The sequence below is a fragment of the Brevundimonas sp. DS20 genome (assembly GCF_001310255.1).
GTDB lineage: Bacteria > Pseudomonadota > Alphaproteobacteria > Caulobacterales > Caulobacteraceae > Brevundimonas > Brevundimonas aurantiaca.
Genome location: NZ_CP012897.1, coordinates 3,278,872 through 3,389,366 on the forward strand (window position 1 = coordinate 3,278,872; position 110,495 = coordinate 3,389,366).

111 protein-coding genes, 1 tRNA gene, 2 pseudogenes and 1 riboswitch (1 of these 115 running past the window's edge) are annotated in these 110,495 nt (G+C 67.8%); of the genes and pseudogenes, 58 read left to right on the forward strand and 56 right to left on the reverse strand.

All coding sequences use genetic code 11. The features are described 5' to 3' along the window. Positions 1-888: the 3' portion of a cell wall hydrolase gene (locus JL11_RS16090; protein WP_224762064.1), read on the forward strand. Its footprint begins 282 nt before the window's first position; only the last 888 of its 1,170 coding nucleotides appear in the window; its start codon lies off the left edge, out of view; the stop codon is at positions 886-888. Between the two features lie 13 nt (positions 889-901). On the opposite strand, the gene JL11_RS16095 is transcribed toward JL11_RS16090, so the two are convergent. The 5 genes from JL11_RS16095 to nadA form a co-directional block, all read right to left on the reverse strand. Then, complete coding sequence (locus JL11_RS16095) at positions 902-1,096, reverse strand: hypothetical protein (RefSeq protein ID WP_054766544.1); 195 nt, start codon at positions 1,094-1,096, stop codon at positions 902-904. A gap of 73 nt (positions 1,097-1,169) precedes the next feature. Then, entirely contained in the window at positions 1,170-2,054 is an 885-nt protein-coding gene (nadC, locus tag JL11_RS16100; protein WP_442853661.1) for a carboxylating nicotinate-nucleotide diphosphorylase, read from the reverse strand. Between the two features lie 8 nt (positions 2,055-2,062). Further along, complete coding sequence (locus JL11_RS16105) at positions 2,063-3,574, reverse strand: L-aspartate oxidase (RefSeq protein ID WP_054766546.1); 1,512 nt, start codon at positions 3,572-3,574, stop codon at positions 2,063-2,065. Next, a complete protein-coding gene (locus JL11_RS16110; protein WP_054766547.1) occupies positions 3,571-4,431 on the reverse strand; it encodes a metalloprotease in 861 nt (286 codons plus the stop codon). Before JL11_RS16110 ends, JL11_RS16105 begins: the two co-directional genes overlap by 4 nt. A 56-nt stretch (positions 4,432-4,487) precedes the next feature. Continuing rightward, positions 4,488-5,567 (reverse strand): quinolinate synthase NadA, encoded by a 1,080-nt coding sequence (gene nadA, locus JL11_RS16115; RefSeq protein WP_054766548.1) that lies wholly within the window; start codon positions 5,565-5,567, stop codon positions 4,488-4,490. A gap of 275 nt (positions 5,568-5,842) precedes the next feature. On the opposite strand from nadA, the gene ilvA reads away from it, so the two are divergent. Together ilvA and JL11_RS16125 are read left to right on the forward strand one after the other, a co-directional pair. Beyond that, positions 5,843-7,402 carry a threonine ammonia-lyase, biosynthetic gene (gene ilvA, locus JL11_RS16120; protein WP_054766549.1) on the forward strand — a complete coding sequence of 520 codons (1,560 nt, stop codon included), beginning with the start codon at positions 5,843-5,845 and terminating at the stop codon, positions 7,400-7,402. Between the two features lie 22 nt (positions 7,403-7,424). After that, positions 7,425-8,123: a LamG-like jellyroll fold domain-containing protein gene (locus tag JL11_RS16125; protein ID WP_054766550.1), complete on the forward strand. Its 699-nt coding sequence runs from the start codon at positions 7,425-7,427 to the stop codon at positions 8,121-8,123. On the opposite strand, the gene JL11_RS16130 is transcribed toward JL11_RS16125, so the two are convergent. Both JL11_RS16130 and JL11_RS16135 read right to left on the reverse strand, forming a co-directional pair. Beyond that, entirely contained in the window at positions 8,110-8,649 is a 540-nt protein-coding gene (locus JL11_RS16130; RefSeq protein ID WP_054766551.1) for a methylated-DNA--[protein]-cysteine S-methyltransferase, read from the reverse strand. The genes JL11_RS16125 and JL11_RS16130 overlap by 14 nt on opposite strands. Continuing rightward, positions 8,642-9,724: a bifunctional transcriptional activator/DNA repair enzyme AdaA gene (locus JL11_RS16135; protein WP_054766552.1), complete on the reverse strand. Its 1,083-nt coding sequence runs from the start codon at positions 9,722-9,724 to the stop codon at positions 8,642-8,644. The genes JL11_RS16130 and JL11_RS16135 overlap by 8 nt, the downstream gene beginning before the upstream one ends. Before the next feature lie 162 nt (positions 9,725-9,886). Here JL11_RS16135 and JL11_RS16140 point away from each other — a divergent pair, with 162 nt between their 5' ends. Beyond that, positions 9,887-10,198: a hypothetical protein gene (locus JL11_RS16140; RefSeq protein ID WP_054766553.1), complete on the forward strand. Its 312-nt coding sequence runs from the start codon at positions 9,887-9,889 to the stop codon at positions 10,196-10,198. Between the two features lie 45 nt (positions 10,199-10,243). On the opposite strand, the gene JL11_RS16145 is transcribed toward JL11_RS16140, so the two are convergent. The 3 genes from JL11_RS16145 to JL11_RS16155 form a co-directional block, all read right to left on the reverse strand. Continuing rightward, complete coding sequence (locus tag JL11_RS16145) at positions 10,244-12,019, reverse strand: SLC13 family permease (protein WP_054766554.1); 1,776 nt, start codon at positions 12,017-12,019, stop codon at positions 10,244-10,246. Between the two features lie 66 nt (positions 12,020-12,085). Then, positions 12,086-13,216, reverse strand: a complete 1,131-nt coding sequence (locus JL11_RS16150) for an HAAS signaling domain-containing protein (protein WP_231681339.1) — start codon at positions 13,214-13,216, stop codon at positions 12,086-12,088. Between the two features lie 2 nt (positions 13,217-13,218). Further along, the gene (locus JL11_RS16155; RefSeq protein WP_156314216.1) at positions 13,219-13,551 is read right to left on the reverse strand and encodes a PadR family transcriptional regulator; all 333 of its coding nucleotides are present in this window, start codon (positions 13,549-13,551) and stop codon (positions 13,219-13,221) included. A 129-nt stretch (positions 13,552-13,680) separates the two neighbouring features. Between JL11_RS16155 and JL11_RS18270 the strand changes: the two are divergent. Further along, positions 13,681-14,441, forward strand: a pseudogene (locus JL11_RS18270) (type IIL restriction-modification enzyme MmeI); the annotation flags it as partial. 132 nt (positions 14,442-14,573) lie between these two features. Further along, positions 14,574-15,440: a DNA methyltransferase gene (locus tag JL11_RS16165; protein ID WP_442853665.1), complete on the forward strand. Its 867-nt coding sequence runs from the start codon at positions 14,574-14,576 to the stop codon at positions 15,438-15,440. A 10-nt stretch (positions 15,441-15,450) separates the two neighbouring features. On the opposite strand, the gene JL11_RS16170 is transcribed toward JL11_RS16165, so the two are convergent. Next, positions 15,451-16,640 (reverse strand): IS3 family transposase gene (locus tag JL11_RS16170; RefSeq protein ID WP_165906610.1). Its coding sequence is split into 2 segments (ribosomal slippage): positions 15,451-16,388 and positions 16,388-16,640, totalling 1,191 coding nucleotides; the frame shifts between segments, so codons are not numbered across the junction. 114 nt (positions 16,641-16,754) lie between these two features. On the opposite strand from JL11_RS16170, the gene JL11_RS17605 reads away from it, so the two are divergent. Genes JL11_RS17605 through JL11_RS17315 form a run of 4 tightly spaced genes read left to right on the forward strand, consistent with a single transcriptional unit; the run spans position 16,755 to position 19,420 of the window. Then, the gene (locus tag JL11_RS17605; protein ID WP_156314217.1) at positions 16,755-17,741 is read left to right on the forward strand and encodes a type IIL restriction-modification enzyme MmeI; all 987 of its coding nucleotides are present in this window, start codon (positions 16,755-16,757) and stop codon (positions 17,739-17,741) included. Then, a complete protein-coding gene (locus JL11_RS16185; RefSeq protein WP_054766560.1) occupies positions 17,741-18,604 on the forward strand; it encodes a restriction endonuclease in 864 nt (287 codons plus the stop codon). Before JL11_RS17605 ends, JL11_RS16185 begins: the two co-directional genes overlap by 1 nt. 6 nt (positions 18,605-18,610) lie before the next feature. Further along, positions 18,611-18,871, forward strand: coding sequence for a hypothetical protein (locus tag JL11_RS16190; RefSeq protein ID WP_054766561.1), 261 nt, complete (start codon positions 18,611-18,613; stop codon positions 18,869-18,871). A 30-nt stretch (positions 18,872-18,901) separates the two neighbouring features. After that, positions 18,902-19,420, forward strand: a complete 519-nt coding sequence (locus tag JL11_RS17315) for a restriction endonuclease (RefSeq protein WP_082382738.1) — start codon at positions 18,902-18,904, stop codon at positions 19,418-19,420. 70 nt (positions 19,421-19,490) lie between these two features. Here JL11_RS17315 and JL11_RS16200 read toward each other — a convergent pair whose 3' ends face one another. Next, positions 19,491-22,391, reverse strand: coding sequence for a TonB-dependent receptor domain-containing protein (locus JL11_RS16200; protein WP_227975989.1), 2,901 nt, complete (start codon positions 22,389-22,391; stop codon positions 19,491-19,493). A 393-nt stretch (positions 22,392-22,784) separates the two neighbouring features. Here JL11_RS16200 and uvrB point away from each other — a divergent pair, with 393 nt between their 5' ends. The 13 genes and pseudogenes from uvrB (at position 22,785) to JL11_RS16265 (ending at position 37,015) form a co-directional block, all read left to right on the forward strand. Next, positions 22,785-25,142 (forward strand): excinuclease ABC subunit UvrB, encoded by a 2,358-nt coding sequence (uvrB, locus tag JL11_RS16205; protein WP_054766564.1) that lies wholly within the window; start codon positions 22,785-22,787, stop codon positions 25,140-25,142. Between the two features lie 104 nt (positions 25,143-25,246). Beyond that, on the forward strand, positions 25,247-26,914 hold the full coding sequence (locus tag JL11_RS17320; protein ID WP_082382739.1) for an AIPR family protein: 1,668 nt from the start codon (positions 25,247-25,249) through the stop codon (positions 26,912-26,914). A 356-nt stretch (positions 26,915-27,270) separates the two neighbouring features. Next, positions 27,271-27,487: pseudogene (locus JL11_RS18275) on the forward strand (DUF559 domain-containing protein); the annotation flags it as partial. 264 nt (positions 27,488-27,751) lie between these two features. Beyond that, a complete protein-coding gene (locus JL11_RS16215; RefSeq protein ID WP_054766566.1) occupies positions 27,752-28,378 on the forward strand; it encodes a hypothetical protein in 627 nt (208 codons plus the stop codon). A 347-nt stretch (positions 28,379-28,725) separates the two neighbouring features. Next, positions 28,726-29,451 (forward strand): 16S rRNA (uracil(1498)-N(3))-methyltransferase, encoded by a 726-nt coding sequence (locus tag JL11_RS16225; protein ID WP_054766568.1) that lies wholly within the window; start codon positions 28,726-28,728, stop codon positions 29,449-29,451. A gap of 277 nt (positions 29,452-29,728) precedes the next feature. After that, a complete protein-coding gene (locus JL11_RS16230) occupies positions 29,729-31,090 on the forward strand; it encodes a glutamate--cysteine ligase (RefSeq protein WP_054766569.1) in 1,362 nt (453 codons plus the stop codon). 59 nt (positions 31,091-31,149) lie between these two features. Further along, positions 31,150-32,772, forward strand: a complete 1,623-nt coding sequence (locus JL11_RS16235) for an ATP-binding protein (RefSeq protein ID WP_054766570.1) — start codon at positions 31,150-31,152, stop codon at positions 32,770-32,772. A gap of 134 nt (positions 32,773-32,906) precedes the next feature. After that, positions 32,907-33,152 (forward strand): type II toxin-antitoxin system ParD family antitoxin, encoded by a 246-nt coding sequence (locus tag JL11_RS16240; RefSeq protein ID WP_054766571.1) that lies wholly within the window; start codon positions 32,907-32,909, stop codon positions 33,150-33,152. Then, positions 33,152-33,472 carry a type II toxin-antitoxin system RelE/ParE family toxin gene (locus JL11_RS16245; protein ID WP_054766572.1) on the forward strand — a complete coding sequence of 107 codons (321 nt, stop codon included), beginning with the start codon at positions 33,152-33,154 and terminating at the stop codon, positions 33,470-33,472. The genes JL11_RS16240 and JL11_RS16245 overlap by 1 nt, the downstream gene beginning before the upstream one ends. Next, entirely contained in the window at positions 33,469-34,218 is a 750-nt protein-coding gene (locus JL11_RS16250; RefSeq protein WP_054766573.1) for a DUF72 domain-containing protein, read from the forward strand. The genes JL11_RS16245 and JL11_RS16250 overlap by 4 nt, the downstream gene beginning before the upstream one ends. A 69-nt stretch (positions 34,219-34,287) precedes the next feature. Further along, the gene (locus JL11_RS16255) at positions 34,288-35,349 is read left to right on the forward strand and encodes an NAD(P)-dependent alcohol dehydrogenase (protein ID WP_054766574.1); all 1,062 of its coding nucleotides are present in this window, start codon (positions 34,288-34,290) and stop codon (positions 35,347-35,349) included. A gap of 121 nt (positions 35,350-35,470) precedes the next feature. After that, positions 35,471-36,196 carry an acetoacetyl-CoA reductase gene (phbB, locus tag JL11_RS16260; protein ID WP_054766575.1) on the forward strand — a complete coding sequence of 242 codons (726 nt, stop codon included), beginning with the start codon at positions 35,471-35,473 and terminating at the stop codon, positions 36,194-36,196. Positions 36,197-36,244: 48 nt separating this feature from the next. Beyond that, positions 36,245-37,015, forward strand: coding sequence for a DUF4908 domain-containing protein (locus JL11_RS16265; protein WP_054766576.1), 771 nt, complete (start codon positions 36,245-36,247; stop codon positions 37,013-37,015). Here JL11_RS16265 and gloB read toward each other — a convergent pair. After that, positions 37,005-37,733: a hydroxyacylglutathione hydrolase gene (gene gloB / locus JL11_RS16270; RefSeq protein WP_054766577.1), complete on the reverse strand. Its 729-nt coding sequence runs from the start codon at positions 37,731-37,733 to the stop codon at positions 37,005-37,007. The genes JL11_RS16265 and gloB overlap by 11 nt on opposite strands. A gap of 45 nt (positions 37,734-37,778) precedes the next feature. Here gloB and JL11_RS16275 point away from each other — a divergent pair, with 45 nt between their 5' ends. The 5 genes from JL11_RS16275 (at position 37,779) to JL11_RS16295 (ending at position 42,475) form a co-directional block, all read left to right on the forward strand. Continuing rightward, complete coding sequence (locus JL11_RS16275; protein WP_054766578.1) at positions 37,779-38,522, forward strand: class I SAM-dependent methyltransferase; 744 nt, start codon at positions 37,779-37,781, stop codon at positions 38,520-38,522. Between the two features lie 70 nt (positions 38,523-38,592). Then, entirely contained in the window at positions 38,593-39,099 is a 507-nt protein-coding gene (locus JL11_RS16280; protein WP_054766579.1) for a SixA phosphatase family protein, read from the forward strand. Next, entirely contained in the window at positions 39,096-39,440 is a 345-nt protein-coding gene (locus JL11_RS16285; protein WP_054766580.1) for a DUF952 domain-containing protein, read from the forward strand. The genes JL11_RS16280 and JL11_RS16285 overlap by 4 nt, the downstream gene beginning before the upstream one ends. Further along, on the forward strand, positions 39,437-40,483 hold the full coding sequence (locus JL11_RS16290) for a quinone-dependent dihydroorotate dehydrogenase (RefSeq protein ID WP_054766581.1): 1,047 nt from the start codon (positions 39,437-39,439) through the stop codon (positions 40,481-40,483). The genes JL11_RS16285 and JL11_RS16290 overlap by 4 nt, the downstream gene beginning before the upstream one ends. Before the next feature lie 72 nt (positions 40,484-40,555). Continuing rightward, positions 40,556-42,475 carry an ATP-binding protein gene (locus tag JL11_RS16295; protein WP_054766582.1) on the forward strand — a complete coding sequence of 640 codons (1,920 nt, stop codon included), beginning with the start codon at positions 40,556-40,558 and terminating at the stop codon, positions 42,473-42,475. Here JL11_RS16295 and JL11_RS16300 read toward each other — a convergent pair. Then, on the reverse strand, positions 42,442-42,882 hold the full coding sequence (locus JL11_RS16300) for a very short patch repair endonuclease (RefSeq protein WP_054766583.1): 441 nt from the start codon (positions 42,880-42,882) through the stop codon (positions 42,442-42,444). The two genes, JL11_RS16295 and JL11_RS16300, sit on opposite strands and share 34 nt — an antisense overlap. Positions 42,883-42,933: 51 nt before the next feature. Then, on the reverse strand, positions 42,934-43,419 hold the full coding sequence (locus JL11_RS16305; protein ID WP_054766584.1) for a peroxiredoxin: 486 nt from the start codon (positions 43,417-43,419) through the stop codon (positions 42,934-42,936). A gap of 114 nt (positions 43,420-43,533) precedes the next feature. On the opposite strand from JL11_RS16305, the gene JL11_RS16310 reads away from it, so the two are divergent. Then, positions 43,534-44,103: a YqgE/AlgH family protein gene (locus JL11_RS16310; RefSeq protein WP_054767044.1), complete on the forward strand. Its 570-nt coding sequence runs from the start codon at positions 43,534-43,536 to the stop codon at positions 44,101-44,103. A 7-nt stretch (positions 44,104-44,110) separates the two neighbouring features. Here JL11_RS16310 and JL11_RS16315 read toward each other — a convergent pair whose 3' ends face one another. The 3 genes from JL11_RS16315 to JL11_RS16325 form a co-directional block, all read right to left on the reverse strand. Further along, the gene (locus JL11_RS16315) at positions 44,111-44,563 is read right to left on the reverse strand and encodes a MarR family winged helix-turn-helix transcriptional regulator (RefSeq protein ID WP_054766585.1); all 453 of its coding nucleotides are present in this window, start codon (positions 44,561-44,563) and stop codon (positions 44,111-44,113) included. Between the two features lie 396 nt (positions 44,564-44,959). Further along, on the reverse strand, positions 44,960-46,651 hold the full coding sequence (locus tag JL11_RS16320) for a bifunctional protein-serine/threonine kinase/phosphatase (protein ID WP_054766586.1): 1,692 nt from the start codon (positions 46,649-46,651) through the stop codon (positions 44,960-44,962). 19 nt (positions 46,652-46,670) lie between these two features. Beyond that, positions 46,671-47,192: a TetR/AcrR family transcriptional regulator gene (locus JL11_RS16325; protein ID WP_054766587.1), complete on the reverse strand. Its 522-nt coding sequence runs from the start codon at positions 47,190-47,192 to the stop codon at positions 46,671-46,673. Between the two features lie 155 nt (positions 47,193-47,347). Here JL11_RS16325 and JL11_RS16330 point away from each other — a divergent pair, with 155 nt between their 5' ends. After that, entirely contained in the window at positions 47,348-47,701 is a 354-nt protein-coding gene (locus tag JL11_RS16330) for a VOC family protein (RefSeq protein ID WP_054766588.1), read from the forward strand. Between the two features lie 4 nt (positions 47,702-47,705). Here JL11_RS16330 and JL11_RS16335 read toward each other — a convergent pair whose 3' ends face one another. Then, a complete protein-coding gene (locus tag JL11_RS16335) occupies positions 47,706-49,373 on the reverse strand; it encodes a putative bifunctional diguanylate cyclase/phosphodiesterase (protein WP_054766589.1) in 1,668 nt (555 codons plus the stop codon). 13 nt (positions 49,374-49,386) lie between these two features. Further along, positions 49,387-49,989 carry a GNAT family N-acetyltransferase gene (locus JL11_RS16340; RefSeq protein ID WP_054766590.1) on the reverse strand — a complete coding sequence of 201 codons (603 nt, stop codon included), beginning with the start codon at positions 49,987-49,989 and terminating at the stop codon, positions 49,387-49,389. 111 nt (positions 49,990-50,100) lie between these two features. On the opposite strand from JL11_RS16340, the gene JL11_RS16345 reads away from it, so the two are divergent. Both JL11_RS16345 and JL11_RS16350 read left to right on the forward strand, forming a co-directional pair. Continuing rightward, the gene (locus JL11_RS16345) at positions 50,101-51,498 is read left to right on the forward strand and encodes a DUF1800 domain-containing protein (RefSeq protein ID WP_054766591.1); all 1,398 of its coding nucleotides are present in this window, start codon (positions 50,101-50,103) and stop codon (positions 51,496-51,498) included. Further along, positions 51,495-52,676, forward strand: coding sequence for a DUF1501 domain-containing protein (locus tag JL11_RS16350; RefSeq protein ID WP_054766592.1), 1,182 nt, complete (start codon positions 51,495-51,497; stop codon positions 52,674-52,676). Before JL11_RS16345 ends, JL11_RS16350 begins: the two co-directional genes overlap by 4 nt. 16 nt (positions 52,677-52,692) lie before the next feature. On the opposite strand, the gene JL11_RS16355 is transcribed toward JL11_RS16350, so the two are convergent. After that, complete coding sequence (locus JL11_RS16355) at positions 52,693-52,884, reverse strand: hypothetical protein (protein WP_007443424.1); 192 nt, start codon at positions 52,882-52,884, stop codon at positions 52,693-52,695. Positions 52,885-53,120: 236 nt separating this feature from the next. Here JL11_RS16355 and JL11_RS16360 point away from each other — a divergent pair, with 236 nt between their 5' ends. Further along, positions 53,121-53,333: a cold-shock protein gene (locus JL11_RS16360; RefSeq protein WP_008260410.1), complete on the forward strand. Its 213-nt coding sequence runs from the start codon at positions 53,121-53,123 to the stop codon at positions 53,331-53,333. 96 nt (positions 53,334-53,429) lie between these two features. Here the strand turns inward: JL11_RS16360 and JL11_RS16365 are convergent, their stop codons facing one another. The 11 genes from JL11_RS16365 to coxB form a co-directional block, all read right to left on the reverse strand. After that, complete coding sequence (locus tag JL11_RS16365) at positions 53,430-53,984, reverse strand: NADPH-dependent FMN reductase (RefSeq protein WP_054766593.1); 555 nt, start codon at positions 53,982-53,984, stop codon at positions 53,430-53,432. Positions 53,985-54,048: 64 nt separating this feature from the next. Beyond that, positions 54,049-55,263, reverse strand: a complete 1,215-nt coding sequence (locus tag JL11_RS16370) for a M16 family metallopeptidase (RefSeq protein ID WP_156314219.1) — start codon at positions 55,261-55,263, stop codon at positions 54,049-54,051. A 50-nt stretch (positions 55,264-55,313) separates the two neighbouring features. Further along, positions 55,314-56,015, reverse strand: a complete 702-nt coding sequence (locus tag JL11_RS16375) for an SURF1 family protein (RefSeq protein WP_054766595.1) — start codon at positions 56,013-56,015, stop codon at positions 55,314-55,316. Next, the gene (locus tag JL11_RS16380) at positions 56,012-56,407 is read right to left on the reverse strand and encodes a DUF983 domain-containing protein (RefSeq protein WP_082382741.1); all 396 of its coding nucleotides are present in this window, start codon (positions 56,405-56,407) and stop codon (positions 56,012-56,014) included. The genes JL11_RS16375 and JL11_RS16380 overlap by 4 nt, the downstream gene beginning before the upstream one ends. Continuing rightward, the gene (locus JL11_RS16385) at positions 56,404-57,312 is read right to left on the reverse strand and encodes a cytochrome c oxidase subunit 3 (protein ID WP_054766596.1); all 909 of its coding nucleotides are present in this window, start codon (positions 57,310-57,312) and stop codon (positions 56,404-56,406) included. Before JL11_RS16385 ends, JL11_RS16380 begins: the two co-directional genes overlap by 4 nt. Positions 57,313-57,431: 119 nt before the next feature. Then, positions 57,432-57,851, reverse strand: a complete 420-nt coding sequence (locus JL11_RS16390) for an NUDIX domain-containing protein (RefSeq protein ID WP_054766597.1) — start codon at positions 57,849-57,851, stop codon at positions 57,432-57,434. Next, a complete protein-coding gene (locus tag JL11_RS16395) occupies positions 57,851-58,399 on the reverse strand; it encodes a cytochrome c oxidase assembly protein (RefSeq protein WP_054766598.1) in 549 nt (182 codons plus the stop codon). Before JL11_RS16395 ends, JL11_RS16390 begins: the two co-directional genes overlap by 1 nt. After that, on the reverse strand, positions 58,396-58,569 hold the full coding sequence (locus tag JL11_RS17785) for a hypothetical protein (protein ID WP_182714420.1): 174 nt from the start codon (positions 58,567-58,569) through the stop codon (positions 58,396-58,398). Before JL11_RS17785 ends, JL11_RS16395 begins: the two co-directional genes overlap by 4 nt. A gap of 3 nt (positions 58,570-58,572) precedes the next feature. Then, complete coding sequence (gene cyoE, locus JL11_RS16400; protein WP_054766599.1) at positions 58,573-59,556, reverse strand: heme o synthase; 984 nt, start codon at positions 59,554-59,556, stop codon at positions 58,573-58,575. Positions 59,557-59,642: 86 nt separating this feature from the next. Beyond that, a complete protein-coding gene (ctaD, locus tag JL11_RS16405; protein ID WP_054766600.1) occupies positions 59,643-61,322 on the reverse strand; it encodes a cytochrome c oxidase subunit I in 1,680 nt (559 codons plus the stop codon). A gap of 15 nt (positions 61,323-61,337) precedes the next feature. Beyond that, positions 61,338-62,369 (reverse strand): cytochrome c oxidase subunit II, encoded by a 1,032-nt coding sequence (coxB, locus tag JL11_RS16410; protein ID WP_054766601.1) that lies wholly within the window; start codon positions 62,367-62,369, stop codon positions 61,338-61,340. A gap of 270 nt (positions 62,370-62,639) precedes the next feature. On the opposite strand from coxB, the gene JL11_RS16415 reads away from it, so the two are divergent. The 5 genes from JL11_RS16415 (at position 62,640) to JL11_RS16435 (ending at position 66,498) form a co-directional block, all read left to right on the forward strand. After that, positions 62,640-63,011: a PadR family transcriptional regulator gene (locus tag JL11_RS16415; RefSeq protein WP_054766602.1), complete on the forward strand. Its 372-nt coding sequence runs from the start codon at positions 62,640-62,642 to the stop codon at positions 63,009-63,011. Next, complete coding sequence (locus JL11_RS16420; protein WP_054766603.1) at positions 63,008-63,601, forward strand: DUF1700 domain-containing protein; 594 nt, start codon at positions 63,008-63,010, stop codon at positions 63,599-63,601. The genes JL11_RS16415 and JL11_RS16420 overlap by 4 nt, the downstream gene beginning before the upstream one ends. Then, positions 63,598-64,380 carry a GIN domain-containing protein gene (locus JL11_RS16425; RefSeq protein ID WP_054766604.1) on the forward strand — a complete coding sequence of 261 codons (783 nt, stop codon included), beginning with the start codon at positions 63,598-63,600 and terminating at the stop codon, positions 64,378-64,380. Before JL11_RS16420 ends, JL11_RS16425 begins: the two co-directional genes overlap by 4 nt. Positions 64,381-64,606: 226 nt before the next feature. Further along, positions 64,607-65,653 carry a UbiA family prenyltransferase gene (locus tag JL11_RS16430; protein ID WP_054766605.1) on the forward strand — a complete coding sequence of 349 codons (1,047 nt, stop codon included), beginning with the start codon at positions 64,607-64,609 and terminating at the stop codon, positions 65,651-65,653. Positions 65,654-65,664: 11 nt separating this feature from the next. After that, positions 65,665-66,498: a DUF3298 and DUF4163 domain-containing protein gene (locus JL11_RS16435; RefSeq protein ID WP_054766606.1), complete on the forward strand. Its 834-nt coding sequence runs from the start codon at positions 65,665-65,667 to the stop codon at positions 66,496-66,498. A gap of 18 nt (positions 66,499-66,516) precedes the next feature. Here the strand turns inward: JL11_RS16435 and JL11_RS16440 are convergent, their stop codons facing one another. Genes JL11_RS16440 through JL11_RS16450 form a run of 3 tightly spaced genes read right to left on the reverse strand, consistent with a single transcriptional unit; the run spans position 66,517 to position 68,097 of the window. Beyond that, positions 66,517-67,452, reverse strand: coding sequence for an alpha/beta fold hydrolase (locus JL11_RS16440; protein WP_054766607.1), 936 nt, complete (start codon positions 67,450-67,452; stop codon positions 66,517-66,519). Between the two features lie 43 nt (positions 67,453-67,495). Then, positions 67,496-67,693: a helix-turn-helix transcriptional regulator gene (locus tag JL11_RS16445; RefSeq protein ID WP_054766608.1), complete on the reverse strand. Its 198-nt coding sequence runs from the start codon at positions 67,691-67,693 to the stop codon at positions 67,496-67,498. After that, complete coding sequence (locus tag JL11_RS16450) at positions 67,690-68,097, reverse strand: hypothetical protein (protein WP_054766609.1); 408 nt, start codon at positions 68,095-68,097, stop codon at positions 67,690-67,692. The genes JL11_RS16445 and JL11_RS16450 overlap by 4 nt, the downstream gene beginning before the upstream one ends. Positions 68,098-68,225: 128 nt before the next feature. Here JL11_RS16450 and JL11_RS16455 point away from each other — a divergent pair, with 128 nt between their 5' ends. Both JL11_RS16455 and JL11_RS16460 read left to right on the forward strand, forming a co-directional pair. Next, the gene (locus JL11_RS16455; RefSeq protein ID WP_054766610.1) at positions 68,226-69,185 is read left to right on the forward strand and encodes a fatty acid desaturase family protein; all 960 of its coding nucleotides are present in this window, start codon (positions 68,226-68,228) and stop codon (positions 69,183-69,185) included. Continuing rightward, positions 69,182-69,835 carry a class I SAM-dependent methyltransferase gene (locus tag JL11_RS16460; protein ID WP_054766611.1) on the forward strand — a complete coding sequence of 218 codons (654 nt, stop codon included), beginning with the start codon at positions 69,182-69,184 and terminating at the stop codon, positions 69,833-69,835. Before JL11_RS16455 ends, JL11_RS16460 begins: the two co-directional genes overlap by 4 nt. Before the next feature lie 37 nt (positions 69,836-69,872). On the opposite strand, the gene JL11_RS16465 is transcribed toward JL11_RS16460, so the two are convergent. Continuing rightward, entirely contained in the window at positions 69,873-70,466 is a 594-nt protein-coding gene (locus tag JL11_RS16465) for a type 1 glutamine amidotransferase domain-containing protein (protein ID WP_054766612.1), read from the reverse strand. A 104-nt stretch (positions 70,467-70,570) separates the two neighbouring features. Between JL11_RS16465 and JL11_RS16470 the strand changes: the two genes are divergently transcribed. From JL11_RS16470 to pgm, 3 genes are all read left to right on the forward strand, one after another. Beyond that, the gene (locus JL11_RS16470; protein WP_054766613.1) at positions 70,571-70,966 is read left to right on the forward strand and encodes a hypothetical protein; all 396 of its coding nucleotides are present in this window, start codon (positions 70,571-70,573) and stop codon (positions 70,964-70,966) included. Positions 70,967-71,029: 63 nt separating this feature from the next. Next, positions 71,030-71,881, forward strand: a complete 852-nt coding sequence (ypfJ, locus tag JL11_RS16475; RefSeq protein WP_054766614.1) for a KPN_02809 family neutral zinc metallopeptidase — start codon at positions 71,030-71,032, stop codon at positions 71,879-71,881. A 34-nt stretch (positions 71,882-71,915) separates the two neighbouring features. Further along, a complete protein-coding gene (gene pgm / locus JL11_RS16480) occupies positions 71,916-73,550 on the forward strand; it encodes a phosphoglucomutase (alpha-D-glucose-1,6-bisphosphate-dependent) (protein WP_054766615.1) in 1,635 nt (544 codons plus the stop codon). Positions 73,551-73,556: 6 nt separating this feature from the next. Here the strand turns inward: pgm and JL11_RS16485 are convergent, their stop codons facing one another. Further along, entirely contained in the window at positions 73,557-74,504 is a 948-nt protein-coding gene (locus tag JL11_RS16485) for a retropepsin-like aspartic protease (RefSeq protein ID WP_054766616.1), read from the reverse strand. Positions 74,505-74,715: 211 nt separating this feature from the next. Between JL11_RS16485 and thrC the strand changes: the two genes are divergently transcribed. Continuing rightward, positions 74,716-76,095 carry a threonine synthase gene (thrC, locus tag JL11_RS16490; protein ID WP_054766617.1) on the forward strand — a complete coding sequence of 460 codons (1,380 nt, stop codon included), beginning with the start codon at positions 74,716-74,718 and terminating at the stop codon, positions 76,093-76,095. On the opposite strand, the gene JL11_RS16495 is transcribed toward thrC, so the two are convergent. From JL11_RS16495 to JL11_RS16505, 3 genes are all read right to left on the reverse strand, one after another. After that, positions 76,092-76,730 carry a hypothetical protein gene (locus tag JL11_RS16495; protein WP_054766618.1) on the reverse strand — a complete coding sequence of 213 codons (639 nt, stop codon included), beginning with the start codon at positions 76,728-76,730 and terminating at the stop codon, positions 76,092-76,094. The two genes, thrC and JL11_RS16495, sit on opposite strands and share 4 nt — an antisense overlap. 68 nt (positions 76,731-76,798) lie before the next feature. Next, complete coding sequence (locus JL11_RS16500) at positions 76,799-77,113, reverse strand: CsbD family protein (RefSeq protein ID WP_054766619.1); 315 nt, start codon at positions 77,111-77,113, stop codon at positions 76,799-76,801. Positions 77,114-77,199: 86 nt separating this feature from the next. Continuing rightward, positions 77,200-77,703: a hypothetical protein gene (locus JL11_RS16505; RefSeq protein WP_054766620.1), complete on the reverse strand. Its 504-nt coding sequence runs from the start codon at positions 77,701-77,703 to the stop codon at positions 77,200-77,202. A 148-nt stretch (positions 77,704-77,851) separates the two neighbouring features. Here JL11_RS16505 and JL11_RS16510 point away from each other — a divergent pair, with 148 nt between their 5' ends. Beyond that, entirely contained in the window at positions 77,852-78,616 is a 765-nt protein-coding gene (locus JL11_RS16510; protein ID WP_054766621.1) for an SDR family oxidoreductase, read from the forward strand. Between the two features lie 109 nt (positions 78,617-78,725). On the opposite strand, the gene JL11_RS16515 is transcribed toward JL11_RS16510, so the two are convergent. The 4 genes from JL11_RS16515 to JL11_RS17790 form a co-directional block, all read right to left on the reverse strand. Beyond that, on the reverse strand, positions 78,726-79,001 hold the full coding sequence (locus JL11_RS16515) for a hypothetical protein (RefSeq protein WP_054766622.1): 276 nt from the start codon (positions 78,999-79,001) through the stop codon (positions 78,726-78,728). 287 nt (positions 79,002-79,288) lie between these two features. After that, positions 79,289-80,245, reverse strand: coding sequence for a homoserine kinase (gene thrB, locus JL11_RS16520; RefSeq protein ID WP_054766623.1), 957 nt, complete (start codon positions 80,243-80,245; stop codon positions 79,289-79,291). A 3-nt stretch (positions 80,246-80,248) separates the two neighbouring features. Further along, positions 80,249-81,985: an amino acid kinase family protein gene (locus JL11_RS16525; protein ID WP_054766624.1), complete on the reverse strand. Its 1,737-nt coding sequence runs from the start codon at positions 81,983-81,985 to the stop codon at positions 80,249-80,251. Between the two features lie 102 nt (positions 81,986-82,087). Next, positions 82,088-82,234 (reverse strand): hypothetical protein, encoded by a 147-nt coding sequence (locus tag JL11_RS17790; RefSeq protein WP_197273324.1) that lies wholly within the window; start codon positions 82,232-82,234, stop codon positions 82,088-82,090. A gap of 187 nt (positions 82,235-82,421) precedes the next feature. Further along, positions 82,422-82,535: riboswitch (SAM riboswitch) on the forward strand. Between the two features lie 78 nt (positions 82,536-82,613). Here JL11_RS17790 and metX point away from each other — a divergent pair. From metX to JL11_RS16545, 4 genes are all read left to right on the forward strand, one after another. Then, positions 82,614-83,654, forward strand: coding sequence for a homoserine O-succinyltransferase MetX (gene metX, locus JL11_RS16530; protein ID WP_054766625.1), 1,041 nt, complete (start codon positions 82,614-82,616; stop codon positions 83,652-83,654). Continuing rightward, positions 83,651-84,835 (forward strand): cystathionine gamma-synthase, encoded by a 1,185-nt coding sequence (gene metB, locus JL11_RS16535; protein ID WP_054766626.1) that lies wholly within the window; start codon positions 83,651-83,653, stop codon positions 84,833-84,835. The genes metX and metB overlap by 4 nt, the downstream gene beginning before the upstream one ends. Positions 84,836-84,887: 52 nt before the next feature. After that, positions 84,888-84,962 (forward strand) — tRNA-Glu (locus JL11_RS16540). Between the two features lie 213 nt (positions 84,963-85,175). Next, complete coding sequence (locus JL11_RS16545; protein WP_054766627.1) at positions 85,176-85,442, forward strand: hypothetical protein; 267 nt, start codon at positions 85,176-85,178, stop codon at positions 85,440-85,442. Between the two features lie 25 nt (positions 85,443-85,467). Here JL11_RS16545 and JL11_RS16550 read toward each other — a convergent pair whose 3' ends face one another. From JL11_RS16550 to JL11_RS16565, 4 genes are all read right to left on the reverse strand, one after another. Further along, positions 85,468-86,412 (reverse strand): hypothetical protein, encoded by a 945-nt coding sequence (locus tag JL11_RS16550; protein WP_054766628.1) that lies wholly within the window; start codon positions 86,410-86,412, stop codon positions 85,468-85,470. Positions 86,413-86,416: 4 nt separating this feature from the next. Next, a complete protein-coding gene (carA, locus tag JL11_RS16555) occupies positions 86,417-87,577 on the reverse strand; it encodes a glutamine-hydrolyzing carbamoyl-phosphate synthase small subunit (RefSeq protein WP_054766629.1) in 1,161 nt (386 codons plus the stop codon). 97 nt (positions 87,578-87,674) lie between these two features. Further along, on the reverse strand, positions 87,675-89,894 hold the full coding sequence (locus tag JL11_RS16560) for a glycoside hydrolase family 3 N-terminal domain-containing protein (protein WP_054766630.1): 2,220 nt from the start codon (positions 89,892-89,894) through the stop codon (positions 87,675-87,677). 234 nt (positions 89,895-90,128) lie between these two features. Next, a complete protein-coding gene (locus tag JL11_RS16565) occupies positions 90,129-90,908 on the reverse strand; it encodes a ZIP family metal transporter (protein ID WP_054767046.1) in 780 nt (259 codons plus the stop codon). A gap of 67 nt (positions 90,909-90,975) precedes the next feature. On the opposite strand from JL11_RS16565, the gene proB reads away from it, so the two are divergent. Genes proB through JL11_RS16585 form a run of 4 tightly spaced genes read left to right on the forward strand, consistent with a single transcriptional unit; the run spans position 90,976 to position 93,985 of the window. After that, positions 90,976-92,133 carry a glutamate 5-kinase gene (gene proB, locus JL11_RS16570; RefSeq protein ID WP_054766631.1) on the forward strand — a complete coding sequence of 386 codons (1,158 nt, stop codon included), beginning with the start codon at positions 90,976-90,978 and terminating at the stop codon, positions 92,131-92,133. Next, positions 92,130-93,401, forward strand: coding sequence for a glutamate-5-semialdehyde dehydrogenase (locus JL11_RS16575; protein WP_054766632.1), 1,272 nt, complete (start codon positions 92,130-92,132; stop codon positions 93,399-93,401). Before proB ends, JL11_RS16575 begins: the two co-directional genes overlap by 4 nt. A 46-nt stretch (positions 93,402-93,447) precedes the next feature. Beyond that, complete coding sequence (locus JL11_RS16580; protein ID WP_054766633.1) at positions 93,448-93,663, forward strand: AbrB/MazE/SpoVT family DNA-binding domain-containing protein; 216 nt, start codon at positions 93,448-93,450, stop codon at positions 93,661-93,663. After that, a complete protein-coding gene (locus JL11_RS16585; protein WP_054766634.1) occupies positions 93,650-93,985 on the forward strand; it encodes a type II toxin-antitoxin system PemK/MazF family toxin in 336 nt (111 codons plus the stop codon). The genes JL11_RS16580 and JL11_RS16585 overlap by 14 nt, the downstream gene beginning before the upstream one ends. Before the next feature lie 56 nt (positions 93,986-94,041). On the opposite strand, the gene JL11_RS16590 is transcribed toward JL11_RS16585, so the two are convergent. Further along, positions 94,042-96,465, reverse strand: a complete 2,424-nt coding sequence (locus JL11_RS16590; RefSeq protein ID WP_054766635.1) for a membrane-bound PQQ-dependent dehydrogenase, glucose/quinate/shikimate family — start codon at positions 96,463-96,465, stop codon at positions 94,042-94,044. Positions 96,466-96,694: 229 nt separating this feature from the next. Here JL11_RS16590 and JL11_RS16595 point away from each other — a divergent pair, with 229 nt between their 5' ends. From JL11_RS16595 to JL11_RS16615, 5 genes are all read left to right on the forward strand, one after another. After that, positions 96,695-98,122, forward strand: a complete 1,428-nt coding sequence (locus JL11_RS16595; protein ID WP_054766636.1) for an NAD(P)-dependent oxidoreductase — start codon at positions 96,695-96,697, stop codon at positions 98,120-98,122. Further along, complete coding sequence (gene gltB / locus JL11_RS16600; protein ID WP_054766637.1) at positions 98,119-102,630, forward strand: glutamate synthase large subunit; 4,512 nt, start codon at positions 98,119-98,121, stop codon at positions 102,628-102,630. The genes JL11_RS16595 and gltB overlap by 4 nt, the downstream gene beginning before the upstream one ends. A 45-nt stretch (positions 102,631-102,675) precedes the next feature. Further along, on the forward strand, positions 102,676-103,989 hold the full coding sequence (locus JL11_RS16605) for an ammonium transporter (RefSeq protein ID WP_054766638.1): 1,314 nt from the start codon (positions 102,676-102,678) through the stop codon (positions 103,987-103,989). Between the two features lie 113 nt (positions 103,990-104,102). Continuing rightward, positions 104,103-104,525 carry an Hsp20 family protein gene (locus JL11_RS16610; protein WP_054766639.1) on the forward strand — a complete coding sequence of 141 codons (423 nt, stop codon included), beginning with the start codon at positions 104,103-104,105 and terminating at the stop codon, positions 104,523-104,525. 62 nt (positions 104,526-104,587) lie between these two features. Next, positions 104,588-104,836, forward strand: coding sequence for a DUF1150 family protein (locus JL11_RS16615; protein ID WP_054766640.1), 249 nt, complete (start codon positions 104,588-104,590; stop codon positions 104,834-104,836). Between the two features lie 31 nt (positions 104,837-104,867). Here the strand turns inward: JL11_RS16615 and ptsN are convergent, their stop codons facing one another. From ptsN to JL11_RS16650, 7 genes are all read right to left on the reverse strand, one after another. Then, positions 104,868-105,335, reverse strand: a complete 468-nt coding sequence (ptsN, locus tag JL11_RS16620; RefSeq protein WP_054766641.1) for a PTS IIA-like nitrogen regulatory protein PtsN — start codon at positions 105,333-105,335, stop codon at positions 104,868-104,870. An 83-nt stretch (positions 105,336-105,418) separates the two neighbouring features. Then, on the reverse strand, positions 105,419-106,057 hold the full coding sequence (hpf, locus tag JL11_RS16625) for a ribosome hibernation-promoting factor, HPF/YfiA family (protein ID WP_054766642.1): 639 nt from the start codon (positions 106,055-106,057) through the stop codon (positions 105,419-105,421). A 64-nt stretch (positions 106,058-106,121) separates the two neighbouring features. Next, positions 106,122-107,624, reverse strand: coding sequence for an RNA polymerase factor sigma-54 (rpoN, locus tag JL11_RS16630; RefSeq protein ID WP_054766643.1), 1,503 nt, complete (start codon positions 107,622-107,624; stop codon positions 106,122-106,124). Between the two features lie 154 nt (positions 107,625-107,778). Next, a complete protein-coding gene (gene lptB / locus JL11_RS16635) occupies positions 107,779-108,573 on the reverse strand; it encodes an LPS export ABC transporter ATP-binding protein (RefSeq protein ID WP_054766644.1) in 795 nt (264 codons plus the stop codon). A 35-nt stretch (positions 108,574-108,608) separates the two neighbouring features. Further along, positions 108,609-109,109, reverse strand: coding sequence for an LptA/OstA family protein (locus JL11_RS16640; RefSeq protein WP_224764302.1), 501 nt, complete (start codon positions 109,107-109,109; stop codon positions 108,609-108,611). Positions 109,110-109,111: 2 nt separating this feature from the next. Further along, the gene (gene lptC / locus JL11_RS16645) at positions 109,112-109,771 is read right to left on the reverse strand and encodes an LPS export ABC transporter periplasmic protein LptC (protein ID WP_054766646.1); all 660 of its coding nucleotides are present in this window, start codon (positions 109,769-109,771) and stop codon (positions 109,112-109,114) included. Between the two features lie 7 nt (positions 109,772-109,778). Beyond that, positions 109,779-110,393: a ribonuclease D gene (locus tag JL11_RS16650; RefSeq protein WP_054766647.1), complete on the reverse strand. Its 615-nt coding sequence runs from the start codon at positions 110,391-110,393 to the stop codon at positions 109,779-109,781. Between the last annotated feature and the right edge of the window lie 102 nt (positions 110,394-110,495).

A 110,495-nucleotide genomic window follows, 5' to 3' on the forward strand; every position in this document is an offset into this window, starting at 1 on the left:
GCCGGCGCCGCCGAGCGCGATCGCCAGGCCGAGCTTCTGGCGGCCCGTCTGGATCAGTTGGACGCCAACCGCGATCCCAAACTGCGCCACGCCAATCTCTCCACCCCCGTCGGCGCCAAGCCCTTCCGCCTAGATCACGCCCTTGACGCCAGCCGCGACCTCGATTGCCTGACCCAGGTCGTCTATTATGAAGCGCGCGGCGAGGGCCGCGACGGCATGCGGGCCGTGGCCCAGGTGGTCCTGAACCGGGTCCGCCACCCCGCCTTCCCCAAGAGCATCTGCGCCGTCGTCTATCAGGGCGCCGCGCGCCGCACCGGCTGCCAGTTCTCCTTCACCTGCAACGGCGTGATGCGCGGCCGGATCAACCAGGCCGCCTGGAACCGAGCGCGCGGCATCGCCTCCTCGGCCCTGTCCGGATCGGTTTATGCGGGCGTCGGCAACGCCACCCATTTCCACACCACCGGCGTGTCGCCCGACTGGCGCAACACCCTGATCCGGGTGAACCAGGTGGGCAGCCATCTCTTCTATCGGTTCGGCGGTCGCGCCGGCTCAGGCGGGGCCTTCACCTACGCCGCCCGTCCGTCTCAGGCCGACGATCAGCCCCGTCTGATCCAGGCGGGTCTCAATCCCGTCGAAGCGGCCCGCCAGGCCGGACAGGCCGTGGCCTATTCGCTGATCCTGGCCCAGGAGGGCGGCGCCGAGCCCCAGGCTGCGCCGACGAACGCCCGTCCCGCCGCCAAGCCTGCGGATGCGGCCGTCGCCACCCAGGCGTCCGGCCAGGCTTCCCCCCCGCCCGCCGCCCGGCCCACGGCGGCCTCGGCGCCGCGCGGCGCTGCGCCCCGGGCGGAGGCCAGGACGGAAACGGCGGACGCCTCCAACCCCGTTTGATCGCAAAGGCGCTTCAGTCCGGGCCGAAAGGCCCCCGTGTCGTCCGGTTCTGATCGAATTCGCCGAACCGACGGCCGGGCTTGTCCGGGCTTGAGGTCTGCTCCCGCCCGACCCCGATCACGCTCAGCCGGTCGTAGCCGACGCTGAGCGGTTGAGCGGGCGCCCGCCGCACCCGCAGGGCCTGAGGCGTCTGGGGCGTCTGGGACATCGGTCGCTCCTGGGCTCGCTCCTCGCGCGGTTCATCGTATGAACGTCGCGCGCGGCGGGCTGTTCCCCTGGCCTCACAGGGCGTCCAGGCCGATGTCCAGCACGGGCGCCGAATGGGTCAGGGCCCCGACCGAGATCACATCGACCCCGGTCTCCGCGATCGGCCGCACCGTCGTCAAATCCACCCCGCCCGACGCCTCCAGCCGGATGCGCCCCCCGGTCCAGGCCACCGCCCGCCTCAGGTCCGCCAGGCTGAAATTGTCCAGCATGATCACGTCCGGCGCCAGGTCCTCATTGATCAGGGCCAGGACTTCGCTCAGCTGATCCAGCCCATCCACCTCGACCTCCACCTTCATCAGGTGAGGGGCGAAGGCCTTGGCGCGCCGCACGGCCTCGCCCACCCCGCCGCAGACGGCGACGTGGTTGTCCTTGATCAGGATGGCGTCATCCAGGCCGAACCGGTGGTTCACCCCGCCGCCGCAGGCCACCGCATGTTTCTCCAGCGCCCGCAGACCCGGCGTCGTCTTGCGGGTGTCGACGATCCGCGCCCTGGTCCCGGCGACCGCCTGAACATAGGCCCGCGTCAGGGTCGCCACCCCGCTCAGCCGTCCGACCAGGTTCAGGGCCGTCCGCTCGGCGGACAGGAAGGCGCGCGCGTCGGCCTCGACCACCGCCAGCACGGCCCCCGTCTCGAACGCCGCCCCGTCGGCCAGCCGAAGATCCACGTCGGCCGTCGGGTCCATCGCCTGCACGGCCAGCCGCACGGCCTGAATCCCGGCCAAAACGCCGGCCTTGCGCGCCGTGAAGGCCGCCTTCATGCGCGCCCCTGGGGGAATACAGGCCAGGGCCGTGACGTCGCCCGCCCGCCCCAGGTCTTCCGCCAGAGCCATCCGCACCACCGGTTCGATCAGGACCTCCGGCAGGGATCGGTTCAGGGCCATGTCTCGGGGGGTCTCCATAGAGGCTGTCATTCCGCCGCCAGGGCGAGGTCTCCGGCCAGTCTGATCCGCGTATGAGCAGCGTTCGCGGCCTTCTGCGGATAATCCGCGCGGTAATGGCCACCCCGGCTCTCATGCCGATCCAGCGCCGCCTGGGCGATCAGCCGCGCCGCCAGAAGACAGGCCGCCGGCCCGTGCCGGGCCTCCAGCCGGTCGATCAGGGCGATCAGGGCCGTCAGACCGGCCTCGTCACGCACCACCCCGGCCTGGGCCGTCATCGCCGTCCTCAGCTCGGCCAGGGCCGCCTCGGGCAGATCGGGCGCCAGGGGCGTCGCGACCGGCCGTCCGCCCCCCGTCTCGCCCGACGCGACCCGCCCGGCCCGCCGTCCGAAGGCTGCGGCCTCAAGCAGGGAGTTGGACGCCAGACGATTGGCGCCGTGCACCCCCGTCGCCGCGCATTCGCCGACGGCGTACAGGCCCGGAACCGTCGTGCGACCTTCGGCGTCGGCGGCGACCCCGCCCATGTGATAGTGGCAGGCCGCCATCACCGGAATGGGGCTGACGCGCGGGTCCAGCCCGGCCCGCATGCATGCGGCGAAGACGGCCGGAAACTCGTGCGGAAAGGCCTCCCCCACAGCCGCGCGCGCATCCAGAAAGGCGCCCCAGCCCTCGATTCGCGCGGCATGGACGGCCCGGGCCACCACGTCGCGGGGCTTCAGATCGGCGTCGGCCTCCTCACCCAGCAGGAAGGCGCCCGCGCCGTCGATCAGCCGCGCCCCCTCGCCGCGCAAGGCTTCGGTCGCCAGGGGCGCGGGGTCCAGGCCGACGTCGATAGCCGTGGGGTGAAACTGCACGAACTCAGGGTCCAGAATCTCCGCCCCCGCCCGCGCCGCCAGGGCCATGCCCTCGCCTTTCAAGGCGGCGGGGGTGGTGGTGGCGGCGAACAGCCCCCCGGCGCCCCCGGTCGCCAGAACCACGGCCGAGGCCGTAACCTCGACCAGCCGTTCGCCGCGGGCGGCGACCGCCCCGACCACCCGGCCGGTCTCATCCTGCATCAGCCCCTTCAGCCGGGCGTCTTCCCAGACCTCGATCCGGGCCTCGGCCCGCACGGCTGCGACAACGGCCGACAGAATGGCGCGTCCGGCGCCGTCGCCGCCGACCCGCGCCACGCGCGCCACGGAATGGGCCGCCTCCAGACTGACGACGAAGCTGCCGTCCCCATACCGGTCGAACGGCGCCCCCAGGGCCGCCAGCCATTCGACGGTTTCGCGCCCGGCCTCGGTCAAGGCCTGGGCCGCGCCCGGATCGACCAGACCCGCCCCGGCCGCCTCGGTGTCGCGAGCGTGCAGCTCGGCCGAGTCTACAGCCGTCAGGGCCGCCGCCATGCCGCCTTGAGCCCAGGCGGACGAACAGCCGCTCAGCAGCGGCTCCGGCGTCAGGACCAGAACCCTCGCCCCAGCCTGCGCGGCCTCCAGCGCGGCCGACAGCCCCGCCAGTCCGGCGCCGACGATCACCGGCCCCTCATGTCGCACGCGGGTCATCGTCCGATCCCCAGATAGTTCAGGCCCAGCCGAACGGCGCCGGCCGGATCACCCTCGGTCACGGGCATCAGGGCGCCGACCGCCGCCGCCGCGCAGAGGGCCAGGGTCAGCAGATAAAGCCCCAGGCTCCTGCCCGCCTCGGGCCAGCTCAGCGTGCCCCACGCCGCGCGCCAGACGCCGCGCTTCAGATGGCTGAACACCGACAGGGCCAGGAAGGCGGCCAGGATGAACCGGCCCGTGGAAAGACCCCACCACACCACTGCCACGCCGATGACCAGCAGGACGATCTGCTCAAGCCGCGGATGAACCCGCGTCAGCACCGGCCCCAGGGCCTTGGACCCGTCCAGCGGCGGAGCGGGAACCAGGTTCACCAGGTTCAGCATGGCGATGAAGAAGGCGCCAGCCAACCATTCGCCCTGGCCCGTCGCCATCCCGACGGCGACGAAGGGGATCATGGCCAGAAGACCGAAGGCCGGCCCGGCCAGCGAAACCAGCACTCCGTCCCACTCGCTTCGAGGCGCGCGCCGTCCCTTGGCCAGTCCGCCCAGGAAGGGAATGATGTAGATGCGCGCCGGACCCATGCCGAGCCGGTTCATCGCCAGGGCGTGCCCCGCCTCATGCACGAACAGGCCGATCAGCACCGCCCCCGCCACGACGACGCTGCCGGTTATCCACCACAGGAAGCCCGCCATCAGGGCCGTGGACAGCACGGCCCAGACCAGGCTCTGATCCTTCTCGACCGGTTCTTCGGCCACCGCCTCGGTCTGGGCCGGCCGCGCGCCCGCCGCTTCGGGCTTGATGTCCCACGGCCCCAGGGGACGGTCGGGCGCGGGGGCGGGTGTGTCTGTCTTGCTCATGGCGTCCAGATGGGCGCGGCGCCCTGTCCCGACGAGGGGACCGATCGCCGCGTCGCTCAGATCAGCTCCACATCGACGTGATGCCGCGCCTTGACGATGTCGTAGCGGGCCGGGATCGCCGGCGGCGGCAGGTCGATCATCCGCTGCACCGCCATCCGCCCGCGTTCGATCATCGCCTCGGGCACGGTCACTTCGAACTGCATGTTCAGCAGGCAGTCGTGGATGTTCTGAAGCGTGATCCGCTTCATGTGCGGGCACAGGTTGCAGGGCCCCACGAACTCCACGCTCGGCACGTCGCCCTTGATGTTGGAGGCCATCGAACATTCGGTGATCAGCACCACCCGCTTGGGTCGCCGTTGTTCGACATAGTCGGTCATGGCCGCCGTCGATCCGGCGAAGTCGGACGCCGCCAGTATCTCTTCCGGGCATTCGGGGTGGGCCAGAACCTCGGCGTCGGGCCAGGCGTCGCGCATGTCGGCGATGTCCTGGGCGGTGAAGCGCTTGTGCACCTCGCAGTGCCCCTTCCAGGCGATGATCCCCGCCGTCGTCTGGGCCGCCACATTGCGCGCCAGGAATTCGTCGGGGATCAGGATGACCCGGTCCACGCCCCATTCCTTGGCCGCCCATTCCACCACCTGAACGGCGTTGGCGGATGTGCAGCAGATGTCGGTCTCGGCCTTCACCTCGGCCGTGGTGTTCACATAGGTGATGACCGGCAGGCCCGGATAGCGCTGCTTGATCAGCCGCACGTCCGCCCCCGTGATCGACGAGGCCAGCGAACATCCCGCCCGCAGATCGGGGATCAGCACGGTCTTCTCCGGGCTCAGGATCTTCGAGGTCTCGGCCATGAAGTGCACGCCGGCCTGAACGATCACCTTGGCGTCCGACCGGGCGGCCTCCTTGGCCAGGCCCAGGCTGTCGCCGACATAGTCGCCGACCCCGTGGAAGATCTCGGGCGTCATATAGTTGTGAGCCAGGATCACGGCGTCGCGCTCGCGCTTCAGCCGGTTGATCTCGCTGATCAGCCGCGCCTGTTCGGGCCACTCCAGCGGCGTGACGTGGTCCTTGACCTTCGCCCACACCCCGGCGGTCTCCCGCTCCAGTTCCTGCGTCAGACCAAAGGCGCCGTCGGCCATGATCCTCTCCTATCGACCCTTATGCTCAAAGTTAGCATAAGCGGAACCAATGTAGGCCGATGGGGGACGGGCGCAAGCGGATTGTTCAGTCGATCAGCTCCCCAAGTGTTTTCGCAGGGCCTTCGACCCGTGTCGGCGACGATCCCGCACCGCTTCGCCCGTTCAACCAGCGCCGCTCAGCACTCGGTAAGCGCACGAACCTTTCGCCCCGCGACCATATCGCCTAGAGCATCAGCGACTTCTTTCCTGCCGACCGCGCTTTGCCTGATATTTTGATGCAAGACACCATCCGCCGCATCCTGACCGCCCGCGTCTATGACGTGGCGGAGGAAACGCCTCTCGATCCGCTGCGTCGCCTGTCGGCGCGGCTCGCGCGGCCCGTGCTGCTGAAACGCGAGGATCTGCAGCCGGTGTTTTCGTTCAAGATCCGCGGCGCCTACAACAAGATCGCCGGCCTGTCCCAGGTCGAACTGTCAAAGGGCGTGATCTGCGCCTCGGCCGGCAATCACGCGCAAGGGGTGGCCCTGGCCGCCGCCCGCCGCAACATCCCCTCGACCATCGTCATGCCGACCACCACCCCCGGCATCAAGGTGGCCGCCGTGCGCGCCCTGGGCGGCGAAGTGGTCCTGCACGGCGACAGTTTCGACGAGGCCTACGCCCACGCCCGCGAACTGGAGGGCCGGACCGGCGCCGCCTTCATCCACCCCTTCGACGACGCCGACGTCATCGCCGGCCAGGGGACGGTCGGGCTGGAGATCGCCCGCCAGCACGCCGACCCCATAGAGGCCGTCTTCGTCCCCATCGGCGGCGGCGGTCTGGCCGCCGGGGTGGCCGCCATCGTCAAATTCCTGCGTCCCGAAACCCGCGTCATCGGCGTCGAGCCCGTCGACGCCCCCACGATGAAGGCCGCCGTCGACGCCGGCGAGGTCGTGACCCTGAACGAGGTCGGCCTGTTCGCCGACGGGGTGGCCGTGCGCCGCGCAGGGACCGAGACCTTCCGCCTGTGCAGGGATCTGCTGGACGAAATCGTCCTGGTGGACACCGACGCCATCTGCGCCGCCATCAAGGACATCTTCGACGACAGCCGCGCCGTCGCCGAACCCTCGGGCGCCGTGGCGCTTGCGGGGCTCAAGGCCTGGGCCGCCGCCCATCCCGGATCGGGCGCCCTGATCGCCGTCAACTCCGGCGCCAATGTCAACTTCGACCGGCTGCGCCACGTCGCCGAACGGGCCGAGATCGGCGAGGGCGCCGAGGCCCTGCTGGCCGTGGCCATGAAGGACGACCGCGACGACTATCGCCGCTTCCTCGACAGCCTGGACGGCCGCTCGGTCACCGAGTTCAACTACCGCTGGTCCGGCGACGGCCAGGCCCAGATCTTCGTCGGCGTGGCCCTGCACAACGGTCCGCACGCCGCCCTCAACCAGCCGCGCGCCGCGCGCGAGGCGATAGGGCAGGAAAAGGACGACCTGATCGCTCGGCTCCGCGCCGGCGGCTATGCGGTCGAGGACATGAGCGACAACGAGACCGCCAAGCTGCACGTCCGCTATATGGTCGGCGGCCGCACCGTCGGCCTGCCCCACGAACGCATCCTGCGCTTCCAGTTCCCCGAACGGCCCGGCGCCTTCTTGCGCTTCCTCAACAGCCTCCAGCCCGCCTGGGCCCTGACCCTGTTCCACTATCGCAACCACGGCGACGACGTCGGCCGGGTCCTGGCCGGGATCAGCGTCCCGCCCGAAGAACAGGCCCAACTGACCGCCGCCCTCGCCGACCTGGGCTACCCCTACGTCGACGAAACCACCAACCCCGCCTGCCGCCTGTTCCTTGACGGGACCTGACCCAGAGGGGAAGACGGTCGCCATGTCCGATCCCGCCCCTCCCCATCGCCGCGCCGTCCTGTCGGGTGCGGGCGCCCTGGCCCTCAGCGGCTGCGCCACCCTGTCGGGGGCGCCGGCCCGGCAGACGGTCTGGACCTTCGACCGGCTGGCCGACATCGGCGGCGAGCGGACGACGGTGGAGGGTGCGCCGGCCCTGATCGACAGCCCCTATGGCCAGGCTGTACGGTTCGACGGCGTGGACGACGCCTTGTTCATCGACAGCCATCCGCTGGCCGGAGCCGAGACCTTCACCTTCGAGGCCCTGTTCCGTCCCGACGGCGGCGCCTTCGAACAGCGGTGGTTCCATCTGGCGGAAGAGGCGCCGGCGGGCCAGCCCCCGTCCCAGACCCGCTTCCTGTTCGAAATCCGCGTCGTGCGCGACCGCTGGTACTTGGACGCCTTCACCCGCGGCCCCGGCTACAACCACACCCTGATCTTCCCGGAGCGGCTGTACCCCTGCGGACAGTGGTTCCATGTGGCCCAGACCTTCGACGGAACGATGTACCGGTCCTATGTCGACGGCGTTTTGCAGGGCGAACATCCGATCGCCTTCAAGCCCCAGGGCCCGGGACAGGCCTCCGTCGGCTGCCGGATCAATCGGCTGAACTATTTCAACGGCGCGGTGCGTCAGGCCCGCTTCACCCCCGCCGCCTTGGCGCCGGACCGGTTCACGCCACGCTGAACCGATCGGCGCCCCGCTCATGCGCCAGAAGCCAGCGTTTGCGCTCCACCCCGCCGGCGTAGCCGGTCAGGGCGCCGTTCGCGCCGATCACCCGGTGGCACGGCACGATGATCGCCACCGGATTGGCGCCGTTGGCCAGCCCCACGGCCCGCGCCGCCCTGGGCGAGCCAACCGCCGCCGCCAGCCGGCCATAGGTCCAGGTCTCGCCCGCCGGAATGGTGCGCAGCGCCGCCCAGACCGATCTTTGGAAGACCCCGCCGCCGGTCCGCACCTCCAATCCCTCGAAGGCGCTCAGCTCGCCGGCGAACCAGGCGTCGGCCGCCCGACGCACCGCCTCCGCTCGTCCCGTCCTCAGGGCGACCGGCCCGTAGTGGCGGTGCAGCAGCCGCCGCATACGGTCTTCATAGTCGTGAAAGTCCAGGGCCCGCACCGCCCCGTCCACGTCGGTCACCACCAGAATCTCGCCCAGAGGCGAAGCGAACCGATCCAGTGTCAGGTCCGAGGCCGCCGTCGCGGGTTCAGTCATGGCTCATCTCCTTGATCGTGTTCCAATACAGGGCTCCATAGGCGCGCCACGGCCGCCACCGCTCGGCCCGCGCCGTCAGGGCGGCGTCGGCGCCGGTCAGCCGATCGCTGGGCGCGCCCTCTCCGTCGTCGATCCAGTCGCCGACGGGACGCAGACCCGGCCGCGCGGCCAGGACCGGCGCCAGTTCGGGGTCAGCGGACAGGTCGCGCGTGATCGCCTCCGGATCGGCCGCCAAGTCGAACACGCGCCGCACCCGCGCCAGGACGCCGGGCAGGGCCTTCAACTCGTCGATGCGGGCCTCGACCACAGCCTTGCCGAGCGCGCCGGAGCGCACCGTCACTGCGCCCTCGGTCCCATCCACCGACTTGCGCAGCCGCCGCGTCCAGGCGCCGTCCGCCGTGGTTTCATCGGCCGCCCCACGCGCCGCCAAGGCCGCCGACACGAAGTCCCAGTCATAGGGCGGGCGATAGGCCAGGTTCAGGGTCACGCGCCCGCCGCCCTCCTCCGCCGCCTTGCGCCGCCGCAGGGCCGAGGGCGGGCGCCCGTACAGGGCCTGGAAGGTTTCATTGAACCGGCGCACGCTGCCGAAGCCCGACGCCATCGCCACCTCGGCCATGGTCAGTTCGGTCTCATGGATCAGCTGTTTGGCCAGAAGCACCCGCCGGGTCTGGGCCACGCTGACGGGGGCGGCGCCCAGATGCTGGCGAAACAGCCGCCGCAGGTGCCGCTCTCCCACCCCCAGCCGCTCGGCCAGGGCCTCGGCGTCCCCGTCGTCCAGCGCGCCCGCCTCGATCAGAGCCAGGGCGCGGCTGACGGTGTTGGACGTGCCGCGCCAGGCGCCCATCTCCGGCGCCGTCTCGGGCCGACAGCGCAGACAGGCGCGAAACCCCGCCGCCTCGGCCGAGGCCGCAGTCGGGTGGAACACCACATTCTCTCGCCGCGGCGTCCGCGCCGGACAGACCGGCCGACAGTAGATGCCGGTCGAGGTGACCCCCGTGAAGAACCGCCCGTCGAACCGGGCGTCGCGGGCGCTCAGCGCCCGCCAGCAGGCTTCCGAATCCAGGGTCTGTTCCATCGGCGCAGAATGGGCGTTTCAGCCGCACCTGTCTCGCGGTTTTCGGCCATGGATGAGCGTGAGAATTCCATCCGAGAACGGGGGTTTCGCTGAGACCCCATGCGACATAACCTCTCACCTGCGCACGCAGAGGCGCAGTTATAAAACAATGGGAGTCACGCCTTGGTTCGCCTACCTTTTTCCACGCTCGCCGTCCTGGGGGCCGGCGCCGTCCTCGTCGCCTTCACCGCCGCCGCCCAGGACAGGGTCAGCCCGGAACCCGCCGCCTCGGGGCGCGCCCTGCCGGTCGGCGCCTATCGTGAGACCTGCCGGGGGATCACTCTGAACGGCGATCGGCTGCGCGCCCGCTGCATCGCCAAGAACGGTCAGTCCGTTTCGTCGACCCTCAGCGTCCGCAGCTGCCGGGGCGCGGCGATCCGCAATGACGACGGCCGCCTGGCCTGCACGCCGGCTTCGGCCCCCCGCTCGGCCTGACGCAGGATGAGGCGGCCGGTCGGACCGGCCGCCTCTCGCCCGAACCTACATGGGCCAGAACAGCAGAATGGCCGGCGGACCGATGATCAGCACCAGCAGGCTGAGCGGCGCCCCCAGCTTGGGATAGTCCGAGAACTTGTAGCCGCCCGGCCCCATGACCAGGGTGTTGCACTGGTGTCCGATGGGGGTCAGGAAGTCGCACGCCGCCCCCACGGCCACGGCCATCAGGAAGGGATCGGGGCGATAGCCCAGCTGCTGAGCCAGGGTCGCGGCGATCGGCGCCACCACCAGAACCGTCGCGGCGTTGTTCAGGAAGGGCGTCACCGCCATGGCCGCAAACATCATTCCCGCCACCGCGATCACGGGCGGAATGCCCTGGAACACCGACCGCAGTCCGCCGGCGATCAGATCGGCTCCGCCCGTCTGCTGGATCGCGTCCGAAACGGGGATCAGGGCGGCGATCAGCACCAGCAGCGGTCCGTCCAGCGCCGCATAGGCTTCGCGCATCTTCAAGCCCCCCAGGGCCACGATGATCACCGCCGCGCCGAAGAAGGCGATGGAGACCGGGATCAGGCCGAAGCCGACCATCACCATCGCCGCCGTCAGGACCAGGGCGGGCAGGAATTTTCGCCTCTGTCCGCCCAGGCGCATCTCCCGTTCGGCCAACGGCAGCAGGCCCAGGTCCGCCAGTTTTCCGGGCAGGCCCGATTCCGACCCCTGGAGCAAAAGGACGTCTCCGGCCTGGAGCTTGGCCGTCCGCAGATGCTGGGTCAGCTCATAGCCGCTGCGCGACACGCCCAGCAGATTCAGCCCGTGCTGACCGTACAGATCCAGCGACCGCACCGACTGCCCCACCAGCTTCGAATCCGCCCCAATCACCGCCTCGGCCAGACTGACCTCGTCCTTGGCCTCCTCCAGCAACACCGGCCGGTCGCCGCGCACCAGCTTCAGCTTGGCGGCGTCGATGAAGCCCTCCAGCGCCTCCTGGTCGCCCTTGATCAACAGGGTGTCGCCGGGGCGGATGATGGTGTTGCCGCGCGGGCGCGTCTTGCGCTTGCCGTCGCGGATCAGGGCCATGACCTGGATGTCGTCCACAGCCAGGGCCTTCAGAGCGTTGATCGGCCGCGGCTCCATCAGCCAATCCTCGGGCACGCGAGCCTCGGTCAGATAGGCGTTGGCCGACAGGGCCGCCGACAGGCCGATGGTCCCGGTCCGGTCCTTGGGCAGCAGCCTGTAGCCGAAGGCCAGAAACACCAGGGCCGCCGCCGTCAGGATCAGGCCGACGGGCGCATAGTCGAACATGCGAAACGGCTCGCCGGTCATGGTCTCGCGCACCTCGGCGACCAGGATGTTGGGGGCGGTGCCCACCAGGGTGACCATTCCCCCCGCCATGGCGCCGAAGGCCATGGGCATCAGCAGGCGCGACTGTTTGGTGCCGGTGCGTCGGCTGACCTGGAGGGCGACCGGCATCATGATGGCCAGGGCGCCGACGTTCTTGGTGACCATCGACAGCAGGGTCACGGCCGCGGTCAGCACCGGCGCCTGAGACCGCTCGGTCTTCAGATACGGCATGATCCGCTTCAGGGCCATTTCGACGATGCCCGACTTGGCGAAGGCGGCCGAGACCACCAGGGCGCAGGCGATGATCACCGTGACGTCGTTGGAAAAGCCTTCGAAGGCCGCGTCCGCCGGAATGACCCCGATCGCCAGCCCCGCGACCAAGGCCGCCAAGGCGACCAGATCATAGCGGAACCTTCCCCAGATGAAGGCTGCGACCGTCAGCCCCACCAGGCCGAAGGCCAAACCCTGTTGTAACGTCACGCTTAAGCCCCGACCCGGCCGCCCGTCGCCGCCGTTTCAACTGCAACGGCGAAGGCGGCCGGAGGTTCAACACCGTCCGACGATCATCCGCCCCACGCCGCGCAGGACGCGCCAGACCTCGCCGACGAAGGCCCAGACCACGATGATCATCAACAGGGTGGCCAGTTCGCCGCCATGGTCCCCGGTCCGGTCGAACAGGCTCCGCACCCGGTCGAAGAAATCGGTCGCCGTCCCGACCCAGATCACCGGGCTCAGCGGCGACCAGAACCACAGCCACAACAGGCCCCAGGCCGCCGCCGCCCCAAAGCTGATGTCGCCCACGGCCGTCAGCCGCGCATTGCCGCCCGAGGCCGCCCGCAGCAGGTCGAACACCACCCGCGCCGCGGCGAACAGGGTCACGGGCCAATAGGCGGCGTCGACGATCTGGACCAGGATGCGGCCGTAATCGACCCCGTCCAGACTGCCGGCCAGGTCTTCCGGCCGGATCGAGGCCATGGGCAGAAGGCCGGTCCACCACAGCAGCAGCACCGCCCAGGCGATGGCGCTGGCGACGGCCTTGGCGGCGGGCGACGTCTCGGCGCTCTTGCGCACCGCCGGCCCCGGCTTGGCCGTTCGGGCCGCATCGCGACCGCGCGCCAGCCGCTCGCCCCAGGTCTCGGCGTCCAGGTCGCCGCCCAGTTCTAACAGGCCCAGATCCTTGACCCGCCATTTGGCGATGAAGTCCGGCTTCTTCTCCTGCCGCTCCAGCACGAAGCCGATCAGGGTCACGACCCCGATCACCGTCACCGCCCCGCTGAACAGGGCGCCGAAGCTCTGACCTATGGCCTGGCCCAGATAGATGTCCCCGACCAGCACCCGCACCGCCAGACCGATCAGGGTGACGCAGCCCATCACCACCAGGGCCGTCTTCACCGCGAACAGCCACCAGGGATAAAGCTCCGGCCCGATCAGCGACTGGGGCCCGGACCGATAGCGCGCCGCCACCGTCAGCGGATGACCCACCTCGCGTAGCAGGGCCTCGACCTCCTCGTCGCCGGGCGCCCGGCCCAGTCGCGCCTCCAGCGCCTCGATCCGGCCCATGATCTCGTCGCGCAGTTCGGCGACGATGTCGTCGCGCGTCGCCTTGGGCAGCTGGGCCGCCACCGCCTTCAGATACCGTTCGACCAGGTCCATCCCGCTCTCTCCCTCAGTCCCCATGATCACAACATCGTCTCCAGCGAGGCCGACAGGCCCCGCCATTCGGCCGCCAGCCGCCCCAGCATGGCCTCGCCCCGCGCCGACAGGCGGTAGAAGCGCTTCTTGCGCCGCTCCTCCTCGCGCCATTCGCTGTCCAGCAGCCCCTGGCTCTCCAGCCGGCGCAGCAGCGGATAGAGGGTGCTCTCCTCCATCTCGACGCCCGCCGCATTCAGGGCGACCCGCAGCGAATAGCCGTATTGCTCGGTCCTCAGACTGGCCAACACCGCCAGGATCAAAGACCCCCGCCGCAGCTCCAGCCGCAGACTCTCGAACAGCAGTTCCTCATCCTGGCTCACCCGCCGATCTCCATGCGCCACATAGTGTGTGCCACACAGTGTATGCGACATACTGTGTGAGGGAGTCAAGCGGGGGCGTTGCACGACACGGAGCCGCCCCGCTACATTCGCGCCACCGGGGAGACTGCAATGCGTCTGAGTTGGAATGAGATACGCGCCAGGGCGGCGCACTTCGCGCGCGACTGGGCGGATGCGCGCTACGAGCGCGGCGATACGCAGACCTTCTACAACGAGTTTTTCGAAATCTTCGGGGTCAAGCGTCGCAAGGTCGCGACCTTCGAGGAACCGGTCAAAAAGCTGGGCGACAAACAGGGGTTCATCGACCTGTTCTGGAAAGGAAAGCTGCTGGTCGAACAGAAGTCCGGCGGAAGAGACCTGAGCCGCGCGCGACAGCAGGCGCTGGATTATTTCCCCGGCCTGAAGGACTACGAACTCCCACGCTACATTCTCGTCTGCGACTTCCAGACCTTCCACCTGACCGATCTCGACACGCGCGAGAGACCCGCTTCGCCCTAAGTGACCTGCCGAGACATGTTGAGGCGTTTGGTTTCATCGTCGGGGTCGAAAAACGGGTCTTCAAAGACCAAGACCCCGTCAATATCGTCGCCGCAGAGCTGATGGGAAAGCTCCACGACGCCCTGAAGGCGTCCGGCTATGATGGACACCCGCTCGAACGCCTTCTGGTGCGGTTGCTCTTCTGCCTGTTCGCCGATGACACGGGCATCTTCAATGAGCTGGGGTTGCTGGAAAACTATATCACCGACCGCACGGCTGAGGACGGATCGGATTTGGGTTCAAAGCTGTCGGAGCTGTTTCAGGTTCTGAACACTCCGGTCGAACGGCGCCAGAAGAGCCTCGACGAGGATTTGGCCCGCTTCCCCTATATCAACGGCGATCTCTTCGCCGAGCCCCTGCCCATTCCGGCCTTCAATCGCGCCATGCGCGACCGTCTGCTGGAGGCCTGCGCCTTCTTTTGGGAGAAGATCAGCCCGGCCATCTTCGGCGCCCTGTTCCAGTCGGTGATGAACGCCAAGGAGCGCCGTCAGAAGGGGGCCCACTACACCACCGAAAAGAACATCCTGAAGGTCATTGAGCCCCTGTTCCTCGACGACCTTCGCACCGAACTGGCGCGCATCCTGGAGCTGAAGCGCGGCCGCGAGGCCGCCCTGCGCGCCTTTCAGGACAAGCTGGCCGGTCTGAACCTGTTCGACCCGGCCTGCGGTTGCGGCAACTTTCTGATCATCGCCTATCGCGAACTGCGCCTGCTCGAGATCGAGGTGCTGAAGGCCCTCTACCCCTCGGGTCAGTTGGACCTTGAGGCCGCCGCCCTTTCCAAGGTGGACGTGGACCAATTCTATGGCATCGAGATCGACGAGTTTCCCGCCCGCATTGCTGAAACGGCGATGTGGATGATGGACCACATCATGAACAACCGCCTGAGCCAGGAGTTTGGGCAAGTCTTCGCCCGGATTCCGCTGAAATCCTCAGCCCACATCGTCCACGGCGACGCGATGGAAATCGACTGGACGACTGTGCTCGCTCCCGAACATTGCAGCTATGTGCTTGGCAATCCGCCATTCAGTGGGTTCACGCTTCGCGACGATCAGCGAGCAGCGCAAATACGTGGATTGGAAAGCCTAGGAGCTGCCGGGAGCCGCCTCGACTACGTCTCCTACTGGTTCCTAAAAGCGGGAAGCTATGTACGGAGCACAGACCTCGACGTCAGGATCGGCTTTGTCGCAACAAATTCCATCACGCAGGGAGAACAAGTCCCGCAACTCTGGCCCGCGCTTTTCTCTAAATACCGGCTCGAGCTCTCGTTTGCGCATACAACATTCCCATGGGGGTCAGACGCGCGCGGTAAGGCCCACGTTCACGTCGTGACGTGACCCCCGTTTCTCATCCAGCCATAACGAGAGTCCTAGGTTGATCTGAGCTGTGATCGGCTGGGTTGGCAAGAGGCCGGTCTGCGCAGCCATCAACCAGCGCAGCAGGCCGGCCGATGTGTCCGGTGAGCGCTTCTGCATAAGCCTGCGGCGTCAGCCACCCGAGCTTCGAGTGCGGACGCTGCTCGTTGTAATCGCGTCGCCACGCCTCCAGCACGGCGCGAGCGTGCGGCAGCGAGCGGAACAGCGTCTCGTTCAGCAGCTCGTCACGCAGCCGCCCGTTGAAGCTTTCGTTGAAGCCGTTCTGCTGGGGCTTGCCCGGCGCGATGTAGTGCCAGCCGACGCCGGTGTCGTCGGCCCAGGCCAGGACCGCGTTCGAGGTGTACTCCGTGCCGTTGTCGCTGACGATGGTGTCGGGCCGCCCTCGCTGCCGGATGACGGCGTCCAACTCCCGCACGACCCGCGCGCCCGACAGCGAGGTGTCGGCCACCAGCGCCAGGCACTCGCGCGTACAGTTATCGATCACCGTCAGGATGCGGAAGCGCCGCCCGTCCGTCAGCTGGTCTGCGACGAAGTCCAGCGACCAGCGCTGGTTGGGCGCCAGCGGCAGGTCCAGCGGTCGCCGCGTGCCCATCGCTCGCTTCCGGCCGCCGCGCCGGCGCACCGTCAGTTGCTCGTCGCGATAGATCCGCTGGACCCGTTTCCTGTTGACCGCATGGCCCTCGCGCCGCAGCAGCACGTGCAGGCGACGATAGCCGAACCGTCGACGTTCCTGGGCCAGGGCCTTCAGCCGGTCGCGCAGAGCGCCGTCGTCCGGGCGCGTCGCCTGATAGCGCACGCTCGTCCGATCGACGCCCAGAACACGGCACGCCCGCCTTTCGCTCATCTCGTAGGCGGCCTGCAGATGGCCAGCCGCCTCGCGATAGCCGGCGGGCGTCACCACTTTTTTCCCAGCAGGTCCTTCAGGGCCACGTTGTCCAGCATCGCGTCCGCCAGCATCCGCTTCAGCCGGGCGTTCTCATCCTCGAGCGCCTTGAGCCGCCGAGCCTCCGACACGTCGAGCCCGCCAAACTTGGCCTTCCATTTGTAAAAGGTCGCCGAGCTGACCCCGTGGCGTCGGCACACCTCCGCCGTCGCTACACCGGCCTCCTGCTCCCGCAGGATCCCGATGATCTGCTCTTCCGTGAACCTCGATCGCTTCATTCTGTCCGTCCTTCGTTGGGCGGACTCTAGCTATTCCTGGAGGAGTTTCAGGGGGTCACGTCAGTCGTCGCGCTGGGTCTAGCTAAGGCGGAGGTCGCTCCCGAGCAGCGACGCTTGCTTTCGCATCGCGACGACGAAGAGACTGATGAAAGCCTGCATCGCGCGATATCCCCATACCTATTTGCAGCCGACAATCTCTCCGACCCTCACCTTGTGGTCTCCAAAGAGAGCACTCCGATCAACGGCCTGCCCGCCATTCGTAAGGGCGTCGAACCGTTGGATGACGGACATTACATTTTGAGCGCAGATGAGGTCGCAAGATTTAAGTCAGAAGAGCCGGCAGCAAACAAAGTCATTTTCCCGTTGGTGGGGGGCCGAGAGTACATCAATGGTCAAGCCCGTTGGCTCTTGGTTCCTTCGCTGCTGACACCCCAAGAGTTGCGTGATCTTCCCTTAGTTCGCGAAAGGATACGGCGCGTCCGGGAATACCGCACAAACGGCGGTCCGCTCGCGCGGAGCTTGGCGGATCGCCCCATGGAGTTTCATGTCTTTCGCCAACCAAAATCTCGGTTTCTGGTTATCCCCGAAGTAAGCTCGATAAAGCGGGAATATATTCCGATCGGCTGGCTCTCCCCTCCGCACTTGCCTAGTGGAAAGACTAGGTTTGTAGCTGCTTCGGGCTCGGCGGAATTCCCCATACTTACATCGCGTATGCACATGAGTTGGGTGCGCTACATTGGCGGGAGAGTGAAGAGCGACTACAGCTACTCAGGGAATATAAACTACAATACTTTTCCCTGGCCCGCTCTTACCGATGCCGACAAGACCCGTCTGGAAACCCTCGCCCAAGCGGTGCTGGACGCTCGGGCCGCCCATCCCGGGGCGTCGCTTGCTGACCTCTACGACCCCGACGTCATGCCCGCCAACCTGCGAAAGGCGCACCGCGCGCTCGATCTGGCGGTGGATCGCCTCTACCGCAAGGCGCCGTTCGAGAGCGACCGCGAGCGGGTGGAGCACCTGTTCATGCTGTACGAGAAGATGACCGCCGGCCTTCTGGCCAAGCCTGACAAGCCCAAACGCCGCAAGAAGGCCGATGCCTGATGGCCACCATCGCCGATGTCCCCGCCTATCACCTGTTCATGTGGCCCATCGTCGAGCGGCTTAGGGCCAAGGGCCGGTCTATGACCATTGAGGAGATGGTCGATGACGTCGCGACCCACATGGGGCTGTCCGACGAGGTGCGGGCCGTCACACATGGCAAGTGGCAGGAGAACGCCGTCGCCTATCGCATGGCCTGGGCGCGCAGCTATCTAAAAAAGATGGGTGCCCTTGTGAACAGCGAGCGGGGCGTCTGGACCCTGACGCCCAAAGGTGCGGCCATGACCGAGGCGGAGGTCGCTGGAATCAAGCAGGCCGTTCAGAAGCTCGGCGCCGCTGAGCGTGCGGCGAACGCCGCGTCGGCCTCAGCCGTGGAAGATGACCCCGTGCCGGCTGATGTTGGAGCCGACGACTGGAAGGACCGTCTGATGGCCCTCCTGCTCGCGCTGGAGCCGGCCGCCTTCGAACGCCTGTGTCAGCGTCTGTTGCGCGAGTTCGGCTTCATCAAGGTCGAGGTGACGGGAAAGTCCGGCGACGGCGGCATCGACGGGACGGGCGTGCTGCGGGTCAATCTGCTGTCCTTCCACGTCCTGTTCCAGTGCAAACGCTATTCCGGCTCGGTCGGCGCTGGTGCCGTACGCGACTTTCGCGGCGCCATGGTCGGGCGCACCGACAAGGGGCTGATCATCACCACCGGGACCTTCACCGCCGATGCGCGGCGCGAGGCCACGCGCGACGGCGCCCCCGCCATCGACCTGGTCGATGGAGACGCGCTCTGTGATCTGCTGAAGGATCGTCGCCTGGGCGTGACTGTCGAAATGGTCGAACAAGTCACCGTGGACGAAGACGCCTTCGCCGCCTTCTGACGCCCGATGTCCGCCACCCAACCCGACCTCTTCGGCGACCCCGCCCCGGCGGCGCCCGCCTATGTCGTGCCCTATCCCATTGCGGTGAACACCCTGCGGCGGACGCTGGAGATGTTGCAGGCGGCCGAGGTCTGGCCCTGGGATGCGGACATGAAGGCGGCGCGGATGGAGCGCAACGTGCCCAAGATGCTGGCCGTCCTGCCCCCGGACGAGGCTGCGGACTGGCGCCGCCGGATCGAGGCCGAGGCCGCGCGGCTCGACGCCTGACCGCCCGCAACCCTCGCGGCGGCCGAAACGGTGCGGGAAGAAGCAGCAGAGACTTCAGACGTCGCCGACCTGGCGGCACTGGCGCGCGACCAGATCGAGCGGCGCATATCCAGCCAGTTCGCAGGCCACGCCTTCACGCGCTTGATCGCCGCGCTTTTAGGAACTCAGGGATATCAAGTCGAGGTCTCGCCACCCGGGCCGGATCGAGGCATCGACATCGTCGCAGGCCAGGGCGCCCTCGGCCTGAGCGGCCCCAAGCTTGTCGTTCAAGTCAAGTCCGGCGGCATAGTGGTGGACCAGCCGACGCTTCAAGGACTGATCGGCTGCATCCATGACGTTCATGCCGATCATGGCCTTTTGGTCAGTTGGTCCGGCTTTAGCCCGCCAGTACGAAAACGTGTGAATGAGCTGTACTTCCGAGTGCGGCTTTGGGACCGCAAACAGATCGTTGACGCCCTGCTGACCCATTACGATGACCTTCCAGCCGACATACGCGCCGAACTGCCGCTGCGACGCATCTGGACCCTGGTTCCTGACATGACGGTATAATCGCCTTCGATCGCAAAAAGGGGCGGCGGACCGAAGTCCGCCGCCCCGTTCTTGTCGCGCTGACGTCGCCTTAGAAGGACTTGGTCAGGTTCACGAAGGCCGTGCGGCCCAGGTAGTCGTAGCCCGAGTACAGCGGGGCGTTGCCGACCCGGTTGTACACGCCCGCCGAGATGGTCGGGGGGTTTTCGTTGAACAGGTTGCGAACGCCCAGGGTGGCGGTCCAGCCGTCGGCCGAATACTGGACCGAGGCGTTGTGCAGCCAGTAGTCGTCCACCGCGAGGTCGTAGTCCGAGGTGACCGGATCTTCCTCATAGTAGGCGTAGCTGTCGGTGCCCTGGATCCATTCGACGCCATAGCGGACGCGCCATTGATCCCAAGCGTAGGAGACGTCGGCGGTGCCGGTGAACTCCGGATTGTTGACCATGCCGGTGTAGTCGACCAGCGGGTCTTCCTCGAACAGCTTGTTGGAGATCTCCGTGTACTGGGTGATCGCCAGGTTCAGCAGGGCCGTGCCGGGACCGACGTCCTTGCGATAGCGAACCGTATAGTCCAGCCCCTTCACATTGTCGGTGGCCAGGTTCACGTAGCTGTCCGAGACCGTCAGGCTGTTGTCCGCCGGATCACGCGACACCAGGCGGCAGAAGCCGGCGTCGGCGGCGAAGTCTTCCGGGTTGGAGTCGTAGCAGCGGGTCAGGATTTCGCCTGCGCCGGTGCGCGACACGCCGTTCTCGACCTCGATCTCATAGTAGTCGACGGCGAAGGCCAGGTCGCCCCAGCTTGACGGCATCGGAGGACGCACGACCAGACCCAGGGTCATGTTGGTCGAGGTCTCGGCCGACAGGCCGGCCTCAGCGCCCCCTGCGGTGATCACCCGGACGCTGTTGGTGGACTGGAAGTCGCCGGCCAGGCCTTCGGACGCGCAGTTGGCGACGCGGTTGGGGTTCACGCCCGGCGCGCCGTAGTCGTTGCAGCGGTCGATCGAGTTCGACTGGAAGCCGCTGGTGGCGCCGACGAACTGTTCGAACAGGGCCGGGGCCCGGTAGGAGGTGCCGTAGGTGCCGCGAACCGTGATCCAGTCGATCGGACGATAGACCAGACCGACCTTGTAGGTCGTGTCGTCGCCGTAGGAGTCATAGTCGGTGTAACGGGCCGAACCGTTCAGGGTCAGCTCGCGAACGCCAGGCAGATCAACCAGCAGCGGGGCCTCGATCTCGCCGAAGACTTCCTTCACCGAATCCGAACCGCGGGTGATGGCCGAGGTCGAATAGTTGTAGGTGTTGCCCAGCTGGCTATCCAGGCCCGGGGTGTCGTCGATCTCGGACTCACGCCATTCGGCGCCGAAGAAGCCCATGACGCGGCCGGCGGGCAGGCTGAACAGCGGACCGTCGATGCCGATGCTGGCGACCTTCTCGATGAACTCGGTCGTGCCGGTCACCGGACGGAAGACATAGTCCTTCCAGTCCTGCGGCAGGACGCCGCCGATGGTCTGGGTCGTCAGGGCCGGAGCCGCGACACAGCCGGGGTTCGACGCCAGGGCGGCGCACTGGAAGCCGCCCGCGCCGTCGCTGACCACGTCCAGCGAAGCGATCAGATTGTCGGTCAGGAACTGTTCGCTGGTGTAGGTCGACTTGGACCGCGAATAGCTGACATAGGCGTCATAGCGCCATTCAGGCACGAAGAAGTCGCCCTTGATCCCGGCCACGTAGCGGCCGAAATCGACCTCCTGTTCGGAGTGATCGTTGCCGTAGCCGATGAAGGCGCGCACGCCGACGTCTTGGCCCTGGTTCAGCCCTTGGTCGCCAAAGGCGACGCTGCCCTGCAGATTGGCGGGGATCAGGGGGCTGCCGACGGCGTAGTCCAGCGCCAGCTGGCGGTAACCGGTTTGCGACGACTTGCGCTGATTGAACAGGGCCTCGCCGTAGATTTCAGCATTGCCCAGGGCGTTCAACTGATAGCCGGCTTCGCCGTACAGGGTGGTGATCTCGACCGGCGAGATCAGCGACTCGTTCAGCATCCGGTCTTCGAAGGTGTCGCGGACGTTCAGGTCGTTGCCCGGGCCGCCCACGCCTTCAAAGCCGACCAGACCGGTCGTGACGGCCGAGTTCGGACGCCAGCGGTTGAAGGTCGTGCCGGTCGCGCCCGGCGCCGCGACGCCGGTCGTAGCGCCCGTGGCGATCGTGTTGATCGTCACGCCGTTCGAGCCGGTCGTGGTGACCGGATAGCATTTCGACTGGCCGGTCAGCGGGTCGATATAGTCCTGGCCGTTGCGGAAGCCGTCGGTCTGGCAACGGGTGAACTCGCGGTCGCGCAGGGTCAGTTCGTCGCGCTCGTAGCGCTCGATCGAACCGGCGGCGCGCCAGCGATCGCCACGAACGCCTGCGGTCAGCGACAGACGGGTCGAACCGCCCGCGCCATTGGCCTCCAGCGGCTCGTTGCGCTGTCCTTCAAAGACCAGGCCTTCGAAGTTCTGGCGGGTCTGGATATTGACCACCCCGGCGACGGCGTCGGAGCCGTAGACCGAAGAGGCGCCGTCGCGCAGGACTTCGACCCGGTCGATCATGGCGGTCGGCAGGACGTTCAGGTCAGCCGCGCCGACCGAACCGCGCGAACCGGCCGGCGAAACGCGACGGCCGTTCAGCAGCACCAGAGTCCGGCTCGGGCTCATGCCGCGCAGGCCGATGGTGTTGGCGCCGGGGCCGCCGTCGGTGACATAGCCGCCGTAGGCGTTGTTGATTTGGGACGTGCCGCCGGTGACGGCGGTGCTTTGCAGCGCCTCAGTGGTCGAGGCGAAGCCCTGCAGGGTCGCCTCTTCGCGTGTCACCACCTGGGTCGGCGAGGGCGCATTGTAGTTGTCGCGCCGGATGCGCGAGCCGATGACGACGATGTCCTCGACCTGGGCGGAGCCGTCCTGGGCCGCCGTTCCGTCCTGAACCACGGCGGCGTCCTGGGCCAAGGCGCCAGAAGCGGCCAAGACCGAGATAGAAGCGGCCAATCCCCCGACAATCGTCGAAGAAAGAAGAGTGTTTTTACGAGTACGCATACGCCCCATTCACAAACAGTATTGATACACTACTTAGATCGGTAGCCGGGTAACAAAGGTATATATCACCGATACATCAAATGTATCAGTTCTGTGACCCTGTTAAGGATCGGGAATACGGGCCGCAACCAAAAAGTCGCACAAACGTACGATTAGCGACGAAAAACCGAAAAACAGCAGCCACGTCGCGGCATTTCGAAGCATGTTCTTTTCGCGTAGTGACGTTTTATCGCCATTTTTTGGCCGGCCTGCGCCACATTCTGCGCGCTACAGGCGCTCTTCGGCTCTCTGGCGCCCTTGAAGTCGCCGCACTAAGTTCTGTTCATGAACCGTTCTTCGACGCCGAAGCCCGCTGCGGCCAAGCCCGCCAAGCCCGTCCCCGCCAAACCCGTCCATGTGCCCGATCCCGGCGTGCGGGAGGCGGCGGCCGCCTTCATTCGCGACACCGGGAAAATGCCGATGTTCGCCCCGGCGACGGGTCCGCGCCTGACGCCGGAGGAGCCGGTCGCCGCCCCGGCCGACTGGGTTCCGCACCGCCCCTCGCGCGAAGGGGCCAAGAAGGGCGGGCGCTTCCGGCTGGAGACGAAATACACCCCCGCCGGCGATCAGCCCGCCGCCATCGCCGAACTGGTGGCCCAGGCCGAGGCGGGCGACCGGGATCAGGTGCTCTTGGGCGTCACCGGCTCGGGCAAGACCTTCACCATGGCCAAGGTCATCGAACAGACCCAGCGCCCGGCCCTGATCCTGGCCCCCAACAAGACTCTGGCGGCCCAGCTCTATTCCGAGTTCAAGAGCTTCTTCCCGGACAATGCGGTCGAATATTTCGTCAGCTACTACGACTATTATCAGCCCGAGGCCTATGTCCCGCGCACCGACACCTATATTGAGAAGGACAGCTCGATAAACGAGCAGATCGACCGGATGCGGCACTCGGCGACGCGGGCGATACTGGAGCGGGATGATGTGATCGTGGTGGCCAGCGTCAGCTGCATCTACGGCATCGGCTCGGTCGAGACCTATACGGCCATGACCTTCACGCTGAAGGTGGGGGACCAGATCGACGAGGCGAAGCTGCGGGCCGACCTGATCGCGCTGCAGTACAAGCGCAACGACCTGAACTTCGAACGCGGCATGTTCCGCAAACGCGGCGACGTGATCGAAATCTTCCCGGTCCACCTGGAGGACCGCGCCTGGCGCCTCAGCCTGTTCGGCGACGAGCTGGAGGCGATCCAGGAGTTCGACCCCCTGACCGGCAAGAAGACCGCCGACCTGAACGAGATCACCGTCTACGCCGCCAGCCACTATGTGACCCCCCGCCCCACGCTGAACCAGGCGATCACCGGCATCAAGGCCGAGCTGAAGGAGACGCTGGACTGGATGGTCGAGAACGGCAAACTCCTCGAAGCCCAGCGGCTGGAGCAGCGCACCCGTTTCGACCTGGAGATGATGGAGGCCACCGGCAGCTGCGCCGGCATCGAGAACTATTCCCGCTGGCTGACCGGCCGCGCCCCCGGCGAGCCGCCGCCCACCTTCTTCGAATACATCCCCGACAACGCCCTGCTGTTCGTGGACGAGAGCCACGTCACCATCGGCCAGATCAACGGCATGTTCCGGGGCGACTACCGCCGCAAGTCGACCCTGGCCGAATACGGCTTCCGCCTGCCCTCCTGCATCGACAACAGGCCCTTGAAGTTCGAGGAATGGGACGCCATGCGCCCCCAGACCATCCACGTCTCGGCCACCCCCGGCCCCTGGGAGATGGAGCGGGCCGGCGGCGTCTTCGTGGAGCAGGTCATCCGCCCCACCGGCCTGATCGACCCCCCGGTCGAGATCCGCCCGGTCTCGGGCGCCACGCGCAACCAGGTCGACGACGTCATCGACGAGGTCAAGGCGACGACGGCCAAGGGCTATCGCAGCCTGGTCACCACCCTGACCAAGAAGATGGCCGAGGACCTGACCGAATATATGCATGAACAGGGGATCCGCGTCCGCTACATGCACTCCGACGTCGACACGCTGGAGCGGATCGAGATCCTGCGCGACCTGCGTCTGGGCGCCTTTGACTGTCTGATCGGCATCAACCTGCTGCGCGAGGGGCTGGACATCCCCGAGTGCGGCCTGGTCGCCATCCTGGACGCGGACAAGGAGGGCTTCCTGCGCTCCGAGACCAGCCTGATCCAGACCATCGGTCGGGCCGCGCGCAACGTCGACGGCCGCGTCATCCTCTACGCCGACCGCATGACCGGCTCGATGGAGCGCGCCATCGCCGAGACCGACCGCCGCCGCGAACGCCAGATGGCCTATAACGCCGAACACGGCATCACGCCCGAAAGCGTCAAGCGCGACATCAAGGAAATCCTCGACAGCCCCTATGAGTCCCGCGAGATGGACCGCCTGACCCGCCCCGGCGTGGCCGAGGCCTCCAAACCCTTCGTCGGCTCCAACTTCCAGGCCGCCCTCAAGGACCTGGAAGGCCGCATGCGCGAGGCCGCCTCCAACCTGGAGTTCGAGGAAGCCGCCCGCCTGCGCGACGAGATCAAGCGCATGAAGCTGCTGGACCTGGAATTCGCCAACGAGGCCCTGACGGGGGCTGGCGAGGAGGTGGACCGGTCGGCGCCGAAGAAGTGGCGCAGGGAGGCGGCGGCGGAGAAGGCGGAGGCGTTCAGGAAGGGGCGGGGGTAGAGAAGCCGTCCCTTCTAACGGCGCACTTTCCCCTGGGAAACCGGTGTTGTCCATCCGCAAGCGATGCCTTACGTGTTGGGAGATCAACCTTATCGGGAATCGTCATGCCACAAATGTCGAGGCTGGACTGGGACCTCACAAACGCTCGCATTAAAACGGTAGCCTCACAGCACCAGCTAAAAACTCCTTCTGTGGGCTTATTGTGGCTAGCTTTACAGCAGTACTTCCCCAGCCAAGATACTGCGTTTCAAGAACTCATCACTGATGGACCAGACGATCGCGGCGTTGATGCGATTCATCTTGTTGGTAACGATGATGCCGTTACCGTATACATATTTCAATGTAAAATTCGGGAATCGATCGAAGGCACCAGCAAAACAATTAACGTTGACGATGTACTTAAGAGTACAAACTTTATATCACAGCTGATAAACAAGTCAGATGACTTAAGGAAATGTGGTAATCTGAGACTTAGAGAAGGCATCGAGCGAATTTGGAATCTGCATGAAGCGGGCACATATTGCTCTTATGAACTTGTCTTCGTCTCCAATGACTCAGGCATAGGAGGCGCAGCAAAGGCGAACCTTGCTAGCTTTGCGGCCGAGCACCCACAGGTGAAATATGGACAGTACGCTGCATCAGACCTGATAAGAGATCTTAGTAGAACGCGGAAGGATGCGGAAGACGGTCAGCTTCAGGCAATATCTAAGGAGATATTTGAGAGATCTGACGGCGACATTAGGGGACTTGTGGCAAGCGTTGATGCACGATCCCTGATTGCACTTATCACAGAGGCTGATGGCAGCACAGTCAAGCGGCATATTTTCGACGATAATCTTAGAGTATACCTAGGATCAAACTCCGGCTACAACTCTCATATAGTTGAAACCGCAACATCACAGACTGACAGCCATCTGTTTTGGTATCTCAACAACGGCATCACTATAACTTGCAAGGATTACTCATACAACAAGGGACATCCAAACCCGGTAATTACGATCAAAGACTTTCAGATTGTGAATGGCGCTCAGACTTCACATTCACTTGTGGAGTCCTCGAAAATAGGCGGCGATTCATTAGAGCAGGTTGTTGTTGCCGTAAAAATATATGCGACAGGAAGACCCGATATTGCCGAACGCGTGGCCGTTGCGACCAACAGTCAAGCTCGTATTCAAGGACGAGATCTGCGCGCCAACCACCCCATAATGAAGAAGTTCGAGAAATTATTCGCAGATCGCGATATGTATTTCGAACGAAAGAGAAACATGTATGCCGATAAGCCAGATCACCAAAGAATCGATGCTCTGAAACTTGGCCAGATTATCATGTCATATTATCTTCGCGAGCCAGACAGCGCAAGAACATCATCTGATTCAATATTTGATTCTCGATTCCATCATATATTTAATGATAGACTAGATATTGAAGATTTGCTTAAGGTAACAAAGTTCTACAATCGTATAGAAACGATGAGAGATGAGGTGAGCGCAAAGTTTGGAGATCACATAGAAAGCAGTGGAGATCTCCAGTATCTTATTTTTGGCCATTGGTACATCTTGTTCGCCGCAGGCCTGTTACTTGCTAGAGATAGCGCGCCATTTCCCGCCGTCCATGACGAGGAGAAGCTTTTGATAGATGCAATTTCGATTGTCGCTCGTGCTTGTGATCAAACTAAACAAGTTGCGCATTATCAGATGTTCAGAAGCCCCCGTACTAAAGAGAAAATAGCAGCGGAAATAAGCGGCAAACAGCTCGAGCTGTTTGTAAATTGAACCGGTGTTCGCCCAATATACCTGCGCGGCAGCGCTGCTAAAGGGCAGAGGACACGGTTTATTTGGGCGCGGCTGATCTCCTAGCGGCGTGGGTCAGGCCCTGGGCCCTCATCGCCATTACGATCCCTTCTCCCCTTGCGGGAGAAGGTGGCCGAGCACAGCGAGGTCGGATGAGGGGTTACACCGGCCCTGACGATCCACGCCGAACCGACCCCTCATCCGGCCCTGCGGGCCACCTTCTCCCGCAGGGGGAGAAGGAAGGAGTTGCAATCTCGGCGAGCTTTGCGCACAATCTGGATATGGACGACTGGCTGCAATCCCGCGCCAAACAGATGCGCCGCGAGCCCGTCCATTATGAGCGGCGGCTGTGGGGCCTGTTGCGGGATCGGCGGCTGGCGGGGCTGAAGTTTCGGCGGCAGATGGTGATCGGGCGCTATATCGTCGACTTCGTCTGTCTGAGGCATCGGCTGATCGTCGAGGCGGACGGGCCGCAGCATGACGACCGGATCGAGGACGCCGAGCGGGACGCCTGGCTGCGCGAACAGGGGTTTCGGGTGCTGCGGTTTCCGAATGGGATGATCGGGAACCAGCGGGAAGAAGTGCTGTCGGCCATTGTGGCGGCGACGGAGGAAAGACGGACGCGCGACTGAGGCCACCTTCTCCCCTCGCGGGAGAAGGTGGCAGCCGAAGGCTGACGGATGAGGGGTTACACCGGCTCTGACAGTTCAGGCTGAACGACCCCTCATCCGGCCCTGCGGGCCACCTTCTCCCGCAAGGGGAGAAGGAAGAGAGAGTTGCGTCCGGGTTTGGCGTAACGGGGGTTTAGGCCGTGGGGGCATGAGCCAGGGCATTCACCGCAAGATCCGATCCGACGCCGTCTGGGCCGAGGTGCGCAAGGCGTGGGAGGCTGGGGAGACCGCGCGGTCGGTGGCGCGGCGGTATGATGTGGGGGTGCACGCCCTGTGGAAGCGGCGCGAGGCGGAGGGCTGGGCGCGGCCCGAGCCGAAGGCGGGGCCGGTGGAGCCGGCCGAGGGCTGGGGCGCCTATGTGCAGGGGCGGCGCGACGCCTTCGAGGCGCGTCTGGAAGAAGCGCGGGCGCTGGCGGAATGTCTGGTCGAGGCGATGAAGGACGAGCGGCTGACGCGGGCGCCGCACTGGCATATTCCGTGGCTGTATCGCTGGCGCGCCGACCATCTGGGCCCCGAGGCGGCGGCGCGGGACCGCGAACGGGCGGTGGAGATGGGGTATGTCTGGGCCGAGGCGTTCTGGGACGAGGACGGGGCGCTGAGGCCGCTTTACCGACTGGATGCAGAGATGGCGCGTCTGCACCCGCAGGAGTGGCGCCGGGCGGTGGGCGTGCCGGAGGGGGTGGAGGTGGGACTCCTTCTTCCCTTGCGGGAGAAGGTGGGCGACCCTCGGGCTTGTCCCGAGGGGAGGTCGGATGAGGGGTTGCACCAGCCCTGACGGTCCACGCCGAACCGACCCCTCATCCGGCCCTGCGGGCTACCTTCTCCCGCAAGGGGAGAAGGAAGGACGCCTCCGGGTCGAGGACGCGGTTCAGTTGGGCGTGGGGGGTCTTCATCTCGGCGGCCAAGCTATCCCCTGATCTTTCGTCATCCTCCGGCAAGCCGCGCCGGCCGCCGCGCCCCGGTCGCCACCTGACTAAGAAGAGGGCCGAGAACCTGACCGAGTCCATGCACGAAGAGGCGGCTCGCTTGCGCGACGAGATCAAGCGTATGAAGAAGATGGACCTGGAGTTCGCCCAGGACATGATGAGCAGCTGAGCCCCTGCGGCGATCGAGACCTGACCCATGATACGTCTTTATGTGACCGGCGACCTGTCGCCCGGCGCCGCCGTCGCCCCGACCCTGGACCAGTCCCGCTACCTGACCCAGGTGATGCGGCTGAAGGCGGGCGACGAACTGCTGGTCTTCAACGGCCGCGACGGCGAATGGCGCGCCTTGATCGCCGAGGTGCTGAAGAAGGGCGTCATCCTGCGCGCCGAGGCCCAGACCCGACCCCAGACGCTCGGCCCGGATCTGGAGCTGATCGTCGCCGTGGTGAAGAAGGCCCGGGTCGAGACCATCGTCGAGAAGGCGGCCGAACTGGGCGCCCGCCGGGTGCGGCTGGTGCTGACGAAACGCACCAATGCGGACCGCATCCGTCTGGACCGGCTGGACGCCATCGCCGAGGAGGCCGCCGAACAGACCGGCCGCTTGGACGTCCCCCGCATCGACGATCCGATCAAGCTGGACGCCCTCTTGACCGATTGGGAGGCCGGGCGGCGGCTGATGTTCTGCGACGAAACCGGCGGGGCGCCGGCGATCCGAGCGCTGACCCAGGCGTCTCCTCCGGCCGCCAAATGGTCCATTCTGATCGGCCCCGAAGGCGGCTTTTCGCCCGAGGAGGGCGAACGGCTCCGCGCCCTGCCCTTCACCACCGCCGTTTCGCTCGGCCCCCGCATCCTGCGGGCCGACACCGCCGCCATCGCCGCCATGACCCTGTGGCAGGCGGCGGTCGGGGATTGGGACCGCTGAGAGACGCCATTCCTCCCCCATTCCTCCCCCCTTGGGGGAGGGGGACCGCCGCGCCCTTGCGCGGGGGTGGAGGGGGCGCGACGCCGCAGCGCCCCCTCCGTCTCTCCGCTGCGCTCCGAGCCACCTCCCCCAGAGGGGGAGGATCTCCAACACCCCCATTCCGCGAAGCGGTGGAGGGGGAAGGCCTGCGAATAAGCGCCGCCCCCTTGAGCCTTGCCTCAACCTCGCCCATCTAGCCGCGACAGACGGTCGCTGATGCGCCGAAGGGGACTGACGCATGACCGACAACGCGCCGCTGAGCCGGACCGCCCTGATCGAGGCCATGTCCAAGGGGATCAAGCCCAAGGACCAGTGGCGCATCGGCGCCGAGCACGAAAAGTTCGGCTTCGACAAGACCACCCTGGCCCGCCCCGCCTATGACGGCCCGAACGGCATCAAGGCCATGCTGGAGGGGCTGCAGCGCTTCGGCTGGACGCCGGTCGAGGAGAACGGTTTTCTGATCGGGCTGGAGCGCAAGAACGACGAGGGCTTCGTCGCCTCGGTCAGCCTGGAGCCCGGCGGGCAGTTCGAACTGTCGGGCGCGCCGCTCCTGACCATCCACGACATCTGCAATGAGACCGGCCAGCATCTGATGGAGGTCAAACAGGTGGCCGACCAGCTGGGCGTCGGCTTCCTGGGCGCCGGCTTCGACCCTTTGTGGACCCGCGAGCAGACGCCGGTCATGCCCAAGGGCCGCTATGACATCATGCGCGCCTATATGCCCAAGGTGGGGTCGCTGGGCCTGGACATGATGCTGCGCACCTGCACCATCCAGGCCAATCTGGACTTCGATTCCGAAGCCGACATGGTGCTGAAGTTCCGCACCTCCCTGGCGCTTCAGCCGATCGCCACGGCCCTGTTCGCCAACAGCCCCTTCACCGAAGGCCGGCCCAACGGCTTCCTGTCGGCCCGCGCCAATGTCTGGACCGACACCGACCCGGATCGAACGGGCATGCTGGGCTTCGTCTTCGAAGACGGCTTCGGTTTCGAGCGCTACGCCGACTATGCGCTGGACACCCCGATGTATTTCGCCAAGCGCGACGGTCGATACGTCGACGCCTCGGGCCAGTCGTTCCGCGATTTCCAGGCCGGCAAGCTGCCCGCCCTGCCCGGCGACTATCCGACCATCAAGGATTGGAACGACCACCTGACCACCCTCTTCCCCGAGGTGCGGCTGAAGGCCTATCTGGAGATGCGCGGCGCCGACGGCGGCCCGTGGAGCCGGATCTGCGCCCTGCCCGCCCTCTGGGCCGGCGTCCTGTACGACGCGCCGTCGCTGGCGGCCGCCTGGGACCTGGTCAAGGACTGGGACATCGCCGACCACGAGCGCCTGCGCCGCGACGTGACCCGCCTGGGCCTGAAGGCCGAAGTTGCGGGCCGCAGCGTGCGCGACATCGCCGTGGACCTGGTCAATATCGCCAAACAGGGTCTGAAGAACCGGGCGCGCTTTTCGGGCGGCATGGTGGACGAGCGCGGCTATCTGTCCGAACTGGAGGACATCGCCGACAGCGGGATCACCCCCGCCGAGCGGCTGCTGGACCTGTACCACGGCCCCTGGGGCGGCGATGTGAAGCGGATTTACGCCGATTTCGCCTATTGATGAAAAGGCGTCCTTAACCCGCAAGCTGTACGGCGTGTCCCATACGGGTAAGCCGAACAATGACCAGCCGCTCGATCGCAGACTCGCTCACGCCTGCCGCGCCCTTTGACGCCCCTCGCAGGGCGCCGGAGCTGGATCTCGACACCTTCTTCGACGTCTCGCTGGATCTGCTGGTGGTGCGCGACATCAACGGGCCCGTGCTCAAGGCCAGCGCCTCCTGGTTCACCGTGCTCGGCTATCGTCCCGAGGCGTTGGTGGGCCGCCTCCTGCCCAGCCTGATCCATCCCGACGATCAGGAGGCGACGCGCCAGGCCATGGCCGAGGTCGTCAACCGTCGGCCGGGCGATCCCGTCCTGGGCCAGATCAACCGGTATCGCCACCGGGACGGCCGCTACGTCACCCTGGAATGGCGCGCCCAGCGGTTGGGGAACCGGATCTTCGGCGTCGCGCGCGACGTCACCCAGAAGGTCGCGGCTGAGCGCGCCCTGATGGAGGCCAAGGCCGCAGCGGAAGCCGCTAACCAGGCCAAATCCGACTTCCTGGCCAATATGAGCCATGAAATCCGCACGCCCTTGAACGGCGTCATCGGAATCGTCGACGCCCTGTCGAAGACCGACCTCAGCCCAGAACAGGCCGAGATGGTCGCCTTGATCGCGAGTTCGGGCGTAACGCTGGAGCGCCTGGTCTCGGACATTCTGGACGTATCCAAGATCGAGGCCGGCCAGTTGAACCTGGAGACCCGCCCCTTCGACCTGGACGAGGCGCTGGAGGCCAGCCTGGACGTGGCGCGGCTGCGGGCCGAGGCCAAGGGCCTGACCCTGGAGGTGCGGCGCGACGCCGACGCCCGCGGCGTCTTCGTCGGCGACAGTCTGCGAATCCGCCAGATCCTGGACAATCTCCTGTCCAATGCGGTCAAGTTCACCCAGCACGGCGGCGTCCAAGTGGACGTCCGGGTGTGCGAAGACTCCGATGGCCTGACCGTGCTGAGCCTGACGGTGCAGGATACGGGGGTGGGCTTTTCCTGCGACCAGGGCGCGCGCCTGTTCGAGCGGTTCACTCAGGCCGACAGCACCGTCACCCGTCGCTTCGGCGGGACCGGTCTCGGTCTGTCGATCTGCCACGCCCTGACGGAGATGATGGGCGGCCGCATCAGAGCCGCCTCGACACCGGGCGTCGGCAGCCGGTTCACGGTCGAAATTCCGTTGCCGCGCGTCAGCAGCCTGGGTGATTACGATGTCCAGACACGCGGCCGGGCGACGCAGATCGCCGCGCCCCTGCCCGCGCTCCGCGTGCTTCTGGCCGAAGATCACCCCGTCAACCAGCGGGTCGTCCAGTTGATCCTGGGCGCGCACGACATGCAGATCGTCACGGTCGACAACGGGCTCCAGGCCCTTGAGGCCTTCCAGAGCCAGGACTTCGACCTGGTGCTGATGGACATGCAGATGCCGGAAATGGACGGCCTGACGGCGACACGCGCCATTCGCCGGGTGGAGGCGAGCCGCCGCAGGCGCACTCCCGTCATCATGCTCAGCGCCAACGCCATGGACGACCACCGCCGTCAGGCCCTGGCGGCCGGCGCCGATCTGCACGTCTCCAAGCCCGTCACCGCCGCCGCCCTGCTGGGCGGCATTCAGGTCTTGATGGCCGCCCCTGCGACCGCCTCTGACGTGCGAGCGGGGTAAGGCCCCGTCCTGAGGGACAAATCGGACACATCGGACAGTTCGGACACCCTTTTTCGGCCGATCGTCCCTTGGGGGTGGAAATTGACAAAGTTTGCCAAAGGTCCATCCTCTGCCGCGATAGGGAAGGACCGCCCATGGCTACGATGAACATCTCCCTGCCCGACCCGATGAAGGCCTGGGTCGAGGAACAGGCCCAATCGGGCCGCTACGCCAACGCCTCCGACGTCATCCGCGACCTGATCCGCCGCGAGCAGGTCAAGGCGGAAAAGATCGCGCACTGGCAAAGATTGATCGCAGAGGCCGACGCCTCTGGCGTTTCCGATCAGTCTCCGCGTGAAGTGATTGAGGAACTGCGCGCCCAGTTGCGCCGCGCCTCCTAATGCTTCGCCTGAGCCGCGAGGCGCGGGCGGACTTGCAGCAGGTCTATTTGCAAGGTCTGGAACTGTTTGGGAGCCGTCAGGCCGATGACTATATCGAGGGCCTGTTCGCGAAACTGGATTTGCTTACGGACTTCCCCCGGCTCGGAGCCGCTCGGCCCGAGTTGAGCGCGGACGCTCACGTGATGTTCTACAAGAGCCATGCCGTCCTCTATCGGATCGACGATGCGGACGTGTTTATCCGACGCATTCGGCACGCGCTTGAGGATTGGCAATCCGATGGCTCTGAGGTCGGATCGAAAGACGAAGGGAGCGAACCATGACCCACCCCATCCACATCGGCATAGGCGGCTGGACCTATGAGCCCTGGCGCGGGGTCTTCTATCCAGAGGGCCTGGTTCAAAAGCGCGAGCTGGAATACGCCGCCTCGAAACTGACCTCGATCGAGATCAACGGCACCTATTATTCGACCTTCAAACCCGACAGCTGGAAGAAGTGGCGCGACGAGACGCCGGACGGCTTCGTCTTTTCGGTCAAGGCCAGCCGCTACTGCACCAATCGCAAGGTCCTGTCCGAAGGCGGCGAGAGCTTCGACCGGTTCCTGTCCCAGGGCCTGACCGAACTGGGCGACAGGCTGGGGCCGATCAACTGGCAGTTCATGGGCACGAAGAAGTTCGATCCTGAGGACTTCGAGGGTTTCTTGAAGCTGCTGCCGCCCGAGAAGGACGGGGTCCGCCTGCGCCACGCCCTGGAGGTCCGCAACCCGACCTTCGCCACCGAACAGTTCTATGACCTGGCCCGCAAATACGGCGTCGCCATCGTCTACGCCGTCGATGACGAAGAGCCGACCTGGCCCCAGATCGACGAGGCGACCGCCGACTTCTCCTATGCCCGGCTGATGTCCAGCCGCCAGGACGAACCGACCGGCATGACCGCCGACGAACTGTCCGCCGTCGCCGACCAGGTCCGCGCCTGGGCCGAGGACGGCGAGGTCTTCGCCTATTTCATCTCGGGGGCCAAGGCGCGCAATCCGGCGGCGGCCATGGCTCTGATCGCCCAGCTCAAATAGGGCCGGCCTTGCGGGCGGCGCCGGCGGTGCGCATCTGTCGGCCACGCCCCAAAGCCTGAAGGACTCTCCATGCCGATCGCCACCCGCGCCTTCGCCGCGACCGCCGCCGACAAGCCCCTGGTCCCCTACAGCTTCGAGCGGCGCGATCCCGGCCCGGACGATGTGCTGATCGAGATCAAATACTGCGGCATCTGCCATTCGGACCTGCACATGGCCCGCAGCGAGACCGGACCCGCATCCTATCCCCTGGTGCCGGGCCACGAGATCGCCGGCGTGGTCAAGGCCGTCGGCTCCAGCGTCGTCCGTTTCAAGGAAGGCGACCGCGTCGGCGTCGGCTGCATGGTCGACAGCTGCCGCGAATGTTCATCCTGCCGGGAGGGGCTTGAGCAATATTGCGTGCCCGGTTTCACGGGCACCTATGGCGGCAAGGACAGGAAGGGCGGCACGGCCGAGACCATCACCCAGGGCGGCTATTCCGACCATATCACGGTGGATCAGCACTTTGTCGTCACCATTCCCGACAGCCTGCCGCTGGACGTCGCCGCCCCCCTGCTGTGCGCCGGCGTGACGACCTATTCGCCGCTGAAGGAATGGAAGGTCGGACCGGGCTCCAAGGTGGCGGTCATCGGCCTGGGCGGACTGGGCCATATGGCGGTCAAGCTGGCCGCCGCCATGGGCGCCGAGGTCACGGTCCTGTCCACCTCTGACCGCAAGAAGGCCGATGCGGAGCGGATGGGCGCCGAACATTTCCTGATCAGCAGCGACAAGGCGGCGATGAAGGCGGCGGCCGAAAGCTTCGACCTCATCATCAACACCGTCTCGGCGACCCACGAGATCGCCGCCCACACCCAGCTTCTGGCCCGCGACGGGACCATGGTCATGCTGGGGCTGACCACCGAGGGCCTGCCGGTGTTCGCCGTGCCCCTGCTGTGGCGTCGGCGGCGGATCGCCGGCTCTCTGATCGGCGGCATGGCCGAGACCCAGGAGATGCTGAACTTCTGCGCCGAACACGGCATCGTCTGCGACATCGAGACCATCGCCCCGGACCAGATCAATGACGCCTATGAGCGGATGCTGAAGTCCGACGTCCGCTATCGGTTCGTCATCGACATGGCGAAGATGGCGGCCTGACGCGCCTGAACAGACGTAAAGGCGCCGCAGGGGAAATCGGCCTTTGATCCGCAACCCCTGCGCGGCTACACCTTGAGCGACAGTCCGCAGCAGACGGACGCGAGGAAACAAGGACGGACGGATGGCGCGCGTAGCATTGGTGACCGGCGGAACCCGGGGCATAGGCAAGGCGATCGTTCAACGCCTCAGCGAGGACGGCATAAGGGTGGCCGCCGGCTATTCCGGCAATGACGAGGCGGCCCAGGCCACCGCCCGCGCCTTGGGCGTCATGGTGGTCAAGGGCAATGTCGGCAGTTTCGAGGACTGCGCCCGCGCTGTCAGCGAGGTCGAGGCCGAACTGGGTCCGATCGACATCCTGGTCAACAACGCCGGCATCACCCGCGACGGCTTCTTCCACAAGATGAGCCACGACCAGTGGTCCGACGTGATCCGGGTGAATATGGACAGCGTCTTCAACATGACGCGCCAGGTCATCAACGGCATGCGCGACCGGGGCCACGGCCGGATCGTCAACATCTCCTCGATCAACGGTCAGAAAGGTCAGATCGGCCAGACCAACTATTCCGCCGCCAAGGCCGGAATGATCGGCTTCACCAAGGCCCTGGCGCTGGAAAACGCCAGGAAGGGCGTGACCGTCAACTGCATCGCCCCCGGCTATATCGACACCGAAATGGTCGGCGCCATGGACCCCAAGGTTCTGGAATCGATCGTGTCGCAGATTCCCGTTGGCCGCCTGGGCAAGGGCGAGGAGATCGCCGACATGGTCTCCTGGCTGGTGGGCGAGCGTGCTGGATATGTCACAGGCTGCACCCTGTCGCTGAACGGCGGCCAATACCTGGTCGGGTGAACGGGCTTCGCCCAAAATCCGCCGCGTGACGGTTTCATCCATAGTCTCATGATGTTGACGGGATCGGCCTGGGCGAAAAAATCGCCGCGCGGGACTGCGACGGCGCTTGCCGCCGTCGTCGCCCTTGGCCTGTCCGTCGCCGCCCCGGCCGTCCTGCCGGCCGACTGCCACGCCCAGTCGCGCCGCAACCTGCCCCCGTCGGCCCGCTACGTCTCCGGCACGGGTCAAGCCTTCGTGCTGGATGTGACGGGCGCCCGGCCCCTGATGCGGTTCGAGCAGTCGACCGAGATCTGGGTGCTGCGTCCGACCGCCGCGCCGCGCGGCGACATCATCTATCGCAACGACAACGGCGATCAGATCCTGCGGGTCACGCCCGACGGCGGCATGACCCTCTACACCACCGCCGCGCCGCAAGGCTCGCCGGTGTCGCGCAACGGCGAGGCCGCGCCCCTTCTGGCGCCCGGCCTGACCGCCGTTCAGCTGTGGAACTACATCGTCCGCCAGAGCGACCGCGCCAGCCGGGCTCTGGGGCGCCTGGTCGTGGTCGATGTCGATATCCAGCCGGGGTCCGAGGCGGTGGCCGCCGACGCCCTGTCCACCGCCGTGGACGCCATCGTCCGCATGGCCCGCTCGCCCAATCTACGGTCCGAAGCCAACCGCATCCGGCGGATCGAAATCGTCGATCAGGGCCGCACCAGCCAGACGGCCTTCAGCCGCGGCACCCTGCGGATCGTGATCGAGCCGCGCGCCGGCGTCGCGGGCCGCCCGTCCTCGGCGCGGATCGTGCGCCTGGTGGCGGACGACGTCCTCAGCCGCTGAAGCCGTCCTTGGCCGCCCGACGCGCGGCGAACTGCTCTGCGTCACCCGCCCGCAGGAAGGGGTTGAACCGCAGTTCCGTCTCGAGGGTCGTGGGCACGGTCGCCTCGCCCCGCGCCCGCGCCTCAAAGATCGCCTCGGCGTGGGCGGCCGTCTCGGGCCGGGGGTCCAGGCTCAGGGTGAAGCGCGCATTGGCGGCCGTATATTCATGGGCGCACCAGATCACCGTCTCCGGCGGCCAGGCCGCCAGGGTCTGAAGGCTGGCCCACATCTGTTCGGGCGTCCCCTCGAACAGGCGGCCGCAACCCAAGGCGAAGAGTGTGTCGCCGACGAAGGCCGCCCCCGCCTCCACCGACCGATAGACGACGTGGCCCAGGGTGTGGCCCGGCGTACCCGTGACCTCGAACCGTGTCTCGCCCACCGCGATCGTGTCCCCATCGCCGACGACGCGGTCCAGCGGCGCCACGCGCGCCACCTCCTGCGGCCCCACGATCTCGCAGCCCGTCTCGGCCTTCAGCCTTTCGTTGCCTTCTGTGTGATCGGGATGCCAGTGGGTGTTCAGGATCAGGTCCAGCCGCCCCCAGCCCAGGCCGTCCAGCTCTTGCAGGATGCGCGCCGCGTCCGGCGTATCGACCGCCGCGACGGTTCCCGTCGCCCGATCGCGGATCAGAAAGCCGTAGTTGTCGCTGCGGCACGGGAACAGATGAACGTCCAGGGTCATGGCGACGTTCTAGCAGGACGGACCCCGGCGGCCTATGGTGGCGACATGCGGCGCAGCATCGACGAGCTTCGAACCTTCTACGGCGAGCCGACCGGCGCCCTGGCTCGTCGACTGCTGGCGCGTCGGCTGGAGGACGCCTGGGGCGAGGCGACAGGCTGCGACGTTCTGGGCCTGGGCTACGCCACCCCCTGGCTGGACGCCTTCATCGGGGCGCGACGAGTCGTGGCGGCCATGCCCGGCGGCCAGGGGGTCGAACACTGGCCCAGCGTCGGCCGCAACCGCAGCCTGCTGGTCGATGACCGCCGCCTGCCTTTCGCCGCCGGCGCCTTTGACCGCATCCTGCTGGTCCACGCCCTGGAAGAGGCCGACGACCCGACGGCCCTGCTGCTGGAGGCGGTGCGCGCCCTGGCCCCAACCGGCCGCATCATCCTGGCCGCCGCCGCGCGGGGCGGGCTCTGGTCCCGCGCTGAAAACACCCCCTTCGGCCACGGCCGGCCGTTCACGCGGGGCCAGCTGGAACGGCTGGTGCGCGAGGCGGGGCTGGAGCCGACGGCCTGGTCCCAGACCCTCTATGTCCCACCCTGGTCGCCCCTTCTGCCCCTGGCCGACGGTTTCGAACAGGTCGGCCGTCGGATCGCGCCTGGCGCGGCCGGTCTGATCCTGCTGGAGGCGTCGCGTCAGGCCTACGCCCGCATCCGCCCCAGCGGCAAGGCCCAGCGCGTCCCGGCCAAGGCGGCGCTTGCGCCTCAGCCTGCCGCCTCCGTCTCGCACGACGGGCCGCTCGGCTGATCGCTTCTGACGGGGAGTTGACGTCGTTCCATCTGGTCGCCGCCTGCGAACGGCCTTATGGCGAAGCCCCATGCATCGACTGATCCTCATGCGGCACGCCCAGGCCGAGCCGAACAGCCCGTCCGGCGGCGATGAAGCCCGCCCCCTGTCCGCCGTCGGACGCAACGAAGCCCTGCTGATGGGGCGGGCCCTGGCTGAGCGCGGGCTGAAGCCCGATCTGGCCCTGGTATCCTCGGCGGTCCGCACCCGCCAGACCTGGGAGCAGATGCATGACGCCTTCGGCGATGTGGAGGTGCGCGACGAGCCGCGCCTGTACAACGCCCCCGCCGACGTCCTGCGCGGCTTCGTCGAGGCCAGCGAGGAAGAGGCCGGCTGTCTGCTGGTTCTGGCCCACAATCCGGGGGTCCATGCGCTGGCCGGCGACTATCTGTCGGAAAGCGCGGCCTCGCCCGCCATTCTCGATCGCCTGGCCGGGGGTTTTCCGACCGGGGCGGCGGCCCTGTTCACCGTCGATGCGGCCGGGCGCTGCACCTACGAAGGCTTTCTGACCCCGCGCACCCTGGGCGGGGCGGCATGACGTCCGTCGCCTACAAGATCCTGTCGTCGAACGACTGGCGCCGCATGGTGGCGGAAGGTCGCTACCAAGGCTCCGTCGTCGATCTGGCCGACGGCTACATCCATATGTCGACGGCCGATCAACTGGCCGAGACCGCGCGCCGCCACTACGCCGGTCAGGCCGATCTGATGCTGCTGACGATCGATCTGGCGCTGCTCGACGAAGCCCTGGTGTGGGAGCCGTCGCGCGGCGGCGCCCTGTTTCCCCATCTCTACGCCCCCCTGCCCGTCGCCGCCGTCACCGCCAGCCGCCCCTTCGCCGTAGCCGAGGACGGGGCCATGCGGTTCGAGGATGCGGCATGAACCTGTTCGACGGCTTGGCGGCCGGCCTGCGCCGTCTGGACCCGGAAACCGCGCACCGGCTGGCGATCCAGGGTCTGGCCCTGGCGCCCCTGCCCGCCGCCCCGGTCGATGATCCGATCCTGCACACGACAATCGCCGGCCTCGACCTGCCCAATCCGATCGGCCTGGCGGCGGGATTGGACAAGAACGGGGAGGCGCTGGGCGGCCTGTCGCGGCTTGGCTTCGGCTTTGTGGAATGCGGCTCGGTCACGCCACGGCCCCAGCCCGGCAATCCCCGGCCGCGGCTGTTCCGACTGCAGGAAGACCAGGCGATCATCAATCGCATGGGCTTCAACAACGCCGGGCTGGACGCCTTCGCCGCCCGGCTTGAGCGACGCCCCCAGGGCGTCGTCGTCGGCGCCAATCTGGGCGCCAACAAGGATACGGAGGACAAGGCGGCCGACTATGTCGCCGGGCTTCAGCGCCTCGCGGGCCGGGCCGCCTATTTCACGGTCAATATCTCCTCGCCCAATACGCCCGGCCTGCGCGCCTTGCAGGGGCGGGACCAGCTGGACGATCTGCTGGGTCGGATCGAGGCGGCCCGGCCGACGGCCCGGTCCGACCGCGCGCCGGTCTTTCTGAAGATCGCGCCGGACCTGGTCGCAGGCGAGATCGGCATGATCGTCGAGGCCGCCCTGGCCCATCGGATCGACGGGCTGATCGTCTCCAACACCACCCTGGAACGCCCCGAAACCCTAAGCTCGCCCCAGGCCGGAGAGAGCGGCGGCCTGTCGGGTCTTCCCTTGCGTCCCTTCGCCGAAAGGGCGCTGCGGGCGGCGGCCGAGGCGGCGCAAGGCCGTCTGCCGCTGATCGCCGTCGGCGGGATCGACAGCGGGGCCGAAGCCTATGCTCGCCTTCGCCTGGGGGCCTCGGCGGTGCAGATCTATTCCGCCCTGATCTATCAGGGACCGGGATTGGTCGGCGCGATCAAACGCGACCTGGCCGCCCGCCTGCGCGCCGACGGGTTTTCCACCGTTTCCGCCGCCGTGGGATCGGGCCGTTGACGGAGCGTTAGTTTCGATCTGCGCATCCTGTGGCCCGACGAACGAAGACCGTTCGCGCCGATGGGAAGCGGAATGCAACAGACGAACATGGTCCCAACGGCTGTGAGTGGCTGGACTGTGGCGTCTCGCTTCCGCGCCAAGCAGGCGGCGCAACGGCTGGCGACGGCGGCGGCGACCGCCCTGGTCGTGACGCCGATGCTGGGTTGGCGGCTCTCGCTGCTCTGGCTGCTGATCTACGGCCTGGCCCAGACGGTGGAATGGGCGGTCCTGCGCATGGCTTCACGCGCGCCCGACGCTCGCCTACGGAAAATCCCGACCTGCGCCGCGATCCTGATCAGCGCCGCGACCTTCGGCGGCCTGTCCATTCCCATGTGGCTGATGGGCGGCGCAATGGGCGGCCTGTGCGCGGCCCTGATGCTGCCGGCGCAGATGCTGTTTTCGATGATCAACGCGCCCCGATCCAAGATGCTTCTGGCTGCGACCCTTTCGCCACCGATGCTGTATCTGCTGTCCACGCCGTTCTTCGCCGCCCATTTCGGGGCCGGCGTCTCGGTCATCATGACCGCCTCTGCGGCCGTGGTGATGTTCGTCATCTTCACCGTGCTCAGTTGGCAAATCATCAGCGAGACGGCCGAAAAGCGCCAGCGGGCGCGCGACGAGGCGGATCGGCTGCGGCGGCAGGCCGAACAGAATCTGGCGGCCCATACCGCCTTCCTGGCGGCGATCGGCCATGATCTGCGCACCCCGATCGGCGCCATCCTGACCGGCGCGGCCGAGCTTCAGGCGGCCGACGCCGCTTCTCGCGCCAACACCGCCCTGATCACCGACGCGGGCCTCATGATGAAGGCCCTGCTGGACGATCTTTTGGACCACACCCGCATCGGCGCCGGCCGGATGAAGGTCGAGGTGGTGGATTTCGATCTGCGCGCCATGCTGGCCCAGACCCTGCGTCTGTGGCGCGGACCGATCGAGGCCAAGGGCCTGACCTTGCGGGTCGAGGGCGCCGCCCAGATGCCGCGCGACGTCAAGGGCGATCCCATGCGGATCCGTCAGGTGCTGAACAATCTGATGTCCAATGCGGTCAAGTTCACCGCCGAGGGACAGATCACCCTGCGCCTTGAGGCCTGGCCGGAAGAGCCGTCCGGCTATGCCCTTCTGTTCGAAGTCGCCGATACGGGTCCGGGCCTGACCGCCGAGCAGATGGAGCGCCTCTTCAACCCCTTCGATCAGACGGCCGAAGGCGTCGGCGCCCAGTTCGGCGGCTCGGGCCTGGGCCTGTCCATCAGCCGGGATCTGACCGAGTTGATGGGGGGACGGCTGACGGCGCGCAGCGCCCCCGGCCAGGGCGCGCGCTTCACCGTGTCTCTGTTCCTGCCGGCCGGCCGGGCGACGGAGCGAACGGCTCCAGCGGCCCGGGGGCTGACGGCCCGCCCCGACGCGCTGGCCCTGCCCCTTGCCGCTCCGCCTATTGCGCCCCCTGCCGAAGACGTCCCAGCGCCGGCCGCCGAGACGCCGCCCGTCGAGACGCCGGCCGCGCCGCCCCCGTCCGAAGAGGCCGACCGTCCGTTGAAGCTGCTGGTGGTCGATGACCACGACATCAACCGTCGCGCGGTTCAGCTGATCCTCGAGCCCCTGGGCTGCGACATCGTCACCGCCTCCGACGGGGTGATCGCCTTGCAACGCTGCGCCGAAGTCGTCTTCGACGTCATCTTCATGGACGTGCGCATGCCCGAGCTTGATGGGCGCGAGACCACCCGCCGGCTGCGCGCCGGCGACGGTCCGAACGCCCGAACACCCGTTGTGGCCGTGACGGCGGATTCCGCGCCGGAAGACATCGCCGCCTGCCAAGCCGCCGGCATGGCCTATTTCGTCTCCAAGCCCCTGACGCCGCCGGCCCTGTTCGCAGCGCTACAGCATGTGTTGGACGACGCGGCCCAGGACGCAGGCGCTGCAACGCCTCAGCCTTCGACCTCAGACGTCGACGCGGCCTGACCCTTGATCTCGGCGACCAGCCGAGCGGCGAAATCGGGTGTGCGCAGGTCACACTCCCATACGATCACCACCCGCCAGCCGTCGGCCGTCAGGGTCTCGGCCGATCGCGCGTCTCTGGCGCGGTTGCGGGCGATCTTGCCGCCCCAGTAGTCGGCGTTGGCCTTGGGCTTGCGCGATCCTCGCGGACAGTCATGGCCGTGCCAGAAGCAGCCGTGGACGAAGACGGCGACCCGCCGCCCTTTCATTGTCAGATCCGGCCGTCCCGCCAGCCCCTGGCCGCCTAGCCGATAGCCGATCCCGGCCGCGCGCAGCACCCTGCGCACGGCCAGTTCGGGCGAGGTGTCCCGCCCCTTGACGCGGCGCATCACCGCGCTGCGCTTCTCGGGGCTGAAGACGTCCGTCGTCATGCGTGTTGGGCCGCGCTCAAAATGCGAGGCGTCGGCGCGGCCCGATCCCGATCAGAGTTGGGCCAGCAGATGCTCGGCCGAGGAGACCTTGAACTCGCCGCCCTGTTCGACGTTCAGCTCGGTCACGACGCCGTCCTTGACCAGCATCGAATAGCGTTGCGACCGCTCGCCCAGGCCGAAGCCCGAGCCGTCGAGCACCAGGCCGAGCGCGCGGGTCAGTTCGCCGTTGCCGTCCGCCAGCATGACGATCGAGCCGTCTTCCACGCCCTGGCTCTCGGCCCAGGCCTTCATCACAAAGGCGTCGTTGACGGAGAGGCAGGCGACGACGTCGACGCCCTTGCCCTTGAAGGCGTCCAGATTGTCCTTGAAGCCCGGCAGGTGACGGGCCGAGCAGGTGGGGGTGAAGGCGCCGGGGACGGCGAACAGCGCCACGGTCTTGCCGGCGAAGACGTCGGCGGTGTTGACGGGCTTGGGGCCTTCCGCCGTGGCCTGGGCGAAGGTCGCCTCGGGAATGCGGTCGCCGATCTGGATGGTCATGGAATCTCTCCGCGCGGGTTGGCTTGGGTGCGCCTGCGACAGATAGCGGCCGACGCCGCCAAGACAAGCGCAGCGCGCTTGCGCCGGGCCCATTCAGCCCCGATTATGGAAACCATGACCGACGCCTCCTCCCTGACGGGCCGTCTTCTGGTCGCCATGCCCGGCATCGGCGATCCCCGGTTCGAACACGCCGTAATTCTGATCTGCGCCCATGGGCCGGACCACGCCATGGGTCTGAGGCTCGACCGGCCCGCCCAGGGAATCGATCTGAAGGCGGTGCTGGACAAGCTGGACACGCCCGCGCCGGAACAGTCCGTGGGCCGTCCGGTTCTGATGGGCGGGCCGGTCGAGCGCGAACGCGGCTTCGTCCTGCACACCGACGACTGGAGCGTGGGGGACGACACCCTGCCCTTCGGCGACGGCCTGGCCATGACGGGGACGCGCGAGGCCCTGGCGGCGATGACCGACACGGTCATGGGACCGCGCCACGCCACCTTGCTGCTCGGCTACGCCGGCTGGGGCGAGGGGCAGTTGGAAGACGAACTGGCCGATAACGTCTGGCTGACCACGGAAGCGGACCTGGACCTGATCTTCGACAGCGATCACCAGACCAAATGGATCCGCGCCCTGGCCCGCATGGGCGTGGACGCCGGCCGGCTGTCAGCCCAGGGCGGGCGGGCCTGATCGCCGATCAGGCGTCCCCGTCCGCGTCCTCCTCCTCGTCCGGTTGCGCATCCTCGTTCAGCGCGCCGTTCAGAGGTGCGGCGATGCGCGCGGCCAGCAGGCTCAAGACCTTCAAGGCGATGTCCAGCTCTTCCTGAGAGAGGCCCTGGAACAGGATGTCGCGATCCCGCGCCGCCATGGCTTCGGACTGTTCAAGCGCCTGATAGCCCCGAGGCTCCAGCTTGATCGTATTGGCCCGGCCGTCGCCGGGTCGACGCTGTTTGGAAATCAGCCCGTCGGCCAGCAGACGCGCGACGCGACGCGACAGGGTCGGTTCCGAGATTTGAAGACTGGCGGCGAGCTCCGCCTGGGTCATGCCGTCGGGCGCGGTCTTCAGGACGCGAAGAGGAGCTCTTTGGGCGTTCGTATAGCCGGCGGATTTGAAGAGACGGGCGGCGCGCGCTGTAAAACGGCGCGCCACTAGTGCCGTCTTTTGGCTGATCAACAGTTGCGTCAAGGACCTTTGGCTCACATTATCTCCGTCTGACGCCCCGATACTCAACTGTTCCAATTTACTCTCTACAACGGCATCTTGCATACGTAAGGACCACGCTGAACAGGCTGACGGAAAGGCCGCCGTCAATCACTAAGCATTTTCCAATCCCCTAGTCTGGGGCGCGGATACACGCAAGACTATGTCTCCTTCGAGTTGAAAATTGAGATATAATCTCGCTGAGACGCCTTAGCCATGCAACCGTTCTGCTCCACGATTAAGGCGACAGCGTTTACATCTCCACCACAGTTACCTAAGTAAGACTGCATATAATGCGGCGCTGAATACTTGCGCGCACAACAATGACACCGGGAGCATTCCCCCTTAGCGTGTCGCCAGCGAAATCAGCAGCAGCAGAACCAAAACCAGACAAGCCCCCTGCCAGAACCGCACCGGATCGCGCTCAATCAGCGACAGGGGGCGGGGGGCCGGGGCGGCCGCCGCGCTGCCGGTCTCGAGCACATGGATCAGTTCCTCGACGTCCTCGAACCGCTCGTCCGGATCGACGGCGACGGCCCGCAGGACGGCGGCCTCGAGCCAGGCGGGCATGTCCGGTCGGCGTCGCCCGGGCGGGGTCGGAGCGCGGTCGAAGCGCGGCGCGTCCGACGGATCCACCTCGCCCCAGGGATAGGCGCCGGTGAACAGCCGGTACAGGGTCACCCCCAAAGCGAACTGGTCGGTGGCGGCGCTCCCGCTTTCGCCGTCGTACATTTCGGGCGCCTTGAAACCGGCCGTGCCCGGCGCCTCGGCCTCGGCGAACTCCTCGGCCCGCTTCAGCCGGGCCACGCCCAGATCGACCAGCTTCAGCCCGCCGTTCGTCTCCAGGATCACATTGTCCGGCTTGATGTCGCGGTGGATCACCCCGGCCCGATGCAGGGCCGCCACCCCCCGCGCCAGCTTCAGGGCCACGCCGATCCCCTCGGCGATCTCGAACGGCCCCTCCTCGGCCAGGCGGGCATGCAGGGTCTGGCCCTGATAGAAGGGCTGGACGATATAGAGCCGGCTCTGGCGCCCCGCATCCGGCGTCAGCACCTTGCCGACGAAGGGGCTGTCGATCCGCCGGCCGATGAAGGCTTCGCGCAGGAAGGCCGTCCTCGCCCCCCGTTCCGACACCGCCGCCGGCTTTGGAAACTTCAGCACCACCCGTTCTTCGCCAGACCGCGCCAGGAACAGCCGCGTATAGCGGCCGTCGGCGACCAGCCGCTCCAGATGAAACCCGTCCACCGCCTCGCCCTGTTTCGGCGGCGGCAGGATGGCCAGGCCCTCGGCCTCGGCGGTGATCGCCTCCCAGTCGGGCGCCCCGACCCGAATGACGTCGAGGATCAGGACGGTGGCGTTGTCGCGCGCCCCCGCCTCGGCGACCTCGTCCAGAATGGCCTGGGCGTCGGCGTCGGGCGATCCACGCCGTGCCAGCAGCCGCGCCAGGGCGGCCTCGTCCAGCACCCCGTGCACCCCGTCCGTGGTCAGCATCAACCGGTCGTGCGGCTGCAGCTCCACATGGCGCACGTCCAGCTTCACGTCCGCCTCGATGCCGACGGCGCGGTACAGCACATGGCTCAGCCCCTGCTGGGCCCGGGTGTGATCCTCGGTCAGCCGGGTCAGCACCCTGTCGCGGAAATGCCAGGCCCGACTGTCCCCCACATGAAGCGCCACCGCCTCACGTCCCCGTAGGATCAGGGCGGTGAAGGTGGTCGCCGCCGCCTCCATGGCCGGATCGATCTTGCCCCGCGCATGGAGCCAGCGGTTGAAGCCCCTCAGCGCCTTGATCCCGTTGGCGGCGATGCCGTTCAGCGGGTTCTGATCCAGATAGCCGTCGATAAAGCTGCGCGTCGTCAGCTCGGCCGCCATCCGCCCAGCCTTCGATCCCGACACCCCGTCGGCGATGACGGCCACGACCCCATGCTCGCGCTGCTCGGCCGCCGTGCCCAGATGCACCCCGCCGAAATCCTGATTGTCCGCCTTCGGCCCTTGCGCGGTGGCGAAACCGGCGGCGATTTCCAGTCTGGCGTCGGTCATGGGTCTCACTGTTCCCCGTTCAACGAACGCCGACAAGGGCCTTGGCGAGGGCGTCTGAACCGCAAGAAACTTCGCCGACCAGCCATGTGTGCAACATAACGAGTTGGCGGGCCGCTGCACCTCTGGCGGCAAGCGACGCCGGAACCCCCTCAGCGACACGCGATTCGGCAAACCCTTCTATCATCGCGGCCAGTCTGCGCTGAAGCCGCGCCGACAATGGGGGCTCGAAGAGGTGACGAACGAGCGCGCGCCTTTCCCAAAGGTGATCCAACATAATACGCAAGCGCGCGGTATTGCCCCGTCCTGCGCCGGCCAGCGCCAAGGGCGCGAGGATCGGCTCCACGACGGCTTCAAGCACTGCCGTCTTGCTGGGAAAATGCTCATAGAAGGTCGACCGCCCGACGCCGGCGGCCTGGATCAGATCCGTCGTTCGGATGGCGGCGTACCGCCGATCAGACATCAGGCGGATCAGGGCGTCGGTAATCGCCTGCCGCGTGTTCTTGCGGCGCCCGTCCCCCCCCTGTGTCTCGTCCTCGATCATGCAGACAACCTAGACGACCCGAGGCGCAGCAATCAGGGCTTTCCAGGGTTTCCGGACAAGATGGGCCGACTGTCCGGAAACGGCCGAATAGCTGGCCGCGCGGGTTTCGCGAGGATCGGACACACGGCATCATCGACCCTTAATCGGAGCCGCCAATGACCGCACAACATCACGTCGTCGCCATCGTGCCCGCACGCGACATGGACGTCAGCGAAGCCTTCTATCGCCGCCTCGGCTTCACGGTCGTCAGCGACTATGGCGATTATCGCCTGATGGAAGATGGACGTGGAGGACGTCTTCACCTGAACCTCACGCCCGGCTGGCCCGCCAGGATCGAGGACAACGCCCTTGGCCTCTACCTCTATGTCGAGGATGTGGACGCCGCCGCCGAAAAGGTGCGTGAGCTCATCATCGGCGTCGGGCCGGAAATGAAGCCGTGGGGCATGTACGAGTTCGCCGTCAGCGACCCCAACGGCGCGCTCATTCGCGTGGGTCGAGAACCGGACTGACGCCCTAGGCCGACCGCTGCTTCAGCGGCGCCGTGCCGTCGGCCAGGCTTTCGGCCAGATAGACCTCGGCTTCCTGGGCAGGCAGCGCCGGGGCATAGCCGAAGCCCTGGCCGTAGTGGCACTGGGCGTCCAGCAGCAGGGCGGCCAGTTCGGCGTTCTCGACCCCTTCGGCGACGACCTCCAGCGACAGGTCGCGGCCCAGGTTGACGACCGACTTGACGATCTTGGCCGAGCCCTCGTCCTTGTTCATCGTCAGGACGAAATAGCGGTCGATCTTCAGCGTATCGAACGGCAGGCGCGCCAGGTACGACAGCGACGAGAAGCCGGTGCCGAAATCGTCCAGGGCCAGCGACGCCCCGACGTCCTTCAGCGACTGCAGCACCTCGGCGGCGCGGGCGGTGTCGCGCATGATGTCGCCCTCGGTGACTTCCAGCTTCAGGGCGCCGCGGGGCAGGCCCGCCTCCCGGATAACCCGCGCCACGTCCTCGCACAGATGCGGCCGTTCGATCTCGCCGACCGACAGGTTCACGCTGCAGAACAGCTTTCCGGCCAGGGGGTGACGCTGAATCCACTCCGCCAGTTGCCGCGCCGACTGGGTCATCATCAGCAGACCCAGCTCGTTCATCATCCCCAGGTCGGCCGTCAGGCCCAGGAACTCGTCCGGCGGCACCAGGCCCCGCCGGGGATGACGCCAGCGCGCCAGGGCCTCAAAGCCCGCCACGGCGCCGGTCTTCAGGTTCACGATCGGCTGGAAGAAGGGGGTGATCTCGCCGCGCACGAAGGCGTTTCTCAGATCCGCCTCCAGCGCCAGTCGGCTCAGGGAATCGCTTTCCAGGGCGCGCCCATAGGCGGCCGACCCGCCCCGCCCGGCCGCCTTGGCCGATTCCACCGCCAGCTCGACCCGGCGCAGCAGTTCTGAGGCGTCGGGCGCATCCGGCCCGCCCTCGACGATGACGGCGCCGATCGAGACGGTGGGATAGATGTCGAAACCCGCCACCCGCAGCGGCTGTTCCAGCGCCTCGCGCACCCGATAGCTGGTGTGAGAGGCGGTCTTGGGCACGATGATGGCGAACTCGTCCTCGCCGATCCGCGCGGCCGCGGCGTCCTTGGGGAAGGCGGCGGCGAGGCGCGACCCCAGGGCCGACAGCACCAGATCCGTCCGCTCATGGCCCAGGGCCTCGTTCAGACGACGCAGACGGTCCACGTCGCCGACGACCAATTCATATTCGCCCGCCTGGGTCAGCACCTCGCCGACGCGGGCGATGAAGGCGCGACGGTCCAGAAGGCCGGTCAGGGCGTCGCGGTCCGAACCGGTGAACTTGGCCTCCAGAGCGACGACGCCGGCGGCCCGCAGGCCGTCCTCCAGCCACACGCCGCGCCACAGGCAGGTCTCGGCTCCGCGCATCCGCAGGCGCACCGAGATTTCGGCGCCCTCTTCCTGCGGTTTCAGCATCTTCTCGGCCAGCGACCGATCCTGCGGCAGGGTCGAGGCGACGAAGCCGGCGCCTGAACATTCCGGCGCCAGGGGGCCCAGCCCCAGGGCGCGGGTGGCGCCGGTGAAACGCAGCTGATCCTCGGCCGGCGTCCAGACCCACAGGGCCGTATCGGCCGCCGCCAGGGCCTCGATGGCGGCGGTGGCGTCCCAGGCCAGCGAGCGAGGTCGCGCGTTCACAGCAGTCGTTCCCTCAAGACGACCCCCGGCCGCCGCGATCAAACTCGTCCTCCACGAGGCCGAACAGCAGATGATCTGCCCAATCGCCGTTAATTTTCAAATAAGCGCGGGCCAGACCCTCGTGCCGAAAGCCCGATTTCTCCAGAACGCGGCGCGATCCGTGGTTGCTGGGCAGGCAGGCGGCCTCCAGCCGGTGCAACTTCAGCCGTTCGAAACTGTAGGCGACCACGGCGCGCACCGCCGCCGTGCCATGGCCGCGTCCGGCGAAGGGCTGACCGATCCAGTAGCCCAGGGTGCCTGTCTCGGCCACGCCACGCCGCACGTTCGACAGGGTCACGGCCCCGACCAGGGTCTTGCCCTCGTCACTGAAGATGAAGAAGGGCCAGGCGTTGCCCAGCTCCATTTCCCGCGCATAGATCGACAGGCGACGGCGAAAGGCGCCCTTGCTCAGATCGTCCTCGGGCCAGGCCGGCTCCCACGGCTGGAGATAGTCGCGCGAGCCGTCCCGCAAACGCGACCAGGCGGCATAGTCCGCAGCGCGCGGTGGACGCAGCAGCACCCCCTCGCCCCGGACCACCGGCCCGGCCACATCGCTCATCCAGTCCAGCAGCGCCATCGCCTCCAGCGTAAAGCATGAACGCAAGGGGTGAAACCCGGCCGCGGTCCTCCAGCGACGGAGATTCGCACTCCACCCGTCGGACGGAGAGACCCGGCAAGGAGACCGCCCATGGCCGCATCCGCGATCGAAGCCGCCGTCGCCGTGACCCGGCTGGGCCTGGGCGCGCGTCCCGGCGAGATCGACCGCGTCGCCGCCGATCCCAGGGGTTGGGCGCTGAACCAGATCCGGTCCGAAGGCGCGCCCCAACCTTCCGGCGCCGCCGTCTCGACCGCCGAACGGATGGAGGCCTTCCTGGCCTATCAGGCCAGCGGGACCGGCCGGCGCGAGGCGGCGGCGCCCGGCGGCGCGCCCGATCCGACGGCCGAGGCCGCGCGTCAGGCCCGGCAGGCGGCGCGGCGCGCCATCACCGAGGACACGGGTCGCGGCTTTCTGGATCGGGTGCGTCTGGGCCTGGAGACCGACCAGGGGTTCGCCGAGCGCTGGGCCCTGTTCTGGGCCAACGCCCTGACCGTCTCGGCCGCCAAATTCACCGCCGGCGCCTTCGTCGACGCTTATGAGCGCGAGGCGATTCGCCCCCATGTCTTCGGCCGGTTCGAGGATCTGGTCCTCGCCGCCGAACAGCATCCGGCCATGCTTCTGTACCTTGACCAGGCCCGATCGGCCGGACCGGACAGCCGGGCCGGGGTGCGCCGCAGGCTGGGGCTGAACGAGAATCTGGCCCGCGAAATGCTGGAGCTGCATACGGTCGGCGCCGACGGCGGCTATGATCAGGCCGACGTCACCGAACTGGCCCGCGCCTTGACCGGCTGGTCGATCCCCCGCCAGCAGGATCGGCAGAGGGCGGACGGCGGCGGCTTCGTCTTCCGGCCGGAGATTCACGAACCCGGCGTCCGAACGGTCATGAGCCGGACCTACGCCCAGACCGGCCGCCGACAGGGCGAGGCCATATTGCGGGATCTGGCGCGCCATCCGGCCACGGCCAAGCGGCTGTCGCGGCGGATCGCGGCCCATTTCGTCGCCGACGATCCGCCCCCGGCCCTGGTCGCTCGGCTCGAGGCCGCCTGGACCGGATCTCAAGGCGATTTGGCCCAGGTCGCCCGCGCCCTGATCGAAGCGCCCGAGACCTGGACGTCGCAGGCCGCCAAGATCAAGACGCCCTATGAGTTCGTCGTCTCGACAGGGCGGGCTCTGGATGAAGGCCCCCAGCGCCCGCAGCGCCTGCGTCAGGCGCTGGTCGACATGGGCCAGCCGCCCTTCGCGCCGCCGTCGCCCGAGGGCTGGCCCGACACGGCCGCCGACTGGGCCGGGCCCGACGCCTTGGTCAAGCGGCTGAACTGGGCGCGGACCACCGCCGGCGCCGCCGTCGTCGCCGATGTGAACGCCGTCGCCCTCTCCGCCCTGGGCGGCCGAATGGGCGAGCGCACCCGCTCGGCCGTCGCCCGGGCCGAGAGCCGGCCCGAGGCCCTGACCCTTCTTCTGATGTCGCCGGAGTTCCAGCGCCGATGACCCTCTCGCCCCTCCACCGCCGCGCCTTTCTGGGCGGTTCCGCCGCCGGCCTCAGCCTGGCCTTCGCCGGCCGAACGGCGGCCCAGGCCAGGACGCCCGACAACAAGCTGATCGTGATCATCGCCCGGGGCGCGATGGACGGCCTGTCCGTCACCGTCCCCTACGCCGATCCGAACTATGCGGCCCTGCGCGGCGGCCTGGCCCTGGCCGAGCCCGGTCAGGCCGACGGGGCGTTGGCTTTGGCCGATGGTTTCGGCCTGCATCCGGCTCTCGGCGGCCTGCACGCCCTGTATCGTCGCGGCCAGATGCGGTTCGCGCCGGCCGTGGCCCTGCCTGTGCGGGTGCGGTCGCATTTCGACGCTCAGGACGTGCTGGAGAACGGCGGCGAAAGCCTGCGTCGTCAGGACGACGGCTGGCTGAACCGCGCCATCGTCGCAGCGGGCGGCCAGAGGCTGAGAGGCCTGTCGATCGGCGCCCAGACGCCCCTGATCCTGCGCGGCGACGCCCCCGTCTCCGGCTGGGCGCCGGGGGGACGGGTGCGTGAGGACGACCGGATCGCCGGCCTGCTGCAAGACCTCTATGTCGAGGATCCGTTGCTGGGGCAAAGCCTGGCGCGCGGGCTGGCGACCGAGGAACGGGCGGCCCTGGACGGCGCCGGTGGGCGGGTCGGGCGCAATGACGCCCAGGCCCTGGGTCAGGCGGTGGCGCGACTGATGGCCGGAACCGAGGGGGCGAACGTCGTCGCCCTGTCGCTGGACGGATGGGACACCCATGCGGGCCAGAGGGCGCAGCTCCAGACCCGGCTCACCGGCCTGGACCGGCTAATCGCTGGGCTGGAGAACGGGCTGGGCGAGGACTGGCGGCGCACGGTCGTGGTGGTGGCCACCGAATTCGGCCGCACCGCCCGCGCCAACGGCACGGGGGGCACCGATCACGGCACGGCGTCTTCGCTGATCCTGGCGGGCGGCGCCGTTCGACCGGGCGGCCTGATCGGCGACTGGCCCGGCCTGGCCGACAACCGTCTGTTCGAGGGGCGCGACCTTGCGCCGACCCTGGACGTGCGCGCCGTCTTCAAGGGGGTTCTGCGCGATCACCTGGGCCTGGACCGCGCCCAGCTGGACACGCACGTCTTTCCCGACAGCGCCGCCGAGGCGCCGGCGATCGACGGTCTGGCCTGATGTCAGGCCGTTTCTTTCAGGCCGCTTCGGGCGTCGTCTGTTTGCAGATGCGGTTCAGGTCCGCCCGGATCGAACTGCCCTGGAAGTGGGAGATGTCGGCGCTGGAATAGCCCTCGGCCGACAGGGCCTTGACCACATCGCCGGTGTTCAGACATTCGGGGGTGCGGGCAAGCTGATAGGCGCGCTCGACCACATGGGTGCGATTCATGACACAAGACCTTTCGTGAGCCGTAACAACGCCTTGGAAGCGCAGCTGTTCCGCCGCTCAGACGCCATAATACGCCCCGCCTTGCTTTTGTCGGAAAAGCCTGCGCTAATAAGCCTCGTCGATCTCTCTGCGTAACGCCCACTCTCCTTGCGAACGCATGAGTCCAGGCCGATCCCATTCAGACCCGACAGGCCGCAGGGACGTTCCCTCGGTCAACTTCTAACGGAGGTCTCAAAATGGCTACCGGCACTGTCAAATGGTTCAACCCGACCAAGGGTTACGGCTTCATCCAACCCGACGACGGCGGCAAGGACGTCTTCGTCCACATCTCGGCCGTCGAAGGCGCGGGCCTGCGCGGCCTGGATGAAAACCAGAAGGTTTCCTACGAGCTGGAACGCGACAAGCGTTCGGGCAAGGAATCCGCTGGCCAGCTGCAAACCATCGGCTGATTTCAGCTTCACGGCTGATTTGGCGACGGCGGCTCCTCACGGAGCCGCCGTTTTCAATTGGAGCGTCCGCGCTCTTTTGACGTCATCCTGGCGAGACTATTTGGTCTTCTCGATCCACCCCGCGAACGCGTCGAGGAACCCCTTCAGGAACTCCCGCGTCCCCTCGTTCTTCAGCCTCCCATCTTCCTCGTTCAGCAGGCCGGCGACATTGCCCACATAGGCTTCGGGCTGCTGCATGGTCGGCATGTTCAGAAAGACTAGGGGCTGGCGCAGGTGGTGGTTGGCGCCGAAGGCCCCGATGGCGCCGGGCGAGACGCTGACGATGGCGGCCGGCTTGCCCGCCCAGATGCTGTCGCCATAGGGGCGCGAGCCGACGTCCAGGGCGTTCTTCAGCGCCCCAGGGATCGAGCGATTATATTCCGGCGTCACGAACAGCACGGCCTGAACCGCCGCCATTTCCGCCCGAAACCGGGTCCAGGCGGCCGGCGGCGTCTCCGTCTCCAGATCGGGGTTATAGAGCGGCAGGTCGCCGATCTCGACCGGCTCCACCTCCAGCTCGGGCGCGGCCATGGCCTTCATCTCCAGCCCGACGGCGCGAGAATAGGACCCCTCGCGCAGACTGCCGACGATCAAGGCGACGCGGACGGACATGGGGCGGCTCCGGATTGTGAGGGTCAAGCGTCAGCATAACCGATGACGACGCAGGATGTTCCCCTTAGGCCCTGAACAGCGCCGCCGCGAAGGCCTCGCCCGCCGGCGCCGCCGACTTCGGTCCCAGGACGGCGCTGGCCGCCTGTCGTCCCTCCAACAGACGTGCTCCCGCCGCCCGCACGTCCGCCACCGTCTGCGCTTCCAGCTGTTCGGTCATGGACAGGCTGGAGCGGGGCGCGCCGAAGATCAGGGTCTGGGCGGCGTTGCGGCCGGCCCGGCTCATCGGGTTTTCGTCCGACATCCACAGACCCGCCTTCATCACCGCCTTGGCGCGCGACAGCTCCTTTTCGGTCGGCCCGGTTTCGGCCAGGGCCCGCACCTCGGCCGCGGCCACCTGGGCCAACTCTTTCGCCCGGTCCGCCGCTGCGCCCGCATAGATGCCCAGCACCCCGGCGTCCTCATAGGGCTCCTGATAGGCGTCGATGGCGTAGGCCAGGCCCCGCTCCTCGCGCGCGCTCTGGAACAGGCGCGAGGCCATGCCCCCGCCCAGGATTTCGCCGAACAGCCGCATGGCCGACAGGGCCGGATCGGTCGCCGACAGGGCCGGCAGCTGGAACACCAGATTGGCCTGTTCGATCTTGCGCGTCAGGGCCGCATGGCCGCCGACGAACAAGGCCGGCGCCGGCGCCTCGACCGGGGTCGCCACGGCCGCCCCGAACCAGCGCTCGGCCAGGGCCAGCAGTTCGCCCTCCTCCACCGCGCCCGAGACCGACACAACCATCCGGTCGGGCGAATACAGCCGCGCGCGCCAAATCTCGACGCTCGCCTTGTCCGCCGGCTTCAGACTGGCGACCGAGCCCAGGATCGGCCGACCCAACGGCTGGCCGGCGAAGGCCCGCGTCTGGGCCATCTCGAACACATGGTCGTCGGGCGTGTCGAAGGCCTCGGCGATCTCCTGGGCCACCACGTCCTTCTCGCGCTCGATCTCGGCCGGGTCCAGCGTGGGCCGGAACACCAGGTCCGACAGCACCTGCATGGCCAGCGGCAGCGACCCGTCCAGACCCCGCACCTCGAAACTGGTCCGCTCATAGCCGGTGGAGGCGTTGATCGTGCCGCCCTCGGCCTCGATCCGTTCGACGATCTCGCGGGCGGCCATGTCGCCGGCGCCCTTGAACACCAGATGCTCCAGCAGGTGCGACCAGCCGGAGCGATCCTCGGGCTCCCACCGCGCCCCGCCCTTGACGGTGACGACGACGGCGAGGGTCTTCAGGCCGGCCATGGGATCGCAGATGACGCGGACGCCGTTGGACAGGGTGTGCAGGGAAGCGGTCAGGAGATGTCCTTCTTATTCCGACGTCGGAGCAAGGCGACATAGAAGCCCAGGAGCGCGATCGCCAGTCCGAACCAGGTCAGGGCGTAGCCGAAATGATTGTTGGAAAAGGCCGCGGGCGGGGCGGAGGGCGTCAGGGCCGCAAACTCGGGATTGGTCTGGGTCACGGCGAACACCGCCTCGGGCCGCACCGACCCCTGAACCTTCAGAGCCTGGGCCATGGCGGCGGTGTCGCGCGCATAGAAGCGCCCGTTCGCCGGGGCCGGCGTCAGCCCGCCCGGCGGATCGAAGCGGCGGAACTCGCCGATCAGCACCAGGGGCAGGCTGGTCTCGATCACGCGCGGACGGGCCGAGACCCCGTCGGCGACGAAGCCCCGGTCGATCAGCAGGCTGAAAGCCGCTCCTGCCGGTTTGCACGCCGAGATCAGCCGCACCCCCGCCTGGCCCTCATGGATGGACTGAAGCTCGACATAGGGGGCGGTCGCCAGACCCGGACAGACGATCAGCGCCTTCCTGAACTCCAGGTCGCCGTCCGCCAGCACCTGATCCAGGGGCTCAGGCGGCTTGGCCGCCGCCGCCTCGGCCGCCGCGATCAGCCCTTCCTTCCACTTCAGCCGCTCGACCTGCCACAGACCCAGGCCGATCAGCAGGACCAGGGCCGCAGCCGTCGCCAGCGTCAGTATCCAAGGAAACCGCCTCACGTCTGATTCCTGTATTGCAGACCGATCATCAGCCCACGCCCCGGCCGCATCAGGGCCAGCGACAGGACGACCACCAGCGGCAGCCAGACGACCAGATGCAGCCACATCGGCGGATGGTATTTGATCTCAACGACCAGGGCCGAGAAGCCGACCGCGAAGCCGGCGATCTGCATGATGAAGCTGGCCGGGCCGTCGCCGGTCTGGATGGTCGAAAAGTCGAGGCCGCAGGTGTCGCATCCCGGCCGCACCTTCAGAAAGCCCGCAAACAGCCGCCCCTCGCCACAGCGCGGGCAGCGCCCTTTCAGCCCCGCCCGCACGGCGGAAACGGCGACGGCGGGAGACGATGGCTCGCCCCCCGCCGCCGGGATCTTGTCCGTGGTGTCCGGGATCAACCGAAGACGACGTAGACGAAGGCGAACAGGAACAGCCAGACCACGTCCACGAAGTGCCAGTACCAAGCCGCCGCCTCGAAGCCGAAATGCTTCTGCGGGGTGAAGTCGCCGGCCAGCAGACGGATCAGGCAGACGGTCAGGAAAATGGTTCCCACCAGCACGTGGAAGCCGTGGAAGCCCGTCGCCATGAAGAAGATCGAACCATAAAGGCCCGAGTTGACCGCTTCCTCGTTGAAGAACAGGTGCTCGTGCAGGATGTGGTTGTATTCGTAGGCCTGAACGCAGGTGAAGAAGACGCCCAGGATCACCGTCAGGACCAGGGCCAGCTTGGCGCCGCTGCGGTCGCCGACCTGGATCGCATGGTGGGCCCAGGTCACGGTGCAGCCGCTCAGCAGCAGGGTCACGGTGTTCAGCAGCGGCAGCTGCCACGGCGACAGAACCTCGACCCCCTTGGGCGGCCAGGTGGACCAGGCCTTGGCGGTGTCGGCCCAGGCGCCGACTTCCGGCGTCAGGGCGCGCGATTCGTGGAACAGCGCCATGTCGAAGAACATCCAGAAGAAGGCGACGAAGAACATCACCTCCGACGCGATGAACAGGATCATGCCGTAGCGCAGGCCGATCGAAACGACCGGCGTATGGTCCCCGCCCTTGGATTCCTTGATGACGTCCGACCACCAGCCGAACATGGACACCAGCACCCCCGCCAGGCCGGCGAAGAAGACGCCCGGCTTGCCCTCGGCCAGGAAGTTGGCGGCGATCGGACCGTTTTCGGCCGGGGCCAGCCCCTTCATCCAGATGACGGCGCCGATGAACATGATCGTCGCGGCGATCGAGGACACCAGCGGCCACGGACTGGGCGGCACGAGGTGATAGTCGTGATGCGGAGCGGCGTGCGCGTCGGCCATGCGTTTCATCTCTATCTTGGGCTGGCGATGAACTCGCCTTATCGGCCAGCTATAACCGCCGCTTTTGCAACACGCCAGTGGATCGGCGCCTTTCCGCCTTGATCCTGCACCGGACGGCCCTACTCCCGCGCCTCCAGGGCGGCGAACGCCTTGGCCGCGAACACCGACAGCGGCTGCGGCAGGGCGTCGAGCGCGAACCAGCCGATGTCCGACAGCTTGTCCGGCTCAGTCAGCCGGGGCTCGCCGGCGAAATCGCGCGTGACATAGATCAGCGACAGCCAGTGCTGCCCGTCCGTCGCGATGATTTCTTCGGTCCAGCACAGGAAGTCGACGGCGCCGATCGTCAGGCCGCTCTCCTCCTCCGCCTCACGCCGAGCGGCGTCTGCGGATCGTTCGCCCTGGTCGACCTTGCCGCCCACGATGTTCCAATGCCCCGCCTCGGGCGGCTTCAGCCGTTTGCACAGCAGCGCCCGCCCATCTGGCCGCTGAATCACCAGACCGCAGCCGACGCCGGGAAAGTCGACGCCGGGACGGGCCATCAGGCGTTCGGCCCCGTCGGCGCATCGACCGACGGATAGAAGGTGTAGCTCAGGGTGATTTCGCGCGCGCCCTTGGCCTCGCGGTCGGTGGCCAGTTCGGGCGCGATGAAATACTGGACCGGGAACTGGCGCGTCTCGCCCGCCGCCAGGGTCTGATCCTGGAAGCAGAAGCACTGCAGCTTCTGGAAATAGGGGCCGGTGTACTCCGGCACGACATTGTATCCGGCCCGCACCTGGATCGGCCGATCCGAGGTGTTGGTGACGTCGAAATAGGCCAGGCCCGTGGCGCCGATCCGCACCCTCTGGGTCGTCTGTTCGGCGCGGAAGGTCATGGGCAGGCCGCGCACATTGGTGTCGAACCGGACCAGCACCGTCTGGTCCAGCACCGTGTCCGGCGCCTTCTCCGCCCGACGCACCGTGCCGTCGAAGCCCGTGACCTGGCAGAACATCCGATAAAGCGGCACGGCGGCGAAGGCCGCGCCCGTCATCCCCATGACGCCCAGGACGCACAGGATGGCGATCAGATTCTGACGGCCCGGCTTCCTCATTGCGGTCCCGCCGTCGTCGCCGCCTCCAACAGGGCGCGTTCGGCCGCCTGATTCTGCTGCAGACGCAGGACGGTGGTGGCGAAGACCAGGACGATGAAGGCCACCAGGGCGGCCGCGATCCAGACGTTGCGCCGTTTGCGGGCGCGCAATTCTTCAGGCGTCAGACGCATGGCTCAGACTCCCAGGCCGGCTATGGCCTCGACCAGGAAGGCCGAGAACAGGGCGACCAGATACAGGATCGAAAAGGCGAACAGATCCCGCGCCGGTTTGGCCTGGACCTTGACCTCATACAATGCGGCCTCGCGTCCCACCGTGTCGGCCTTGTCGGGCTCGTCGCCGGCGCGCGAGCGATAAAGCCGCCAGGCCAGCCCCAGAAAGGCCAGGCCGCCGCCGACCGACACCACGGCGTAGATCAGCCCGCCCATGCCCACCAGGGCCGGCGCCACGGCCGAGGCGACGAAGATCAGCGAATAGATCAGGATCTGCAGCCGCGTAGACTTCGCCCCCCGCGCCACCGGCATCATCGGTATGCCCGCCTTGGCGTAGTCGCCGGCCGAATAGAGGGCCAAGGCCCAGGAGTGCGGCGGGGTCCACAGGAAGATGATCAGGAACAGCAGCCAGGCCTGCCACGGCGCCTGGCCCGTCGCCGCCGCCCAGCCGATCACCGGGGGAAAGGCGCCCGCCGCCCCGCCGATGACGATGTTCTGGGGCGTCCGCCGCTTCAGCAGCAGGGTGTAGAAGCCGGCGTAATAGACGATGGTCAGGGCCAGCAGCCCCGCCGCGAACCAGTTGGCGTTCATCCCCAGCAGCATGACCGAAAACAGGCTCAGGATGACGCCATAGGCCATCGCATCATTTTTCCGAACGCGCCCCGCCGCCACCGGCCGGCCGCGCGTGCGCCGCATCAGGGCGTCGGTCTCGCCCTCCAGCGCCATGTTCAGCGAACCGGCCGCGCCTGCGCCCACGGCGATGCACAGTATGGCGATGGCGGCGACCAGCGGGTTCATCGACCCCGGCGCCATGACCAGTCCGGTCGCGGCGGTGAAAACCACCACCGACATGACGCGCGGCTTCAGCAGCTGGAAGAAGTCTTCCGGCTGGGCGGTCGAAATCGCGGGACGGTCGTGAACGTCTTGGGACATGGGTGCGGGGGTCATGGATGGGACCGAATAACACACCCCAAAGCAGAAGGCCGCCCCTTCCGTGGAAAGAGCGGCCCTCCGTTCGGGATCTCAGCCCGGGATCAGTGCTCGTCGCCCTTGACCACCGGCAGTTCGTTGAACTGGTGCTGCGGCGGCGGCGAGGACAGGGTCCATTCCAGGGTCGTGGCGCCCTCGCCCCAGGGATTGGCGACGCCCGGACGGCGACGGATCGCGGCTTCCAGCAGCATGACCAGGAAGACCAGCACGCCGACGATGGTGATCGCATAGCCGATGGACGAGACCTGGTTCCACAGGGTGTAGGCGTCCGGATAGTCGATATAGCGACGCGGCATGGCCTGCAGGCCCAGGAAGTGCTGCGGGAAGAAGATCAGGTTCACGCCGACGAACATGATCCAGAAATGGGTCGCGCCGAGGAACTCGTTGTACTTCACCCCGAACATCTTCTCGAACCAGTAGTAGAAGCCCGCGAAGATGGCGAAGACGGCGCCCAGCGACAGCACATAGTGGAAGTGGGCCACGACGTAATAGGTGTCGTGCAGGCTGTAATCGATGCCGGCGTTGGACAGGACCACGCCCGTCACCCCGCCCACGGTGAACAGGAAGATGAAGCCGATGGCCCACAGCATGGGCGTCTTGAAGCTGATGGAGCCGCCCCACATGGTGGCGATCCAGCTGAAGATCTTCACCCCCGTCGGCACGGCGATGATCATGGTCGCGGCCACGAAATAGGCGCGCAGATTGATGCTCATCCCCACCGTGTACATGTGGTGGGCCCAGACGATGAAGCCGATGAAGCCGATGGCCACCATGGCGTAGGCCATGGCCAGGTATCCGAACACCGGCTTGCGGCTGAAGGTCGAGACGATGTGGCTGATGATGCCGAAGCCCGGCAGGATCAGGATGTACACTTCCGGGTGGCCGAAGAACCAGAACAGGTGCTGGTACATGATCGGGTCGCCGCCGCCGGCCGGGTCGAAGAAGTGGGTGCCGAAGTTGCGGTCGGTCAGCAGCATGGTGATGGCGCCGGCCAGCACCGGCAGCGACAGCAGCAGCAGGAAGGCGGTGATCAGCACCGACCAGGCGAACAGCGGCATCCGGTGCAGCGTCATGCCCGGCGCCCGCATGTTCAGGATCGTCGTGATGAAGTTGATCGCCCCCAGGATCGAGCTGGCGCCCGCCACGTGTAGGGCGAAGATGGCCAGATCAAACGCCGGGCCGACGTGGCCCGTGGTCGACAGGGGCGGATAGGCCGTCCAGCCCCCGCCGAAGCCCTTGCCCGGCCCGCCGTCGGTGAACATCGACAGAACCAGCAGCACCCAGGCCGCGACCAGCAGCCAGAAGGAGATGTTGTTCATGCGCGGGAAGGCCATGTCCGGCGCCCCGATCATGATCGGCACGAACCAGTTGCCGAAACCGCCGATCATGGCGGGCATGACCATGAAGAAGATCATGATCAGGGCGTGGGCCGTGACGGTGACGTTATAGCCGTGCTTGGACTGCTCGACGAGGCCCAGCAGCTGGATCGACGAGCCTTCCTTGAAGATCTGGATGCCCGGCTCGGCCAGTTCCCAGCGGATCAGGCCCGACAGGGCGCCCCCGACCACGCCCGCCATGATGGCGAACAGCAGGTACAGGGTGCCGATGTCCTTGTGGTTGGTCGACAGGAACCAGCGGGTGAAAAAGCCCGGCTTGTGGTCGTCGTGATGATGGGCCTCGGGCGCGTGAAGGGTGTCGCGGGTAGAAATCGTAGCGTCAGCCATGGAACTGCTCGCCTCTTACTGGGCGGCCGGCGCGGCGGGAGCCGCGGCGGGAGCGGATTGAGCGGTCGGCGTCGTCGCCGTCTGGGCGGTCGGGATGTCGGTCTGGGCGCCGGCCTGGGGACCGGTGGTCGCCGTGCCCACCACAGGCGCGCCCGTGGTTCCGGCCTCGACCTGAGCGGTCGTGCCGCCCGGCGCCGCCTCGGGGGCCTTGGGCGTCATCGAGCCGCCCTTGGAGGCGACCCAGCGCGCGAACTCGGCCTGGGTCACGACATTGATCTGAATAGGCATGAAGGCGTGATCGACGCCGCACAGTTCCGAACACTGGCCGTAGAAGACGCCGGTGCGCTCGGCCTTGAACCAGGTCTCATTGACCCGGCCCGGCACGGCGTCGGTCTTCAGGCCGAAGGCCGGCAGGGCCACGGAATGAATCACGTCCGAGGCGGTGATCAGAAGACGCACCGTCTTGCCGACCGGCACCACCATCGGCTCGTCCGCCGCCAGGCGATAGACGCTGTGCGACAGGCCGCGCTCGGCCAGCTCGCCCTCGGGCACCATGTTGGAGATGTATTCGGAAACGCCCTGGTCGGGATATTCATAGGCCCAGTTCCACTGGTTGCCCGTCACCTTCACCGTCAGATCGGGCTCGGGCATGTCGTGATAGGCGAACAGCAGCCTGAACGAGAACAGGGAGATGAAGACCAGGATCACCACCGGCAGCACCGTCCAGATGATCTCGACCGTGGTATTGTGGCTCCAGCGCGCGGGCGTGGCGTTGGCGCGCTTATTGTAGCGGAAGACGATCCAGGCCAGCAGAGCCAGAACCAACAGGGTGATGCCGGTGATCACGGGCATCAGCACGATGTTGTGGAACCAGATGGCGTCGTGCTTCAGCGGCGCGGCGGCCGGCTGAAGGTCGATCCCGCCCGGCGTCGGCTGACCCATCAGGTCCTGCGCCCACACCGGCGCCGCGGAGACCAGCGCCAGTCCGACAGCCGCCGTTGCAGAGGCGGTCGCCGCTCTGGTCCATCTCAGGGCTCGCGTCCCCATTCCCATACGAAGTCCCCATAATATCGTTTCGCAGCAGAGACTTGCGAATGGCTCGCAAATCTTCGCGCGGGCATGTTGGTCCGCCCGACACTTGGTTGAGTCCCTATCGGATCGCCCCTCGCTTGCCAAGCGATCCGCGCGCGCCTTCGCCGCAAACCCGCCGCGATTGGCGGCGGCGGCCTGAGAATTAAACCTTCGTCATGTTTAAACAGGTACCTTGCGTCACAAGGTACCTTGTCGTAATCAATCTCTATCAAAGGAGACGTCGAGGTGACAGAAACCATCGAGATACAGCTGAAGAAGGGGGTTCTGGGGCTTTGCGTCCTGGCGCTTCTGAACCGGGCGGACAGCTACGCCTATGAGATCGCCAGCCGCCTTTCCGACGCGATCGGCATGGGGGAAGGCACCATCTACCCCCTGATGCGGCGAATGCAGTCGGACGGCCAGGTCGAGACCTATCTGGTCGAATCCTCGTCCGGCCCGTCGCGCAAATACTATCGTTTGACCGAGGCCGGTCGCGCGGCCCTCGCCGCCCAGACCGCCGAATGGTCGGCCTTCACCACGGCCGTCGAAGCCGTCCTGGCCAGCGACGCGCCCCATATTCAAGAGCCGACGGCTCAACCGGAGGGAACGGAACAATGACGAGATCGGAATTCATCGTCCGTCTCAGAAACGGCCTGGTCGGCCTGCCGACCGCCACGGCGAACGACATCGTCGCCGACTATGAGACTCATTTCGCCGACGGCCTGGCCGCCGGCCGCACCGAGGCCGAGGTGGCCGCCGCCCTGGGCGATCCGGGCCGTCTGGCCCGCGAACTCAAGGCAGAGGCCGGGATCCAGCGCTGGCGCCAGGAGAAGAACCCCTCCGCCGCCGCCGCCGCCGTCTTCGCGGTCCTGGGCCTGGGCGCCGTCGACATCCTGATCCTGCTGCCCATTCTGATGGGGGTGGTCGGGACCATCTTCGGCTTCTTCATCGCCGCCATCGCCCTGTTCTTCTCCGGCGGCGCGATCATGGTGGCCGGACCCTTCGCCGGCTTCCCCGGCGGCCCCTTCGCCGCGATCCTGATGGGTCTGGGCCTGATGGCCGGGGCCGTCTTCATCGGCGCCCTTCTGACCATCGTCACCGTCTGGCTGGTCAACGGCCTCGTCTGGTTCGCCCGCCTCCACTACCGGCTGCTGAAGCCGGCGCTTGAACCCCAGTCCGAAACCGCCAACGCAGGAGCCGCGCAATGATCCGCACCCTGTTCATCATCGCCGGCGCCGCCCTGGTGCTGTGCATCGTCACCGTGGGGGGCGCCATCGCCCTGGGCGGCCATGATCTGCAACGCCACGGTTGGGCCTGGACGATCAAGGACCGCGACGGAGAAACCATCCGTTTCGAACGGGTCAAAAGCGGAGAGGTCGAAGACCTCGGCCCCTTCACCACCCGCACCCTGGCCTGGACCGGCGGCGACACCCTGACCGTCGATTCCAGCATCGACGTCGAATACCGCCAGGGTCCTGAAAACACCGTGGTCGTCACCGGACCCAAGGCCCTGGCGGACCGGGTCCGGCTGGACGGCGGTCGGCTGTCCCTGGGCGACGGCGACGAGCGGATCGTCTTCGGCTGGAGCAGCGGAAACTTCTCGGCCCGGTCGGAGCGTGACGAACTGCGGGTCGTCGTGACCGCGCCCAACGTCGTCCGCTTCGTCTCCAATGCGTCCGGCGATCTGGACATCAAGGCCTATGACCAGCCCACCCTGGCCCTGGACGTCTCCGGCTCCGCCGATGTGACCGCCGAAGGCCGCACCGACGCCCTCCGGCTGGAGATCGACGGGTCCGGCGACGCGGATCTGAGGGCCTTGGCGGCGCGCGACGCCACGGTGGACATCTCCGGCTCCGGCGACGCCAATGTCGCCCCGACCGGCGACGTACAGGTGCGGATCGACGGCTCCGGCGACGTCACCCTGGCGGCCCGCCCGGCCAAGCTGACGACTGAACTCTCGGGCTCCGGCGACGTCTATCAGGATTGAGACCCTCCCCCGCTTGCGGGGGAGGTGGGCCGGCGTCCGCGCAGCGGACCAGGCTCGGAGGGGGAAGTGTCGCTCAGGAAGAAGACTTCCCCCATCGTCAGCCGTCTCGCTTCGCTCGACGCGCTGCTGCTTCCCCCGCAAGCGGGGGAAGGTCTTATCGCCGACAGGCCGGCATCAGGGGCCATTCCGCCTTCACCCTGCCCTTCATTCCGGTTAAGCCTCGGTCATGACCTCCGCCCCTCTTCCCGACGCCGGCGCCAACTGGGTGGATCGCCATGCGCCGGAGCGGCTGAAGCCCTGGCTGAAGCTGGGCCGGTTCGACCGGCCCATCGGCATATGGCTGCTGCTCCTGCCCGGCTGGCAGGGGATCGCCCTGGCCCTGGCCCAGTATCGCCAGGCGCCCGGCCTCTATGACCTGTGGCTGTTCGTCGGCTTCGGGATCGGCGCCTGCTTGATGCGCGCCGCCGGCTGCGCCTTCAACGACATCGTCGACCGCGACTTCGACGCCCGGGTCTCCCGCACCGCCCTTCGCCCCATCCCCGCCGGCCTGATCTCCGTCAAACAGGCCTGGGCCTTCGTGATCGGCTGCAGCCTGATCAGCCTTCTGATCCTGCTGACCCTGCCCAAGGTCGCCATCCTGCTGGGCGTCGGCTCCTGCGCCCTGGTCGCCGCCTATCCCTTCATGAAGCGGATCACCTGGTGGCCCCAGGCCTGGCTGGGCCTGACCTTCAACTGGGGCGCCCTGATGGGGTTCGCCTCCGCCCTGCCCCTGGCAGCGGCCGCCCTTCTGCTGCCGGCCGACATCGCCGGCGAGTTCCGCACCTTCCTCTGGTCGCCGCCCAGCGACAGCGGCCACGCCGTCGCCCTGGTCTGGCAGGCCTATGTCCCCGCCGTCCTCCTCTACCTCGGCGGCGTCTTCTGGACCCTGGGCTACGACACCGTCTACGCCCTTCAGGACATCGAGGACGACGCCATGATCGGGGTCAAATCCTCGGCCCGCCGCCTGGCCTCGGCGGTGCGCCCCGGCGTCGCCGTCTTCTACGGGATCGGCCTGGTTCTGGCCGCCCTGGCCGGTCTTTCCGCCGGTCTCGGCCCGCTGTTCTGGCTGGGCCTGGCCCTCTACGCCGCCCATCTGGCCCGCCAGGTGGTCCGGCTGGACCGCACCGACGGCGCCCTGGCGCTGACACTGTTCAAGTCCAACCGCGAGGCGGGCTTCATCCTGCTGGCCGCCCTCGCCCTCGGATCTCTCGGCCAAAACCTGATCGGCCTGTGAAGGAGCCCCCCATGACCTCCACCGTTCGTCTGCTGCTGCTGTCCGCCGCCGTCGCCGCAACCGTCGCCGCCTGCCAGAGGCGCGAAGACAAGGCCGAGACGCCCCCGCCCGCCCCGATCGCCGCCGCTCCGGTCGATCCGGCCGCCGCCGGGGCGCCGATGAGCTTCGATTCCAAGACCCAGTACGCCACGGTCAAACTGACCCTGCCGGACGCGCTCAAGTCCAAGCCCGACCTGCACGCCCCCCTCTACGCCGCCGCGGTGCGGGACCTGCGCCAGTTCTCCGAAGGCGCCCAGGCCGACCTGTCCGAGGCGGGCGGCGGACCGAACCCCTATGAAAAGACCATCGCCTTCGACCCCGGCGCCGAGACCGGCAAGCTGTTCAGCCTGGTCCGCACCGATTTCGAATACACCGGCGGCGCCCATCCCAACACCAGCTTCTCGGCCGTCCTGTGGGACAAGGCGATGAAGAAGCAGCTCGGCTTCGCGGACCTGTTCCGACCCGGCGCCGACCTGTCGGGCCTGAACAAGGCCCTGTGCGACGCCGCCAACGCCGCCAAACAGGCCCGTTCGCCGGGGTCGGAAAGGGCGACGCAGGACGGCAAGATGTGGACCTGCCCCAAGGCCGTCTCCACCCCCTTCGTCCTGGCGCCCAGCACCACCCCGGGCAAGGCGGGCGGCGTCGTCTTCCTGATCGGCGCCTATCAGATCGGCCCCTATTCGGACGGCCCCTATCGGATCGCCGTGCCCCAGTCGGTCTTCCGGTCCCTGCTCAACCCGGCCTATGCCGACGAATTCGCCGGCGCGCCGGTCAAGGCCGGGGACGTCACGCCCAAGGCGGGCTGATCCGCTCGCTCGGCGGGATCAGTCCGCCAGGAACTGATCGACCCGTTCGGCGAACCTCTGCGGCTGATCGGCCATGATGAAGTGGCGGCTGTCGTCCACCCGGATCAGCTTGACCCCAGGCAGGGCGGCGTATTCGCGGCCCCACAGGGCGTCGGCCATGGCCGCAGGCGCCCCGCCGTTCGCGTCGGCGGCGTAGAGCACCGTGACCGGCGTCGTCATGGCCGCCAGTCCGGGGCGGACGTCGGTCGTCATCACCTCATGAATGGCCGTGGCCAGGGCGCGGCGGTCCGAGGCCAGGGTCCAGTCGACCATGGCCGTCCGCGTCGCCGGATCGCGCGCCAGGCCGATAGCCCCCTGTTCTTGGGCCGCCCGCATCGCCGCCTCGTCCTGGCTCAGCATGGCCTGGGCCGCCTGGTCGGCGAAGGGCCGGGCCGTCTCGGGCGTCACCTGCGGGCCGAACAGGGCCGAAAAGAAGGGCAGATTGTCCACCGCCATCACCCGCCCCACGGCCTCGGGATGACGCTGGGCCAGCATCAGGGCCGACAATCCGCCCATCGAATGGCCGATGACCGCCGGCTTTTGCAGACCGGCGGTCTGGACATAGGCCGCCAGGGCCTCGACCGCCGGCTCCAGCAGCGGCCCGTCGCCGTGGGTCCAGGGCTGACCGGCGAAGCCCGCCAGCTGGACCAGATGGACCCGGTGGGTCGCCTTCAGCCGATCGGCCGTGGCCCGCCACACCTCTCGCGAACAACCATAGCCGGGGATCAGGATCACGTCGGGTCCGCGTCCGACCACCTCGACCGACAGCCGGTCTGAAGCGAAGGCGGGAGCGACGGCCCCCGGCGTCTCGGCCAAGGCGGCGGTCACGCCGATCATCAGCGAGGGCGTGCAGACGGCCAGTCCGAACAGGGCGGCGCGCAGGCGCGGGCGCGCCTTGAAGAAGGCGTTGTACATCGGATGTCTCCTGTCTTGAGGTTTTGAAGTCGGGTCCGCCGCCTCAGGCGTGCGGGTTCTCGAAGATGTCTTCGACCGGACGGCCGAAGGTGGCGGCGATGCGATAGGCCAGGTCCAGCGACGGATCGTGCCGTTCGGTCTCCAGCGCGATCACCGCCTGTCGCGATACGCCCAGGGCCTGGCCCAACTGTTCCTGGGTCCAGCCGCGCTCGACGCGCAGCAGCTTCAGCCGGTTCTTCATCGGCTGGTCCGGATGAAGGGGGCGGTAAGGCCGTACATGCCCCAGAACAGCGGCACGATCAGCCAGGTCTGCATATGGGGCGCCCCGGCGAAGCTCTCGCCGAAGCCCCAGAAGGTGGCGACCGCCATGGCCAGCCCCGAGGCGACGATGAACTGTTTGGCCGTCACCCCCCGCACGAACTCGTCGCTTTCGCGCATCAGGGACAGGACGGCCCAGATCTGGCCGATCACCGGCGCCGACACGACCGCCGCCAAGGCCCAGGCCGCCGGCTTGCCCATCACCTCGTCAAAGGCGTCGGTCGTCATCATGGATACGCAGATCGCCACATAGGGGATGGTGAAGGCCATGATGCGAATGACGTAGCGCCTATGCGCCGGGGTGGTCGATTTTCCGAAACTCATCATATCCCGCTCTCCTCTTGTAAGGCGAACCTGACATCGCCTCCATGTAATGTCAACCTGACTTTTTGTCATTATCGCCTTACATGCCCCGTCCGGTTTCGAAAGCCCCGCAGTTGCGCTAGGATCGGCCCATGCCCGCCGCCCCGCGCATCGCCCCCTCGGCCCTGTTCGCCCCTGACGACTGGCGGCCGTTCCAGACCCGGTCGGCCTGGGTCGGGCCGCTGCTGGTCGCCCATTGCTGGGGGGTCATCGCCCTGGCGGTCGGGGCGGGGGTTCTGATCCCCTGGCTGATCCCGATCTGCGTCATGATCATCGGCACGCGCCAGCTGGGCCTGGCCATATTGATGCATGAGGCGGCCCACGGCGGCCTGGCCAAAAATCTGCGTCTGAACGACTTTCTGGGCCAATGGCTGTGCGCCGTGCCGATCGGGGCGGACCTTGGCGCCTATCGCCCCTATCATCTGAACCACCACCGCTTCGCCCAGCAGCCGGAAGACCCCGACCTGATGCTGTCGGCGCCCTTTCCCGTCTCCCCCGCCTCGCTCCGCCGCAAGATGATCCGCGACCTGACCGGACAGACCTTCTTCAAACAGAGGATCGTCCTGCCCCTCGCCCTGGCGGCCCGATCAAAGAGCGCAAAGGGCGAAGCGGCCGCCGATCCCGCGCATGAGTATGACGCGGTGGTGACCGGCCGATCGGTCCTGCCCTTCCTGGTCTTCAATACGATCCTGCTGGCCGGCTTCATCGCCGCAGGCGTCTGGTGGGCCTTCTTCGCCCTGTGGCTGCTGCCGATGGCGACTTGGTTTCCGCTGGTGACGCGGCTCCGGAACATCGCCGAACACGCCTGCGTCGAAGGATCCGACGCCGACCCCTTCCGCGCGGCCCGCACCACTCGCGCCGCCTGGTGGGAGCGCGCCTTCATCGCCCCCTATTGGGTCAACTTCCACGCGGAGCATCATCTGTTCATGCACGTCCCCTGCTGGAAGCTGCCGGCGCTTCACCGGGCCGTTCGCGCCCGGCCCCAGGCGGCGGGCATGGAGGTGGCGCCGGGCTATGTCGAGGTTCTGAAGACGGCGACCCGCCGCCCGTGACCGTCATCGCCGATCCCGCCGCCTTCATCCGGACCAACACCCGGCTGCAGCCCGTTCCCCATGCGCCCGAGATCACCCTGTGGCTGGCGGACGAAGTCACCCCCATCTGGCGGCTGACGGAGGAAGAGCTCGGCGAACTGGGCCTGCCCCCGCCCTTCTGGGCCTTCGCCTGGGCGGGCGGTCAGGCGCTGGCCCGCTATCTGCTGGATCACCCGCAGGAGGTGGCCGGCAAGCAGGTGCTGGACTTCGCGACCGGTTCGGGTCTGGTCGGCGTGGCGGCCATGCGGGCGGGCGCCGCCTCGGTTCTGTGCGCCGACATCGACCCCTTCTGCGAAGCGGCGGTCGCCGCCAACGCCCAGGCGAACGGCGTGGCCCTGGACTTCGTCGGCCACGACCTCTTGAACACCCCGCCGCCGCCCGTCGACGTCATCTGCGCGGGCGACATCTGCTATGAAAAGCCGATGACCGAGGCCGTCCTGGCCTGGCTGGGTCAGGCGCGGGCGGCGGGGACGCGGGTTCTGATCGGCGATCCGGGCCGGACCTATTTTCCGCGTTCGGGCCTGGACTTCCTGGCCGAATACCGCGTGCCCACGACCCGCGAGCTGGAGGATCAGGAGATCAAGCGCGCCGCGGTCTGGGCCCTGCCCTGAAGGGCGGCGGGGGCGATCGCCGCCCCCGCCGATCCGGTCAATGGGCGACCGGCTGAACCCCTTGGGTCTTCTCGGCCTGTTCGCGATGCCGGCCCTCGGCGAATTCCTCGATCATCTTGGCGTTGAAGGCGGGGATGTCGTCGGGATTGCGGCTGGTCACCAGACCCTGATCCACCACCACCGGCTCGTCCACCACCTCGGCGCCGGCGTTTCTCAGATCGGTGCGGATGCTGTCGAAGGCCGTCATCGTCCGCCCCTCGACCACCCCCGCCTCGATGAGCAGCCAGGGCGCATGGCAGATGGCCGCCACCGGCTTTCCGGCGTCGAAGAAGGCCCGGACGAACTTGACCGCATCCTCATTCGCCCGCAGCTGGTCGGGATTGGCCACGCCGCCCGGCAGCATCAGGGCCGAATAGGCCGAGGCGTCCACCCCCGCCACCGCCTTGTCCGCCGTCACCTTGTCGCCCGGCGTCAGATGGTTGAAGCCCTGGAAGTCGCCGGCCTTCAGCGACACGATCTCGACCGCCGCCCCGGCCTCTTTCAGCGCCGTCATCGGCTCGGTCAGTTCGACCAGTTCGACGCCGTCGGTCGCCAGAATGGCGACGGTCTTGCCAGAGAGAGTCTGGGCCATGGGATAACTCCTGATTTGAGGTGGGTTCGCCCTGTTCAACCCCGTGGGTCGACAGGGGTTGCGGCCGCGCTTGGCGAGACGCGATCACACCCCATCTGTCGGTCATGAGACGCGCCCTGCCCCTCCTTCTGCTCGCCGCCGCCCTCGGCCCCAGCGCGGTCCAGGCCCAGGTCGCGCCCTATCCCTATCCTCAGCCCGGCTTCCCCTATCCGGGCGGCGCCCCCGCCGCGATCGCCGATCAGCACCGCTATGAGAACGAGCGGATCCGTCTTCAGGCCCAGGCCAACGCCGCCCTGGCCCGCCGTCTGGACGCCGAGGCGGCCCAGCGACGCCTGACGCTGGAAGCGGCGCGCCAAGCGACGGCGGCGCCGGCCCCATCCGTCCACGATCTCCGCCCGGTCGCCCCGCCGGCGTCCCCATCGACGTCCCCGCCCCCCACGGCTTCGGAACCCCGACGCAGCCTCAGCGAAATCGACGCCTGGCTGGACCGCCCGCGCTGACGCATCCCTTCCCTTCCGTTCGCGTTCTGGCCTAGCTTCAGGCGGAACGGGCGGAGGGAACTCATGCGGTGGCAGGGCGGCAGGACGGGCGGCGGCGGGATCGAGGACCGTCGGGGCCTCGGAGGCGGCGCGCTCGCCGGGGGCGGTCTCGGCGTCGGCGTGCTCGCCGTCATCGGCTATCTGGTCTTCGGCATAGATCCTTCGACCACGACCCAGCTGGCCAGCCGGTTCGGCGGGGTCGGCGCGGAACAACAGGGGCAGGCCGGCACGCCTGAAGATCAGGCCGGACGCTTCGTCGATGTGGTCGGAGGCAATATCAACGACGTCTGGGCGCAGAAGCTTAACGGGTATGAACGCCCGCGCGTCGTCATCTACGAACAGGGCACTTCGACCGGCTGCGGCTACGGCCAGTCGGCCATGGGCCCCTTCTATTGTCCGACCGACCGCACCGTCTATCTGGACCTGGGCTTCTGGCAGGAGATGGAGACCCAGCTGGGCGCCTCGGGCGCCGACTTCGCCCGCGCCTATGTCATCGCCCATGAGTTCGGCCACCACGTCCAGACCCTGACCGGAACCTCCGACCAGGTGCGTCAGGCCCAGCAGCGCGCTAGGGGCGAGGCCGAGGCCAACCGCTATTCGGTGGCGCTGGAGCTTCAGGCCGATTGCTATGCCGGGGTCTGGGCCCGAAACGCCGCCGCCGTGTCGAACGGCGAGGTGGCGCTGGAGCCCGGCGACATCGAAGAGGGGATGAAGACGGCCCAGGCCATCGGCGACGATACGCTGCAACGCCGGGCGGGCGGGCGCGTCTCGCCCGAAAGCTTCACCCACGGCTCCTCGGCCCAGCGGGTCGAATGGCTGCAACGCGGCTATCAGTCCGGCGACCCCGCCGCCTGCGACACCTTCAGCGGCGCCTGAGCCGCCAGCCTTCAGACTTCAGTACGGACCTCCCATGCATCCTCGCGCCGGCCAGACCGCTCTCGCCGAAGACCTGATCGACCTGGACGCCCTGCTGGGCGCCTATGAGAGCGTCGTTCCCGACATGGGCGATCCGGGCCAGAGGGTGGTCTTCGGCACCTCGGGCCATCGCGGCTCCAGCCTGGAGGGCGCCTTCAACCAGACCCACATCCTGGCGATCGCCCAGTCGATCGCCGACTATCGCGCCGCCCAGGGGATCGACGGCCCCCTGTTCATCGGCCGCGACACCCACGCCCTGTCCGAGCCCGCCTTCCGCACCACGATCCAGGTTCTGGTCGCCAACGGGGTGGAGGTGCTGATCGATTCCGGCGACGGCTTCACCCCGACCCCGGCCGTCTCCCACGCCATACTGACCCATAATCGGACCGGGCGGCGTCAGGCTGACGGCGTCCTGATCACCCCGTCGCACAATCCGCCGCGCGACGGCGGTCTGAAGTACAATCCCCCCTCGGGCGGCCCGGCCGGGAGCGAGGCGACCGCCGCCATCGCCGCCCGCGCCAATCAGCTGATCGAAGACGGCCTGTCCGGGGTCAAACGCCTGCCCTTCGACCAGGCCTTGGCGGCCGCCGGCCGGTTCGACTTCATGACCGCCTATGTCGACGACCTCGACAGTGTCCTGGATCTGGACGCGATCCGCGATGCGGGGGTGCGCATCGGCGCCGATCCCCTGGGCGGGGCGGCGGTCGCCTATTGGGGCCGGATCGCCGAACGCTGGGACCTGGACCTGACCGTGGTCAATGCGGCCGTCGATCCGCGCTGGGCCTTCATGCCGCTGGACGCCGACGGCAAGATTCGCATGGACTGCTCCTCCCCCTCGGCCATGGCGGGTCTGATCGGCATGATGCAGGGCGGCTCGGCCTATGACGTCGCCTTCGGCAATGACGCCGACGCCGACCGGCACGGGATCGTCACGCCCGACGGGGGCCTGATGAACCCCAACCACTTCCTGACCGCCGCCATCGCCTATCTGTTCGCCCATCGGCCCGGCTGGGGTCCGCAGGTGGCGGTGGGCAAGACCCTGGTCTCCTCCTCCATGATCGACCGGGTCGTGGCGGGCCTGGGTCGCCGCCTGCTGGAAACGCCCGTCGGCTTCAAACATTTCGTGCCCGGCCTGCTGGACGGGACCGTCGGCTTCGGCGGAGAGGAATCGGCCGGCGCCTCCTTCCTGCGCCGCGACGGAACGGTCTGGTCCACCGACAAGGACGGCCTCATTCTCTGCCTGCTGGCGGCCGAGATTCAGGCGCGCACCGGCGCCGGCGCCGACCGCCTCTACGCCGATCTGACCGACCGCTACGGCGCCCCCGCCTACGCCCGGATCGACGCTCCCGCCGACAGGGCGCAAAAGGCGCGGCTGGCAGCTCTCAGCCCCTCGGACGTGACCGCGACCACCCTGGCCGGTCAGCCCATCTCCGACATCCTGACCCAGGCCCCCGGCAACGGCGAGCCGATCGGGGGGTTGAAGGTCGTGACCGCCGACGCCTGGTTCGCCGCCCGTCCGTCGGGCACCGAGGACGTCTATAAGATCTACGCCGAATCCTTCCTGGGCCCCGACCATCTGGCCCAGGTCCAGACCGAGGCCAAGGCGGTGGTGGCGGCGGCGCTCTCCTGATCGGCGTCACCGCCCGACGGTGATCTCCATCGGTCGCGAGACGAACAGGCCCGGCCCGCCCAGGTCCAGCACCAGCCGCCGATCCTCAAAGGCCGCCATGCCGACCAAGGCTTCGGGGAAGCCCGGCACGGCCACATTGTCGTAAACCGCCACCTCGGCCCGGCGATACAGGGCGTCGCCGATGGTCAGGGTGCGCACGACCACCGTCTCGGCCCCCACCACCCCGCCCAGGACGATGCTCTGGCCGGCCGTGCGCGGTCGCCCGTCCAGCAGGCCGGCCGCCTGGGCCGTTTCGCGCGTCACCGCCAGCACGGCCGAGGCGCCGGTGTCCACCACCGCAGTCACCGTCGCCCCCTCCACCGTGATGGTCGTCTCCAGCGCCCGTCCGGCGCGCCGGACCGCGATCGGCGCCAGATCCCGGCCCGGCGTCCAGCCGTCTCTGGGCAGAAACCGCATCCGCCGCCGGCCGGTGTCCAGCTCCAGCACCACCTGGCTGAGCACGTCCTGGCCGATGATCAGGGGCGCGCCCAAGCCCTGTTCTCCCGCCAGCGGCCCCAGGTTCAGTATGGCGGTCCTCAGCCCGTCCAGCCTCAGTCCGCCGATCTGGACGTCCAGGGTCGCGGCCCGCCCCATCTGGGCCCCGCCCCCGACCCCATAGGCGACCATCGGCAGGGGAAGGCCCTCGCCCAGCCCCAGTCGATCCACCAGGGCGCGATCCACCACCGAATACTGGGCGCCGGAATCGACCAGGGCCCGGACCGGCGCCCCGTTCAGCAGAACCTCCACCGTCGGCGTCGCCGCGCGCGGCTGAGCATAGCCCCGCCAGCCCGACGATCCGTCCACCCCGAACACGGCCTTAGGCTGTCGCCACAGCACATGGTCCCTCAGCCACCAGGCCCCGGCCACGCCGCCGGCGACCAGGCCCAGCCGGATCAGGAGATCGCGTCTTCTCATGTATGATCACATGGACCGTCCGGCGCTTGGACGCCAGCGGGGACGATGGTCGCAGGGCCGTCCGCCACTGCGGCTTCGCGCGAGCGGCCCTCGGAAATCAGCACGAAATTGTCGCAAATCGGCTCGCCCGCCGCCCGTCCGACAATTTCCTCCCGCGCAGGGCCAGAAACCGGGTGACGCCGCCGCCCCGTCTGGCTAGGACCAGACCACTATGAGCACCTCCAGCGCCCGTTACGTCTCCACCCGCGGCCAGGCCCCCGAGACCGATTTCGCCGACGCCCTGCTGCGCGGCATCGCCCCCGACGGCGGCCTCTATATGCCGACCGCCTGGCCGAGGTTGTCGCCCTCCGCCTGGGACGCGAGCGCCGACTACAAGTCCATCGCCCTGCAAGCCGTCGCCCCCTTCATCGGCGACGCCCTGCCGGCGGGCGCGCTCGACCGCGCCCTGGACCGGCTGACCGCCGGCTTCGCCCATCCCGCCGTCACCCCCCTGGTGGAGCTTGAGCCCGGCCTGTTCGTACTGGAGCTGTTCCACGGCCCCACCGCCGCCTTCAAGGATCTGGCGATGCAGCTGGTCGCCGCCCTGACGGACGAGGCCCTGGCGGCGTCCGGCGAGCGCCTGACCATTCTCACCGCCACCTCGGGCGACACCGGCGCCGCCGCCGTGCGCGCCTTCGCCGGCGCCCATTCGGTCGATCTGGTCGTGCTGCACCCGCTGGACCGCGTCTCCCCGGTTCAGCGCAAACAGATGACCACGGTCCAGGCCGACAATGTGCTGAACCTGGCCGTGCGCGGCGACTTCGACGACTGCCAGCGTCTGGTGAAGGGCCTGCTGGCTGAGGAGTCCCTACGCGAACGCGGCCGCCTGTCCTCGGTCAACTCCATCAACTGGGCCCGGCTGGCGGGCCAGATTCCCTATTATGTCTCGGCCACCGCCCAACTGGGCGGCCCGGCCACCTTCGTCGTCCCCACCGGCAATTTCGGCGACGCCTTCGCCGGCATCGCCGCCGCCCATATGGGCCTGCCGTCCAACGGCTTCGTCGCGGCGGTGAACCAGAACGACGCCCTGGCCCGCGCCGTCAACGACGGCCTCTATTCGCGCCGTCCCGCGATCGAGAGCGGCAGCGTGTCGATGGACGTCCAGGCCCCGTCCAATTTCGAACGCCTGGTCTATGAGGCGACCGGCCGCGACGGCGACCGCACCCGCGCGGTGTTCGAAACCTTCGCCCGCGACGGCGCCGTGGCCTTCGATCCGGATCTGCTGGCCGCCCTGCGCGCCGCCGTCTCGGCCGTCTCCATCGACGAGACCGAAACCCGCGCCGAGATCGCCCACGCCCATGAGACCTGGGGCCGCGTCGTCTGCCCCCACACCGCCGTGGCCCTGGCCGCCGCCCGCCGGATCGACCGTTCGACCGGCCCCGTCGTCGCCCTGTCCACCGCCCATCCGTCCAAGTTCGGCGCCTTCGTCTCCGACGTCCTGGGCTTCGAACCCGAACCGGCTCCCGTCATCGCCGCCCTGGGCGATCAGGCCGAGCGGATGACGATCGTGGACGCCGACCTGACGGCCGTCCTGGCGGAAATCAAAGCTTAGGACGAGGACGAAATCGCCTGGCTCAACCGGCCCAGGCCGTAGTTCAGGCCGCACTTCACATCATATTGGCGCGCCACGGACAGGATCGGCCGCCAGTCCCAGGTTTTGAACTCGCCGTCGTCGGCCCGCTTCATCAGGGCCTTGGACGCCTCTTCGCGTCCCTGCCACACGGCGGCGTAGATCAGGCCGAACTCGCGCCCGCCCAGCACCGTATCCTCCAGCGTCCGGCGCGACGACTGGGCCAGGGTCGATCCGGCCGAGAACCAGTTGGCGCTGGCGTTGGGCGAGGCCACGCCCCCGATGGCCGCCAGAGCCAGTCCGGCGATGTCCAGGCTGCTGCGGGTCGCATTCCGGTCGATCGAGACGGCTGTCAGATAGCGGTCGCACCGCAGATCGGATTCGGCGACCAGGGCGTAGACCAGCTGCTTGCCCCGGGTCTCGGCGTTCCATTTCGCCCATTGGGCGTCCATCCGGTCCTCGGCGGCCTTGGTCGCCTCTTCAGTGACGACATCGACCCCCAGCACCTGTCCCGTGCCGCCGACGCCCAGTCCGCCCTGGGGCTTCATCTTCAGCGTGGTGCAGCCGGCGGCGGCAAGGCAGGCGGCGATCGCCATGCCCCTCATGGTCATACGCATAGGCGGCCTCCCCTTTGCAGGGGAGACTGCGTCAACAATCAGACGTTGTCAAATCGTTGGTATGCGAACTAGCGGCGACGCCCGCCCGTCAGCATGCCCATCAGCAGCAGGCCGACGCCGGCCACCGACAGGGTGGTCACCAGCGGCCGCTTGCGCGCCTCGGCGGCGACGGTGCGGGCCTTGTCGCGATAGTCGGCCGGCGCCTTTTCGACCAGCCGATCGACCGCGTCCATCGCCTTGCCGAAGGTCTCCAGCGACCGGCCCTTGGCGTCCTCGAACGCGCCTTCGACCTGCAGCTTCTGGTCGCCGACCAGCTTGCCGAAACCCTTCTTGGTCTTGCCGGTCGCCTGATACGCGGCGCCCTCGATCCGTTCGTCAGTCATGGTGAAATCTCATCCTCGGGGAGCGCGGCCCTGATGGCCGCGTGACGATGAAAATCCCGGAACCCGCTTCCGTTCCAGCGACAAATTCACCGTTTCTCCTCTTGCTTCCCCACGGCGGAAGGGCCTCGTGCGGCGTCGGGGGTGGGGAAGGCTGGCGAGGTCGCACCGCTCGCGCCCAATGCCGCCAATCCTAAGAACCCGATCAGAAAGCCGAAGGCGAACTCCGCATAGGCCAGATTGACGGTCCAACGCCAAACTTCGCCGTTGAAACCGGGCCATTCCGGCACGCTTTCAGCGTAATAGCTGAACAATCCGACCACCCAGACAGCCGGCAAGCCTACGAGTGCCCCGCCGACTAGAATCGACCGATATCCAAGTTCTTGTCGGAATACATAGGCAGTCCCGCCGCATGCGCCGAAGATCACCCAAGCCACTATGACGTGAGGAGGGGCGAAGACTACAGTCTTCCAAAGCAGCTCGAAACGCGCGCCGCCGCCGTTGAGGCCGACAAGCACAAAGGTCACGTAGGCGATCGCGGAAATCGCCGCTCCTCCAATCCCGACAAGCCTCACAAGCTGCGCTTTCCGCATGCCTCAGCATATAATGAACAGTCGAGCTGGCCAATTTTCCAATCCCACAGCCGCTTCCCGCCAGCCGGAACCGCGCGCGCCCTCTAGACCCGCCGCGTTCGGCCGTGTCGCCCCCGACCGGCCTCCAAACGCAAAGAGGAGAGCCCCCGTGTACGCTCTGAAAGACAAGGTCGCCGTCGTCACCGGCGCCAGCTCCGGCATCGGCCAGGCGGCCGCCCGACTGTTCGCCCGCCTGGGCGCCAAGGTGGTGGTTTCCGCCCGCCGAGAAGCCGAACTCGCCGCCCTGGTCGCGGCCATACAGGCCGAAGGGGGCGAGGCCTGCGCAGTCCCAGGCGACGTCTGTGACGAGGCCACGGCCGCGGCCCTGACCACGGCGGCGGAGCAGCGGTTCGGCGGCCTGGACATCGCGTTCAACAACGCCGGCGCCATCCCCGAAACCGCCCCGACGCCGGACCTGTCGGTCGCCGGCTGGAAACAGACCCTGGACATCAACCTGACCGGCGCCTTCCTGTGCGCCAAACATCAGATCCCCGCCATGCAGAGGCGCGGCGGCGGCTCGATCGTCTTCACCTCCACCTTTGTCGGCCATACCGTCGGCTTTCCGGGCATGGCGGCCTACGCCTCGGCCAAGGCGGGTCTGATCGGCCTGACCCAGGTCATCGCCGCCGAGTTCGGCGCCCAGAACATCCGCGCCAACGCCCTGCTGTGCGGCGGGGTGGACACGCCGATGGGCCGGGCCGTCGCCGACACCCCCGAAACCCTGGCCTTCGTCTCGGGCCTGCACGCCCTCAAACGCATCGCCCAGCCCGAGGAAATCGCCCAGGCCGCCGCCTTCCTGGCCTCCGACGCCGCCGGCTTCATGACCGGCACGGCGACACGGGTGGACGGCGGCGTCTCCATCTGCCGGACCTGATCTCGGGGCGATGTCTCCTCCCCCTCTGGGGGAGGTGGCGCGGCGCCTCTTCGGCGCCGTGACGGAGGGGTTCTGGACCTAGGGTCCAGTGCGACCGGGCCGGATGCGATCAGCCGCCCCCGGGGCCATCAATGATCACCCAGGTCGCCCCATCCATTGCAACCATGACGTCCTGCCGCACCCACTGACCAGCGGCGTCCCGCTGGCGATAGCGGCATCCGAACTCGGTCGGCTCCTCAGGAATGTCGTGGCAACGCAGCCGGTCGATCTCGGACGACGAAATCGCAAGCACGCCCGCCAGATCCGCGCGGCTTGGACCGATTGGTGAGGCGCACCCGCCGATTAGCAGCAGGATGGCCGACAGGATCTTGAGCAGCTTCGTCATAAGGTCAAGTTGCCAGGCTTTGGGCGGCTAACAACCTCGCACGCACTTGGGCCCCGCCAAAGCCCTCGCCATCCCAATCCCGCAAACAAAACCGCGCCTTTTCAAATCCCTGGCGCCCGAAAACATCCCTCAACCTAACACTCCTCAAACCGTGCCATACTCCCTGCCCGGTCTTTGAAAACTGACGCCACGCCTCCAACCGCCAAAGTCGCTCCCGTCGATTTCGTACAGATCGGACAGATCGGACACATCGGACACTGTTTTTCCCTGTCCGACGTATCGTCCCCTCAGACGGTCTCCACCGCCCGCCAGTGATCCATCCGCCGCAGGAAGACCGCCGGGTCCTTGGGCGTCACCAGTTTGGACGGGTCGTGGAAGATGCGGTCGTGTAGGCGGGTGACGGTGAACCTCAGGGCCGCCGCCTCGCCCAGTCGCGGCAGGGCCGCGCGTTCGGCCTCGCTCAGCGGCCGCACCGCCTCATAGCCGCGCTGGAAGGCCGCCAGGGCGTCGGGCATGGGCCGGCCCTCGGCGTCGAAGCCCCAGGCCGACAGGGCGATGGCCAGGTCATAGACCAGCGGACCGGTGCAGCCGAAGTAGAAGTCGATCACGGCCGAAACGGTCCCGTTCTCGAACAGGATGTTGTCGGGGAAATAGTCGGCATGGATCGCCCCGGTCGGCAGATCGTCTGCAAACGGATTATCCAGCCGCGCCAGCGCCGCCTCGACCTGATCCAGCAGCACCCGGTCCTCGCCAGAGGCGCCCGCCGCGCACCGGTCCGCCAGCCGCCGCCACATGGCCGGCCCGACCGGATTCTCGCGCCGCCCGGCGAAGCCGGACGCCGTCTGGTGCAGCCGCGCCAGCACCGCCCCCGCCGCCGCCTGATCCGCTTCCGACGGGTGGCGCAGCCAGGCGCCGGTCTTCCATTCGATCACCGCCGCCGCCCGGCCGTTCAGCCGCCCCAGCCATCCGCCCGAACGGTCCTTGATGGGGGTCGGGCAGGGAAAGCCCCGCCCCGCCAGATGGGCCGTCAGCCCCAGGCAGAAGGGCAGAGACGCCTCGTCCGTCCGCGCCTCGAACAGGGTCAGGACGAACCGCCTGCGGCTCGCGCCGTCCTGGGTCTCCAGCCGGTAGTTGGTGTTCTCCACCCCCTCGGCGATGGCGGTCAGCTCGACCACCTCGCCCAGGTCGTAGCCGGCCAGGAACCGCCTGGCCTCGTCCAGCGAAACGGGGGTGAAGACGGCCATGGCCTAGTTCAGGCCCGCCTCGGCGCGGCGGGCGCGCACGATCTCGGCCAGGTCGGCCATGATGCTCTCGGTCGTGGCCCAGCGGCCGGCGCCCCGGCCCCGGCAGCGCCACACCCGACCGTCGGCGCCGTAAACCTTCAGCGCATTGCCCTCGCCGCGCAGGCTGGAGAACAAGGGGTCGCCGTGCTCGGCCGTCAGCTTGACCCACGGGGTGATGACCCCGTCCTTCAGATGGGCGGCGCCGATCTGGCGCACCCCGCCCTCGGCCGACGTCGCCTCCGTCAGGCAGTCGCGCGGCACCTCGCCGTCGGGCGAGCGGCCGAAGGCCTCGTGGCACAGCAGCCGAACCTTGGCGGCGGCGTCCAGCCCCTCCAGGTCCGCCGACGGATCCTCCTCGGCAAAGCCCGCCGCACGGGCGTCCGCCAGGGCCTCGGCGAAGGCCGCCCCGTCGCCCAGCCGCTCCAGCATGAAGTTGACCGTGCCGTTCAGCACCGCCTCGAACCCGACCACCTCGCCGGCGGCGCGGGCCGCCCGCACCGTCTCGATCATCGGCGAGCCGCCGCCGACCGAGGCCGACCAGAAGATCCGTCGCCCCTTGGCCTTGGCCAGATCCTGAAGGCCGCCGGGATCGCGGCTGACCGCCTGTTTGTTGGCGCTGGCCACGTCGCAGCCGGCCTCCAGGGCGGCGCGGATCACCGCATGGCCCGCCTCGCCTTCCGACAGGGCCTCCAGCACGATGTCCGGCTTCTTGGCCCAGAGGACCGCCGGATCGGCGGTGAACAGCGACTGCGGACAGGCCACGTCGCGGACCTTCTTCGGGTTGCGCACCAGCACCCCCACCACGTCATAGCGCGGATCGTTCAGCAACCGCGCCAGGACCCCGCCGCCCACCACGCCGCAGCCGGCGACCGCCACCTTCAGCGGCGGCAGGGCCGGCGCCGGTCCGGGGGGCGCCGACCGCTTGCCGATCACCGTGCCGTCGGCCCGGTCCAGGGCCGCGACCTCGATCTCCACGCCCCGGCTCTCGCCCAGGTCGATCGCGTCGTGCTGAACCAGGGCGCCGCCCAGCTTGCGCGCCACGTCCCAGGACGCCCGGCGATAGCGCAGGGCCGGGGCCGTCCGGTCGTTCGGATCGTGGTCGTACAGGCCGTCGACGTCCTTCACCAGCCGCACCGTCTTCAGGCCCAGTTCCGCCGCCAGGAAGACCGCCGTCAGGTCCGATCCGCCCCGGCCCAACAGGGCGATCCGCCCGTCCGGCCGCACCGCGCCGAAGCCGGGGACCACCACCACCTCGTGCCGGTCCAGCGCCTGTTTCAGATGGTCGGGCCGCAGGCCGCAGGGGCGCGAATGCTCCGGCTCGCCTTCGGCGACGATGCCCAGTTCCCGCACCGACAGGGCGCAGGCGTCCAGGCCGATCCGGTCGCAGGCGATGGCCACCAGGGCCGCCGACTTCTCCTCGCCCAGGGCCACATAGCCGGGCAGCAGTTCGTTGGAATGGGCCAGGCCCAGGGCCCGCGCCTCGCCCAGCATCTGGTCGGTCGCCCCGCCGAAGGCCGAGACCACCGCCACCACCTTCCGTCCCGCCCGCACATGGCCGTAGACGGCCGAGGCCACCAGCGGCGCCTCCGCCGGGCTGCGCAGGATTGACGACCCGAACTTCAGCACCACCACCTCGGCGGCGGGCTGTTTACTCGGTTCGAGGTTCTCGGATTTCTCTACGACGGCGAGGGAGGCTGACATTGGGTTTCTCGGGCGATGTTCGGAAGGGGTGGGGTGAAATGAAAAACCCCGCCTGGCGGACCGGGCGGGGTTCGGGTTCTGCGGTTGCCGGTGTTCGGCGCGCTAAACTCGTCCCGCCCGTGAGGGCATGGTGGTGGTGGTGGTGCCAGTGGTGCCGCCAATAATCGAGCCGCCAATGGCCATGCCGAAGGCCGTCGCGGCGAGGTCGGCGACGGTCGAAACTTCGGCGATGAGCAGGTGCTGGCGCACAGATCTGATCCGGTTGAAATCTGAGCCTAGGGTGATCGGACCACACCCTCGCTGTCAAGCCGCATTGGATGATTTTTTCGCAACGACGACTTTGGAGGTCGTTTCAGACCAGCCAAGGCCGCGGGAACTATCAACTTGGGTTGAATTTTTCGCTTGACCGGCTCCGCTTGTTTGATCAACGTAAGATCACTCATCAAGACCGGCTGAGGGATTAGGCCCTTTGACGCCGGGGCAACCATCGGGTTCCGCCCGAAACGGTGCCAACTCCTGCGGGGTCCTTCGGGGTCGCGAGAGATGAGTGGAGCATCGACGAGGCGACGCTCCACGATCTGTCACCGCATCGAGCCTTGCTGAGCGAGAACGATGCGGACGACGATAGATGACCCTGGCTGAAACATCCCTGCTCGAAGAACCCGACTGTCGGCCCCAGCCGACGGCCAAGCCTGTGCGCGAACGCGGCGGCGCCCGCGACGTGATCGTTCCCCTTCCCGCCGACTTCCGCCTCGCCTCGGGCGAAAGGCTCAAACAGCCCCACGTCATCGGCCGCCTGCACGGCCGCGCCGGGGCGCCCGTCGTCGTGGTAGCCGGCGGCATCTCGGCCGGCCGGTTCGTCCACCGCACCGAGACCAACGGCCTGGGCTGGTGGTCCGGCGCCGTCTCCGTGCGCGGCCCCATCGACCTGTCGCGGCTTCAGGTCCTGGCCGTCGACTTCGCGCCCGGCCAGGAGTTCCAGGATGCGCCCGTCACCATCACCACCCACGACCAGGCCCGCCTGCTGGCCCTGGTTCTGAACCATCTGCGGATCGAACGGGTCGCCGCCTTCGTCGGCTGTTCCTACGGGGGCATGGTCGCCCTGGCCTTCGCCGAACTCTATCCCGACTGGGCCGAACAGTTGATCGTCGTCTCGGCCGCCCACCGCGCCCATCCCCAGGCCACGGCCTGGCGCGGCATCCAGCGCCGCATCCTCCAGTTCGCCGTCGACGCCGGCCGCCCGGAAGAAGGCGTCGCCCTGGCCCGCGAACTGGCCATGACCACCTATCGCACGGCGGAAGAGTTCAACGACCGGTTCGACACCACCGCCCCGGCCGCCGTCGGCGGCGCCTATCCCGTCTGCGACTATCTGACGGCGCGGGGCCAGGCCTATCGCACCCACACCACCCCGGCCCGCTGGCTGTCGATGTCGGATTCGCTGGATCGCCACAGTGTGACGCCCGAGGCCATAACCACCCCCATCACCCTGATCGGCTTCACCTCCGACCGGCTGGTGCCGATCGACGACATGCGCGAACTGGCCGCGCGCCTGCCGACCCTGTGGCGCTTCGTCGAGGCGCCCTCCCTCTACGGCCACGACGCCTTTCTGAAGGAGGACGCCTTCGTCGGCGAAGTCCTCCGCGCCGCCTTCAAGGATATCCAAGCATGACGACCCGCCCCGCCAGCCCGCACACCATCGCCGCCCGCACGGGCGTGGATACGGACACGGCCCACGGCGCGGTCATGCCGCCGCTCTATCTGTCGTCCAACTATTCCTTCGCCGGTTTCGACCAGAAGCGGAAGTACGACTACAGCCGATCGGGCAATCCGACCCGCGACGTCCTGGCGGAGACCCTGGCCGAGCTGGAGGGCGGCGCCGGCTGCGTCATCACCGCCACCGGCATGGCGGCCGTCGATTTGCCCCTGGCCCTGCTGGAGCCCGGCGACCTGCTGATCGCCCCGCACGACTGTTACGGCGGCACCTGCCGCCTGCTGAACGCCCGCGCCCGCAAAGGCCATTTCGAGCTGCTGCTGGTCGATCAGGGCGATCCGGAAGCCCTGGAGGCCGCCCTGGCGCTGAAGCCCAAGCTGGTCTTGGTCGAGACCCCGTCCAACCCGCTGCTTCGTCTGGTCGATGTCGCCGACATCTGCACCCGCGCCCATGCGGCGGGCGCCAAGGTCGTCTGCGACAACACCTTCCTGTCGCCGGCCCTTCAGAACCCGATCAAGCTGGGCGCCGACTTCGTGGTCCATTCCACGACCAAGTTCATCAACGGCCATTCCGACGTGGTCGGCGGCGCGGTCGTGTCGGCCGACGCCGAGGATCACCAGACCCTGGCCTGGTGGGCCAACTGCACCGGCGTGACCGGCTCGCCCTTCGACGCCTATCTGACCCTGCGCGGCGTGCGCACCCTGTTCGCCCGGATCGAGCGGCAGCAGGCCACGGCCGGCGCGATCGCTGAAAAGCTGGCCGCCCACCCGGCGGTCAAGGCCGTCCACTATCCGGGCCTGAAGTCCCACCCGAACCACGCCCTGGTCGCGGCCCAGCAAGCGGGGCCGGGCGCCATGCTCAGCTTCGAACTGGCGGGCGGGACCGAGGCGGTGCGGACCCTGGTCGAAAGCCTGGACGTCTTCACCCTGGCCGAATCCCTGGGCGGGGTCGAAAGCCTGATCGCCCATCCCGCCACCATGACCCACGCCGCCATGACGCCGGAACAGCGCGCCACCGCCGGCATCGGCGACGGCCTGGTGCGGCTGTCGGTCGGGCTGGAACATGTCGAGGATCTGATCGCCGACCTGTTCCCGGCGCTGGACGCCCTCTCGCCGGCCGAAGCGGCCGAGGCGGCGTGATTTTTCGCTTGCAGAAGGGACCAATCCGGGGCAAATGCGCCGCCCCGGCCGCGGTCCCTTCGTCTATCGGTTAGGACGTCAGGTTTTCAACCTGAAAAGAGGGGTTCGACTCCCCTAGGGACTGCCACCGGCGCCGTTCATCGGCTGCATGACGAGGCGTATTGAGAAAGCGCTCCGCCTCCAGATTAAGATTTCAGTAAGTATTTTGTTCGGATCGAGACACCAACTCATTCGAATCACGGACTTTTTTCGGACGCACTCAGGAACTATCCACAGGTGTTGTGGTTAATTCCCCGTTAGCGCGGCGCAGAAGCGCCTGTCCTTCTGAACCGAGATTCTGATGTATATCGCCATCGCCCGTCCGGCGGTGGAGCCCAAAGGCCCCGACGCCGTCGCCGTCCCCGGCTCTCCCGCCATCCTCGAATTGTCGCCGCGCGCCCTGCATGCGCGCCTTCTGGAAAACGCCGCCCTCAGGCGGATGCGCGGCCTGGAGCGCCGACGCGAGCATCGGCTGGAAGACGCCGACTACTGGCTGCACGCCGCGCCGATGGCCGTGCGAAAGGCCAGCGCCCTGCGCGAGGACAAGAGTTTCGCCCCCCTGCCCTGATCAGTTGACGGGTCGCCTGGCCGGATCAGCGGAGCTCCGGCGTCCGACGTCTCAGCGAGGCCGCCAGCTTGTCCAGCTTTTGGCGGGCGGACTTGGGGCGGACGCGTTTGCGGTGCTCGAACCCGCCGCCCCACCGCTGATGCATCGCCGCGTCCAGATGGGGATGGCGGTCATGCTGGTGCACGACGGCGCTGGCCGTGCCGTCCGGGTTGACGACCCGGCCGCCTTGCACCGACAGAAGGTCGCCCGGCGTCAGGCCCAGGGTCGCCACACGGCCATAGTTGGGCTGGACCGTCGCCGCCGCCAGACCCTGATGGATCGCCATGTTGAAGGCCGCCTGATCCGCGCCGAAGGCCCCGCCGATCTCGGAACGCGGAATGGCGGCCAGCGACAGGATCAGCCGCGACAGGCGCGACACCTCGACCCGCGGCCCCACGAGGGTGCCCACGCACAGGCAGGAACGATCGGCCAGGGCCGTCGCCGTCGCCTCGCCGAACAGGGCGCGCAGATATTTCATGTTGAAGGCATGAGCGCCCAGGGGGGCGTCAGCCTCGATGAAGACTTCCAGCCCGTGCGGATGGGGCGCGAGCGGCGGGGCCTGGAAGACGACGTCACGCACGTCGCAGGCCAGGGCCGCGCCCGACCGATCGCCCAGCAGGCCGGCGAAGGCGACGAACCTCTGCATCACCGGATGGGGCGCCCAGCCGCGCCAGGTCGGCGCGTCCACGGCGGTCACGTCATTCTGGGCCAGGAACTCGCGCAACTCGGCGTCCGTATCCACCACCAGGGCGACAGAACCGTCGAACACCGCCCGCAAGGACCGCACGAAGGGCGCGACATCGGCCGCATCATAGCCGGTGGCGTAGCCGACCACCACATCGCCGTCAGGCAAGGGGGTCATCCCGCGCTCCGCCTCCAGCGCCTGGGCCAGCCAGTCCAGATAGTCCGACCGGGCCGCTGCCTGGTTCATCGGCTCAGCGCGCGGCCATCAGATCGGCGAACCGGTCGAACAGATACAGGCTGTCCGTGGGTCCGGGCGAGGCCTCGGGGTGGTGCTGGACGCTGAAGATCGGCTTGTCCTTGACGGCGATGCCGCAGTTGGTGCCGTCGAACAGGCTGACGTGGGTTTCGGTCACGGCGTCGGGCAGGCTGTCGCGATCGACCGTGAAGCCGTGGTTCATCGAGACGATTTCGACCTTGCCGGTGGTCAGATCCTTGACCGGATGGTTGGCGCCGTGGTGGCCCTGATCCATCTTCACCGTCTTGGCGCCCAGGGCCAAGGCCAGCATCTGGTGGCCCAGGCAGATGCCCATCAGGGGCTTGCCGCTGGCGACCAGCTTCTGGATCTCCGGCACGGCGTATTCACCGGTCGCGGCCGGATCGCCCGGGCCGTTCGACAGGACCACGCCGTCGGGATTGCGCGCCAGAACCTCTTCCGCCGTGGTCGTGGCCGGGACCACGGTGATCTTGGCGCCGGTCGAGGCCAGGGCGCGCAGGATGTTGCGCTTCACGCCATAGTCGATGACCACCACCTCCTTGCGGCCTTCGGTCTTGGGATGACCCTCAGGCCATTGCCACAGACCCTCGTTCCATTCGAAGGCCTGCAGCGTCGAGGCGGGCTTGGCCAGGTCCAGACCCACCAGCCCGGTCCAGGCCTTGGCCTGGTCGACCAAGGCTTCCAGGTCGAAGTTTCCGTCCGGATCATGGGCGATGACGGCATGGGGCGCGCCCTTGTCGCGGATGATCTTGGTCAGGGCGCGGGTGTCCACCCCGGCCAGACCCACGACGCCGCGCCGCTTCATCCAGTCGTCGAAACTGGCGTCCGAGCGATAGTTGGCCGGATCGGTCGGAACGTCGCGGAAGATGGCGCCCCGCGCCGAGGTGTCGGACCCGCCGCCCATCTGTTCGATGTCTTCGACATTGGTCCCCACATTGCCGACGTGCGGGAAGGTGAAGGCCAAGATCTGGCTCATGTAGGACGGGTCGGTCAGGATTTCCTGATAGCCGGTCATGGCGGTGTTGAAGACCACCTCGCCCAGGGCCGATCCGACCGCCCCGACTCCGATTCCCTGAAGGATCGTGCCGTCTGCAAGCGCGAGAACGCCTGTGGCGCCCGGAAGAATCTTGGTCGTCATGGGCGCGCTCCTAAACACGAATCCAGCCCGAAAGGAGGCCGAAGACAAACGGCGGGCTCGTTAAGCCCTGCCGTCCGCTCCGTCAACGTCCGCAGGATCAGGCCGGGCCGATCAGACGGAACTGAGCCGCCGAACCGCCCTGGGCGTGCGGGGCCAGCCACAGGTCGAACAGGCCGGGTTCGATCCGGTAGGCGCCGTCCTCGCCGATGAAGCCCAGCTGACGCGGGTTCAGGGTGAAACGCACCGTCTGGCTCTGACCGGGACGCAGGCTGACCCGTTTGAAATCCTTCAGCAGACGGCCCGGTTGGGTCAGGCTGGCGACCCGGTCGTGGATATAGAGCTGCACCAGTTCCTCGGCCGGGTGGGCGCCCTGGTTGGTCACGGTGACGGCGACGTCCAGCGTCCCGTTCCACGGCAGTTGATCGCTCGCCATCTCAACCGGCCCATAGACCACCTCGCCATAGGTCAGGCCGAAACCGAACGGATAGAGGGCCGTATTGGTCGTCTCGCGATAGCGGGCCTTGTATTCCTCGACCGGCAGGTCCGGGTTGGCCGGACGTCCCGTGTTCTTGTGGTCGTAGGAATAGGGCTGCTGGCCCGACTTGTGCGGGAAGCTGATCGGCAGGCGGGCCGAGGGGCCATGCTCGCCGAAGATCACGTCGGCGACGGCGTGGCCCATCTGCTCGCCCAGGAACCAGGTCACGACGACGGCTTGGGCGTTCTTGACATTGCCCTCCAGCGCCAGGGCCCGGCCGTTGCGCAGCAGGATGACCATGGGCTTGTTCAGAGCGGCCATGGCGTCCACCAGAGCCATCTGCGGCGCCGGCACGACGATCTCAGTGCGGGACTGTGCCTCGCCCGACATCTTCTGGCTTTCGCCGATGGCCAGCACGATGACATCAGCGTTGGCGGCCGCACGGACAGCCTCGTCGATGCCGCCGTCCAGCGCGCTCTCGACGCCCGAGCCGCGCGCGACGGTCAGGGCTTGCGGATCGCTCATGGCGGCGCGGAAGCCGGCCTCCAGCGAGACGCGACGCTCAGGCGCGCCCCAGATGGTCCACGGCCCCCAGACATTGTCCACGTCGTCGGCGAACGGGCCGATCAGGGCGATCTTCTGGCTCTTGTTCAGGGGCAGAAGGCCGTTGTCGTTCTTCAGCAGGACCACGGACTTGCGGCCCGCTTCGCGCGACAGGGCGATATGATCGCGCGAGCCGACCACGGCCTTCTCACGCGCCACGTCCGTGCCGCGATAGGGATCGTCGAACAGGCCCAGCGCCGCCTTGGTGTGCAGCAGACGGCGCACCGCCTCGTCAAGCCGAGCCATCGACACCTCGCCCGAGGCGACCAGGCTGGGCAGGTGTTCCAGATAAAGGCCTGAGACCATCGACACATCGACCCCGGCGTTGAAGGCCAGGCGCGCCGCGTCGCGGCCGTCCTCGGCGAAGCCGTGGGCGATCAGCTCCTGTTCGGAGGTGTAGTCCGAGACGACGAAGCCCTCAAAGCCCCATTCGCCGCGCAGAATGTCGGTCAGCAATTTGCGGCTGCCCGAGGCCGGCACCCCGTTCAGGTCGTTGAAGGCGCTCATGATCGACAGGCAACCCGCGTCCACCGCCGCCTTGAACGGCGGCAGGAAGACCCCGCGCAGGGTCTGTTCGCTCATGTCGGTGGTGTTGTACTCGACCCCGCCGACGGCGGCCGAATAGGCGGCCATGTGTTTGGCGGTGGCCAGGACGGCGTCGCGGTCGTCCAGCCCCTTGTCGCCCTGGAAGCCGCGCACCCGGGCGGCGGCCAGCAGATTGTTCAGCAGCACGTCCTCGCCCGCGCCCTCGACGTTGCGGCCCCAGCGCTGGTCGCGGGCCACGTCCACCATGGGGGCGTAGGTCTGGTGCACGGCCGAGGCGGCCGTCTCGACCGCGGCGGCGCGGGCGGTGCGATAGGCCAGCTGGGTGTCGAAGGCCGCCGCCTCGGCCAGGGGTACGGGGAAGATGGTGGACAGGCCGTGGATCACGTCCGCCGCGAACAGCAGCGGGATCTTCAGCCGGCTCTCTTCCATCGCGACCTGCTGAATGCGGCGGCCGGCCTCGGCGCCGATGCCGTTGAACAGGCTGCCGACCTTGCCCTCGCGGATCATGGCGGTGACGCGCGCCGGGTCGCCCGTGCCGTCCAGCGGGTTCACCGCCGTCGGCATCCAGCGGAACGGATCGGCGAGCAGATTGAGCTGGCCCGCCTTCTCCTCAACCGTCATGGCCGAAATCAGATCCTCGATCCGCTGGCGGTGACGCTGAACGGCGCGGGCGGTTTCGGCGGAAGCAGGCATGGAATACACTCCGGCGCCCAACAGGGCGAGAAGCCCGAGGCCAGACAAGAAGTTTCGACGGGAAGCCGAAGGCTTTTCAGGTCGCGTCTTAATGGGGCGCTCCTTCGGGGCAGATGGATCGGCGAACTGGTGGCCTAACCTCTGGCGACCGCCCCCGTCCAGACCCGCGCCGCATGTAAATGATGTAACAGGCGCCCGAAGTCCTTCAACTCGAGAGCAGCCTAAAGGCCAAGCTCAGCCCAGGGCGATGTCCAGGAACATCATCCCCACCAGACCGACCATCAGCCCGATCATGGAGCCGTCGCCGGTCGATCGCTCACGCGTCTCGGGAATGATCTCTGCGGTGACGACGTAGATCATGGCTCCGGCCGCCAGACCCAGGCCCCAGGGCAGGGCGCCGGGCAAGGCGCCGACCACGCTCGCGCCGATCAGCCCGCCGACCGGCTCGACCAGACCCGAGGCCAGGGCGCCCGCAAAGGCGGCGATCCGGCCATACCCCAAGGAGGCCATGGCCGCCGACACGGCCAGGCCTTCGGGCATGTTCTGAATGCCGATACCGAGCGTCGTCGCCAGCCCCTGGTGCAGGTCGCCGCCGCCGAAGCTGACGCCCACGGCCGCGCCCTCAGGGAAGTTGTGCAGGGTGATGGCGATGATGAACAGCCAGATGCGGCGCGCCAGATGTTTCGACTGGGCCGGTCCGATCGCCAGCATGTCCACCGGCGCGAACCGGTTCATCAGGCCGATGACCGTGGCCCCGATCAGCACCGCCGCCGCCATGGTTCCCGCCGCCCAGCCGCGCGACGCCCCGCCCGTTTGCAGCACCTCCACCCCCGGCATGATCAGCGAGAAGAAGGAGGCCGCCAGCATCACCCCGGCGGCGAAGCCTAGGAGCACGCTCTGGGTCTGCTGACCGGGCCTTTTGACCACCAGCATCGGCGCCGCGCCGACCGCCGTCATCAGACCGGCCGCCAGACTGCCCAGGGCGCCTGCGGCGATAGGGGACAGGGATTCCATCATCGCCCTGCTGTGACGGCACAGACGACAAGAGACAAGCGGCGATCGGCCGTTTAGAGAAACCTTCATGTCCCAGGCCGCCTCCCCCGCGCCGCGTCCGGACGCCGCCTCCGCCCTGGGGGCCGCCCGCCGGGTCGTGGTCAAGATCGGATCGTCTCTGTTGATCGACGCCGAGACGCGGCGGCCGACGCGCGAGTGGCTGGCCGCCATGGCCGAGGATCTGGCGCGGCTGAGGACCGAGGGGCGCGAGGTGATCGTCGTCTCGTCCGGTTCGATCGCACTGGGGCGCGGCCGCCTGCCGAACCTGGGCGCGCGGCTGGAGGACAAGCAGGCGGCGGCCTCGGTGGGCCAGTCCCTGCTGATGGCCGCCTGGTCCGAAGCCCTGGCCCCTCACGGCCTGGTGGCCGGGCAGGTCCTCTTGACCCGAGACGACACCGAACGGCGTCGGCGCTGGCTGAACGGCCGCGCCACGGTCGAGGCCCTGCTGGCCCACGGAGTGGTGCCCATCGTCAATGAGAACGACACCGTCGCCACCGAAGAGATCCGCTATGGCGACAACGATCGGCTGGCGGCGCGCACGGCCCAGCTGGCGCGGGCTGATCTGCTGATTTTGCTGTCCGACGTCGACGGCCTCTACACCGCCGATCCACGGCGAGACCCGAACGCCGTCCACCTGCCTCTGATCGAGAGCCTCGGCCCCGACGTCCTGGCCATGGGCGGCGGCGCCAACGCCCAGGCCGGGGTCGGCACGGGCGGCATGGCGACCAAGCTGGCGGCGGCACAGATCGCCCGCTCGGCCGGCTGCGCCACCGTCATCGCCTCGGGCCAGACCCTGTCGCCTCTGAGCGCGGTTCGCACCGGGGCGCGCGCCACCCTGATCACGGCGCCGGACACCCCGATGGCCGCCTATAAGCAGTGGATCGCCGGCAGCCTGTCCCCGGCCGGCGCCCTGACGCTGGACGACGGCGCCGTCGCCGCGCTGAAGGCCGGCAAGAGCCTGTTGCCCGCCGGGGTCACGGCCGTGACCGGCGATTTCGAAAAGGGCGACTGCGTGCGCCTGACCGACGCCGAGAACCAGCCTGTCGGGGTGGGCCTAGCCGCCTACGCCGCCGAAGAGGCCGCCCGCATCCGGGGCCGCCGCAGCGATGAGATCGAGTCCGTTCTGGGCTATCGCGGCGCCTCGGTCCTGATCCACCGCGACGACCTGGTGCTGGACGACCGATGACCGAGACTCTGACGCTGAACGAACAGATGCTGGAGCGGGGCCGATGCGCCCGCGCCGCTGCGGCGGGTCTGCGCGACGCCCCGGCCGGCGCCCGCACCCGCGCGCTGGACAGCCTGGCCCGACGATTGACCGCCGCCGAGGCGGACATTCTGGCCGCCAACGCCCGAGACGTGGCCGCAGCCCGTGCGAACGGCATGGCCGAGGCCCAAATCGACCGATTGCTGCTGACCCCCGCCCGCGTCGCCGGCATGGCCCAGGCGGTCAAGACCATCGCCGCCGTGCCCGATCCCCTGGGCGTCGAGACCGAGCGCTGGACCCCCGCCAACGGCCTGGACATCGCGCGGGTCCGCACCCCGATCGGCGTGCTGGGCGTGATCTATGAGAGCCGCCCCAACGTCACCGCCGACGCCGCCGCCCTGTGCATCCGCTCGGGCAACGCCGCCATCCTGCGCTGCGGATCGGATTGCCTCCAGTCCTCCCTCGCCATCGCCGGCCTGATCGCGGAATCCCTGGCGGAGGCCGGCCTGCCGGCGGATGCGGTGCAACTGGTCGATACGCCCGACCGCGAAGCCGTCGGCCTGATGCTGGGCGGGCTGGACGGGGCGATCGACGTCATCATTCCGCGCGGCGGCAAGAGTCTGGTGGCCCGCGTCCAGGCCGAGGCGAAGACGGCGGTGCTCAGCCATCTGGAGGGGCTGAACCACACCTATCTGCACGAAGCCGCAGACCTGGACATGGCGCGGGCCGTCGTGCTGAACGCCAAGATGCGGCGCGTCTCCATTTGCGGCGCAACCGAGACCCTGCTGGTGGACCGCGCGGCGGCCGAGCGCCTGCTGCCGCCGGTGGCGACGGACCTGATCGCGGCAGGCTGCGAACTGCGCGGCGACGCCGAGGCGCGGACCCTGGTCCCGGAAATGGCGCCCGCCGAAGAGGCGGACTGGACCACAGAGTATCTCGCGCCGATCCTTTCGGTGCGGGTGGTGGAGGACCTGGACGCGGCGACGGCGCACATCGCCCGCTACGGCTCAGGCCACACCGAGGCGATCGTCACTACCGACGCCGAGGCGGCCGAACGGTTCGCCGCCCGTGTGGACAGCGCCATCGTCCTGATCAACGCCTCGACCCAGTTCGCCGACGGCGGCGAGTTCGGCTTCGGCGGCGAGATCGGCATCTCCACCGCCCGCCTGCACGCCCGTGGTCCGGTGGGGGCGGAACAGCTGACCACCTACAAATACGTCGTGCGCGGACGGGGCCAGACCCGACCCTGAGCGCAGACGGGTTGCGAACAGTAAGGAAATTCCTTACCGTCTCGCCATGATCAAAAGCCGCCTCACATCCAAGGCCCAGACCACCATCCCGCAGGCCGTCCGCACGGCGTTGAATCTGCAGGACGGCGACGAGATCCAGTATGATCTGGTCGGCGACCGAGCCATTCTGCGCAAGGCGTGGCGCGCGCCTGCGGACGATCCGTTCAGCGCCTTCGACGAATGGGACACCGAGGCGGACCGCAAGGCCTATGCCGGACTTTGAGCGCGGAGACGTCGTCCGCGTCCCTTTCCCCTACACCGATCGGAACACACGCCAGCACCGCCCTGCTATGGTCGTGTCCAACGGTCCGCTTGGCGAGTCGGACCGGCTGTTATGGGTAGTGATGATCACCAGCGCCGAGAACCGCAGATGGGCGGAGGATGTGCCGCTGGACGAGGACTATGCCGCTGCCGGTCTGCCGGCGCCCTCGTTAATTCGTCCGGTCAAGATCGCCACCATAGATGCAGCCGTGGCTAAGAAGCTGGGGCGGATCGATCCGGACCGGCTGGCGCGAGCGATGCAGTCGGTGCGCGCCAAGCTCTGAACGCCGACGCGATGAACCTCTCCCCTCCGATCCGGAAGGGAGAGGGTCGTCCTGTCTCAGGTCGGCAGAGCATAGGCGATCACATAGTCGCCGCGGGGCGTCTCCATGAAGTGATGGCCGCCCGCCGTGATGACCAGATACTGCCGGCCGTCCTGCTCATAGATCATGGGGTTGGCCTGTCCGCCGGCCGGCAAGACGTCGGACCAGACGGTCTCGCCCGTCTCGATGTCGATGGCGCGGATCAGGTCGTCGGTCGCCGCGGCGATGAAGATCAGGCCGCCGGCCGTCACCACCGAACCGCCGTTGTTCGGCGTGCCGATCTCCAGCGGCAGGTGCGAGGGGATGCCCCACGGCCCGTTCTTGCGCGCCGTGCCGAACGGCCGGTCCCACAGGGTCTTGCCGGACCGCATGTCGATGGCGGTGATGCCGCCGTACGGAGGCTCCTTGCACAGCAGGCCCGTCCACTTCACGCGCCAGCCGGCGTTGACGTCGATGGCGTAGGGGACGCCGATCTGCGGATCGCCGGCGCCTTCCCCCTTGGACAGGCTGCCGCCGCGCACGCTCGCCTGCTGCTGCTGGGCGATGTAGCGAGGGTCGTCACGCGGGAACCAGCCCCTCTCATTGGCCTCTTCGCGCGGCACCAGCCGGTTGTAGTTGGGCATGTCGTTGTAGTTGGCGATGATCACGCCGCGCACAGGATCGACCGCCACGCCGCCCCAGTCCGAGCCGCCGTTATAGCCGGGATAGTTGATGTAGTGGTTGGTCGAAGGCGGGGTGTAGTAGCCCTGATAGTCCGCCTTCCTGAAGTTGATGCGGCAGAACATCTGGTCGATGGGCGACATGCCCCACATGTCCCGCTCCTCCAGATTGGGCTTGCGCAGGGTTGCGAACAGCGAAAAGGGCTGGGTCGGCGACCGTTGGCCCTGTTCGGTTCCGCCCGTGGTCGGGACCGGACGTTCCTCGACCCCATGCAGCAACTGGCCGGTGGCGCGGTTGAACACATACATGTCGCCCTGTTTGGTGGGCAGCAACAGGGCCGGAACCACGCCGCCCCCCGTCGGGAAGTCGATTAAGGTCGCCTGGGAGCCCAGGTCGAAGTCCCAGACGTCCTTATGCACCGTCTGGAAATGCCAGCGGGGCTTGCCGGTCGTCACGTCCAGCGCGACCAGGGCGGTGGAGTATTCATTCTCGGCCGGTCGCCGCGAGCTGGACCAGTAGTCGGCGGACGAATTGCCCATGGGCAGATAGACCAGGCCCAGAGCCTCGTCGCCGGTCGCCGTGGTCCACATATTCGGCGTGCCCGGCGTATAGGTCTCTCCTTCCGGCGGCAGGCCGTTGCGGTCGGGGCGCATCATGTCCCAGGCGAAGCGCAGTTCACCCGTCTCCACATCGAAGCCCTGGATCACGCCCGAGGCGTTCCAGCGCTTCTGGCCGTCCAGCACCTGATGCCCCGTGACGATCACCCCGCGCACGATGACGGGGGGCGAGGTGATGGACACCATGCCCGGATAGGGGTCGCCCATGCCGCGCTTGATGTCGACGGCGCCGTTCTGGCCAAAGGCGGGACAGGGGCGTCCGGTGCGCGCATCGACTGCGATGATGCGGCCGTCCAGGGTGCCCTCGACGATCTTGGTCGCGCACGGCTCGGCCGCGTCGGCGCCGGCCCGCGCGTGATAGGTCACGCCTCGGCAGGCGGCCGTATAGGGGATGTTCTCGTCGGCGACCTGAGGATCATAGGCCCATTTCCGACGCCCCGTCGCCGCGTCCAGGGCGAACAGTTTGTTGCGGGCCGAGCATAGATAGACGGTGTCGCCGATCTTCAGAGGCGTGGTCTCCGCGCCCCACCGTTCTTCCGGCAGGTCTCCGGTGCGGAAGGTCCAGGCCCGCTCCAGTCGACCGACATTGTCCTTGTTGATCTGCGTCAGAGGCGAGTAGCGCTGGGCGCTGTCCGTGCCGCCCCAGGCCGGCCAATCCGCTCCCGTCTTGAGCAGGGCAGGATCATTATAGGCGCCGCGTGCGCCCGGCGCCGGGCTGGCGATCTGACCGCGGTTGGCCTGGGCCACGGCGAAGCCGAACACCACCGTCAGGACCGCCAGTCCCAAGGCGCCGCCGCCCGCCAGCCGTTTGCCGCCCCGCCCCATCAGAACGGGCAGGGTGGCCAGAACCAGGAACATCAGAACCAGCGGGCCGACCAGACGCGGGACCAGGGCCCATCCGTCCAGCCCCTTTTCCCAAAGCGCCCAGACCAGGGTGAACAGGAAGGCGCCGCCGTAGATCCAGGCGCCCCGCACGTCGCGCAAGACCAGAAGCACGCCCGAGGCGATCAGCAGCAGGCCGACGATCAGATAATACCAGGAGCCGCCCAGGGCCGCGAGCTGCGCCCCGCCGAAGGCGAGGATCGCTCCGATCAGGGCGATCAGGAGGCCGAGGAGCAGCGTCAGCCATCCTCCCAGCCCAGTCGGCGTGGTCCATCTCGGCATGGAGCCCCCGTTTTCGATTGCGGTTGAGACGAGCTCAACGAACGGACGCCGCCCAGGTTCCGAATTTGGCGCCTACAGACCCTAAAGCCGTTCCAAGTGGAGCGGCGGGCGCACACATTTATCGCCACATTGCGCGCATATCTGATCATTTGTTGCGATTTTCTCGAGCAATAGCCCGTAGCGGCAATAATATTTGCCTCACACCGCCGCTTTGCTGCATATGCGAGGGATGCATAAGACCCTGAAGCAAGGCGGGACTTTCGTGGTCGAACCCCGCCGCCTGTCCAAGGCCTCCGCCGAACTGCGCACACGCGGTTTCGGTGAGATCACGATTCCGCCCTCGACCGAGACGGCGGAGAAACAGGCGTCGCGCTGCACCGACTGCGGCGTGCCGTTCTGCCAAAACGCCTGCCCGCTTCAGAACAACATCCCCGACTGGCTGCGCCTGTCGGCCGAGAACGAGCCGCGCGAAGCCTGGCGCGTGGCGTCTCTGACCTCGACCATGCCCGAAATCTGCGGCCGCATCTGCCCGCAGGACCGGTTGTGCGAAGGCGGCTGCACCCTGAACCAGTCCGGCTGGGACGCCGTGACCATCGGCTCGGTCGAGGCCTGGCTGGGGGATCAGGCCTTCGCCAACGGCTGGGTCGAACCGATCCGGCCTGCGGCCGAGCGCGGCGAGAGCGTCGGCATCGTCGGGGCGGGACCGGCCGGTCTGGCCGCCGCCGACCGGCTGCGCAGCGAAGGCTATCAGGTCACCGTCTATGACCGTCATGACCGGGCCGGCGGCCTGCTGATCTACGGCATTCCCGGCTTCAAGCTGGAGAAACACGTGGTCCAGCGGCGCGTGGACCGTCTGATCGACGGCGGCGTTCAGTTCGTCCTGGGCTGCGAGGTCGGCAAGGACGTGACCCTGACCGAGTTGCGCGACCGCCATGACGTGGTCCTCCTGGCCATGGGCGTCTACCAGCCCCGCGTCCTGTCCGCGCCGGGGCGGGGCCCGGACTCCACCGTGGCGGCCCTCTCCTATCTGACGCACCAGAACCGGCGCGACCTGGGCGACGCCGAACAGGACGGCTGGCACGAGGCGCGCGGCAAGCGGGTGGTCGTGATCGGCGGCGGCGACACGGCGATGGACTGCGTCCGCACCGCCGTCCGCCAGGGCGCGGCCAGCGTGACCTGCCTGTATCGCCGAGACCGCGAGAACATGCCCGGCTCGGCCCGCGAGGTGGTCAACGCCGAGGAGGAAGGCGTCGTCTTCGAATGGCTGGGCGCGCCCAAGGCCCTGCTGTCCCAGGGCGATCGCGTCACGGGCGTCCGCGCCGCGCGGATGCAACTGACCGAGGCGGCCCCCGGCGAGCGGCGCGACATCGTGCCCGTGCCCGGCGCCGACTTCGATATTCCGGCCGACATCGTCATCGAGGCCCTGGGCTTTTCGCCCGAGCCCTTCGCCGCGCATGAGCCGAACCTGACACTCCGCGACGACGGCACCATCAAGGTCGGCGCCGTCAGCTTCGCCACCAGCCTGCCCGGCGTCTTCGCCGCCGGCGACGCGGTGCGCGGGGCCTCGCTGGTCGTCTGGGCTGTGCGGGAAGGCCAGGACGCCGCCGCCGAGATCGATCGTTACCTGAAGACCCGCACCGAGGAGGTCGCGGCATGACCGATTGGCTGAACAAGTACGAACAGACCCGCGACCGGCTGGAAGCCGAAAACGCCTATGACCGCAGCGCCGAGCGCGACGCCTGCGGCGTGGGCCTGGTCTGCTCCATCGACGGCACGCCGCGCCGCGACGTGGTCGAATATGCGATCCGCAGCCTGAAGGCCGTGGCCCACCGCGGCGCCGTCGATCCCGACGGCCTGTCTGGCGACGGCGCCGGCGTCATGTGCGAACTGCCACAAGGCTTCTTCGCCGACCAGGTGGCCTCGATCGGTCAGTCCGTGCGGCCCGGTCCGATCTGCGTGGGCCAGGTCTTCCTGCCGCGCACGGACCTGGGGGCCCAGGACCGCGCCCGCGCCATCGTCGAGACCGAGGCCCTGCGCGCCGGCTTCTGGATCTACGGCTGGCGCCAGACGCCCATCGACCTGTCGGTGGTCGGGACCAAGGCCGGGGCCACCCGGCCCGAGATCGAACAGATCATGCTGGCCCCGCCGCTGGACGACGCCGGACAGCCGCTGGACGGCGAGGCGCTGGAACGCGAACTGTATCTGTGCCGCCGCCGCATCGAAAAGACGGTCAAGACCGAGAACCTGGCCGGCGTCTATATCTGCACCCTGTCCGCGCGCTCCATCGCCTACAAGGGGATGGTGCGGGCCGAACTGCTGGGCGACCTGTATCCCGATCTGGAAGACCCGCGCTTCGTTTCGGCCTACGCCGTCTTCCACCAGCGCTATTCGACCAACACCTTCCCGGAATGGAAGCTGGCCCAGCCCTTCCGCATGCTGGCCCACAACGGCGAGATCAACACGCTGAAGGGCAATCTGAACTGGATGAAGTCGCACGAGATCCGCATGGCCGCCCAGGCCTTCGGGGATCGCGACCGCGAGGTGAAGCCGGTGGTCCAGCCGGGCGGGTCGGACTCGGCCGCCCTGGACAATGTGATGGAGGTGCTGGTCCACGCCGGTCGCCCCGCACCGATGGCCAAGGCCCTGCTGATCCCCGAGGCCTGGGCCAAGGACGACGTCGTCATGCCGCCCGAACACCGGGCCTTCTACGCCTATTGCAACGCCGTGATGGAGCCGTGGGACGGTCCGGCCGCCATCTGCGCCGCCGACGGCCGCTGGGTGGTGGCGGGCAAGGACCGCAATGGCCTGCGCCCCCTGCGGGCGGTCGAAACCGTGGACGGCCTCTTGATGGCCGGCTCCGAAGCGGGCCTGGTTCCTATCCCCGAAAGCCGGGTGAAGCGTCGCCTGCACATCGGCCCCGGCAAGCTGATCGCCGTCGATATGAAGCACGGCCGTCTCTACGACGAGCATGAGGCCATCGACGCCCTGGCCGCAGCCCACCCCTATACGGAGTGGCTGGACAATATGGTGGATCTGGAGCCGATCATCGGCCCCGGACCGGAACCGCGTTCGGCCTCCGGCGAGGACCTGACCCGCCGCCAGATCGCCGCCGGCTACAGCCGCGAGGATCTGGACCTGCTGCTGGACGCCCTGGTCCGCGACGGCAAGGAGGCGGTCGGCTCCATGGGCGACGACGCCCCGCCGGCGGTGCTGTCGGCCCTGCCGCGCCCGCTGAGCCACTATTTCCGCCAGAACTTCAGTCAGGTCACCAACCCGCCCATCGACCCCCTGCGCGAAGCCGGGGCCATGAGCCTGAAGACCCGGTTCAAGAACCTGGGCAACATCCTGGCTCAAGAAGAGGCGCAGACGGACGTCTTCGTCCTGGACAGCCCGGTTCTGACCAACGGCATGTACGAGCGGATGGTCGCGACTGTCGGCGCGGGTTCAACCGTGGTCATCGACTGCAGCTATGACGTCCCCGCCGATGACGCGCGGCCCGGCGCGGGCCTACGCGCGGCCCTGGACCGGATCATGGACGAGGCCGAGGCCGCCGCTCGCGACGGCGCGGCCCTGATCGTGCTGACCGACCAACAAAGCTCGGCGACGCGGCTGGCCGCCCCGATGATCCTGGCCACCGCCGGGGTTCACGGGCGGCTGACTGCGGCGGGCCTGCGGACCTATTGCTCGATCGTGGTCCGCACCGCCGAGACCCTGGACCCGCATGGATTCGCGGTTCTGGTCGGGGTGGGCGCCACCACCGTCAACGCCTGGCTGGCCCAGGACCTGTTCCAGGAGCGTCTGGACCGGGGCCTGTACCCCGGCCTGACCCTGCGCGACGCCTGCCTGAACTACAAGTCGGGCATCGAGGCGGGCCTGTTGAAGACCCTGGCCCGCAAGGGGATCAGCGTCATCTCCGCCTATCGCGGCGGCTGCGAGTTCGAGGTGCTGGGCCTGTCGCGGGCCCTGACGGCCGAGTTCTTCCCCGGCGCGCCTTCGCGCATCTCCGGCATCGGTCTGGCGGGGCTGGAGCAGGCGGCGCTGAAGCGGCACAAGGTCGCCTGGGGCGAGGCCCAGCCCTCCCCCGCCATCGGCGGCTTCTTCAAGATTCGTGCGGGCGGCGAGGCCCACGCCCACGAGGCCAAGACCATCCATCTGCTGCAGGACGCCTGCAACCGGGGCGACTACCGCCGGTTCAAGCAGTTCTCGGAAGCCGTCCGAAACCAGCCGGACCTGTCGCTGCGCGACCTGCTGGACTTCCGCGAAGGGACGCCGATTCCCATCGATCAGGTCGAGAGCGTGTCGGACATCCGCCGCCGCTTCCTGACCCAGGCCATGTCACTGGGCGCCCTGGGTCCCGAGGCGCACGAGACGCTGAACATCGCCATGAACCGCATCGGCGCCCGCTCCGTCTCGGGCGAGGGCGGCGAGGATCCCGAACGCTATCATCCGCGCCCCAACGGCGACGACGCCAACTCGGCGGTGAAACAGGTGGCCTCGGGCCGGTTCGGCGTCACGGCCGAATATCTGAACCAGTGCCGCGAGATCGAGATCAAGGTGGCCCAGGGCGCCAAGCCCGGCGAGGGCGGTCAGCTGCCCGGCTTCAAGGTGACCGAATTCATCGCCCGCATGCGCCACGCCGTGCCCGGCACCACCCTGATCAGCCCGCCGCCGCACCACGACATCTATTCGATAGAGGATCTGGCTCAGCTCATCTACGACCTGAAGGCCATCAACCCCGACGCCAAGGTGACGGTGAAACTGGTGTCCGCCTCGGGCATCGGGGCCATCGCCTCGGGGGTGGCCAAGGCCAATGCCGACGCCATCCTGATCGCCGGCCACAACGGCGGCACCGGCGCCTCGCCCCAGACCTCGATCAAACACGCCGGCCTGCCGTGGGAGATCGGCCTGGCCGAGGCCCACCAGGTGCTGACGCTGAACAATCTGCGCGGCTCGGTGACCCTGCGCACCGACGGCGGGGTGCGCACCGGCCGCGACGTCGTCATCGCCGCCATGCTGGGCGCCGAGGAATACGGCGTCGGCACCGCCGCCCTGATCGCCATGGGCTGTCTGATGGTGCGCCAGTGCCATTCCAACACGTGCCCTGTCGGCGTCTGCTCTCAGGACGAGCGGTTGCGCGAAAAGTTCACCGGCACGCCGGACAAGGTGGTCAACCTGTTCACCTTCATCGCCGAGGAGACGCGCGAAATCCTGGCCTCGATCGGCGCCCGGACGATGGACGAAATCATCGGCCGCACCGACCTGCTGCGTCAGGTCCGGCGCGGCGGGTCACACTTGGACGACCTCGATCTGAACCCCCTGCTGGTCCAGGTCGACGAGGGCGCCGCCGGCAAGTGGGCCGACAAGGGGCGCAAGCCCATCGCCGACAGTCTGGACGCGCGGGTGCTGAAGGATGCGGTGCGGTTCCTGGATCGGGGCCAGACGCTGGAACTGTCCTATCCGCTGAACAACACCCAGCGGACGGTCGGCGCCGCCGTCTCCTCGGCCATCGTGCGGCGTTTCGGGTCCCAGGGTCCGGCCGGACGGCTGAAGCTGCGTCTGGAAGGCATCGCCGGCCAGAGCTTCGGCGCCTTCGCCGCCAAGGGTCTGGAACTGCACCTGACGGGCGAGGCCAACGACTATGTCGGCAAGGGCCTGTCGGGCGCCGAGATTTCGATCCGCACGCCCGAATGGCGCGAGGATCAGCTGATCTGCGGCAACACCACCCTGTACGGCGCCACCTCGGGCCAGCTGTTCGTCGCCGGCGCGGCGGGCGAGCGGTTCGCGGTGCGCAACTCGGGCGCGGAAGCCGTGGTCGAGGGCCTGGGCGCCCACGGCTGCGAATATATGACCGGCGGCCGGGTGGTCGTCCTGGGCTCGGTCGGCTGGAACCTGGCGGCGGGCATGAGCGGCGGCGAGCTGTTCGTGCTGGACCAGCCGGGCCACGCCGAGCGCGCCCTGAACGGCGATCTGGCGGGCGTGACCGACATCGACGCGGCCGCGGCCGAACGACTGCGCGAACTGGTCGAGGCGCACCTGGCCGCGACGGCCTCGCCCTTGGCGCGGCGCCTGTTGAGCGACTGGGACAACACGCTTGACCGTTTCGTTCGCATCGTACCGCTCACGGACATTGTCAGGGCGGAGGAACGGCTTAAGACTTCGGCCTGAAGCCTGGTTGCGCCGTTCCTTCCTCTCCTCCCCGAGACGCCTGAAATGACCCGAACCGCCGCCCTTTCCGCCTTCACCGCCATCGGGGCGGCGTCGCTCGCCTCACCGGCCCTGGCGGCGCCTGCCCTGCTGGCCCACCAGGCGCCGCTGGTCATCGACAATGCGGCGACGGCCTGGATTCTGACATCCACCGCCCTGGTTCTGCTGATGACCCTGCCGGGCCTGGCCCTGTTCTACGGCGGCATGGTCAGGAAGAAGAACATCATCAGCGTCATCGCCCAGTCGGCGGCGGCCTTCGCCCTCGTCTCGGTGCTGTGGTTCCTGGTCGGCTATTCCCTGTCGTTCGGCGCCGGCCCCGATGCGGTCAACGGCCTGATCGGCGGGGTCCAGGCGGCCTTCCTGAACGGGGTGACGATGCAGACCGCGCACAGCCTGCTGCCGGGCCTGCCCGAACTGTTGTTCGTCAGCTTCCAGATGACCTTCGCCATCATAACCCCGGCCCTGATCGCCGGCGCCTTCGCCGAACGGATGAAGTTTTCGGCCAGCCTGCTGTTCTTCGCCCTGTGGCACCTGATCGTCTATGCGCCGATCTGCCATCAGGTCTGGGGCGGCGGCTATCTGGGCGGACTGGGGGTGCTGGACTTCGCGGGCGGGGCGGTGGTCCACGTCAATGCGGGCGTCGCCGGCCTGGTCTGCGCCCTGGTGCTGGGGCCGCGCCACGGCTTCGGCCGCGACAACATGGCCCCGGCCAATCTGGTCTATAGCGCCATCGGCACCGGCCTGCTGCTGGTCGGCTGGATCGGCTTCAACGCCGGGTCGGCCGGGGCGGCCGACGCCCTGGCCGCCACCGCCGCCTTCAACACCATCCTGGCCGCCGCCGCCGCCGCCCTGGGCTGGATGGCGATCGAATGGTTTGACCGCAAGCGCCCGACCCTGCTGGGCCTGCTGTCCGGCATCGTGGGGGGTCTGGTCGCCATCACGCCCGCCGCCGGCTTTGTCGATCCCAAGGGCGCCTTCTTCATCGGCCTGATCGCCGGCCCGGCCTGCTACGCCGGAGCGGTCTGGCTGAAGCACGCCCTGAAATATGACGACAGTCTGGACGCCTTCGGCGTGCACGGGATCGGCGGCATCGTCGGCGCCCTTTTGACCGGCGTCTTCGCCACCACCAGCGTCAACGCCCTGGCGGAGGGGGCGACCGTCTGGAAACAGGCCGTCGGCCTGGCCGGCGCAATCGCCTGGAGCGCGGCGGGCACCTTCCTGGTCTTGATGATCTGCAAGTTCACCACCGGCCTGCGCGTCGCCAGGGACGAAGAGGTCGAGGGGCTGGACTATACCCAGCATGGCGAAGCCATCCACTGAGGTCATGGACAGGGGCGGTTGATCCCGTCCCCGTCCGCCCCCATCTTCATCTGTGATCGAAGGTCTTGCCGTTTGCGGGAGACCGTCGGTCGGTCGCTTTTTCGAGGACCCAGATGACGACGACCCGCACCGTTCTGTTCGACAGCCCCTTTCTGCTGGGCTTTGACCATACACGCGCCCTGATCGACCGCGCAGCCAAGGCCGCCGCCGAGAGCTATCCGCCCTATAATGTCGAGCAGATCGCCGACACGGGCGTTCGGATCAGCCTGGCTGTCGCCGGCTTTTCGCCAGACGAGCTGACGATCACGCTTGAGGGGCGTCAACTGATCATCGCCGGCAAGCGCGACGAGGCCGGCAAGGGCGAACAGGCCTTCCTGCATCGCGGCATCGCCTCTCGCGGCTTCATCAGGAGCTTCGTCCTCGCCGACGGGCTGGAGGTTCAGGGCGCGCGGCTGGAACACGGTCTGCTACACGTCGATCTGATCCGGCCCGAGGCGGAACGCCAGGTGCGGCGCATTCCCATCACGGCGAGCTGAAAAGCGCGGCCGTTCGAACCGCCCGGCGATCCGGGCGTTGTGAAATCAAAGGAGGCGGTCCTATGACGCCGATTATGACCAAGGAAGATTTTGCGGGCCTGGGCGCCCCTGACCTCGTCTATGTGCGCGAGGTGAAGGCGTCCGACCTGCTGGAAGAGGCGGTCGAGATGAAGGACGTCGCCTTCGACCCGAACCAGTCGCTCTACGCCGTCCACAGCGCCGACGGCGAACGCCTGGCAGTGATGCTGGACCGCGACACCGCCTTTGCGGCCGCCGTGGCCCACGAGCTGGAGCCCGTCTCGGTTCACTGAGCGGAAAGGGAAGACGCCGCCGCGCCTGCTGTCAGGCGGCGGTCGCGGGAGCGTCGTCCTTGACGAAGAGGGCGCGGATCGCGTCGGCGGTGTGCGCCTGACGCAACTGCTCCCTCAGCTCGGCTGAACGCAGGGCGCGAGACGCCGCGGCCAGCGCGCGCAGATGCTCGGCCCCATCCTTGGGCGGGGCGAACAGGGCGAACAGAAGATCCACCGGGCGATCGTCGACGGCGTCATAGGCGACCGGCGAATCCAGGCGCACGAAGACGGCCGTGACCCGGTCGATCTCCTTCAGCCGGGCGTGCGGCACGGCGACGCCCGACCCAAGGCCGGTCGAGCCCAGGGCTTCACGCTCCAGCAGGGCTTCGAACACGCGGGTCTGATCCACGCCCATCGCCTGGGCCGCCGCCTCAGCGACCGCGTGCAGCGCTTGCCGCTTGGAAGAAGCGCCGCCGCGCAGCACTACGCCGTTGGGCGCCAGGAGGTCTGCGATATGCATTGTAGCCGACTCCAGACAGGCGAATGGCTGTCGCGGGCGCCCCTTTAGAGGCTCCCGCGACAAAGTCAAACGCGGCTGTTCACCTAGTGGCCGTTGGTCTTGCCGGTACGCTCGGGGTCGATCCAGCCGACATTGCCGTCAGGACGGCGATAGACGACCGACAGACCGCCGTGGGCGGCGTTGCGGAACAGGACGACCGGATAGCCCGTCATGTCCAGCTCGAGCACGGCCCGCCCCACGGTGATGGTGCGGATCTCATGCTCGGTTTCGGCGATGACCATGCCGACCGGGGGCGGACCGTCGCTGTCGCCGGCGTCGCCGAAGACGTCGTCCTCCACGCTGTCGGGATCCCGCAGCACGATGCTGCGGGCGACTTCGCGCGCGGCGTCTTCGGTCTTTTCAGGCGACAGACCCTTGGGTCCGATATGGTGGTCCTTGAGCCGGCGCTTGTAGCGGCGGACGCGCTTTTCGAGACGGTCCAGCGCCTCGGTGAAGGCGGAGTGGGCGTCGCCGCCCATACCCGTCGTCACCAGAGTCTGGCCCGACGCGAGGCGGACCCAACAGTCCACCTTGAAGCCGTGGCCGTCCTTGGACACCACGACCTCGGCGTCGTCACCGCCGCGGGCGAAGTATTTTCCGACCCCTTCTTCGAGTTCCTGGGAGATGCGCGAGCCTAACGCTTCGCCGACATCCACTTGCTTGCCGCTGACTTGGACTTGCATGCGGATAGAACGCTCCCGCTCGCTTTTGGTGTCAATCGGGATCACCGATTTGTGGTCACGCTTGTCAGGCGCCCCTAACCATTCTGCGACGTTCGACGGACGACGGAATTCTCAAGGCTTCCCGATACTTGGCGACTGTGCGGCGGGCGATGTCGATGCCGGTTTCCTTAAGGATTTCGACGATTCTGTCATCGGACAAAATGTCCCCCCCCAGGCTCTCGCCGTCGATCATGGTTTTTATCTTATGACGGACGGCTTCGGCCGAATGGCTGGCGGCGCCGTCGGTCGATTGGATGGCGGCGGTGAAGAAGAATTTCAGTTCGAACACCCCGCGCGGGGTCGAGACATATTTGTTCGAGGTGACGCGGCTGACCGTCGATTCATGCATGCCGATGGCGTCGGCCACGGTCTTCAGATTCAACGGACGCAGGAACTCGACCCCGAAGGCCAGGAAGGCGTCCTGCTGACGCACGATTTCAGAGGCCACCTTCAGGATGGTCTTGGCCCTCTGGTCCAGCGACTTGACCAGCCAGCTGGCCTGGGCCGCGCATTCGGCGACGAAGGTCTTTTCCGTTTCCGACCGCGCGCCGGCCTGGACCAGTCCATGGTAGCGTTTGTCGATCAGCAGGCGCGGCAGGGTGTCGGCGTTCAGTTCGACCCGCCAGCCGCCGGCGGGATCAGGCCGCACATGGACGTCAGGAACCACCGTCTGGGCGGGTTCGCCGCCGAAGCCGGCGCCGGGCCGCGGGGTCAGCCCCTTAAGCTCGGCGATCATCTCGTTCAGATCCTCGGCATCGACGCCGCAGACCTTCTTCAGCCCCGCCATATCCCGACGCGCCAAAAGGTCCAGATTGTCCAGCAGGGCCGCCATGGCCGGATCGAAGCGATTGCGCTCGATCAGCTGCAGCTTCAGGCATTCGGGCACGGAACGGGCCATGACGCCGGTCGGTTCGAACCCGTGGCAGACGGCCAGGACGGCCTCGATCCGCGCCAGATCGACCCCCAGCCGATCGGCGAACTCCGCCAGTTCGCCGCGCAGATAGCCTCCTTCATCCGTCGCATCAATCAGGGTCAGGGCGATGCCGTGGTCGGCCGGCGACAGGCCCGCCGAAGAGGCCTGGGCCTGGAGATGCTCCCACAGGGTGGGTTCATGGGCGTCGGGGCGCTCGCCGTCGCCTTCGAACACGACGCCGCCCTTGCCGGCGCTGGACCAGTCCGACAGACCGGGCTGAGCCTCGTCGGTCAGGCGGTCGCTGGTGCGTTCTCCAGGCGCGGCGTCGCCGTAGACGTCGTCGGAACCGGCGTCCATCGCCGCGACCGAATCCTGGCCCACCCCTTCGCCGAAAGACATTTCCTGATCGGCGACGGGATCGGCCGCCCTTTCGGGCGCGTCAGCCTCTCCGCCCTCGGGCTCGTCGCGTTGCAGCAGCGGATTACGCTCCAGCTCGGCCTCGACGAACTCCTCCAGCTCGAGATTGGACAGTTGCAGCAGCTTGATCGCCTGCTGCAGCTGGGGCGTGATGACGAGCCCCTGCCCCTGTCTGATCTCTAGACGCTGCCCGATCACTTACGGTTTTCCTGCGGGCGCCAAAACTGGCCCGGAACTTGCTGTCGAGAGTGCCGCCCATTGGTTAACACCCGACAAACGGGGGGTACGGGCCCGTCCCGACCCGCACGTCTGAGCCTTGGCGACCGGCGGGCAGAGCGCCGCCGCCCTTCGATCAGATGTAGTTTTCGCCCAGATAGACCCGCCGCACCTCGGGGTCGTTGACCGCCTCGTCCGCCGTGCCTTCGAACAGGACCGCGCCGCCCGAGATGATCGAAACCCGATCAGTGATGTCCAGGGTCTCGCGCACATTGTGGTCGGTGATCAGGACGCCGATCCCCTGCCCCGCCAGATAGCGGATCACCGAACGGATGTCGGCGATGGCCAGGGGGTCGATGCCGGCGAAGGGCTCGTCCAGCAGGATGAAGGAGGGGCGTCCCGCAAGCGCCCGGGCGATCTCGACCCGACGCCGCTCGCCGCCCGACAGGGCGGTGGCCGGGGCGTGACGCAGATGGTCGATGTGCAGTTCCGCCAGCAGCCGCTCCGTCTCCGCCTCGACCCGGTCGCGCGGATAGTTCAATTCGGCCACGGCCTTGATGTTCTGCTCCACCGTCATGCCGCGGAAGATGGAGGCTTCCTGGGCCAGATAGCCCAGGCCCATCCGGCTGCGCTGATACATGGGCTGGCCGGTGATGTCCTCGCCGTCCAGCCAGATCGAGCCGGAGTCGGGCGGGATCAGGCCGGTGATCATATAGAAGCAGGTCGTCTTGCCGGCGCCGTTGGGGCCGAGCAGGCCCGCGACCTCGCCGCGCTGGACGGTCAGGGAGACGTCGCGCACCACCTGCCGGGCGCCGAACGCGCGGGCGATGTTGCGCACCCGCAGGCCCTTTTCCGCGCGCGCGACCTCAGGCGTCGGCTCGGGCGCCGGCCGATCGTCCAGATTCAGGGCTGAGAGTTCTTTACGCGCCAAAGGTCGAGATCCGTGCGGCCTTCCCGGACGGGCGCCTAGTTGGTTCCGTTGGGATAGAAGACGCCCTGGACCCGATTGCCGGCGGCGCCGCGCGGCGCGCCTTCCATACGAGCGGTCTGCGTATTGACGTTATAGACCAGACGCGATCCGGACAGGACATTCTGGCCCTGGGTCAGGATGACATTTCCCGTCACCACGATCTCGCCAGAGCCCAGATTATAGACCGCCCGATCGCCGCGCATGGTCTGCTCCGGCGTCACGAAATAGACCGATCCGGCCGCCTCGGCCCGCTCCAGATCGCCGCCCGATCCAGAGACCAGGGTCAGTTGGTCGGCGCGAAACCGATTGCCGCCTTGCACGGCCTCAGCCCGCCCCCGCAGAATGACCCGGTTCGGCGCATATTCGACCCCGTCCGCCCCATAGGCGACCGGCTGGTTCGAGCCCCGCGTCTGGGCGTCGCCGACGGCCGGCAAGGCCAAGAGGGCCATCGCCCCCGCCGCCGCGACCGCGGCCCGTGTTCCAAAGATCTTCATCATGGTCATTCGCCTGAACCCGAGGGGGTCAGAACCCCCCGCACCTTGTTGTCGCCGGAGCCTTTGAACACCACGCGCTCGCCCTGATCATAGATCGCATAGGACGAAGCGTTGATGGTTCCAATAGGGCCCGCGCCCTGAACGCCTTTTGAACCGGTGATGATTCCGGTCGAGGTGTCGACCACCGCCTCGGGCGTGGTCAGCACAAACCCCGTGCCCCCGTCCGAAATCCGCACATTGGGGCCGATGGTCACGGTCTTGGCCTGTTCGTCATAGGTGCCGCCGTCGGCGGTCATTTCGGTGACCTTGCGTCCGCCCAGGTTCAGCTTCAGCGCCGGGCCGATCAGGCGGAAACGGCCGGTCGCCGCATCGCGCACGGCGCCCTGGGCCCCGACGGTGAAGGCGCGGCCTTGCGCGTCCTGGCCGTGGAACAGGGGCTTGTCCAGGCGGACCTCCTGGCCCTGACTGGCCTTGCGCTCCACGCCGGACATGACGGTTCGGAAGACCGTCCAGGTCAGGACGCCCCCCGCCAGCACCAGGATGATGATCGGCAGGACGCGGCGATACAGTTTGACCCGGCGGGAATGGGCGCGCCAGCGCGCCCCGGCCAGGGCGACCCGCTGTTCGTCCGCCTCGATGCGGGTCTGTTCGCCGGGTTCGGTCAAGACGGCCTCAGCTGTGGGCGAAAATGTCGACCTCGTCCCATCCGGCGAGATCGAGCGCCGAACGGCTCGGCAGGAAGTCGAAGCAGCGGGCGGCCAGTTCGGCCCGCCCCTCGCGCGCCAGCATCTGATCCAGCCGCGCCTTGGCCGCATGCAGATAAAGAACGTCTGAGGCGGCGTAGTCCAGCTGGGCCGGGCTCAGCTCGGCCGCGCCCCAGTCGGACGACTGCTGCGCCTTGGACAGGTCCACTCCCACCAGCTCGCGCACCACGTCCTTCAGACCGTGGCGGTCCGTATAGGTGCGGGCCAGTTTGGAGGCGATCTTGGTGCAATAGACCGGCCGGGTCTCCACCCCCAGGTGCAGCTGGAACATGCCGATGTCGAAGCGGCCGAAGTGGAAGATCTTGGTCACGGCCGGGTCGGTCAGCAGCCGCTTCAGATTCGGACAGTCGTAGGCGGGACGGTTCAGCCGCACCACATGGGCGTTTCCGTCGCCGGACGACAGCTGGACCACGCACAGGGGGTCGCGACGGAAACGCAGGCCCATGGTCTCGGAATCGATGGCGACTTCCGCCCCCAGGTCCAGGTCGTCGGGCAGGTCGCCCTCATGCAGAAAAACAGTCATGGGCAGGTTCTTACACGGCGAAGGCGCGCGGCGAAACGGCCTCGCGACAGGCATGATGAGGGGCCGGAAACGACGACGGCGCCGTGTCCGAAAACACGGCGC

Excerpts from the sequence above, each read along its gene's own strand:
- JL11_RS16445 (WP_054766608.1), bottom strand. The coding sequence starts at position 67,693 with ATGAAGAACCGGCTGAAGCTGCTGCGCGTCGAGCGCGGCTGGACCCAG.
- JL11_RS16295 (WP_054766582.1), top strand. The coding sequence starts at position 40,556 with ATGCAACAGACGAACATGGTCCCAACGGCTGTGAGTGGCTGGACTGTG.
- JL11_RS16500 (WP_054766619.1), bottom strand. The coding sequence starts at position 77,113 with ATGACTGACGAACGGATCGAGGGCGCCGCGTATCAGGCGACCGGCAAG.
- JL11_RS16350 (WP_054766592.1), top strand. The coding sequence starts at position 51,495 with ATGACCCTCTCGCCCCTCCACCGCCGCGCCTTTCTGGGCGGTTCCGCC.
- JL11_RS16465 (WP_054766612.1), bottom strand. The coding sequence starts at position 70,466 with ATGGCCCAGACTCTCTCTGGCAAGACCGTCGCCATTCTGGCGACCGAC.
- JL11_RS16440 (WP_054766607.1), bottom strand. The coding sequence starts at position 67,452 with ATGTACAACGCCTTCTTCAAGGCGCGCCCGCGCCTGCGCGCCGCCCTG.
- JL11_RS16125 (WP_054766550.1), top strand. The coding sequence starts at position 7,425 with ATGTCCGATCCCGCCCCTCCCCATCGCCGCGCCGTCCTGTCGGGTGCG.
- uvrB (WP_054766564.1), top strand. The coding sequence starts at position 22,785 with ATGAACCGTTCTTCGACGCCGAAGCCCGCTGCGGCCAAGCCCGCCAAG.
- thrC (WP_054766617.1), top strand. The coding sequence starts at position 74,716 with ATGAGCACCTCCAGCGCCCGTTACGTCTCCACCCGCGGCCAGGCCCCC.
- JL11_RS16290 (WP_054766581.1), top strand. The coding sequence starts at position 39,437 with ATGAACCTGTTCGACGGCTTGGCGGCCGGCCTGCGCCGTCTGGACCCG.
- JL11_RS16310 (WP_054767044.1), top strand. The coding sequence starts at position 43,534 with ATGACCGACGCCTCCTCCCTGACGGGCCGTCTTCTGGTCGCCATGCCC.
- ptsN (WP_054766641.1), bottom strand. The coding sequence starts at position 105,335 with ATGCATATCGCAGACCTCCTGGCGCCCAACGGCGTAGTGCTGCGCGGC.
- JL11_RS16325 (WP_054766587.1), bottom strand. The coding sequence starts at position 47,192 with ATGATCGAGGACGAGACACAGGGGGGGGACGGGCGCCGCAAGAACACG.
- JL11_RS16165 (WP_442853665.1), top strand. The coding sequence starts at position 14,574 with ATGAACGCCAAGGAGCGCCGTCAGAAGGGGGCCCACTACACCACCGAA.
- pgm (WP_054766615.1), top strand. The coding sequence starts at position 71,916 with ATGCATCCTCGCGCCGGCCAGACCGCTCTCGCCGAAGACCTGATCGAC.
- carA (WP_054766629.1), bottom strand. The coding sequence starts at position 87,577 with ATGACGACCAAGATTCTTCCGGGCGCCACAGGCGTTCTCGCGCTTGCA.
- JL11_RS16340 (WP_054766590.1), bottom strand. The coding sequence starts at position 49,989 with ATGGCGCTGCTGGACTGGATGAGCGATGTGGCCGGGCCGGTGGTCCGG.
- JL11_RS16580 (WP_054766633.1), top strand. The coding sequence starts at position 93,448 with ATGATCAAAAGCCGCCTCACATCCAAGGCCCAGACCACCATCCCGCAG.
- ypfJ (WP_054766614.1), top strand. The coding sequence starts at position 71,030 with ATGCGGTGGCAGGGCGGCAGGACGGGCGGCGGCGGGATCGAGGACCGT.
- JL11_RS16505 (WP_054766620.1), bottom strand. The coding sequence starts at position 77,703 with ATGCGGAAAGCGCAGCTTGTGAGGCTTGTCGGGATTGGAGGAGCGGCG.
- gltB (WP_054766637.1), top strand. The coding sequence starts at position 98,119 with ATGACCGATTGGCTGAACAAGTACGAACAGACCCGCGACCGGCTGGAA.
- JL11_RS16135 (WP_054766552.1), bottom strand. The coding sequence starts at position 9,724 with ATGGAACAGACCCTGGATTCGGAAGCCTGCTGGCGGGCGCTGAGCGCC.
- JL11_RS16320 (WP_054766586.1), bottom strand. The coding sequence starts at position 46,651 with ATGACCGACGCCAGACTGGAAATCGCCGCCGGTTTCGCCACCGCGCAA.
- JL11_RS16590 (WP_054766635.1), bottom strand. The coding sequence starts at position 96,465 with ATGCCGAGATGGACCACGCCGACTGGGCTGGGAGGATGGCTGACGCTG.
- JL11_RS16575 (WP_054766632.1), top strand. The coding sequence starts at position 92,130 with ATGACCGAGACTCTGACGCTGAACGAACAGATGCTGGAGCGGGGCCGA.
- JL11_RS16370 (WP_156314219.1), bottom strand. The coding sequence starts at position 55,263 with ATGGCCGGCCTGAAGACCCTCGCCGTCGTCGTCACCGTCAAGGGCGGG.
- JL11_RS16430 (WP_054766605.1), top strand. The coding sequence starts at position 64,607 with ATGACCTCCGCCCCTCTTCCCGACGCCGGCGCCAACTGGGTGGATCGC.
- JL11_RS16395 (WP_054766598.1), bottom strand. The coding sequence starts at position 58,399 with ATGAGGAAGCCGGGCCGTCAGAATCTGATCGCCATCCTGTGCGTCCTG.
- proB (WP_054766631.1), top strand. The coding sequence starts at position 90,976 with ATGTCCCAGGCCGCCTCCCCCGCGCCGCGTCCGGACGCCGCCTCCGCC.
- JL11_RS16280 (WP_054766579.1), top strand. The coding sequence starts at position 38,593 with ATGCATCGACTGATCCTCATGCGGCACGCCCAGGCCGAGCCGAACAGC.
- JL11_RS16425 (WP_054766604.1), top strand. The coding sequence starts at position 63,598 with ATGATCCGCACCCTGTTCATCATCGCCGGCGCCGCCCTGGTGCTGTGC.
- JL11_RS16345 (WP_054766591.1), top strand. The coding sequence starts at position 50,101 with ATGGCCGCATCCGCGATCGAAGCCGCCGTCGCCGTGACCCGGCTGGGC.
- hpf (WP_054766642.1), bottom strand. The coding sequence starts at position 106,057 with ATGCAAGTCCAAGTCAGCGGCAAGCAAGTGGATGTCGGCGAAGCGTTA.
- thrB (WP_054766623.1), bottom strand. The coding sequence starts at position 80,245 with ATGGCCGTCTTCACCCCCGTTTCGCTGGACGAGGCCAGGCGGTTCCTG.
- JL11_RS16130 (WP_054766551.1), bottom strand. The coding sequence starts at position 8,649 with ATGACTGAACCCGCGACGGCGGCCTCGGACCTGACACTGGATCGGTTC.
- coxB (WP_054766601.1), bottom strand. The coding sequence starts at position 62,369 with ATGGGGACGCGAGCCCTGAGATGGACCAGAGCGGCGACCGCCTCTGCA.
- JL11_RS16470 (WP_054766613.1), top strand. The coding sequence starts at position 70,571 with ATGAGACGCGCCCTGCCCCTCCTTCTGCTCGCCGCCGCCCTCGGCCCC.
- metX (WP_054766625.1), top strand. The coding sequence starts at position 82,614 with ATGACCCTGGCTGAAACATCCCTGCTCGAAGAACCCGACTGTCGGCCC.
- JL11_RS16095 (WP_054766544.1), bottom strand. The coding sequence starts at position 1,096 with ATGTCCCAGACGCCCCAGACGCCTCAGGCCCTGCGGGTGCGGCGGGCG.
- JL11_RS16230 (WP_054766569.1), top strand. The coding sequence starts at position 29,729 with ATGACCGACAACGCGCCGCTGAGCCGGACCGCCCTGATCGAGGCCATG.
- JL11_RS16605 (WP_054766638.1), top strand. The coding sequence starts at position 102,676 with ATGACCCGAACCGCCGCCCTTTCCGCCTTCACCGCCATCGGGGCGGCG.
- JL11_RS16525 (WP_054766624.1), bottom strand. The coding sequence starts at position 81,985 with ATGTCAGCCTCCCTCGCCGTCGTAGAGAAATCCGAGAACCTCGAACCG.
- JL11_RS16650 (WP_054766647.1), bottom strand. The coding sequence starts at position 110,393 with ATGACTGTTTTTCTGCATGAGGGCGACCTGCCCGACGACCTGGACCTG.
- nadA (WP_054766548.1), bottom strand. The coding sequence starts at position 5,567 with ATGGCCGACGGCGCCTTTGGTCTGACGCAGGAACTGGAGCGGGAGACC.
- JL11_RS16365 (WP_054766593.1), bottom strand. The coding sequence starts at position 53,984 with ATGTCCGTCCGCGTCGCCTTGATCGTCGGCAGTCTGCGCGAGGGGTCC.
- ilvA (WP_054766549.1), top strand. The coding sequence starts at position 5,843 with ATGCAAGACACCATCCGCCGCATCCTGACCGCCCGCGTCTATGACGTG.
- JL11_RS16235 (WP_054766570.1), top strand. The coding sequence starts at position 31,150 with ATGACCAGCCGCTCGATCGCAGACTCGCTCACGCCTGCCGCGCCCTTT.
- JL11_RS16255 (WP_054766574.1), top strand. The coding sequence starts at position 34,288 with ATGCCGATCGCCACCCGCGCCTTCGCCGCGACCGCCGCCGACAAGCCC.
- JL11_RS17785 (WP_182714420.1), bottom strand. The coding sequence starts at position 58,569 with ATGCGTCTGACGCCTGAAGAATTGCGCGCCCGCAAACGGCGCAACGTC.
- JL11_RS16105 (WP_054766546.1), bottom strand. The coding sequence starts at position 3,574 with ATGACCCGCGTGCGACATGAGGGGCCGGTGATCGTCGGCGCCGGACTG.
- JL11_RS16360 (WP_008260410.1), top strand. The coding sequence starts at position 53,121 with ATGGCTACCGGCACTGTCAAATGGTTCAACCCGACCAAGGGTTACGGC.
- JL11_RS16275 (WP_054766578.1), top strand. The coding sequence starts at position 37,779 with ATGCGGCGCAGCATCGACGAGCTTCGAACCTTCTACGGCGAGCCGACC.
- JL11_RS16150 (WP_231681339.1), bottom strand. The coding sequence starts at position 13,216 with ATGGGGACTGAGGGAGAGAGCGGGATGGACCTGGTCGAACGGTATCTG.
- JL11_RS16550 (WP_054766628.1), bottom strand. The coding sequence starts at position 86,412 with ATGAACCAGGCAGCGGCCCGGTCGGACTATCTGGACTGGCTGGCCCAG.
- JL11_RS16330 (WP_054766588.1), top strand. The coding sequence starts at position 47,348 with ATGACCGCACAACATCACGTCGTCGCCATCGTGCCCGCACGCGACATG.
- JL11_RS16420 (WP_054766603.1), top strand. The coding sequence starts at position 63,008 with ATGACGAGATCGGAATTCATCGTCCGTCTCAGAAACGGCCTGGTCGGC.
- JL11_RS16545 (WP_054766627.1), top strand. The coding sequence starts at position 85,176 with ATGTATATCGCCATCGCCCGTCCGGCGGTGGAGCCCAAAGGCCCCGAC.
- JL11_RS16495 (WP_054766618.1), bottom strand. The coding sequence starts at position 76,730 with ATGCGTATGACCATGAGGGGCATGGCGATCGCCGCCTGCCTTGCCGCC.
- JL11_RS16190 (WP_054766561.1), top strand. The coding sequence starts at position 18,611 with ATGTCCGCCACCCAACCCGACCTCTTCGGCGACCCCGCCCCGGCGGCG.
- JL11_RS16560 (WP_054766630.1), bottom strand. The coding sequence starts at position 89,894 with ATGCCTGCTTCCGCCGAAACCGCCCGCGCCGTTCAGCGTCACCGCCAG.
- JL11_RS17320 (WP_082382739.1), top strand. The coding sequence starts at position 25,247 with ATGCCACAAATGTCGAGGCTGGACTGGGACCTCACAAACGCTCGCATT.
- JL11_RS16515 (WP_054766622.1), bottom strand. The coding sequence starts at position 79,001 with ATGACGAAGCTGCTCAAGATCCTGTCGGCCATCCTGCTGCTAATCGGC.
- JL11_RS16435 (WP_054766606.1), top strand. The coding sequence starts at position 65,665 with ATGACCTCCACCGTTCGTCTGCTGCTGCTGTCCGCCGCCGTCGCCGCA.
- phbB (WP_054766575.1), top strand. The coding sequence starts at position 35,471 with ATGGCGCGCGTAGCATTGGTGACCGGCGGAACCCGGGGCATAGGCAAG.
- JL11_RS16455 (WP_054766610.1), top strand. The coding sequence starts at position 68,226 with ATGCCCGCCGCCCCGCGCATCGCCCCCTCGGCCCTGTTCGCCCCTGAC.
- JL11_RS16245 (WP_054766572.1), top strand. The coding sequence starts at position 33,152 with ATGCTTCGCCTGAGCCGCGAGGCGCGGGCGGACTTGCAGCAGGTCTAT.
- JL11_RS16610 (WP_054766639.1), top strand. The coding sequence starts at position 104,103 with ATGACGACGACCCGCACCGTTCTGTTCGACAGCCCCTTTCTGCTGGGC.
- JL11_RS16485 (WP_054766616.1), bottom strand. The coding sequence starts at position 74,504 with ATGAGAAGACGCGATCTCCTGATCCGGCTGGGCCTGGTCGCCGGCGGC.
- JL11_RS16595 (WP_054766636.1), top strand. The coding sequence starts at position 96,695 with ATGCATAAGACCCTGAAGCAAGGCGGGACTTTCGTGGTCGAACCCCGC.
- JL11_RS16585 (WP_054766634.1), top strand. The coding sequence starts at position 93,650 with ATGCCGGACTTTGAGCGCGGAGACGTCGTCCGCGTCCCTTTCCCCTAC.
- JL11_RS16300 (WP_054766583.1), bottom strand. The coding sequence starts at position 42,882 with ATGACGACGGACGTCTTCAGCCCCGAGAAGCGCAGCGCGGTGATGCGC.
- JL11_RS16565 (WP_054767046.1), bottom strand. The coding sequence starts at position 90,908 with ATGGAATCCCTGTCCCCTATCGCCGCAGGCGCCCTGGGCAGTCTGGCG.
- JL11_RS16215 (WP_054766566.1), top strand. The coding sequence starts at position 27,752 with ATGAGCCAGGGCATTCACCGCAAGATCCGATCCGACGCCGTCTGGGCC.
- JL11_RS16285 (WP_054766580.1), top strand. The coding sequence starts at position 39,096 with ATGACGTCCGTCGCCTACAAGATCCTGTCGTCGAACGACTGGCGCCGC.
- cyoE (WP_054766599.1), bottom strand. The coding sequence starts at position 59,556 with ATGACCCCCGCACCCATGTCCCAAGACGTTCACGACCGTCCCGCGATT.
- JL11_RS16185 (WP_054766560.1), top strand. The coding sequence starts at position 17,741 with ATGGCCACCATCGCCGATGTCCCCGCCTATCACCTGTTCATGTGGCCC.
- metB (WP_054766626.1), top strand. The coding sequence starts at position 83,651 with ATGACGACCCGCCCCGCCAGCCCGCACACCATCGCCGCCCGCACGGGC.
- JL11_RS16240 (WP_054766571.1), top strand. The coding sequence starts at position 32,907 with ATGGCTACGATGAACATCTCCCTGCCCGACCCGATGAAGGCCTGGGTC.
- JL11_RS16355 (WP_007443424.1), bottom strand. The coding sequence starts at position 52,884 with ATGAATCGCACCCATGTGGTCGAGCGCGCCTATCAGCTTGCCCGCACC.
- JL11_RS16305 (WP_054766584.1), bottom strand. The coding sequence starts at position 43,419 with ATGACCATCCAGATCGGCGACCGCATTCCCGAGGCGACCTTCGCCCAG.
- gloB (WP_054766577.1), bottom strand. The coding sequence starts at position 37,733 with ATGACCCTGGACGTTCATCTGTTCCCGTGCCGCAGCGACAACTACGGC.
- JL11_RS16385 (WP_054766596.1), bottom strand. The coding sequence starts at position 57,312 with ATGGCCGACGCGCACGCCGCTCCGCATCACGACTATCACCTCGTGCCG.
- JL11_RS16640 (WP_224764302.1), bottom strand. The coding sequence starts at position 109,109 with ATGATGAAGATCTTTGGAACACGGGCCGCGGTCGCGGCGGCGGGGGCG.
- JL11_RS16265 (WP_054766576.1), top strand. The coding sequence starts at position 36,245 with ATGATGTTGACGGGATCGGCCTGGGCGAAAAAATCGCCGCGCGGGACT.
- nadC (WP_442853661.1), bottom strand. The coding sequence starts at position 2,054 with ATGGAGACCCCCCGAGACATGGCCCTGAACCGATCCCTGCCGGAGGTC.
- JL11_RS16110 (WP_054766547.1), bottom strand. The coding sequence starts at position 4,431 with ATGAGCAAGACAGACACACCCGCCCCCGCGCCCGACCGTCCCCTGGGG.
- JL11_RS16390 (WP_054766597.1), bottom strand. The coding sequence starts at position 57,851 with ATGGCCCGTCCCGGCGTCGACTTTCCCGGCGTCGGCTGCGGTCTGGTG.
- JL11_RS16450 (WP_054766609.1), bottom strand. The coding sequence starts at position 68,097 with ATGATGAGTTTCGGAAAATCGACCACCCCGGCGCATAGGCGCTACGTC.
- JL11_RS16615 (WP_054766640.1), top strand. The coding sequence starts at position 104,588 with ATGACGCCGATTATGACCAAGGAAGATTTTGCGGGCCTGGGCGCCCCT.
- ctaD (WP_054766600.1), bottom strand. The coding sequence starts at position 61,322 with ATGGCTGACGCTACGATTTCTACCCGCGACACCCTTCACGCGCCCGAG.
- JL11_RS16250 (WP_054766573.1), top strand. The coding sequence starts at position 33,469 with ATGACCCACCCCATCCACATCGGCATAGGCGGCTGGACCTATGAGCCC.
- JL11_RS16225 (WP_054766568.1), top strand. The coding sequence starts at position 28,726 with ATGATACGTCTTTATGTGACCGGCGACCTGTCGCCCGGCGCCGCCGTC.